General features: G+C 69.8%; 93 protein-coding genes and 2 pseudogenes. 53 read left to right on the top strand and 42 right to left on the bottom strand.

Annotated features, from left to right (window positions below; all coding sequences use genetic code 11):
• From MKK84_RS06330 to MKK84_RS06320, 3 genes and pseudogenes are all read left to right on the top strand, one after another.
• A pseudogene (locus MKK84_RS06330) lies at positions 1-1,330 on the top strand (peptide ABC transporter substrate-binding protein); the annotation flags it as partial.
• A gap of 14 nt (positions 1,331-1,344) precedes the next feature.
• Positions 1,345-2,304, top strand: coding sequence for an ABC transporter permease (locus tag MKK84_RS06325; RefSeq protein ID WP_243917684.1), 960 nt, complete (start codon positions 1,345-1,347; stop codon positions 2,302-2,304).
• Complete coding sequence (locus tag MKK84_RS06320; protein WP_243917682.1) at positions 2,270-3,202, top strand: ABC transporter permease; 933 nt, start codon at positions 2,270-2,272, stop codon at positions 3,200-3,202. The genes MKK84_RS06325 and MKK84_RS06320 overlap by 35 nt, the downstream gene beginning before the upstream one ends.
• Positions 3,203-3,552: 350 nt before the next feature.
• Here MKK84_RS06320 and MKK84_RS06315 read toward each other — a convergent pair whose 3' ends face one another.
• Positions 3,553-4,830: a polyhydroxyalkanoate depolymerase gene (locus MKK84_RS06315; RefSeq protein WP_243917680.1), complete on the bottom strand. Its 1,278-nt coding sequence runs from the start codon at positions 4,828-4,830 to the stop codon at positions 3,553-3,555.
• Between the two features lie 316 nt (positions 4,831-5,146).
• Here MKK84_RS06315 and MKK84_RS06310 point away from each other — a divergent pair, with 316 nt between their 5' ends.
• From MKK84_RS06310 to purQ, 5 genes are all read left to right on the top strand, one after another.
• Positions 5,147-6,538 (top strand): ActS/PrrB/RegB family redox-sensitive histidine kinase, encoded by a 1,392-nt coding sequence (locus MKK84_RS06310; protein ID WP_243917673.1) that lies wholly within the window; start codon positions 5,147-5,149, stop codon positions 6,536-6,538.
• Positions 6,539-6,583: 45 nt separating this feature from the next.
• Positions 6,584-7,183 (top strand): ActR/PrrA/RegA family redox response regulator transcription factor, encoded by a 600-nt coding sequence (locus tag MKK84_RS06305; protein ID WP_243917671.1) that lies wholly within the window; start codon positions 6,584-6,586, stop codon positions 7,181-7,183.
• A gap of 100 nt (positions 7,184-7,283) precedes the next feature.
• Positions 7,284-7,523, top strand: a complete 240-nt coding sequence (locus tag MKK84_RS06300) for a hypothetical protein (protein ID WP_243917669.1) — start codon at positions 7,284-7,286, stop codon at positions 7,521-7,523.
• 115 nt (positions 7,524-7,638) lie between these two features.
• Positions 7,639-7,878 (top strand): phosphoribosylformylglycinamidine synthase subunit PurS, encoded by a 240-nt coding sequence (purS, locus tag MKK84_RS06295; RefSeq protein ID WP_243917660.1) that lies wholly within the window; start codon positions 7,639-7,641, stop codon positions 7,876-7,878.
• A complete protein-coding gene (gene purQ / locus MKK84_RS06290; RefSeq protein WP_243917658.1) occupies positions 7,878-8,558 on the top strand; it encodes a phosphoribosylformylglycinamidine synthase subunit PurQ in 681 nt (226 codons plus the stop codon). The genes purS and purQ overlap by 1 nt, the downstream gene beginning before the upstream one ends.
• Positions 8,559-8,869: 311 nt before the next feature.
• On the opposite strand, the gene MKK84_RS06285 is transcribed toward purQ, so the two are convergent.
• The 5 genes from MKK84_RS06285 to MKK84_RS06265 all read right to left on the bottom strand — a co-directional run bounded on the left by MKK84_RS06285 (position 8,870) and on the right by MKK84_RS06265 (position 15,661).
• Positions 8,870-11,302: a penicillin-binding protein 1A gene (locus MKK84_RS06285; protein WP_243917656.1), complete on the bottom strand. Its 2,433-nt coding sequence runs from the start codon at positions 11,300-11,302 to the stop codon at positions 8,870-8,872.
• 170 nt (positions 11,303-11,472) lie between these two features.
• Complete coding sequence (locus MKK84_RS06280; protein WP_243917654.1) at positions 11,473-12,732, bottom strand: N-acetylmuramoyl-L-alanine amidase; 1,260 nt, start codon at positions 12,730-12,732, stop codon at positions 11,473-11,475.
• 119 nt (positions 12,733-12,851) lie between these two features.
• The gene (locus tag MKK84_RS06275; RefSeq protein WP_243917652.1) at positions 12,852-13,472 is read right to left on the bottom strand and encodes a hypothetical protein; all 621 of its coding nucleotides are present in this window, start codon (positions 13,470-13,472) and stop codon (positions 12,852-12,854) included.
• Positions 13,473-13,720: 248 nt separating this feature from the next.
• The gene (locus MKK84_RS06270; RefSeq protein WP_243917650.1) at positions 13,721-14,074 is read right to left on the bottom strand and encodes a phasin; all 354 of its coding nucleotides are present in this window, start codon (positions 14,072-14,074) and stop codon (positions 13,721-13,723) included.
• Positions 14,075-14,404: 330 nt separating this feature from the next.
• Complete coding sequence (locus MKK84_RS06265; RefSeq protein WP_243917712.1) at positions 14,405-15,661, bottom strand: glycosyltransferase; 1,257 nt, start codon at positions 15,659-15,661, stop codon at positions 14,405-14,407.
• 112 nt (positions 15,662-15,773) lie between these two features.
• Here MKK84_RS06265 and MKK84_RS06260 point away from each other — a divergent pair, with 112 nt between their 5' ends.
• Both MKK84_RS06260 and MKK84_RS06255 read left to right on the top strand, forming a co-directional pair.
• Positions 15,774-17,042 (top strand): glycosyltransferase family 4 protein, encoded by a 1,269-nt coding sequence (locus MKK84_RS06260; RefSeq protein WP_243917648.1) that lies wholly within the window; start codon positions 15,774-15,776, stop codon positions 17,040-17,042.
• A gap of 113 nt (positions 17,043-17,155) precedes the next feature.
• Positions 17,156-17,332 (top strand): hypothetical protein, encoded by a 177-nt coding sequence (locus MKK84_RS06255; protein WP_243917646.1) that lies wholly within the window; start codon positions 17,156-17,158, stop codon positions 17,330-17,332.
• Positions 17,333-17,421: 89 nt separating this feature from the next.
• On the opposite strand, the gene MKK84_RS06250 is transcribed toward MKK84_RS06255, so the two are convergent.
• The 4 genes from MKK84_RS06250 to MKK84_RS06235 form a co-directional block, all read right to left on the bottom strand.
• A complete protein-coding gene (locus MKK84_RS06250; RefSeq protein WP_243917644.1) occupies positions 17,422-19,104 on the bottom strand; it encodes an acyl-CoA dehydrogenase family protein in 1,683 nt (560 codons plus the stop codon).
• A gap of 280 nt (positions 19,105-19,384) precedes the next feature.
• Positions 19,385-19,591 (bottom strand): hypothetical protein, encoded by a 207-nt coding sequence (locus tag MKK84_RS06245; protein WP_243917642.1) that lies wholly within the window; start codon positions 19,589-19,591, stop codon positions 19,385-19,387.
• Between the two features lie 78 nt (positions 19,592-19,669).
• Positions 19,670-21,220: an FAD-dependent oxidoreductase gene (locus MKK84_RS06240; RefSeq protein WP_243917641.1), complete on the bottom strand. Its 1,551-nt coding sequence runs from the start codon at positions 21,218-21,220 to the stop codon at positions 19,670-19,672.
• A gap of 174 nt (positions 21,221-21,394) precedes the next feature.
• Positions 21,395-22,285 (bottom strand): DMT family transporter, encoded by an 891-nt coding sequence (locus MKK84_RS06235; RefSeq protein WP_243917639.1) that lies wholly within the window; start codon positions 22,283-22,285, stop codon positions 21,395-21,397.
• Between the two features lie 269 nt (positions 22,286-22,554).
• Between MKK84_RS06235 and MKK84_RS06230 the strand changes: the two genes are divergently transcribed.
• The gene (locus tag MKK84_RS06230) at positions 22,555-23,427 is read left to right on the top strand and encodes a YihY/virulence factor BrkB family protein (protein ID WP_243917710.1); all 873 of its coding nucleotides are present in this window, start codon (positions 22,555-22,557) and stop codon (positions 23,425-23,427) included.
• Positions 23,406-24,278 (top strand): alpha/beta fold hydrolase, encoded by an 873-nt coding sequence (locus MKK84_RS06225; protein WP_243917637.1) that lies wholly within the window; start codon positions 23,406-23,408, stop codon positions 24,276-24,278. The genes MKK84_RS06230 and MKK84_RS06225 overlap by 22 nt, the downstream gene beginning before the upstream one ends.
• 172 nt (positions 24,279-24,450) lie before the next feature.
• Here the strand turns inward: MKK84_RS06225 and MKK84_RS06220 are convergent, their stop codons facing one another.
• Both MKK84_RS06220 and MKK84_RS06215 read right to left on the bottom strand, forming a co-directional pair.
• Positions 24,451-26,220: a glucan ABC transporter ATP-binding protein/ permease gene (locus tag MKK84_RS06220; protein WP_243917708.1), complete on the bottom strand. Its 1,770-nt coding sequence runs from the start codon at positions 26,218-26,220 to the stop codon at positions 24,451-24,453.
• 323 nt (positions 26,221-26,543) lie between these two features.
• Positions 26,544-27,053, bottom strand: coding sequence for a CAP domain-containing protein (locus tag MKK84_RS06215; RefSeq protein WP_243917635.1), 510 nt, complete (start codon positions 27,051-27,053; stop codon positions 26,544-26,546).
• A 103-nt stretch (positions 27,054-27,156) separates the two neighbouring features.
• Between MKK84_RS06215 and MKK84_RS06210 the strand changes: the two genes are divergently transcribed.
• Entirely contained in the window at positions 27,157-27,498 is a 342-nt protein-coding gene (locus MKK84_RS06210; RefSeq protein WP_243917634.1) for a DUF6516 family protein, read from the top strand.
• Positions 27,495-27,869, top strand: a complete 375-nt coding sequence (locus tag MKK84_RS06205) for a hypothetical protein (protein WP_243917632.1) — start codon at positions 27,495-27,497, stop codon at positions 27,867-27,869. The genes MKK84_RS06210 and MKK84_RS06205 overlap by 4 nt, the downstream gene beginning before the upstream one ends.
• 41 nt (positions 27,870-27,910) lie before the next feature.
• Here the strand turns inward: MKK84_RS06205 and MKK84_RS06200 are convergent, their stop codons facing one another.
• Positions 27,911-30,604 (bottom strand): DUF3772 domain-containing protein, encoded by a 2,694-nt coding sequence (locus MKK84_RS06200; protein WP_243917630.1) that lies wholly within the window; start codon positions 30,602-30,604, stop codon positions 27,911-27,913.
• A gap of 543 nt (positions 30,605-31,147) precedes the next feature.
• On the opposite strand from MKK84_RS06200, the gene MKK84_RS06195 reads away from it, so the two are divergent.
• A complete protein-coding gene (locus MKK84_RS06195; protein ID WP_243917628.1) occupies positions 31,148-31,696 on the top strand; it encodes an HNH endonuclease in 549 nt (182 codons plus the stop codon).
• Positions 31,697-31,850: 154 nt separating this feature from the next.
• On the opposite strand, the gene MKK84_RS06190 is transcribed toward MKK84_RS06195, so the two are convergent.
• From MKK84_RS06190 to MKK84_RS06180, 3 genes are all read right to left on the bottom strand, one after another.
• Complete coding sequence (locus MKK84_RS06190) at positions 31,851-32,093, bottom strand: hypothetical protein (protein ID WP_243917626.1); 243 nt, start codon at positions 32,091-32,093, stop codon at positions 31,851-31,853.
• A 41-nt stretch (positions 32,094-32,134) separates the two neighbouring features.
• On the bottom strand, positions 32,135-32,998 hold the full coding sequence (locus MKK84_RS06185; RefSeq protein WP_243917624.1) for an outer membrane protein: 864 nt from the start codon (positions 32,996-32,998) through the stop codon (positions 32,135-32,137).
• A 265-nt stretch (positions 32,999-33,263) separates the two neighbouring features.
• The gene (locus MKK84_RS06180) at positions 33,264-34,253 is read right to left on the bottom strand and encodes an outer membrane protein (RefSeq protein ID WP_243917623.1); all 990 of its coding nucleotides are present in this window, start codon (positions 34,251-34,253) and stop codon (positions 33,264-33,266) included.
• A gap of 312 nt (positions 34,254-34,565) precedes the next feature.
• Between MKK84_RS06180 and MKK84_RS06175 the strand changes: the two genes are divergently transcribed.
• Positions 34,566-34,898: an MmcQ/YjbR family DNA-binding protein gene (locus MKK84_RS06175; protein WP_243917621.1), complete on the top strand. Its 333-nt coding sequence runs from the start codon at positions 34,566-34,568 to the stop codon at positions 34,896-34,898.
• Positions 34,899-35,035: 137 nt separating this feature from the next.
• On the opposite strand, the gene glmM is transcribed toward MKK84_RS06175, so the two are convergent.
• From glmM to pal, 6 genes are all read right to left on the bottom strand, one after another.
• On the bottom strand, positions 35,036-36,376 hold the full coding sequence (glmM, locus tag MKK84_RS06170; protein WP_243917619.1) for a phosphoglucosamine mutase: 1,341 nt from the start codon (positions 36,374-36,376) through the stop codon (positions 35,036-35,038).
• 141 nt (positions 36,377-36,517) lie between these two features.
• Complete coding sequence (locus MKK84_RS06165) at positions 36,518-37,264, bottom strand: sulfite exporter TauE/SafE family protein (protein ID WP_243917617.1); 747 nt, start codon at positions 37,262-37,264, stop codon at positions 36,518-36,520.
• Positions 37,265-37,431: 167 nt separating this feature from the next.
• Entirely contained in the window at positions 37,432-39,354 is a 1,923-nt protein-coding gene (gene ftsH, locus MKK84_RS06160; protein WP_243917615.1) for an ATP-dependent zinc metalloprotease FtsH, read from the bottom strand.
• A 3-nt stretch (positions 39,355-39,357) separates the two neighbouring features.
• Positions 39,358-40,482 carry a tRNA lysidine(34) synthetase TilS gene (gene tilS / locus MKK84_RS06155; protein ID WP_243917613.1) on the bottom strand — a complete coding sequence of 375 codons (1,125 nt, stop codon included), beginning with the start codon at positions 40,480-40,482 and terminating at the stop codon, positions 39,358-39,360.
• 148 nt (positions 40,483-40,630) lie between these two features.
• Positions 40,631-41,728: a tol-pal system protein YbgF gene (gene ybgF / locus MKK84_RS06150; protein ID WP_243917612.1), complete on the bottom strand. Its 1,098-nt coding sequence runs from the start codon at positions 41,726-41,728 to the stop codon at positions 40,631-40,633.
• 104 nt (positions 41,729-41,832) lie between these two features.
• Entirely contained in the window at positions 41,833-42,327 is a 495-nt protein-coding gene (gene pal / locus MKK84_RS06145) for a peptidoglycan-associated lipoprotein Pal (RefSeq protein ID WP_243917610.1), read from the bottom strand.
• 360 nt (positions 42,328-42,687) lie between these two features.
• On the opposite strand from pal, the gene MKK84_RS06140 reads away from it, so the two are divergent.
• Positions 42,688-43,092, top strand: coding sequence for a response regulator (locus MKK84_RS06140; protein ID WP_243917608.1), 405 nt, complete (start codon positions 42,688-42,690; stop codon positions 43,090-43,092).
• Between the two features lie 6 nt (positions 43,093-43,098).
• On the opposite strand, the gene MKK84_RS06135 is transcribed toward MKK84_RS06140, so the two are convergent.
• A complete protein-coding gene (locus MKK84_RS06135; RefSeq protein WP_243917606.1) occupies positions 43,099-44,148 on the bottom strand; it encodes a WcbI family polysaccharide biosynthesis putative acetyltransferase in 1,050 nt (349 codons plus the stop codon).
• A 73-nt stretch (positions 44,149-44,221) separates the two neighbouring features.
• Here MKK84_RS06135 and MKK84_RS06130 point away from each other — a divergent pair, with 73 nt between their 5' ends.
• From MKK84_RS06130 to MKK84_RS06120, 3 genes are all read left to right on the top strand, one after another.
• A complete protein-coding gene (locus tag MKK84_RS06130) occupies positions 44,222-45,289 on the top strand; it encodes a GSCFA domain-containing protein (RefSeq protein WP_243917604.1) in 1,068 nt (355 codons plus the stop codon).
• Between the two features lie 76 nt (positions 45,290-45,365).
• A complete protein-coding gene (locus MKK84_RS06125; protein ID WP_243917602.1) occupies positions 45,366-45,965 on the top strand; it encodes a nitroreductase family protein in 600 nt (199 codons plus the stop codon).
• A gap of 132 nt (positions 45,966-46,097) precedes the next feature.
• Complete coding sequence (locus MKK84_RS06120) at positions 46,098-46,856, top strand: SHOCT domain-containing protein (RefSeq protein WP_243917600.1); 759 nt, start codon at positions 46,098-46,100, stop codon at positions 46,854-46,856.
• Positions 46,857-46,941: 85 nt separating this feature from the next.
• On the opposite strand, the gene MKK84_RS06115 is transcribed toward MKK84_RS06120, so the two are convergent.
• Positions 46,942-47,967 carry an SIS domain-containing protein gene (locus tag MKK84_RS06115; RefSeq protein WP_243917598.1) on the bottom strand — a complete coding sequence of 342 codons (1,026 nt, stop codon included), beginning with the start codon at positions 47,965-47,967 and terminating at the stop codon, positions 46,942-46,944.
• A 192-nt stretch (positions 47,968-48,159) separates the two neighbouring features.
• Here MKK84_RS06115 and MKK84_RS06110 point away from each other — a divergent pair, with 192 nt between their 5' ends.
• Positions 48,160-49,593, top strand: coding sequence for an FAD-linked oxidase C-terminal domain-containing protein (locus MKK84_RS06110; protein ID WP_243917596.1), 1,434 nt, complete (start codon positions 48,160-48,162; stop codon positions 49,591-49,593).
• A gap of 27 nt (positions 49,594-49,620) precedes the next feature.
• Here MKK84_RS06110 and MKK84_RS06105 read toward each other — a convergent pair whose 3' ends face one another.
• The 4 genes from MKK84_RS06105 to MKK84_RS06090 form a co-directional block, all read right to left on the bottom strand.
• Complete coding sequence (locus MKK84_RS06105) at positions 49,621-50,148, bottom strand: MucR family transcriptional regulator (RefSeq protein ID WP_243917595.1); 528 nt, start codon at positions 50,146-50,148, stop codon at positions 49,621-49,623.
• 433 nt (positions 50,149-50,581) lie between these two features.
• Positions 50,582-51,793, bottom strand: coding sequence for an ABC transporter permease (locus MKK84_RS06100; RefSeq protein ID WP_243917593.1), 1,212 nt, complete (start codon positions 51,791-51,793; stop codon positions 50,582-50,584).
• Between the two features lie 211 nt (positions 51,794-52,004).
• Positions 52,005-52,499: a DUF4112 domain-containing protein gene (locus tag MKK84_RS06095; RefSeq protein ID WP_243917591.1), complete on the bottom strand. Its 495-nt coding sequence runs from the start codon at positions 52,497-52,499 to the stop codon at positions 52,005-52,007.
• 81 nt (positions 52,500-52,580) lie between these two features.
• On the bottom strand, positions 52,581-53,735 hold the full coding sequence (locus tag MKK84_RS06090) for an aminotransferase (protein ID WP_243917699.1): 1,155 nt from the start codon (positions 53,733-53,735) through the stop codon (positions 52,581-52,583).
• Between the two features lie 385 nt (positions 53,736-54,120).
• Here MKK84_RS06090 and MKK84_RS06085 point away from each other — a divergent pair, with 385 nt between their 5' ends.
• The 8 genes from MKK84_RS06085 to MKK84_RS06050 all read left to right on the top strand — a co-directional run bounded on the left by MKK84_RS06085 (position 54,121) and on the right by MKK84_RS06050 (position 66,929).
• Positions 54,121-54,279, top strand: a complete 159-nt coding sequence (locus MKK84_RS06085; protein ID WP_243917583.1) for a hypothetical protein — start codon at positions 54,121-54,123, stop codon at positions 54,277-54,279.
• Positions 54,280-54,571: 292 nt separating this feature from the next.
• The gene (locus MKK84_RS06080) at positions 54,572-55,966 is read left to right on the top strand and encodes an MdtA/MuxA family multidrug efflux RND transporter periplasmic adaptor subunit (RefSeq protein ID WP_243917581.1); all 1,395 of its coding nucleotides are present in this window, start codon (positions 54,572-54,574) and stop codon (positions 55,964-55,966) included.
• A gap of 217 nt (positions 55,967-56,183) precedes the next feature.
• The gene (locus MKK84_RS06075; RefSeq protein WP_243917579.1) at positions 56,184-59,309 is read left to right on the top strand and encodes an MdtB/MuxB family multidrug efflux RND transporter permease subunit; all 3,126 of its coding nucleotides are present in this window, start codon (positions 56,184-56,186) and stop codon (positions 59,307-59,309) included.
• The gene (locus tag MKK84_RS06070; protein ID WP_243917577.1) at positions 59,306-62,764 is read left to right on the top strand and encodes an efflux RND transporter permease subunit; all 3,459 of its coding nucleotides are present in this window, start codon (positions 59,306-59,308) and stop codon (positions 62,762-62,764) included. The genes MKK84_RS06075 and MKK84_RS06070 overlap by 4 nt, the downstream gene beginning before the upstream one ends.
• A gap of 194 nt (positions 62,765-62,958) precedes the next feature.
• A complete protein-coding gene (locus tag MKK84_RS06065) occupies positions 62,959-64,473 on the top strand; it encodes an efflux transporter outer membrane subunit (RefSeq protein ID WP_243917575.1) in 1,515 nt (504 codons plus the stop codon).
• A gap of 235 nt (positions 64,474-64,708) precedes the next feature.
• A complete protein-coding gene (gene zwf, locus MKK84_RS06060) occupies positions 64,709-66,235 on the top strand; it encodes a glucose-6-phosphate dehydrogenase (RefSeq protein ID WP_243917573.1) in 1,527 nt (508 codons plus the stop codon).
• Between the two features lie 122 nt (positions 66,236-66,357).
• The gene (locus MKK84_RS06055; RefSeq protein ID WP_243917571.1) at positions 66,358-66,645 is read left to right on the top strand and encodes a CopG family ribbon-helix-helix protein; all 288 of its coding nucleotides are present in this window, start codon (positions 66,358-66,360) and stop codon (positions 66,643-66,645) included.
• A 5-nt stretch (positions 66,646-66,650) separates the two neighbouring features.
• Entirely contained in the window at positions 66,651-66,929 is a 279-nt protein-coding gene (locus tag MKK84_RS06050) for a type II toxin-antitoxin system RelE/ParE family toxin (protein ID WP_409566451.1), read from the top strand.
• Positions 66,930-67,014: 85 nt separating this feature from the next.
• Here MKK84_RS06050 and rnhA read toward each other — a convergent pair whose 3' ends face one another.
• From rnhA to MKK84_RS06030, 4 genes are all read right to left on the bottom strand, one after another.
• Positions 67,015-67,488, bottom strand: coding sequence for a ribonuclease HI (gene rnhA, locus MKK84_RS06045; protein ID WP_243917567.1), 474 nt, complete (start codon positions 67,486-67,488; stop codon positions 67,015-67,017).
• A 7-nt stretch (positions 67,489-67,495) separates the two neighbouring features.
• Positions 67,496-68,461 (bottom strand): homoserine kinase, encoded by a 966-nt coding sequence (locus tag MKK84_RS06040; protein ID WP_243917557.1) that lies wholly within the window; start codon positions 68,459-68,461, stop codon positions 67,496-67,498.
• A gap of 91 nt (positions 68,462-68,552) precedes the next feature.
• A complete protein-coding gene (gene ispH / locus MKK84_RS06035) occupies positions 68,553-69,554 on the bottom strand; it encodes a 4-hydroxy-3-methylbut-2-enyl diphosphate reductase (RefSeq protein ID WP_243917555.1) in 1,002 nt (333 codons plus the stop codon).
• A 199-nt stretch (positions 69,555-69,753) separates the two neighbouring features.
• Positions 69,754-70,599 carry a C40 family peptidase gene (locus MKK84_RS06030; RefSeq protein WP_243917553.1) on the bottom strand — a complete coding sequence of 282 codons (846 nt, stop codon included), beginning with the start codon at positions 70,597-70,599 and terminating at the stop codon, positions 69,754-69,756.
• Between the two features lie 286 nt (positions 70,600-70,885).
• Between MKK84_RS06030 and MKK84_RS06025 the strand changes: the two genes are divergently transcribed.
• Positions 70,886-71,218: a hypothetical protein gene (locus tag MKK84_RS06025; protein WP_243917551.1), complete on the top strand. Its 333-nt coding sequence runs from the start codon at positions 70,886-70,888 to the stop codon at positions 71,216-71,218.
• Between the two features lie 12 nt (positions 71,219-71,230).
• On the opposite strand, the gene MKK84_RS06020 is transcribed toward MKK84_RS06025, so the two are convergent.
• From MKK84_RS06020 to MKK84_RS06010, 3 genes are all read right to left on the bottom strand, one after another.
• Positions 71,231-71,917, bottom strand: a complete 687-nt coding sequence (locus MKK84_RS06020; protein WP_243917549.1) for an SDR family oxidoreductase — start codon at positions 71,915-71,917, stop codon at positions 71,231-71,233.
• A 109-nt stretch (positions 71,918-72,026) separates the two neighbouring features.
• A complete protein-coding gene (locus MKK84_RS06015; protein ID WP_243917547.1) occupies positions 72,027-73,697 on the bottom strand; it encodes a methyl-accepting chemotaxis protein in 1,671 nt (556 codons plus the stop codon).
• A gap of 355 nt (positions 73,698-74,052) precedes the next feature.
• The gene (locus tag MKK84_RS06010; RefSeq protein WP_243917545.1) at positions 74,053-74,763 is read right to left on the bottom strand and encodes an MgtC/SapB family protein; all 711 of its coding nucleotides are present in this window, start codon (positions 74,761-74,763) and stop codon (positions 74,053-74,055) included.
• 235 nt (positions 74,764-74,998) lie between these two features.
• Here MKK84_RS06010 and MKK84_RS06005 point away from each other — a divergent pair, with 235 nt between their 5' ends.
• From MKK84_RS06005 to MKK84_RS05975, 7 genes are all read left to right on the top strand, one after another.
• Positions 74,999-76,000 carry an AAA family ATPase gene (locus tag MKK84_RS06005; protein WP_243917543.1) on the top strand — a complete coding sequence of 334 codons (1,002 nt, stop codon included), beginning with the start codon at positions 74,999-75,001 and terminating at the stop codon, positions 75,998-76,000.
• 182 nt (positions 76,001-76,182) lie between these two features.
• Positions 76,183-77,043, top strand: coding sequence for a DUF58 domain-containing protein (locus MKK84_RS06000; protein WP_243917697.1), 861 nt, complete (start codon positions 76,183-76,185; stop codon positions 77,041-77,043).
• A gap of 24 nt (positions 77,044-77,067) precedes the next feature.
• Positions 77,068-77,544: a DUF4381 family protein gene (locus MKK84_RS05995; protein WP_243917541.1), complete on the top strand. Its 477-nt coding sequence runs from the start codon at positions 77,068-77,070 to the stop codon at positions 77,542-77,544.
• Complete coding sequence (locus tag MKK84_RS05990; RefSeq protein ID WP_243917539.1) at positions 77,541-78,575, top strand: VWA domain-containing protein; 1,035 nt, start codon at positions 77,541-77,543, stop codon at positions 78,573-78,575. The genes MKK84_RS05995 and MKK84_RS05990 overlap by 4 nt, the downstream gene beginning before the upstream one ends.
• A gap of 292 nt (positions 78,576-78,867) precedes the next feature.
• Positions 78,868-79,797, top strand: a complete 930-nt coding sequence (locus MKK84_RS05985; protein WP_243917532.1) for a VWA domain-containing protein — start codon at positions 78,868-78,870, stop codon at positions 79,795-79,797.
• Positions 79,798-79,810: 13 nt separating this feature from the next.
• On the top strand, positions 79,811-80,731 hold the full coding sequence (locus tag MKK84_RS05980) for a tetratricopeptide repeat protein (RefSeq protein WP_243917696.1): 921 nt from the start codon (positions 79,811-79,813) through the stop codon (positions 80,729-80,731).
• A gap of 221 nt (positions 80,732-80,952) precedes the next feature.
• Positions 80,953-82,191 carry a hypothetical protein gene (locus MKK84_RS05975; protein ID WP_409566452.1) on the top strand — a complete coding sequence of 413 codons (1,239 nt, stop codon included), beginning with the start codon at positions 80,953-80,955 and terminating at the stop codon, positions 82,189-82,191.
• 294 nt (positions 82,192-82,485) lie between these two features.
• Here MKK84_RS05975 and rimO read toward each other — a convergent pair whose 3' ends face one another.
• A complete protein-coding gene (gene rimO / locus MKK84_RS05970; protein WP_243917524.1) occupies positions 82,486-83,847 on the bottom strand; it encodes a 30S ribosomal protein S12 methylthiotransferase RimO in 1,362 nt (453 codons plus the stop codon).
• A 373-nt stretch (positions 83,848-84,220) separates the two neighbouring features.
• Between rimO and pabB the strand changes: the two genes are divergently transcribed.
• The 6 genes from pabB (at position 84,221) to MKK84_RS05940 (ending at position 90,330) form a co-directional block, all read left to right on the top strand.
• Positions 84,221-85,591 (top strand): aminodeoxychorismate synthase component I, encoded by a 1,371-nt coding sequence (pabB, locus tag MKK84_RS05965; RefSeq protein WP_243917522.1) that lies wholly within the window; start codon positions 84,221-84,223, stop codon positions 85,589-85,591.
• Positions 85,588-86,211 (top strand): anthranilate synthase component II, encoded by a 624-nt coding sequence (locus tag MKK84_RS05960; RefSeq protein WP_243917520.1) that lies wholly within the window; start codon positions 85,588-85,590, stop codon positions 86,209-86,211. The genes pabB and MKK84_RS05960 overlap by 4 nt, the downstream gene beginning before the upstream one ends.
• The gene (locus MKK84_RS05955; protein WP_243917686.1) at positions 86,198-87,061 is read left to right on the top strand and encodes an aminotransferase class IV; all 864 of its coding nucleotides are present in this window, start codon (positions 86,198-86,200) and stop codon (positions 87,059-87,061) included. Before MKK84_RS05960 ends, MKK84_RS05955 begins: the two co-directional genes overlap by 14 nt.
• Positions 87,058-87,504 carry a DoxX family protein gene (locus tag MKK84_RS05950; RefSeq protein ID WP_243917518.1) on the top strand — a complete coding sequence of 149 codons (447 nt, stop codon included), beginning with the start codon at positions 87,058-87,060 and terminating at the stop codon, positions 87,502-87,504. The genes MKK84_RS05955 and MKK84_RS05950 overlap by 4 nt, the downstream gene beginning before the upstream one ends.
• A gap of 225 nt (positions 87,505-87,729) precedes the next feature.
• Positions 87,730-88,260: a ferritin-like domain-containing protein gene (locus MKK84_RS05945; RefSeq protein ID WP_243917516.1), complete on the top strand. Its 531-nt coding sequence runs from the start codon at positions 87,730-87,732 to the stop codon at positions 88,258-88,260.
• Between the two features lie 372 nt (positions 88,261-88,632).
• On the top strand, positions 88,633-90,330 hold the full coding sequence (locus tag MKK84_RS05940) for a methyl-accepting chemotaxis protein (protein WP_243917514.1): 1,698 nt from the start codon (positions 88,633-88,635) through the stop codon (positions 90,328-90,330).
• Positions 90,331-90,339: 9 nt separating this feature from the next.
• Here the strand turns inward: MKK84_RS05940 and MKK84_RS05935 are convergent, their stop codons facing one another.
• The 4 genes from MKK84_RS05935 to MKK84_RS05920 form a co-directional block, all read right to left on the bottom strand.
• Positions 90,340-90,681: a hypothetical protein gene (locus MKK84_RS05935; protein ID WP_243917512.1), complete on the bottom strand. Its 342-nt coding sequence runs from the start codon at positions 90,679-90,681 to the stop codon at positions 90,340-90,342.
• Positions 90,682-90,758: 77 nt separating this feature from the next.
• A complete protein-coding gene (gene mazG, locus MKK84_RS05930; protein ID WP_243917510.1) occupies positions 90,759-91,631 on the bottom strand; it encodes a nucleoside triphosphate pyrophosphohydrolase in 873 nt (290 codons plus the stop codon).
• Positions 91,632-91,819: 188 nt separating this feature from the next.
• A complete protein-coding gene (locus tag MKK84_RS05925; RefSeq protein WP_243917509.1) occupies positions 91,820-94,084 on the bottom strand; it encodes a TonB-dependent siderophore receptor in 2,265 nt (754 codons plus the stop codon).
• 378 nt (positions 94,085-94,462) lie between these two features.
• Positions 94,463-95,776: an alpha/beta hydrolase gene (locus MKK84_RS05920; protein WP_243917507.1), complete on the bottom strand. Its 1,314-nt coding sequence runs from the start codon at positions 95,774-95,776 to the stop codon at positions 94,463-94,465.
• Between the two features lie 318 nt (positions 95,777-96,094).
• Between MKK84_RS05920 and MKK84_RS05915 the strand changes: the two genes are divergently transcribed.
• Complete coding sequence (locus MKK84_RS05915; protein ID WP_243917505.1) at positions 96,095-96,259, top strand: hypothetical protein; 165 nt, start codon at positions 96,095-96,097, stop codon at positions 96,257-96,259.
• Between the two features lie 85 nt (positions 96,260-96,344).
• Here the strand turns inward: MKK84_RS05915 and MKK84_RS05910 are convergent, their stop codons facing one another.
• Both MKK84_RS05910 and MKK84_RS05905 read right to left on the bottom strand, forming a co-directional pair.
• A complete protein-coding gene (locus tag MKK84_RS05910) occupies positions 96,345-97,982 on the bottom strand; it encodes an acyl-CoA synthetase (RefSeq protein WP_243917503.1) in 1,638 nt (545 codons plus the stop codon).
• Positions 97,983-98,184: 202 nt separating this feature from the next.
• Complete coding sequence (locus MKK84_RS05905; RefSeq protein ID WP_243917501.1) at positions 98,185-98,745, bottom strand: PAS domain-containing protein; 561 nt, start codon at positions 98,743-98,745, stop codon at positions 98,185-98,187.
• A gap of 371 nt (positions 98,746-99,116) precedes the next feature.
• Here MKK84_RS05905 and MKK84_RS05900 point away from each other — a divergent pair, with 371 nt between their 5' ends.
• The 9 genes and pseudogenes from MKK84_RS05900 to MKK84_RS05860 form a co-directional block, all read left to right on the top strand.
• Positions 99,117-99,764, top strand: coding sequence for a ParA family protein (locus tag MKK84_RS05900; RefSeq protein ID WP_243917499.1), 648 nt, complete (start codon positions 99,117-99,119; stop codon positions 99,762-99,764).
• Positions 99,748-100,074, top strand: coding sequence for a ribbon-helix-helix domain-containing protein (locus MKK84_RS05895; RefSeq protein WP_243917497.1), 327 nt, complete (start codon positions 99,748-99,750; stop codon positions 100,072-100,074). Before MKK84_RS05900 ends, MKK84_RS05895 begins: the two co-directional genes overlap by 17 nt.
• A 775-nt stretch (positions 100,075-100,849) precedes the next feature.
• On the top strand, positions 100,850-102,874 hold the full coding sequence (locus MKK84_RS05890) for a methyl-accepting chemotaxis protein (protein ID WP_243917496.1): 2,025 nt from the start codon (positions 100,850-100,852) through the stop codon (positions 102,872-102,874).
• 163 nt (positions 102,875-103,037) lie between these two features.
• Positions 103,038-104,393: a septal ring lytic transglycosylase RlpA family protein gene (locus MKK84_RS05885; protein WP_243917494.1), complete on the top strand. Its 1,356-nt coding sequence runs from the start codon at positions 103,038-103,040 to the stop codon at positions 104,391-104,393.
• A gap of 157 nt (positions 104,394-104,550) precedes the next feature.
• Positions 104,551-105,783: a D-alanyl-D-alanine carboxypeptidase family protein gene (locus tag MKK84_RS05880; RefSeq protein ID WP_243917492.1), complete on the top strand. Its 1,233-nt coding sequence runs from the start codon at positions 104,551-104,553 to the stop codon at positions 105,781-105,783.
• Between the two features lie 10 nt (positions 105,784-105,793).
• Positions 105,794-106,504, top strand: coding sequence for a dTMP kinase (gene tmk, locus MKK84_RS05875; protein ID WP_243917490.1), 711 nt, complete (start codon positions 105,794-105,796; stop codon positions 106,502-106,504).
• A gap of 380 nt (positions 106,505-106,884) precedes the next feature.
• Entirely contained in the window at positions 106,885-107,937 is a 1,053-nt protein-coding gene (locus MKK84_RS05870; RefSeq protein ID WP_243917488.1) for a DNA polymerase III subunit delta', read from the top strand.
• A gap of 252 nt (positions 107,938-108,189) precedes the next feature.
• Positions 108,190-109,188, top strand: coding sequence for a helix-turn-helix domain-containing protein (locus tag MKK84_RS05865; protein ID WP_243917487.1), 999 nt, complete (start codon positions 108,190-108,192; stop codon positions 109,186-109,188).
• Between the two features lie 502 nt (positions 109,189-109,690).
• A pseudogene (locus MKK84_RS05860) lies at positions 109,691-109,924 on the top strand (porin); the annotation flags it as partial.
• Between the last annotated feature and the right edge of the window lie 137 nt (positions 109,925-110,061).

The following is a 110,061-nucleotide window of genomic DNA, read 5'->3' as shown; positions in this document are numbered from 1 at the left end:
TCACCTGGGCGTATCCCCGCGATCCCGCCACCGCGGCGGTGACGGCCGGGTCCTACAAGGATTGCAAGTTCGAGAAGGTCGAGGACCTCGGCGTCCGGTTCGTTTTGACCAAGCCGCCGCCTTACTGGTGCGACGCCTTCTTGGGCATGGTCGGGAGGGTGTTGCCGCAGCACCTTTCCGGCCCTATAGCGGCGCCAAATCCCGTGACGCGCCGCAGAACCTCGCCCCGGTGGGCACCGGCCCGTACCGGTTCGTGGAGTTCCGGCCCGGCGACATCGTCCGCGGCGAGCGCAATCCGGATTACCACCTGCCGAACCGGCCGTATTTCGACACGATCGAGATGAAGGGCGGCGGCGACGCGGTCTCGGCCGCCCGCGCGGTGCTCCAGACCGGCGAGTACGACTACGCCTGGAACATGCTAATCGAGGACGAGGTGCTGAAGCGCCTGGAGACCGGCGGCAAGGGCCGGGTCGACGTGGTGTATGGCGGCAAGCTGGAATTCCTGCTGCTCAACGCCACCGACCCGAACGTCGAGGTCGACGGCGAGCGGTCTTCGATCACGACGAGGCACCCCGCCTTCTCGGACCCGAAGGTCTGCCGGGCGCTGAATCTGCTCGTCGACCGCAAGTCGATCCAGACCTACATCTACGGACGCACCGGCAAGGCCACCGCCAACACGGTCAACGGCCCGGAGCGCTTCGTCTCGAAGGATACCAGCTTCGCCTTCGACCCGGCACGCGCCAACGCGCTGCTCGACGAGGCCGGCTGGACCAAGGGTTCGGACGGCATCCGCGCCAAGGACGGCAAGAAGCTCAAGCTGGTCTTCCAGACCTCGATCAACGCCCCGCGCCAGAAGACCCAGGCGATCATCAAGCAGGCGGCCGCCAAGGCCGGCATCGAGATCGAGCTGAAATCCGTGACCGGTTCGGTGTTCTTCTCGTCCGACCCGGCCAACCCCGACACCTGCACGCATTTCTACGCCGACATGGAGATGTACGCCTACAGCATGACCCAGGCCGATCCGGCGATCTGGCTGCTGATGTACGCCTCCTGGGAGGTCGCCCAGAAAGCCAACAAGTGGCAGGGCCGCAACGTCGTGCGCTGGCGCAACGACGCCTACGACAAGGCCTACAACGCCGCCCAGAGCGAGCTCGACCCGGTCAAGCGGGCGGCGCTGCTCATCACCTGCAACGACCTCGCGGTCTCCGAGAACGTGCTGCCGCTGATCCACCGGGCCGAGGTCTCGGCGGTGGGCGCCACGCTGACCGCGCCCCGCAGCGGCTGGGACAACGACCTGTCGTTCCTGCCCGATTGGTACCGGGAGGCCTGAGCGGGAGCGGGGCCATGGGCGCCTACATCCTGCGACGCCTCCTGATCGCGATCCCGAGCCTGCTCGGCATCAGCCTGATCCTGTTCACCGTCCTGGCGCTCGCGCCCGGCGACCCGTTCGGCGAACTCGCCAGCAACCCGAACGTGCCCCCGGAGGTGCGGGCCGCCCTGCGGGTGAAGTTCGGCCTCGATGACCCGATCTTCACCCGCTACCTGCACTGGCTCACCGCCATGCTGCACGGCGATTGGGGCTTCTCCTTCGCCAGCCGGGTCAACGTCGATGCGCTGATCCTGCAGCGGCTGCCGACGACCCTGTTCATCGTCGGCTCCTCCCAGGTGCTGGCGCTGCTGATCGCGGTGCCGGTCGGCCTCTATGCGGCGCGCCGGCCCTATTCGCTGGCCGATCAGGTCGCCAACACCCTGGCCTTCGTGGGCTTCTCGCTGCCGACCTTCTTCACCGGCCTGCTGTTCATCCTGCTGTTCTCGATCAAGCTCGGCTGGCTGCCCTTCGTCTACCAGGCCGACCTGCCGGGCTCCGGCCTGCCCTGGGTCTGGGCGAACATCCGGCAGGCGATCATGCCGGTGGCGGTGCTGGGCTTCTTCCAGGCCGCCTCCTACACCCGGTACGTGCGCGCCTCGGCGCTGGACGTCGCCCGGCTTGACTACGTCACCACGGCCCGCGCCAAGGGCCTCTCCGAGGGCACGGTGACCCGCCGGCACATCGCCCGCAACGCCCTGATCCCGGTGGTGACGCTGGTCGCCCTCCAGATCCCGGCGGTGTTCGGCGGCGCCATCGTCACCGAGCAGATCTTCCGGATTCCCGGCATCGGCTCGCTGCTGATCGACGCGATGCTGGCCAACGACACGCCGGTGGTGATGGCGGTGACCTTCGTGTTCGCCGGCCTCGTCATCCTGTTCAACCTCGTCGCGGACCTGCTCTATGGCTGGCTCGACCCTCGCATCGCCCTCCGATGAGGCGATGGCCCCTGCCCGCGCACCGGCCTCGCCGGGGCGGGAGACCTGGCGGCGCTTCCGGCGGCATCGGCTGGCGCTGGCGAGCGTCGGCGTGCTGGCCGTACTGGTCGCCGGCGTGGTGTTCGGCGGCCTGCTCTGGCCGGTCGCCATCGACGATATCGACTTCGCGGCCCAGCTCCAAGGCCCGTCCTGGGATCACCCGTTCGGCACCGACGACCTCGGCCAGGATCTCTTGGCCCGGATGATCCATGGCGGCCGGATCTCGCTTGCCGTCGGCTTCGCCGCCATGGCGGTGGCGAGCCTGATCGGGGTGCTGGTGGGCGCGCTGGCCGGCATGTCGCGCCGCCTCCTCGACCCGGTGCTGATGTGGCTGACCGACCTGTTCCTGTCGCTGCCGCAGCTGCCGCTGCTGCTGCTGGTGATCTACCTGTTCCGCGACAGCCTGAAGGCCGTGTTCGGCACACAGGGCGGCGTGTTCCTGATGATCGTCGCGGTGATCGGGGGCCTGCGCTGGATGCCGGTCGCCCGGCTGGTGCGGGCGCAGTTCCTGACCTTGCGTGAGAAGGAGTTCGTGGAGGCGGCCCGCTCGCAGGGGGCGACCACCGGGCACCTCGTGCGCCGCCACATCCTGCCGAACGCGCTGGGACCGGTGATCGTGGCCGCCTCGATCGAGGTCTCGGCGGCGATCATCGCGGAATCGACGCTCTCGTTCCTGGGGCTCGGCTTCCCGCCCGACATCCCGACCTGGGGACGCCTGCTGTTCGACGCCAAGGACCACCTCGACGTGGCGCCGCATTGGGCGCTGTTCCCGGGGGGCGCGATTTTTTTGACCGTCCTGTCGATCAACTTCATCGGCGACGGTCTGCGCGATGCGCTCGATCCGCGACGGGTTCTGTGACGGGTCGAGGGGCGCGCGGTCATCGAGGCCGCTTCACGGCACGCGTGTCTCCCTCCCCCCTCCGCGGACGACGATATTCACATTTCGGGTTTGATGCGCGCGACACCCCCCTCTCCCCGCACGCGGGGAGAGGCCCGCACGGACCTCGTCGTCCGTGCGGGAAGCGGAGGCGAAGCCGCAGCGGCGGTGAGGGGGCGGCTCCGGAAGGGACTCCTCCATTCGAGCCCCCCTCACCTTCGGCTGCCGCCTCGCTCCGCAAGCGGGGCGAGGGGGAAACTGCGTCCAGCCTCGGCGCAGTCGGCACAGCGTGAATTCGCAAGCCCCTGCGGAGAGGGAAACCTGCGGCCCGGTCAGCCCACCTGCCGCAGATGCCCGCCGCGCGCGGCCGGCACCGCCTGCATGGCGCGGATGAAGGCGGCGATGCGCGGTGCGATCACCGTGCGGTAGCGGGAGCCATTGAACACCCCGTAATGCCCCACCCCGGCCTGGAGGTGATAGGCCTTGCGCGCGTCGGGCAGGTTCGGCGTCAGGTCGAGCGCCGCCTTGGTCTGGCCGACGCCGGAGATGTCGTCGTTCTCGCCCTCGACCGCCAGGATCGCGCAGCGGCGGATCGCCCCGAGATCGACCGGAGCGCCCCGGTGCTGCATCTCACCCTTCGGCAGGGCGTGGTTCACGAACACGGTCTGCACCGTCTGGAGGTAGTACTCGGCGGTGAGATCCATCACCGCGAGGTACTCGTCGTAGAACTCCCGGTGCTTCTCGGCCGAGTCGCCGTCGCCGCCCACCAGATGGTCGAACATGTCCGAATGGGCGGTGACGTGCCGGTCGAGATTCATCGCCATGAAGCCCGAGAGCTGCAGGAAGCCCGGATAGACCCGGCGCCACGCCCCCGGGTAGATCGGCGGCACGAGGCTGATCGTGTTCTGCTCGAACCACTTCTGGCCGCGCTCCTGCGCGAGGCAGTTCACCGCGGTGGGCGAGCGGCGCGTGTCGATCGGGCCGCCCATCAGGGTCATCGAGCTCGGCACGGCGGGCTCGTCGGCCGCCTCCATCAGCGCCACCGCGGCGAAGACCGGCACCGCCGGCTGGCACACCGCCATGACGTGCAGATCCGGCCCCAGGACGGCGAAGATCTCCTGCAGGTAGTCGATGTAGTCGTCGAGGTCGAAGCGGCCGGCCAGCAGCGGCACCATCCGGGCGTCGGTCCAGTCGGTGACGAACACCCGGTGGTTCGGCAGCATCGCCTCCACGGTGCCGCGCAGCAGCGTGGCGTAGTGTCCGGACATCGGCGCCACGATCAGCAGCTTCGGCTGCGCCTCGGTGGGCGGCGTCGGGAAGGCGCGGTCGAAGGCGATCAGGCGGCAGAACGGCCGCTCCCACACCACCCGCTCGCTGACCGGCACCGCTTGGCCGTCGACCATCGTCTCGGTGAAGCCGAAGGCCGGCTTGCCGTACTGGCGGGTGACGCGCTCGAACATCTCGCAGCCGGCGCTGACCGCCCGCGCGTAGGGCCCGTAAGCCAGGGGATTGCCGGGAATCTGGAGGCCGTAACGCGTGAGATCCGCGGCAACCCGGGCCGGCGTCATCAGGGCGCGGGCGCCCTCGTACATCGAATAGGCCAGGAGCATCGTTACCTCACGGTCTGCCGCCGGCCTTCGATGTTGCGTGCCAACCGGCACCGAACACCCCCGACCAGAATCGGCAGGATAATGTTCCACCCTGAACGATAATGGAACATCCCCAGGTGGGGACGATTTCCCTGTGACGATGACGCCTGTGACGATTCGGCCCGGATGACTTGCCCCGGATGACGTTCACCGGAGAACTTGCCCCGGAAGACTTGCCGGCCTCCCGGATCCGCGACATCGCCGGCCTTGAACGTTGCCGGCTGTCGCGAAACGTTCGTACCGGCCCAGTCCGTCCGACGCCTCACCGAAGCAGTGCATGCCCGATTCCGATCTGAACGGCCTCGTCCGCGACGCGCGACACCTGCGGCTCGACACCTTCGTCCGCCTGCGCTGGCTCGCCATCACCGGCCAGAGCGCGGCCGTGGTCGGGGCGCAGTTCGGCCTCGGCCTGCCGCTGCCCTTCGGCTGGTGCTTCCTGGTGATCGCCACCTCGTCCTGGCTGAACCTCGCGCTGCGCATCCGCTTCCCGGCGAGCTACCGGCTCAGCGACGATTCCGCGGCCTTGCTCCTCGCGTTCGACATCGTGCAGCTCGCCGCCCTGCTGTTTCTCACGGGCGGGCTGCAGAACCCGTTCTCACTGCTGTTCCTCGCCCCCGTACTGATCTCGGCGACCGCCCTGCCGCCGGAGCGGACGCTGGCGCTCGGCCTGCTGGCGGTGGGTCTCGCGACCCTGCTGGCCCTGGTCCATCGGCCGCTTCCCTGGTTCGCGGACGGGCGGATCGAATTGCCGTTCCTGTACGTCTCGGGCGTCTGGACCGCGATCCTGCTCGGCACCGCCTTCACGGGCGTCTACGCGTGGCGGGTGGCGGAGGAGACGCGGCTCCTCGCCCAGGCGCTGGCCGCCACCGAGCTCGTGCTCGCCCGCGAGCAGCACCTGTCCCAGCTCGACGGGCTGGCGGCCGCGGCCGCCCACGAGTTGGGCACCCCGCTCGGCACCATCATGCTGGTCACCAAGGAGCTGATCCGCCAGCTCGGCCCGACCGCCTCGCCCGCGGTGGCGGAGGATCTGAATCTGCTGCGCGAGCAGGTCGACCGCTGCCGCGGCATCCTGGGCAAGCTCACCTCGCTCGACGGCGACGGCGCCGGCGCCGGCTTCCTGGAGACGGTCACGTTCAGCCACCTCGTCGAGGAGCTGGTGGCGCCGCAGCGGGCGCTCGGCACCGCGCTCGACATCACGAGCCTCGGGGACGGGCCCGAGCCGGCCTGCCGCCGCAACCCGGGGGTGATGTTCGGTCTCGCCAACATCCTCGACAACGCCGCGGACTTCGCCGAGGCGCGGGTATCCGTGGAAGGGCGCTGGAGCCAGGAGCGGGTCTGGCTCGAGATCCGGGACGACGGCCCGGGCTTCTCCAGCGAGGTTCTGCTGCGGGCCGGCGAGCCCTACGTAACCACCCGCAGTCAGGACCGGCCGCAATCGGGCGGGACCGTCGGGGCGGGGCTGGGGCTCGGGCTGTTCATCGCCAAGACCCTGATCGAGCGCTCAGGCGCCCAGCTCGTGCTGATGAACGTGCCCACGCCGGAATCCCACGGGGCGGTGGTGCGCGTGTCCTGGGCCCGCCACATCTTCGAGCGCGGGGCAGCGCCGCGTCATTCGCCGGAACTCAATATCCAACACCCCCTGCCCCCGCGCGATGTCGTTCCTATATAAGGGACAGACCAAGAACTGACGATGAAAACCTGAAAGGAACGCCCGATGCTTACGCAGCCCGGGACCGCGGCGGCGACCGACGCTGCCGTACTCAGCGACGCCGATCCACTGGCCGCCTTCTCCGACCGCAGCCTGCTGATCGTCGATGACGACAAGCCCTTCCAGACCCGTCTCGCACGCGCCATGGAGAGCCGCGGCTACCACGTGCAGGTGGCCGACAGCGTCGCGGATGGCGTCTCGGCCGTCGAAGCCCGGGCCCCGGCCTTCGCGGTGATCGACATGCGCCTCGGCGACGGCAACGGCCTCGACGTGATCGCCCGCCTGAAGGAGCGCCGCCCGGAAGCACGCGGCGTGATCCTGACCGGCTACGGCAACATCGCAACCGCGGTCACCGCGGTGAAGCTCGGCGCCTTCGACTATCTCGCCAAGCCCGCCGATGCCGACGAGATCCACGGCACGCTGATGGCGCAGCCCGGCGAGCGGGCCGATCCGCCCGAGAACCCGATGTCGGCCGACCGGGTCCGGTGGGAGCACATCCAGCGGGTCTACGAGCTGTGCGGCCGCAATGTCAGCGAGACGGCCCGGCGCCTGAACATGCATCGGCGGACGCTGCAGCGGATCCTGGCGAAGCGCGCGCCGCGCTAACAGGGGTGCGCTTGGTTGCATCGGCGGCCCTGCCGGGCTAGCTGCGCGGGTCTCGGACGGTTTTCGTCCGGGACCCGTCCTATTTTCAGGGGTCGATCGCGTGAACGGGCGCAACGCCATCACCATCGTGAGCATGATGGTCCTCGTGGGCACCGAGGTGTTCGCTGTGGCCATCGCGGCCGGCTGGGCGCTGGCCGGCCTGTTCGATCTTGGGGACCGGGTCGGCCATGTCCTGATGGGTCTGTTCAGCCTGTTCGCGGCCTGGATCATGCTGCAGCTCTGGCGGCGGGCGATCAGCATCGAGCCGCTGCGCGCGGGTGCCGCCTCGCCCCGTCGATGACGCGACCCGCGTTCGACAGGCTGGCGGCCTTCCTGCTACAGAGAACCGCGGCAGCCTGTGAAACGTTGCCGCAGGTGAGACCCTCGTCCCGGCGACGCGCGAGACCCGAGAATCCATGAAAGCCCGTATTATCGTCACCCTGAAGACCGGCGTGCTGGACCCGCAGGGCAAGGCGATCGAGGCCGCGCTCAAGTCGCTGGCGATCCAGGGGGTCGAGGGCGTGCGGCAGGGCAAGGTGTTCGACATCGAGGTGGCGGCCCCCGACGCTGCCGCCGCCGAGGCGACGCTGCGCACCGCCTGCGAGAAGCTCCTGGCCAACACGGTGGTCGAGAACTACACGATCGAGATGCTCTGATGCACGCCGCGGTCATCGTCTTCCCCGGCTCGAACCGCGAGAGCGATGTCGTCCGGGCATTGCGCCGCTCGGGCGCGCGGGTGAGCCTCGTCTGGCACGCGGATCACGAGCTGCCGGCCGGCACCGACCTCGCCGTCCTGCCGGGCGGCTTTTCCTACGGCGACTATCTGCGCTGCGGAGCGATCGCCGGACGGGCGGCCGCCATGGATGCGGTGCGGGCGCATGCGGCCCGGGGCGGCCTCGTGCTCGGCATCTGCAACGGCTTCCAGATCCTGTGCGAATCCGGCCTGCTGCCGGGCGTCCTGATGCGCAACGTGAACCGGCGCTTCATCTGCCACCGGCAGACGCTCCGGGTCGAGCGCACCGATACCCGCTTCACAAGCGCCTACCGGCAGGGTCAGGTCATCGACGTCTGCGTCGCCCACGGCGAGGGCAACTATTTCGCCGATCCCGAGCCTCTGGCGGGGATCGAGGGCGAGGGCCGGGTGGCCTTCCGGTACTGCGACGCGGCGGGGACCATCACCGTCGAGGCCAACCGCAACGGCTCGCTCAACGCGATCGCGGGCGTCCTGTCGGAGAACCGCAACGTGCTCGGCATGATGCCGCACCCGGAGAACTTCGTCGAGGATCTGATCGGCGGCACCGACGGGCGCGGGCTGTTCGACAGTCTGGCGGCGTGATCGCTCGCGAAGACTGGTATTTACGAGGTATTAAGGTTTTTGATTGATAAAGAGGCATCCAGTTTTCTGGATGTGGAGTTGGACCTACTCGTCCGCTCTGTTTGATGCCTCCCTGAAGACTCCTCCAAGCCGCTCCCTCCGGGGCGGCTTTTTTCTGTGCGGGCTCAGGAGCGCGCAGAGCTGCGATGGTCGCACATCGCTGGGCGGGGTGCCTTGTTGGGCGGCCGTTTCGAAGATGATTCTTCGCGTCCGCCGCGTCTCCCTCCCCCGCAGAGGGGGAGGGAGACGCGCGGTTCTCGTGGGTTCCGTCCTCAGTACAGCCCACCCGCCTGCGCGGCCCGATCGGGATCCGCCGGCACCGCCGCCGCCGCGGGGGCCGGTGCCTGGCTGCCGCCGGACGGGGCCACGTAGGAATCCGGCGGCGCGGTGCCGGGCTTGAACGCCTCCAGGATCGTCCCCGCCCCCTCGCTCGAGCCGGCCCGCGTGCCGCTGGCGAGGTTGATGCGGATCAGCTTGATGCCCGGGGGTACGCGGAACGGGGTCGGCGGCTTGTCCTTGAGGGCGGTCTTGAGGAACTCCAGGGCGATCGGCGCGGCCAGCCCGCCGCCGGTGGCGCGGTCGCCGAGCGAGCGGGGCTTGTCGAAGCCGAGATAGATGCCCACCGCCAGATCCGGCGAGAAACCCACGAACCACGCGTCCTTGGCGTCGTTGGTGGTGCCGGTCTTGCCGGCGAGCGGCTTGCCGATCTGCTTCAGCAGGGTCGCGGTGCCGCGCTGGACCACGCCCTCCATGATCGAGACCATCTGGTAGGCGGTCAGCGGGTCGAGCACCTGCTCGGAATCGTCCACCAGCTTCGGCTCGTCCTGGCCCGACCACTTCTCGGCGTCGCAACCGATGCACTTGCGGTTGTCGTGCCGGTAGATCGTCTCGCCGATGCGGTCCTGGATCCGGTCGATCAGGGTCGGCCGGATGCGCCGGCCGCCATTGGCCAGCATCGAGTAGGCGGTGACCATGCGCATCACCGTGGTCTCGCCCGCGCCCAGCGACATCGGCAGAACCGGCAGCATGTCGTCGTAGACGCCGAACCGACGGGCATACTCGGCGATGAGCGGCATGCCGACATCCTTGGCGAGCCGGACCGTCATCAGGTTCTTCGAGTGCTCGATCCCGTAGCGCAGGGTGTGCGGGCCACCGGACTTGCCGTCGTAGTTCGAAGGCGTCCAGGCCTCCTGGCCGGGGCCGCCCTCGATGGTGATCGGCGAGTCCTGCACGATCGAGGCGGGGGTGTAGCCGTTGTCCAGAGCCGCCGAGTAGACGATCGGCTTGAACGAGGAGCCGGGCTGGCGCATCGCCTGGGTGGCGCGGTTGAACTCGGATTCGTCGTACGAGAAGCCGCCGACCATCGCGTGGACGCGGCCGGTATTCGGGTCCATGGCCACGATGGCGCCGGAGACCTCGGGCTTCTGGCGCAGGCGGAACTGGCCCTTCCCGCCCTCGATCGCCTCGACATACACCATGTCGCCGGCCTGGAGATTGGCGCGGCCGGCCCAGCGCATCCCGTCCGGGGTGATCACGCCGGTCTCGCGGTCCTTGCCGACCTGGCCCGACGCCTCGCGCTTGGGCTGGAGGCCGACCTGCACGCCGCCGCCGCCGTTGCCCAGCACCACGGCGAGCCGCCAGGGCGCCACGTCGCCGAGCGCCGGCACCTCGGCCGCCGCCATGCCCCAGTCGCGCCCGGTCAGGTCGACCTTGGTGACCGCGCCGCGCCAGCCATGGGCCTGATCGTAGCGGACGAGGCCGTCGACCAGGGCCTTGCGGGCCCAGGCCTGCATCTTCGGATCCAGCGTCGAGCGCACCGAGAGGCCGCCCTCGTAGAGCTTCTTCTCGCCGTAGCGCTCGGAGATCTCGCGGCGGACCTCCTCGGTGAAGTAGTTGGCATTGGCGGCGTTCGGGAAGGCGACCCGCGGGTTGACCCCGAGCGGCATCTTCTTGGCCGCGTCCGCCTCATCCCGGGTGATGTAATTGTTCTCCGCCATCAGGCGGATGATCTCGTTGCGGCGGTCGAGCGCCGCCTGCGTCTTGCGGTAGGGGTGGTAGTTGTTCGGCCCCTTCGGCAGGGCGGCGAGGTAGGCCGCCTCGTTGATGGTCAGCTCGTGGACCGACTTGCCGAAATAATCGAGCGCCGCCGCGGCAACCCCGTGCAGGTTGCGGCCCGGGACGATGGTGCCCAGGAAGATCTCGTTGAGGTAGAGTTCGAGGATCTTGTCCTTGGAGTAGGCCGACTCGATCCGGAGCGCCAGCAGCGCCTCCTTGACCTTCCGGTCGTAGGTCTGCTCGGAGGACAGCAGGAAGTTCTTGGCGACCTGCTGGGTGATGGTCGAGGCGCCCTGGCGCTTGCCCGACTTGGCGTTGGTCAGGAAGGCGCGCACGATCCCCTCGGGGTCGATGCCGCCATGCTTGTAGAAATTCTTGTCCTCGGCCGACAGGAAGGCCGCGACCACGATCTTCGGCATCGCCTGGATCGGCAGGTAGAGCCGGCGCTCGCGGGCATATTCGGCCAGCAGCGAGCCGTCGGCCGCGTGGATGCGGGTCATCACCGGCGGCTCGTAATTGGCGAGCGCGGCGTGGTCGGGCAGGTCCTGGCTGTACTTCCAGTAGAAGTAACCGCCCGCCGCCGCGCCGATCACGAACAGCACCGCGGCGGCGCTGAACAGGATCCCGAAGAAACGAAGGATCAGACGCATCCGGTGTTCCGCTCGTCGCTGGCCCGGCCGCATGCCGGAATCGGCTCACCCGGCGCGCAGCTCCGCTCACGATGCGGTCGGCCCCCGGATGGTCACCTGAGGCCCCCTCGGATTGCCGGTTGCGACGGCGGTGCGACGGGGCGTTCGGACAGCCCGTATCGACACTTACTCTATGGTAAAACTGGGGCGACGGCGGCCGAGCGACGCGTCATCACGGGCCGCCCCAGGCTGGCACGATTGGAGAAGAACACGTCGATCGCCTTGGCCATGGAGCCGGTGACCCCGGCGCGCCACTCCGGCGATTGCAGCATCTCCAGGTCGCGCTTGCTCGACAGGTAGCCCAGTTCCACCAGCACGCTCGGCACATCGGGGGAGCGCAGCACCACGAACCGCGCCTCCCGGTGGGGCTTGGTACTCATCTCCATCACCGGGCCGAGCTGGCCCATCAAGGTCCGGGCGAAGCCCGACGAGAACCCGCGGGTCTCCCGCAGGGTGAGTTCCTGAAGGATGTCGGCGATGTCCGGCGGCGCCTCGGCGGACTCGGCGCCCGCGGCGGCGTCGGCCCGGTTCTCGCGCTCGGCGAGCTTGGCGGATTCGAGATCGGTCGCCTTCTCGGCATTGGTGTAGATCGTGGCGCCGCGCACCTGCGGGGCCGCCGAGATCGAATCGGCGTGGATCGACACGAACAGGTCGGCCTTGGCCTCGCGGGCGAGGCGGACGCGGTCGGCCAGAGGCACGAACACGTCCCGGTCGCGCGTCATCCGGACCCGGTAGCGCCCCCCCGCCTCCAGCTTCTCGACGAGCGCCTGGGCGAAGCCGAAGACGATGTCCTTCTCGAACACGCCGCCCACCGCGATGGCGCCGGGATCGGTGCCGCCATGGCCGGCATCGACCATGATCAGCGGGCGCTGGTCGGTGGGTTCGGGCGCGGCGGCCCGGGCCTGCGCGGGGGCGGGATCGGCCGCAGCTGCCGCCTTGCGGAAGGCGTCACGGTCGGCGCGCTGCAGCGGGATCGTGAGCAGCACGGCGCCGTCCTTGGCCCGGGTCGTCGTCTCGATCTTGCCCACGGTGGCGGGGCTCGCGAGGTCGATCACGATGCGGGACCGCCCGGGGGCGAACAGGCCGTAGCGGAAGGATTGCACGAGGCCGTCCCGGCGGCTGCCCGCGCCCGATTCGAGCTGGAAGTTGACCTCGGGCAGGTCGATCACCGCCCGGTCGGGCCGCTCCATCACGAAGCCGCGGGCCTCCACGGCCCGGGACAGGGTCAGGGTGAGGCGGGTCGTGCCACCCTGGCTGGCGAGATCGGCCCCAATGGCGATGGCGGGCTTGTCACCGTTCTGCGCGGTCGCGGGCGGACCGGCCATCACCGGCATGAGCGCCAGGGCGAGGCAGAAGCAGGCGGATCGGATCAGACGTGCGCAGTTCGGCATCGGTGCGGTTTGGTTTCCCGTACCCTCCGATACGGCATGGGACCGGCTTGGTTAACGGAGCGTTGTCGCACCCGGTTCGATCCGGCAACCCGTTTTGCGAGGGGGCGACGAGTCCGGTCTCAACGGAATGCGACGACGCGGCTCGCCTTGCCCATCACCGTGACCCAGCAGGTCAGGGAGGCGTCGGCGGCACGCTGGGCCTCGCCGACCTGGAGGCGAATCAGATCGGCCGGCGTGCGGACATCCGAGAGAGCCCGGAAATGCTCCAGGGCGGCGGTGCCCTCGCCCTGCATGTAGCGGGCGATGGTCGAGCCGATCTCGATCATGTCGATTGAGTCGGGTGCGAACGCGAACCGGTTCAGCGGCGCGGGCTCCGCGGTGCGCGGCATCGCGGTGGGGACGAGATCCGGCGCCGGAGCCGCGGCGAACGCCGTCTCCGGCTCCGCGCTTTCGGGCGCATGACGATCGTCGTGGGAGTCCTGATCGGCCTCTTCGTCGCGCTCCGCCTCGGGGGGATTCACGGCGTGGGCAACGCTGTCAGGGGTATCGGTTTCGGGTGCGAGGCGGGGTTCGACCCGCACGGCCTGCGCCACCAGCTCGGCCGGGGCGACGGGATCAATCTCCGGGGCTGACGCCAAGACCGGCGCGTCATCCGCGAACCCGGCGCGTGACAGGGCCACCACGGACACGTCCGACTCGTCCACCGGGGCCTCGGACAAGGACGCGAGCGAGGCGGGCATCCCCGTATTCAGGGGCGGCTTCGGCTGCCAGTTGGAACGGCCTACTCTTGGCCGACGCGGCTTTCCCATCGCGCGATCTCCTCCTGTCCGCTCACGACCCGCAGAAGCGATAATCGGTCTGGCGGCGCCGTCCAGGGTCGAGCCCGTGACGCTCGGGCGTCGTATCGTTGGATCCGGGCGGTCCGAAGCGGCCACCCGGATCTTTTTAGAACACCCCCGATCCGTGAGGACCGGGGGTAGACCCACCCTTAACGGGCGACGTTCTGGACGAGGGCGCCGTAATCCTTGGCCTGAGCCTGGAACGCCGCGAACTGGCTGCGGACGAACTCGGACTGAAGCTCGAAGGCCTCGCGCAGGTCCTTCGTGCGCGCAAGCTTCTGCGCGAAGTCGAAGGTCGCGTTGGCATTGGCCTGGGCGTGGTCGAAGCCCTTCGCGAGGGCCGCGCTGACGGTCGACTGGAAGGTCTGGCCCGAGACCTGGGCCTGCTCGGTGACCTTGACGGCATTGGCCATCAGGGTGCCGACGGCGTTGCGGGCCTGGTCGACGCTCTTCTCGGCGAAGTCGCGCATTTCGGTCGGCATCTCGAAATTCGGGGTCTGCATCTGTGTCTCCAGAACGATCATTGGAGCGGGACGCCAGCTGCGTCCGCCGTGACGCGCCTCTATATGTTGCAGTGCAACAAGAAGTCAAGTGCATATTGCGGGGCTGGATACCCCCTCGGCAGGATCGATAAAATGCCGGATCCAGGATCTCGGAAGATTTATCTCCGGACCCGGGCCGATACACCAGACCATCGGCGAAGCTTTGCCGTTTATAGAGGCCGCCTGGATTGGTGATTCGGAGCGCGCATCCGTTTACAAGAAATCGTCCTGTTGTCCAGAGGGGCTGAACGGGTCGTGTATCCTAAATACATATTACCGGATCGATGGGCTTCACGGGCGTTCCAGCAGAGCCGGCAACGGGTGATGCTGCACCGCACCCGCATCGCCTGCGAGCTGGCCGTACAGCGTCCGGAGTGCGGCCGCATGAGTCGCCAGCGTCATGGGCGCATCGCGGGCTTCGGCATAGGCCCGCGCGCCGAGGCTTCGGGCGCAGGCATCGTCCCGCAGGGCCGTGAAGGCGGCCGCCAGGGCCCCGACCTCCGGGGCGACCACGAAGCCGGTCTGCCCGTGGCGGACCTTCTCGGCGGCCCCGGATCGGCCGGAGGCGACCACCGGGATTCCGGCGGCCAGCGCCTCGTAGACGGTGAGCGGCCCGGTCTCGTACCAGCGTGACGGCGCGGCGAGCGCCCGGGCCCGGCGGCGCAGGATCTCCCAGACCGCGGCGGGGCTCTGCCAGCCGATGATCTCCACGCCGTCCCGGGCGCGCAGCTCGGCCTCCAGGGGACCGGCGCCGATGAACAGGGCGGGCAGGCCCGCCGCGCGGGCGGCCTCGGCGACCAGATCGGCGCCCTTCTCCCGGGTCAGGCGCCCGACATACGCGATCGTATCGCCGCGGTGGGGCTCGGCCGGTGGCCCCTCGGCGACCCGGACCGGATTGTCGATCCGGTGGTGGGTGACGGCGTAGGTGCCGAGAAGGTCGCCCATCCGCCGCTGGCTGGCGTCGCTGACATGGACCACGTGGAGCGGCAGCCCCCGCACCGCCTGCCGCAGGGCCACGGTCCGGGCGACGCGCACCAGCTTGTGGGCGCGGCTGCGTGCATCGCAGGGCGCCGCGATGCAGGCGGCCGACAGGGGCTTGAGTCCGCAGGGCTCCGCCCGGTCGAAGCGGTAATAGACCCCGTTCGGGCAGGCCAGGGCGTAGTCATGCAGGGTAACGATGATGGGCACGCCCGCCCCCGACAGGACCGGGAAGATCGCCGGCGACAGGGCTCGGGTCCATTGATGCAGGTGGATGCAGTCCGGCCGCTCGGGCAACGCGGCGAGCGCCGCCGCGAGGCTGCGCGCCGCTGCCGCGTGCCAGATCCCGGCCGCCGCGGCCTTCGCGCCGCCGAGCGACCAGATGTCCGGCAAGCCGAGCACCACCCGCCGGATGTTTGCGTGATCGAGCAACGGGTCGGCCGCGCCCGCAACCGCCTGGAGGTAGGTGACCGAGACGCCGGCCTCCGCGAGCCCCCGGGCCGATTCCAGCGCGACCTTCTCGGCCCCACCGCTGGCGGACGCGAACTCGGCCAGGATCACGACGTGCATGGAAACGGCCCCGGTCTCGACAGCCGGGATCATGGCGAAAACCAGTTTACGGGGGATCAACCGCGGGTCGTTACAACGCTCAATCCCGAACTAGAGCGTCGGAAACCCGACCATGCACGTCGTCCTCGTCGCAGACCACGCCTCGATCAATGGCGGACAGGCCAAGGTGGCGATCGAATCCGCCCTTGGACTCGCCGCTCGCGGGGTCCGGGTGAGCCTGTTCGCTGCCGTCGGCCCGGTGGATCCGCGGCTCGCACCCGCCGGCATCCGGGTCGTCTGCCTGGAGCAGGACGATATCTCGACGACGCGCAACAAGCTGGCGTTTGCCGCGCAGGCGATCTGGAACGGCGCGGCGAGCCGGGCGCTCGCGCGGGAACTCGCCGCCTGCGACCCGCGCGACACCGTGGTCCATGTCCACGCCTTCGCCAAGGCGCTCTCGCCGTCGATCGGCACGGCGCTCCGGGCTTCGGGCCTGCCCTGCCTGTACACGATGCACGAGTTCTTCCTGGTCTGCCCGACCGGCGGATTCTACGCCTACCCGGAGCAGCGGATCTGCCACCGCACGCCGATGTCGGCCTCCTGCATCGTGGCGAATTGCGACGCACGCAGCTACCCGCGCAAGGTCGCCCGAATGGTCCGCCATGTCGGCCTCACCCAGGTGGCCCGGCTGCCGGAGCTGTTTTCGCACGTCATCACGATCAGCGACCTGCAGGAGCGGGTCGTGCGGCCGCTGATGCCCCAGGGAACGGCGTTCCACCGGATCGACAACCCGATCGCGGTGGCACAGGCGCCGCTGCGGGACGGGCCGCCGGGCGATTTCCTGTTCGTGGGGCGGATCTCCACCGAGAAGGGCGCGCCGATCTTCGCCGAGGCGGCCCGGCAGGCGGGGGCGCGGGCGGTCTTCGTCGGCGACGGGCCCGAGCGGGCCGCGCTCGCTGCGCGCTATCCCGAGGCCGTCATGCTGGGCTGGCGCGCGGCGGACGCCGTGCAGGAGCTGATGCGGCAGGCCCGGGCGCTGGTCTTCCCGAGCGTCTGGTACGAGGGCCAGCCGCTGACCGTCTACGAGGCGCTGGCCTGCGGCGCGCCGGTGATCGTCAGCGATGCCTGCGCGGGCCGGGAGGCGGTGGTCGACGGCGAGACCGGGTTCTGGTTCCGCTCGGGCGACCCGGAAGCGCTGGCCGAACATCTGCGCAGCCTGTCGGACGATGGGCTCGCCACCCGGATGAGCCGGGCCGCCTACGAGCGCTACTGGGCGGCGCCGCTCAGCCTCGACGCCCATCTCGACCGCCTAGCGCGGGTCTACGAGACCGTGATGCGCGGCGCCGATGCCCGTGATCCAGTCGCCGCGGCGGCGGCCGAGCGGTCGATCCCGGCGACGTGAGCGATCGGGGGCCGGATTGCCGCGCGGTCCCCGAAAGATCGGAAACACCCGCCGCCGCCCGCGTTGATGCGCACTGGCACCTTGCGTGCCCCCGTCACGGACGAGTGAGCGACATGGCCGACGAGCAGAAGCAGAACGAGACCAAGCCGGGCATCCAGCAGGGCAGCGCCAAGCCGGGCGACAACGCGCATCCCGACAACAAGCAGGAGAAGCTCAACGAGCGCCTGGACGACGCCCTGGAGGAAACCTTCCCGTCGAGCGACCCGGTCTCGGTGAAGATCACCAAGTAGATTTGGGTTTCCAAAGGGCCTGAGGCCCTTTGGCGGGGTGTCGGGGCGGAGCCCCGACGATGCCGGGCGGCCGCGGAGCCGCCCGGTCCTTACGCGGCTTCGAGCAGACGCCGCGCGATCACCTGGGCCTGGATCTCGGCCGCACCCTCGAAGATCGAGAGAATGCGCGCGTCGCACAGGATCCGGCTGACCGCGTATTCCAGCGCGAAGCCGTTGCCGCCGTGGATCTGCAGGGCGTTGTCGGCCGCCGCCCAGGCGACGCGGGCGCCGAGCAGCTTGGCCATTCCGGCCTCCAGGTCGCAGCGCTTGCCCTCGTCCTTCTCGCGGGCCGAGAAGTAGGTCAGCTGGCGGGCGATGTTGATCTCCACCGCCATCATGGCAAGCTTGTCGGCCACCCGCGGGAAGCTGACCAGCGGCTTGCCGAACTGCACCCGCTCCTCGGCATAGCGCAGGCCGACATCGAGGGCCGACTGGGCGACGCCGACGGCGCGCGCGGCCGTCTGGATGCGGGCCGACTCGAAGGTCTGCATCAGCTGGGCGAAGCCCTTGCCCTCGACCTCGCCGAGGAGGTTCGCGGCCGGGACCTCGAAGCCCTCGAAGGCCAGCTCGTATTCCTTCATGCCGCGGTAGCCGAGCACCTCGATCTCGCCGCCCGACAGGCCCTGGACCGGGAAGGGATCCTCATCGGTGCCGCGGGGCTTCTCGGCGATCAGCATGGAGAGGCCCTTGTGGCCCTTCTCCTCGGGCTTGGTGCGCACCAGCACGGTCATGATGTCGGCGCGGACCGGATGGGTGATCCAGGTCTTGTTGCCGCTGATCTTCCACGTGTCGCCGTCCTTGACGGCCTTGGTGCGCAGGCTGGCCAGATCCGAGCCGGTGTTCGGCTCGGTGAAGACGGCAGTCGGCAAAATATCGCCCGAGGCGATCTTGGGCAGGAAGCGCTGCTTCTGCTCCTCGGTGCCGCCGCACAGGATCAGCTCGGCGGCGATCTCCGAGCGGGTGCCGAGCGAGCCGACGCCGATATAGGCCCGGGACAGTTCCTCCGAGACCACGCACATGGCGGTCTTGGGCAGGCCCATGCCGCCGTATTCCTCGGGGATCGTCAGGCCGAAGACGCCGAGTTCGGCCATCTTGGTCACGATCTCCATCGGGATGTAGGCGTTTTGCAGGTGCCATTCGTGCGCCTGGTCGACCACCTCGGCCTTGCCGAAGCGGCGCATCTCGGAGCGGATCGCCTCCATGTCCTCGTCGAGGCCCGAGGCGCCGACGGTCGCCGAGCCGCTGCCGTCGCGCATCTGGGCGACCAGGGCGGCGCGGTTCTCGAGGGTATTGCCCTCGGCGATCAGGGTCTCGACCGCATCGGTGCGGTACTGCGCCACCTCCTTGGCGGTGAGGCCGAGCGAGCCGATCGGGCGGACCATCTCGCCCTGGCTCATCGGGATGCCGGAGAAGAGCTGGTCGAGATACTCGCCGGCGCCGATCCGGACGAGGAGCGACTCGGTCTCACCGAACTTGCCCTCGCCCTGGAGGCGCTCGGCATAGGCGCCGAGTTCACGCACGGCCTCCGCGTAGGTGGCGAGCCACGCGAGCCCGTGGGCGGCGTGCTGCTGGCCTTCGAGCTTGGCCGCGTCGATCCGCCCGTCCGTCCCGAGGATCCGCGTGCGGACCCGGCGCGTGGCCTCGGCGGCCAGCGCCTTGGCGCTCTCACCGGCGGCCTTGGTGAGGGACACGAGATCCTGCGGCTCGGTCTGGATGGCGGGGGATGCGGACATGGTTTTTTGCTCGCGTGGCGTTTCTCTGGATCGTGTCTTTTAACCTGTTCGCGGCGCAAGCCGAAGCAGATTTCGTTTGCCGCGTCTTGAACTGAAGTTGAAGAGCGGGGGACTTCGGACACAATCCGGCCGATGCGGGCTGCCTGATCACGTCCGGCTTTACGCGACGATCCTTGAAAACCGGACTGCATCAGAGCCACGCGTCTCATTCCCCCTGCTGCGGACCAGGAAGAGCGCGCGGCGAGCCCGGTCGATCAGGTCTGGAAGAGCCCGCCCAAGCTCAGCGTTTCTGCTCGCAGCGCGTCTTCAAGTAGGCGCCATCCTCGCCCTTGAAGCCGGCATTGGCGGCAAGCACCGGGCCCTGGATCAGGCATTCCTGGAGGGTGTGGGCCGGGCCCGTGACCACGTCGATGGCGGTGTCGCGCGAGCAGTCCGGGGCCTGGACCGAGGCGGCACAGATGAGGGCGACGACGAGGATCTGGTTCATGGGGCCTCCCGGCTCGGCCCGGCTTGTCGGACGGCGGGCAGCGTCAAGCGAAAGGCACAGGTGGGGGCGCAGGTTCCATCACACCTGTGCGGCCAAATCGGCGCCGCCCTCGATCGCTTCCGGACCCGGCACCCGGCCCTCGCCCAGCAGATGCAGGAACGCCGTGAAGGGCTTGTTGCGGCCGATGCTGCAGGCCGCCACCGCGCGGCCCTCCCGGACATAGTAGGCGATGAAGTCGAGGGCGGCCGGATCGCCCTGCAGGATGATCCGCTCGAAATCCGGCGCGTAGCCGCCGTAGTCGAGGCGCTTGTCGCCCTGGTTGCTCCAGAAGAACGGCGCACCGGAGAAATCGCCCTGTGCGCCCAGGATCGCCCGGGCCGCGTGCGTCCCGTGCTGCTGAGCGAGCCGCCAATGCTCGATCCGCGCGGTCACCCCGCTGCCCTGCTCCGGGAAGGCGGCGATATCGCCCGCGACCCACACCCGGTCGGCGAGCGTGAGGTCCCCGCCGACCCGAAGGCCGCCGTTCTCGTCCGGCTCCACTCCGGCGACGATCCCGGTCTCGGGCGACGCCCCGGCACCGATCAGGACGAGGTCGGCCGGCAGGTTTTCACCCGCCTCGGTCTCGACCGCGGTGACATGGCCGTCACCGGCGAGCCGCGCGACTTTGCCGGTGAGAAGGGTGATGCCGTTGCCGGCATGGTAGCGCTTCAGCGCCGCTCCAACATCGGCGCCGAAGCGCTTGGCGAAGGGAATCTCCTCCCGGGACAGGACCGTCACCGACAGGCCGCGCTTGGTCAGGAAGGCCGCGGCCTCCAGGCCGATGAAGCCCGCCCCGATCACCACCACGCGCTTGGCGTGCCCGGCAGCCTCGCTGAGCCGCACGGCGTCGTCGAGGCTGCGCAGGGTCATCACGCCGTCGAGGTCCTTGCCCTCGAAATCCGGCACCGCGGCGCGGCTTCCGGTGGCGATCAGCAGGGCGTCGCCGGTGAGGGTGCGCCCGTCCGCCAGGGTGACGCTACGGGTCGCCGGATCGACCCGGGTGGCCTCGGCCGCGATCCGCTCGACTGCGTGGGCCGCGGAAAAGTCCGGCTCCAGCAGGGTCTTCTCCGGCGGCGTCGGCTTGGCCAGGAACTGCTTGGACAGCTTGGTCCGGTCGTAGGGCGGGTGCGCCTCGCGGCCGACCATGGTGATCCGGCCTGAAAACCCTTCGCGACGCAGGGTCGTCACGCAGGCGGCCGCCGCCGCGCCGGCGCCGACGATCAGGACGGTCTCGATGGAGGTCGCGGCGCGCTTGGCCGGTGCGGGTTCGGGCGTGAGCGTCGCCACCGCCTCGCCGCCCTCGATCCGCACGGGATAGCGGGTCAGAGGCTCGAGGGCCGGCGGCTCCTCCAGGCTCCCGTCGGCGACCGAGAAGGCGGCCTTGTGCCAGGGGCAATAGAGCCGTCCGCCGCAGATCTCGCCCTTGGCGAGCGGCGCGCCGAGATGTGGGCACTTGGCCTGGAAGGCGCGCACGCCGTCCGCGTCGCGCACGAACAGGACCGCGTCATCGCCCGCCTTGCCCTCGGCTTTGCCGCCGAGGGGAATCGCGTCGAGGGCGAGGCGGATCTCGCGGGGCTTGTCCTGATCCATGCGTGTCGCGCTCGGTGCCGGCCCGGGCCATCCAGCCCGCGCGCATCAAACCGCGAGGCGGCGAAGGGTTTCCGGGCCCTGCAGTCGCAGGCCCAGGTCATGGTATCGAAAGGTCGAGACCTTTCGCGGGTCCAGGGCGGAGCCTGGGAAACCCGGGCCTCGGGCCGGAGGGTCTCAACCCCGGCTCGCCACCGCGACCCCGAGGGCGGCCAGCGCCATCCCGGCGCCCTGGAGCGGCGTCAGCACCTCGCCGAACAGGAGGTAGCCGAGCACGGCCGCCACCGGCGGGACGAGGAAGAACAGCGCCGCCACCCCCGCCACCGCGCCGCGCCGGATCAGCGCCAGCAGCAGCAGGATGCCGGCCACCGAGTTGATCAGGACCGCCCAGGCAAGCCCGAGCCAGACCGGCGCGACGGATTCGAACCGCGCGCTGCCGAAGGCGAGCGCCAGCGGGATCGCGCAGGCCATGCCGCCGACGAACTGGAGCGTGGCCCCGGCGAGCAGATCGACCCGCCCGCCGGTGCGCTTCTGCCAGAGGGTGCCGAGGGTCAGCGACAGGACCGCCAGGAAGCTCACGCTCAGCGCGAGCGGCGGGATCCCTGACGGATCGGCGGCGCCGAGCTTCGGGGCCAGCACGAGGCCCGCGCCGGCAAAGCCCATCAGGATCCCCAATGCCCGCCGTGCGCTGACCCGCTCGCCGAGCAGGGGTTGCGCCAGAAGCGCGGTCAGCAGGGGCTGGAGGCTGCCGACGAGGGCCGCGATCCCCGCCGGCAGGCCGTGGCTCACCGCCCAGAACGTGCTCGACAGGTAGACACCCTGCATCAGGAAGCCCGCGATGACGGGATCGCGCCAGCCCGCCCGGTCCGCCGGCCAACGCACGCGCGACGCCAGCGCGATCCCCGCCAGCACCAGGGCGACCGCCGTGAAGCGCACGGCCGTGAAGCCCAGCGGATCCGCGTGCGGCACCACCGCCCGGGCCGAGATGAAGCCGGTCGCCCAGATCGGTACGAACAGGGCCGGGAGGAGGCTGGCCGCGTGCGTTGGGGGTCGTGAGGATGTCGGCATAGCGGTATCTAAGGCGCATCCGGCCCCCGAGTCGCAACGGCGATCCGGCGCATCCCAGGAGCGTGGCATCCGCGCGTCACCGGTTCGTGTTCGGGACCGGATCGCGTCGGCTGCGTTGACGGGCCGCCATGGAACGCTCTCCACCGAGGTGGATACCAGCTCGGCACAGGAGAGCGCGTCACAAGAAGGCTCGAGCCGTTCATCAGCGAGCCGTTCCGCCAGAGGATCGTCAGAGCATCGTGAAACCCATCCGCAACGGATTCCAGATCATGGGCGTGGCGGCGCAGCGCTTCGTCTCCCACGACGGCTGGGCGATCGCGAGCCACATCGCGCTCTCGACCCTCACCTCGCTGTTCCCGTTCCTGATCCTGCTGGCGGCCTTGGCCGGCCTGTTCGGCACCCAGTCGCTCGCCGACGAGGCCGGGGTGCTGATCTTCGACGCGTGGCCCCGGGAGATCGCCAAGCCGATCGTCGGCGAGGTGCACCGGGTGCTGACCGAGCAGCGCCGCGGGGTGCTGACGCTCGGCGCGCTGTTCGCCCTCTACTTTTCCTCCTCGGGGGTCGAGAGCCTCCGGGTCGGGCTGAACCGGGCCTACGGGCTGCGGGAGAGCCGGCCCTGGTGGCTGACCCGGCTCGAATCGATCGGCTACGTGATCTGCGGCGCCTTCGCGATGCTGGCCTTCGCGCTGCTCGTGGTGCTGGGGCCGCTGATCTGGCGCGCCCTCGTGCTGGTGGCGCCGGGGCTCGAGCCCCTGAGCCTGACGGTGGCGATCGGGCGGATCGGGATCACCGCGCTGCTGCTCGCCGTGATCCTGGTCATCGCCCACAAGTTCGTCGCCGCCGGGCGGCGCTCGATCCTGTCGGTGCTGCCGGGGATCGGGGTGACGCTGGTCCTGTGGTTCTTCGCCGGCCTCGGCTTCGGCTATTATCTCGACCGATTCTCGAACGCCTACGCGTCCACCTACGGCGGCTTGGCCACCGCGATGGTGTTCCTCGTGTTCCTCTACTGGCTCGCCGCCATGTTCCTGTTCGGCGGCGAGATCAACGGCACGGTGATCGCCGCCCGCCGCAGCCGGTTGCAGGCGAAGATGCTGGCCCGCCGGGCCGAGATGGAGGGGAAATGGACGGCCTCGAACACCTGACGGTTCCCGTCGCGGGCGCCGACCTGCACGTCGCCCGCTGCGGCACGGGTTCGCCGCTGCTGCTGCTCCACGGCTGGCCGGAATTCTGGCTGACCTGGGAACCCGTGATGGCGCGCTTGGCGTCCCGCCACACCCTGATCGCCCCGGACCTGCGCGGCTTCGGCGACAGCGGCACGCCGGTGGGACCCTTCGGGCCGGCCGATCACGCCGCCGACATGGTGGCGCTGCTCGACGCACTGGGGATCGAGCGGGCCGGCATCGTCGGCCACGATGTCGGCGGGGCGGTGATCCAGGCGCTCGCCCGGGCGAATCCGGAGCGCTGCGCCGGCCTGGTCCTGTTCGATTTCGTGTATCCGGGGATCGGCCCCCGCCTCGCCGCGCCCGACCGTCTCACCGAGATCTGGTACCAGTCGTTCAATCAGATGGATCTGGCGGTGCAGCTGGTCGGTGCCAGCCGGGCCAGCTGCGCCGCCTATATCGGGCACTTCCTGCGGCACTGGTCGCACCGCAAGGACGCGTTCGATCCGGTGCTCGACGCCTTCGTGGACGCGTATTGGAAGCCCGGAAACCTCGCGGGCGGCTTCGCGCATTACCGGGCGGCCCATGCCGGGCGGGTGGCGATGCTCAAGGGCGAGGCCCCGCCCCTGCCGCCGATCACCGTGCCGACCTGCGTGCGCTGGGCCGAGCACGACCCGATCTTCCCCTACGCCTGGACCGACCGCCTGGGCGAGACCTTCTCGGATCTCGATCTGGCGCCGTTCCCGGGGGTGGGGCACTTCCCGCACCGGGAGGATCCCGACCGGGCGGCGGAGGAGATTGCGGGGTTCTTCGCGCGGATCGGGTGGGTGTGAGCCACCGCGTGTCTGGCGTGCGCGAGACGCCCTCTCCCGTGGGGCTACTCGATCGGCACGCCGTGCGCGGCACAATGGCGGCCGAATGAAGCGCGGGTCCCCTCTCCTGAAGGAAGAGGGGACCCGCGCCTCGTCCCGAAAGACACGGCGTGCAGCCAGCGGCAGCCCAACCTCACGCGGCCAGCGCCAATCCTTCATCGGCCTCGGCCGCCATGAACTGCGCCCGGGCGAGTTCGGCGAAGCGGCCATCCTGCGCGACCAGCTGGTCGAAGGTGCCGGCCTCGACGATCCGGCCCTCGTGGAACACCAGGATCCGGTCGGCGTCGCGGATCGTGGCCAGCCGGTGGGCGATCACGAAGGTGGTGCGCCCCTCCATCACGGTCTCCAGCGCGCCCTGGAGCTTGCGCTCGGTGGCCGCGTCGAGCGCCGAGGTCGCCTCGTCGAGGATCAGGATCGGCGGATTCTTCAGGAGCGCCCGGGCGATCGAGAGCCGCTGACGCTCGCCCCCCGAGAGCGACCGGCCGCGCTCGCCGATCACCGTGTCGAGCCCGGCGGGCTGGCGGGCCATGAAGGTGCTGGCCTGGGCGCGCTCCAGCGCGTCGAGCATCTCGGCGTCGGTCGCGTCCGGGCAGCCGACCTGCAGGTTCTCGCGGATCGAGCGGGCGAACAGCATCGGCTCCTGGAACACCACGCCGATGTTGTGGCGCAGGCTCGAGAGGCCGACGTCGCGGATGTCCATCCCGTCGATCCGGATCGAACCGGCGGCCGGGTCGAAGCTGCGGTGCAGGAGGCCCAGCGTCGTCGACTTGCCCGAGCCGGTGGTGCCGACCAGCGCGATCGTCTCGCCGGGGCGCGCCGAGAAGGACACGCCGTCCAGCGCCCGGCGGCGGCCATCGTACGAGAAGGCGACGTCGTCGAACGTGACCTCGCCCTCGAACCGCGCCACCTGCCGGGCCTGCGGCCGGTCGGCCACCGCAGGGACGGTGTCGTAGATCTCGAAGAACTCGGCGATCTTCGGGGCCTGCTGGAACAGGCCGTTGACGAAGCCGACCACGTGGTCGAGCCGGGCCACGAAGGCGGTGGCGAGGCTCATGAAGGCCACGACCTCGCCCACCGTGGTGGTGCCGGCCTGATACAGCCAGATGCCGGTGACGAAGATCGCCGTCATGGTGATGGTGGCGGAGGCGCGGGTCGCCACGTTGGCGAGCGCCCACCAGGACAGGACCGGGATCTGCGCGGCCAGCAGATTGGTGATGATGCCGCGCATCGCGTCCTTCTCGGCCTTGGCGCGGGTGAACGACTGGATCACCGCGACGTTGCCGAGCGCGTCCGAAGCGTGGGCCGCGAGGCCGGAATTGAATTCCTCGACCTGACACTGCAGCGTCTCGGTCCGGCGCATCACGAAGGTGGTCAGCGCCGTGAAGGCGAGCACCAGCACCACCAGGATCGAGCCGAGCTGCCAGTTGATCAACAGGGTCATCGGCAGGAGCACGCCCAGCGAGACCAGGGCGACGAGGTGGTCGCGGAAGAAGCCGAGCCACAGCCACGCCATGCCGTTCGTGCCCTCCAGCATCGCCTTCAGCACGCGGCCGGAATGGTTGGCCGAGTGGAAGGCGAGCGGCAGGTCGAGCACGTGCTCGAAGTAGCTCGCCATCGAGGACAGACGGTTGCGGTGGGCCAGCCGGTCGGCGTGGAGCGCGATGAACACGCCCGCCGCGATGGTGAAGAACCCGAACGCCACCCAGGCGGCCAGCAGGGGCAGCATCGTGCCCATGGCGTCGCCGCCGCGCTTGAGATGAGTCAGCTGGTCGATGATGCGGCCCATCAGCAGCGGTTCGGCGAAGGCCGCCACCGCCAGCACGACGTTGGTGGCGGCCAAGCCGATCGCCAGCCGCCGCTCCGCCTTCAAAAATCCCAGGACCCGCCCGTACAGACGAACCATCACGACCGCTCCGCCACCCCTGGCGCGGCCCGTGTGACCCGGGTCCTACGCCGTCTCTTAAGAAGGTCGCTTGGCCGGCGGCGTCGCCGCCTCTGCCGTCAAACCCCTCGTACGACAGGCGTATGCCAGGTTCTGCCTGAACGCGCGATGACGGATCGATACAGGTTGGAAACATCCGCGCTTACTGTTCGTTCAGCAAGATATCCTAACCTCGCGGGTTACCCGGTCGTTCTCGGTCCCGACAGGCCGGCCGGCGGGTGACGGTCGCGCGGCTCCGGGCGCCCGTGCCGAACGCGAGGGGACTGCCGTAGCCCGCCCCTTCCCTACTTGGCGGTGAGCAGCGCCCAGTAGACCTTGTACTTCGAGCCCGGCGCGTAGGCGGTGGCGATGCCCATCTTGGTCGCCTTCGGGTCGAGCATCGTGGCGTTGTGCGGGGGACTGTCGCGCCAACCGGAAAAGGCCTCGGCCAGGGTGTGGTAGCCTGCCGAGAGGTTGGCGTTCACGTCCGCGTAGCCGAGCCGCTCCACCGCGGCCTTGACGGTCTGCGCCCGGCTCGGCCGGTCGGCCAGCGCCATGGAGGCCGCCTCGGCCTCGGCCAGCCGCTGCAATTCCGGATCGACGGTGAGCGGCGCCGCGCCGCGGTTGCGGCGGTACGACGAGATCATGTCGCGGGCCGCCTCGACATCGATATGCGCGCTGTTGTTGGCGAGCGGCAGGTAGATGCTCGGCAGCGCCGAGGAGGTCGGCGCCTGGGCGGCGCAGGAGCCGAGAAGCGCCAACGCCGGCAGGCAGAGCACCCGCGGCAGGGTCCGTCTCTTGTGTCGTGCGCCCACGTTTCCTGGTCCCCACCCCGGCAGCCGGCTCGGATGCCGGAGCCATATAGGCATTGTCGGACCCGCCTGCATCCGCGCTGCAGAATCACCAGCTCGACGTGATATGACGTTCGGTGTCATAACGTCCGAGGCTTTTTCGTCTCCCATGGCACGCGCGCGGCTCCTGCTCGATGACAAGAGGGTCTTCGCGGATGGTATGATCCTTCAGCTCAAACTGTGGGAACTTCAGCCTCCCGACCGGGTGCGTGGTTCAGTGCACGGCTTCAAATATTCGCTGTTCTACGGTGGCGAGGGTCAGCGGATCCTGGCTTACGACAATGAGGCGGGGAAGGGTGATCACGTCCAGCGCGGTGCGGAGGAAACGCCCTACCTGTTCACGACGTTCGAGACGCTGCTGGATGACTTCCTGACCGAGGTCGGTGTGCTGCGCGGAGGTGATCGATGAGCGATGAAGTGACCGTCGTCATCGGCGGGCCGGTGGAGGATATGCGGGCGCGTTTCCTCTCGGCGGTGCGGCGTGCGGAGGCAGGCGAAGCCGTGGAGCCGGAACGTGTTGTCACCTTCGAGAACTGGACGACCTTCCTCAAGACCTTCTCGACCGCCCGCATCGCGGTGCTGGAGGCCCTGGCGGCAGGGCCGGCCGACTCCATCACCGCGCTGGCAGGCTCGCTCGGCCGGAATTACCGACGCGTGCACGACGACGTGGCGGCTCTGGAGAAGGTGGGCCTGCTGAAGCGGACCGGGACACGGGTGATGCTCGCCGCCGAGGGCGCGTGTGCGCATCTCGACCTGAGGCCCGCCCAAGCGCGCCCGTAGGGGCGCCCTCCTCCTGAAGGCAGAGCCCGGGGTTCGTCGCCTCAGCCCCCAGCGCTCCGCAGGCTCCGGTCCCGCTGCGCCCGGCTCCCCTCCCCGGCCTCGGCGGCCGGCGCCGCCAGCCCGAACCGGCTGGCGATCTCGCCCATGGCGGTCTGCATCGAGTCGAGGCCCTGCACGGTCACGATGCTGGAGCCGGGGCCGAGCGGCGGGATGAAGCCCGCCTCGCAGAGGCTCGCGAACACGGAAAAGTTCAGGTCGGTCAGCACCTTCTGGCCGAGGCTGACGTCGGTGATCCAGACCAGCAGCTCGAATTCGAGGAACGGGTCGCCGATCTTCTTGAACACCACCCGGGGCGCGGGCTCCTTCAGCACGTCGGCATGGGCGATCGCGCAGCCCGTGATCATCTCGGCGGCGCGCACCGGGTCCTGATTGCGCAGGACGCTGACCGTGATGCTCACCCGCCCCGAGCGGTCGCCCCGCACCCGGTTCTTCACCACGCCGGAGATCAGGTTGGAGTTCGGCACGATCACGGCCGAGCGGTCGAAGGTCTGGATCTCCGTGGAGCGCACCGAGATCCGCTTCACGATGCCCTCGGAATCACCGATCACCACCTGATCGCCGACCCGGATCGGCCGCTCCCACAGGAGCAGCAGGCCCGAGACGAAGTTGTTGACGATCGACTGGAGGCCGAAACCGATACCGACCGACAGGGCGCCGGCCACCAGGGTGAGCTTTTCGAGGCTCAGGCCCAGATACGAGAAGGCGAGCGCGAGCGCGAGCAGGAAGCCGCAATAGCCCGCCACCGTGGTGATCGAGTTGCGCAGGCCGGCGTCGAGGTCGGTGGCCGGCAGGTAGGTGTTCTCGAGCCAGCGCTGCACGCCCTTGGTGATGAACACGCCGACCGCCAGGATGCCGATCCCCAGCGCGATGCTGGACAGCGAGATCGTGACGTCGCCGACCTTGAAGCCGAAGAAGGCCTGCCGGACCGAGGAGACGATGTCGGTCGAATCGAGCCCCCAGGGCGCCAGCACCAGCAGGGCCGCCACCAGGAACAGCACGACCCGGGCGCCTCCGGTCGCGAGGACCGAGATCTGGTTCAGCGAGCGCTTGCGCAGGCCGGTATTGGCCTGGAGCGTGGTGGCGAGGCGCGTCTCGTCGGAGAGCGCGCGGCCGATGAAGATATCGACGCTCTGAACCAGCAGGTAGAGCAGCACCAAGATGCAGGCGGCCCAGATAAACTGATCGATCAGGAAGGTCGCGAAGGCGACGTAGCCCACCAGCGCACCAAGCCCGATCACCGCCACGGCGGCCCAGCCGAGGAGGCGGGCCGGGCCGCCGATGCTCGTGGTCGACTTGGTCGGCACGTAGGGGCCGAAGCAGGCCTCTTCCTCCTGCTCGGTATCGGCGAAGCGGTGCAAGCCGATCGCCAGGATCAGGGCGGTCGCCACGGCGCCGAGGCCGCGCGTCGCGATGGAAATCGGCAGCGCGGCCGAGATCCCGGAATTCAGGGCCTCCACGGACTTCACCACGGTCACCACCGTGGCGATGCCGACCGCGAGGCGCGTCAGGCGCGTGGCCGCCGCGTCGCCCACGGGGGCGGGACGCCAGGCGGGCTTTTCCGGGCTCAGCAGCCCGTCGCAGAGCGCCTCCACGAAGGCGATGAAGGCGAGCCCCCCGGAGATCGCGGCCGCCACCGGCAGGAGCCGGGACGGCAGGAGGTTGGTGGCATCGAGCGCGTAATAGACCGCGTAGGAGCCGGCCACCGCCGGCACCGTCCCGAGCAGGATCACCCGCCAGGCGGCGAGCAGGCGCGCGCGCCGCGACGGATCGGTCGTGCCCACGTCCCGGTGGGCGCCCCGGGGCGCGATGTTGCGCCGCCCGAAATACAGCGCCACCGAGATTCCGAAGGCGAGCCCCAGGAACAGCAGATTGCCCAGGCTGCCGTTGCGGGAGAACAGCAGGCCGATATCGGAGACCGCGCTCTGCAGCGCGCGGGTGTCGCGCGGCACGTCGGCCATCACCTTGGCCCAGAGGCCCGGGCCGATCAGCGGCTGCGAGCGCTGGAACAGGTCGCGGGTGAAGGATTCGCGGCGTCGGTTCGAGACGCGATCGACGATCTGGTCACCCTGGACCACCAGGGAGCGGGCCAGCCGCTGGCTCTCGTCGATCCGGGTGACCGCGGCCTCGCGCTCGGCGCGCTGCTCGGCGACCTCCGGGCTCTCCTGCGTGTCCTTGGGCTTCGGTCCGAGCTGGGTCAGCCGCTCGCGGGCCGCCTCGAGGGGGCCGTCGAGCCGCGTGACCAGGCCGCGGATCTCGTCGGTGACCGCGGCGGCGCTGTCGCGGATGGCGGTGAGATCGGCCACCGTCAGGTCGGTATGCCCGAGCTGCTTCTCGCGGGCGTCGAGTTCGGACTTGGCGGCGTCGAGCTTGGCCCGAACCGCCTTGTACTGCTCGGGGACGTCCGCCGGGACCGGGGCGGGTTTGGCCGCGGTCGGTTTGGCCCCAGCGGGCTTGGTCTCCGCGGGCTTGGCCTCCGAGGGCTTGGCCTCCGCGGGCTTGCCGGCAGGCGCCTGAGCCTGGGCGGGGGCCTGAGCCGGCGTCGGGGCGGGCGTCTCGGCACAGGCTGGCGGGGATGCGGCGGCCAGGCCGAGCATCAGGGCGGCAAACAGGGCGGGCAGGCGGGACGGGCGCGCGCCGCCATCCAGCTTGCAGGTACGCTCTTGCGTACGCGTCATGGGCGACCTCGCGTCGGGCGCGCCGGACGCACGGTCGGCATCCGGCATCGGCGAATCGGCGGCGATTAGGGGACCGGGCGGCCCCCTGGCAGCCCCGCGCTCTGCGGGAGCAATGGGGCGAAACCGTGCCCCTGCCCGCCCTGCGCCGGATCCGGCGGCCCCCCCGGGGGCTTGGCCCGGGGATGGCTTTCGGAGGCCTCGTGTGGGTGCGTCCCCAGGGCCTGCCCGGAAAAGCTTCACAAGGGCGTCATGCTGGGATTACATGAACGCCTCATGGACAGGGCCTTTTCGTCATCACGCGAAAGGGCTTGGCCGGCGATCGTGCCGGCTCGGCCCGGCCGCGTTCCGGATCTGATCGCCCCGACTGGCGCCCCCGCGCGCCGGCCCGCCGCCCTGTTGCTCCCTCCGCCGCTCCCCCCAGGTCGCCGCCCCGTGCGCCGGCCCGCCCGCTATCGGCTTTTGGCCGGTTCGGACGGACCGGTGAGGCGTCGGCCCGGTCCCGCGCGTTATCCGCGTCAGAGCTAGTGTTGAAGAGTCGCGCCGATGATGGATCTCCAAACCCTCGTCCTCAACGCGGATTATCGGCCGCTCTCGTATAATCCGCTCTCCCTCTGGTCGTGGAAGGACGCCTTCACGGCCCTGTTCCTCGACCGGGTCACCCTGGTGGCGAGCTACGACGTCGAGGCGCGCTCGCCGTCACGGTCGCTGCGGGTGCCCAGCGTCGTCGCGCTGAAGAACTATGTGGCGCTCGCCCGCAGCCCGGCCTTCACCCGCTACAACATCTACCTGCGCGACGGCTTCAGCTGCCAGTATTGCGGCCTGCGGCTGCCCTCGGGGGGCCTGACCTTCGACCACGTGGTGCCGCGCTCCCGGGGCGGCCTGTCGAGCTGGGAGAACGTCGTGGCGGCCTGCTCGCCCTGCAACCTCCGCAAGGCCAACCGCACCCCGGCCGAGGCCGACATGCCGCTGGCGATCGAGCCCCGGCGGCCGACCCGCTACGAACTGCACCACCGCCAGCCGGAGTTCGACCACAAGCAGTATCACCACACGTGGCTCGACTATCTGTATTGGGACAGCGAGCTGGAGAGCTGAGGCGGGGGCAGCGCATCGCTGCATCGAACACCGTCGCCCGCCGCCATGAGTGTGCAAGGCCGCGGATGTCCCGCCCGAACCGCGCGATGACAGGCCGGACACACGTCGCAGGCAGGGACCCGGCCGGTCAACGCCCGGCGTCCCGGCGGTTGCCTCACCAAGCCGGCGTGGTGCGGGGCGGCTCGTTGTACATCGGGACGTTGTGGTTGCGCGGCAGGTAGTCCCGCACCAGCACGGGCGGCCGGACCAGGGGGACGATCGGAATGGGTCGCACCCGGACCCTGTGGCGGATGACGCGCGGCTCGGGCCGATCCCCGGGCCAGGCCACGGGGGACGCCAGGGCGGGCCCTGCGACGAGCAGGGCCGCGGCGACCGCGAGACGACGACGACCACGCATGAACAGGCTCCCGCCGACAACCAAGACCAGACCGTGCCGTATCAGAACTTGATGGCCGCGCCGGCGCGGACGGTGTTCAGGTTGACCTTGTGCCCGTCGAAGCTGTCGAACAGCACGTACTGATACTCGGCGCGCAGGAGGATGTTCGGCGTGATTGCGTATTCGATGCCGGCCCCCAGCGCGACGCCGGCGACGACCTTCGTCTTCGACCGCTGATCGTTATGCGTGGCTCTGAACTGATTGACGAAGGTGTTCGTCCCGGCCAGGCTGGCGTTGTACGCGCTGACGTCGAAGCCGGAATCGGAGTAGCTGAGCGAGTCCGCGACGCGCGCGCGGCCGATTGCGACGCCGCCCGTGACATACGGCATGAGGCTGTCGATGGCGTAGCCGAGGCGGGCCCGCAGCGTCCCGTAATCGGTGATCCGCGTTGCGGAGGTCCCGTTCAGGTTGAGGGTCTCCTGGAGACCCAGCGAATTGGTCTTGATGCGGCCGACGCTGTCGGAGGAAGAGCCCAAGCGGCCGAAATTCGTGTAGTCGCCCTCGATGCCGAACACGAAGCTGTCGTACTGGACGTTGTAGCCGACATAGCCACCGAAGCTCGCGGAGCCGACGCGCCGCGATGGCGGGCTCAGCAGGCCCGAGGCACCGAAATCCGACTCGGCGGTCGAGTTGTGCGAGCGCTCGTAGACCAGCGGCGAGAGCGCGTTCTTGAACCCGAGCGCCGCCGAGGTGTAGCCGCCATGGCCGCCGACATACACGCCGCTCCAGTCGATCACCCGGACCGGGGCCGGAATCGGATCGTAATCGGCACCGCGCAGGTAATCGTAATCCAGGTCTGCAGCCCGGGCGGTGTTGACACCGCAGAGACCGAGAACCGCCAGTAGCGGAAAGGTGACGGTACGCATCGGGATCGTCCTGGAACTGACGTGACAAGCGGCGGATCGAGCCTCAACACCGTGATAGTCGAGTAACCTTAATCATCCGTTGATCGAAACGAGTTTCCAGGTCGCAATGTTGATCTATCGCTGTTGTCAGCGGTCTCTCGAACGACATCGAACGGCATCCGACATGTCTTCGGCTGCATCCGCGGCCCGCGCGGCAGCACCGAAACGCGAAACGGCGCGGAGGGCATCCGCGCCGTCGCCGTCCAGTGATGAGATCGGGGTGCGATCAGTACTTGCGCACCAGCGGGCCGGGGATCGGCTCCGGCATCAGCGGCGGCAGCGGGGCCGCCACGATACCGCCGAGGTAGTAGCGCAGGCCGATCTTCACGTCGTGCGCCTCGATGTCCTTCACCTTGATCGCCTGGAGGCTGCCGGTGCAGCACGGCACGTAGCCGGCGCCGGTCTCGGCCTTGCCGAGGTTCAGGTAGCGGTAGGCCAACTCGATCTTCAGCGCGTCGGTCACGTTGTAGGCGAGACCGGCATGGAGCGCCCAGGCGAAGCTGCCGCTCGACTTGTCCTTGTAGAACTTGCTGCCGCTGTTGGTGTTGTAGACCGCGTTGCCGTTCGAGTCGTAGACCGGCTTGTAGTTGTAGGAGGGCGCGCCGCAGTCGCAGCCATAGACCGGGTTGCCGTAATCGTAACCGTAGGTCGGGCTCGTGAACTGCTGGTTGGTCGAGTAGGACGAGATGTGGTTGAAGGCGTAGCCGACGCCGCCGCCGATGAACGGCGTGATGCCGTACCACGTGCCGAGGTCGAAATACGCGTTGGCGAGCACGACGGCGGAGTCGAAGTTGCCGCTCGACTTGTTGACGCCGTAGGAGCCGAGGCCGTCATCGTAGTCCGGGCCGCGGTAGTACTCGCTGCCGCGCAGGCCGGTGGCGTAGCGATACTCACCGGTGATGTCGCCGCGGAGGAACGGGGTGAACTGGTAGCCGACACCGACGCCCGCGAAGCCGCCGCCGCCGATCACGTTACCGAAGGAGCGGTTGGCGTCCGGGTAGCCGGTGTAATCGTAGGCTTCGCTGTACTTGGGGCGGGTGTAGACACTGGCGCCCACGTCGCCGCGCAGGTACCAGCCGCCACCGACCTCGATCGGCTCGGGCGGCGGAGGGGGCGGCGGAGGCAGCAGGTCTGCCGCAGCGGCGAGGCAGGGCGCGCCGACGCTCGCCGCGAGCGTCAGGCTACGCACCAAAGCGTTGAGCTTGGAGCGGGCCATAAGAATTCCTTTACTGGAGCCGTGAGCCCGACGCTCCGCGTGCGTGCTCTGTGGTTAGCCTGTGAAGAATGCGCGCAACGTCTTAAATCCGGCTTAACGTTAAGTCTTAGCCTTGCGTGTTCTCGACCCCCCGGCGCAAACCGTTGCTCCACAAATATTGGCCGGCCTCCATTGAGGCATGCAGTGGCCTCTTCGGGGATCCACTGTACAGGGAGAAAGACTGCATGAACCGGATGCTCCCCGCCGCTTGGGACCGCCTTTGGGTCGGGCCTCGGATGGTCGCGGGTCCGGGCCGAGCGGGCTGAGTCGCCCATGCTCCCCGAGGACGTGCGCATCCTAGCGCTGATGCTGCCCGAGGCGGTGGCGGGCGCCCATAGCGGCAATCCGGATTTCCGCGTCGGCGGCCGTGTGTTCGCGACCCTGTGGGTCGAGGAGGCGCGGGTGGTGCTGCGGCTCGCGCCCGACGATCAGGCCGCTCTGTGCGAGGCCGAGCCGGACCTGTTCACGCCCCTCGACGGGGCCTGGGGTCGCCGGGGCTGGACCAACCTCGATCTCGACCTGTGCGAGGAGGAGACGCTCCGCACCGCCCTCCTGGCGGCCTGGCGCATGACGGCGCCGCCGGACCTGAGCGCCGCCTACGATTGATCCTCAAAGTCCTGGTTTCAAAAGGTCTCCGACCTTTTGCGGGTCCAGGGCGGAGCCCTGGTATCGGGCCTTGCCCGAACCTCAGGGGCTCCGCCCCCGAACCCCGCCAAAGGGCTTGCCCTTTGGAAACCCCGGACTCAGGCCGCGGCCTTGGTGACGGCGTCGACCACCTCGTCGACCACATCGTTGACGAGGCCGCGGTCGTCGCCCTCGGCCATCACGCGGATCACCGGCTCGGTGCCGGAGGGGCGGATCACGAGGCGGCCGCCATTGCCGAGGCGCTCGCGGGCATGCTCGATGGCGCTCACCACGCTGTCCTGGCGGAGCGGCTCCCCGGCCTTGTAGCGCACGTTCTTGAGGATCTGCGGCAGCGGCTCGAAGCAGTGGCAGACCTCGCTCACCGGCCGGTTCTGACGCTGCACCACGCTGAGCAGCTGGAGCGCCGCCACGAGTCCGTCGCCCGTGGTGGTGTAGTCCGACATGATGATGTGGCCGGATTGCTCGCCGCCGAGGTTGTAGCCGTGCTCGCGCATATGCTCGAGGACGTAGCGGTCGCCCACCGCGGTGCGGGCGAGCGTCAGCCCGAGGTCGCCGAGATAGCGCTCCAGGCCGAGATTCGACATGATCGTGGCCACCACCCCCGGCTGGGTCAGGCGCTCGTCCTCCTTCCAGGAGCGGGCGATCACCGCCATGAGCTGGTCGCCGTCGACCACCTGCCCCTTCTCGTCGACGATCAGCACCCGGTCGGCGTCGCCGTCCAGCGCGATGCCGATATCGGCCCGGCGCTCGCGCACCTTGGCGACCAAAGCCGCCGGCGCGGTGGAGCCGACGTCGCGGTTGATGTTGAAGCCGTCCGGCTCGGTGCCGATGGCGATCACGTCGGCGCCGAGTTCCCACAGGGTCTCGGGGGCGACCCGGTAGGCGGCGCCGTTGGCGCAGTCGACCACGACGCGCAGGCCCTCCAGCGTCACCTGCCGCGGCAGGGTGCGCTTGGCGAACTCGATGTAGCGGGCATGCACGCTCTCGATCCGCTTGGCCCGGCCGAGATCGTTCGAGCCGGACAGGCGCTTGTGCATGTCGGCGTCGATCAGGCCCTCGATCTCGTGCTCGATCGCGTCGTTGAGCTTGAAGCCGTCGGGCCCGAACAGCTTGATGCCGTTATCCTCGAACGGGTTGTGCGAGGCCGAGATCATCACGCCGAGATCGGCCCGCATGGAGCGGGTCAGCATGGCGACGGCCGGCGTCGGCACGGGGCCGAGCAGCAGCACGTCCATGCCGACCGAGGTGAAGCCCGCGACCAGCGCGGTCTCGATCATGTAGCCCGACAGGCGCGTGTCCTTGCCGATCACCACCCGGTGGCGGTGGTCGCCGCGCTGGAACACGAGGCCCGCCGCCTGCCCCACCTTGAGGGCGAGTTCGGGGGTGATCACCCCGTTGGCGCGACCGCGGATACCGTCGGTTCCGAAATACTTTCGCACGAAGTCGTCTCCGAGGCGCGGTCTCACCGGCCGGACAAAGCTAGCAGATAATCGTTTACGCCGGATGCAGCGCTGCCGGCCGGGTCCATCCGGTGCTTCCCGACAAAGGCGGTCGAAATGGGGCCGAGCGCCCGACGGTCGCTACAGGATCCGCGGGAGCGCCGCGCCGACCAGGGCGAGGCCCGAGAGGGTCAGGAGGCTCAGCACGAGGGTGCGGAACGCCGCCTCGCTGATGCCGAGATAGACCCGCGCGCCGAGCAGCGTCGGGATCAGCATCGCCGGCAGCACCACGGCCAGCATCGGCAGCATGGCCCGGGTGACGAGGCCGGAGGCCAGGTAGGTGACGATCGTGACGCTGAGCATGGCGAGGTTGAAGTTCTGGATCACGGCGCGCTGCACATCGCGCTCGTAGCGCCGCAGGGTGCACCAGAGAGTGGGCAGCACCCCCGTGAACCCGCCGAGCGCGCCCATCATGCCGCCGCCGAGGCCGACCAGCGCGTCGGCGAACCGGCCGCCGACGGTGATGCGGGGTAGGTTCTGGGCGAACAGCATGGCCGGGCACCAGACCAGCAGCAGCAGGCCCAGGATCGCCTTGAACCAGTCGGCGTCGAGCCGCGGCAGCAGGAGGATGCCGAGGGGGATCCCGGCGAGACCGCCGAGCACGAAGGGCGCAAGGCGCCGAAGGTCGAAGCCGCGCCGGACCGAGATGGCGGCCACGACCTGTCCGGTGAAGGCCCCGGACACCGCCAGGAACGCGCCGAGCTTCGGATCCAGCACCCAGGCCCAAAACGACAGGGAGACGAGCCCGAAGCCGAAACCCGAGAGCCCCTGCACGAAGCCGGCGGCGACGGCGCCGAGGGCGACGACGAGATAGGTCGAGACCGGCATGAGGGTTGGCAGCGCCTTGTGGAGAGGCCTGTGTTTCCGATTCGATGGGATGGGCCGAGTCTACGGCCAAGCTGGCGGCGCCGAATTGCCGACAGCGGCTCCGGTTTGTCAGGCACGAAAAAGGGCGCCTCGCGGCGCCCCTCTCGATCGTCGTCTTGTCCGGCGCTTCAGGCCTGCGGCTGCGGCTCCAGGCCACCGTCGCTCTCCTTCGGCCGGCCGCGGCCTGCCGAGGGGACCGAGGAACCCCGGGCCGGGGTCGGCGGCACGTCGCCGCCGTCGCGGACCGGGGGTTTACCCTTCAACAGGTTGCGGATCTCCTCGCCCGAGAGGGTCTCGTATTCGAGGAGCCCCTGGGCCAGGGCCTCCAGATCGTCCTTGTGCTCGGCGAGGATGCGGCGGGCCTCTTCCAGCCCGGTCTCCACCAGACGGCGCACCTCGGCGTCGATCTTCTGGGCGGTCGATTCGGAGACCGATTGCTGCCGGCCCATCGACATGCCGAGGAAGACCTCGTCGTTGTTCTCGCCGTACGCGACGGTGCCGAGTTCGGGCGAGAAGCCCCAACGCGTCACCATCATCTTGGCCAGCCGCGTCGCCTGCTCGATGTCCGACTGCGCGCCCGAGGTCACCTTATCCTGGCCGAAGGTCATCTCCTCGGCGATGCGGCCACCCATCATGATCGCCAGCCGCGAGGTCATCTGCTCGAAGCTCATGGAGAGCTTGTCGCGCTCGGGCAGCTGCATGACCATGCCGAGCGCCCGGCCGCGCGGGATGATGGTCGCCTTGTGGACCGGGTCGGTCGCCGGGACGTTGAACGCCACGATGGCGTGGCCGCCCTCGTGATAGGCGGTGAGCCGCTTCTCGTCCTCGGTCATCACAAGGGTGCGCCGCTCGGCGCCCATCATGACCTTGTCCTTGGCGTCCTCGAACTCGTGCATCGTGACGATGCGCTTGCCGCGGCGGGCCGCCAGCAGGGCCGATTCGTTGACGAGGTTCATCAGATCGGCGCCGGAGAAGCCGGGGGTGCCGCGAGCGATCACCTTGAGATCGACATCGGGGGCCAGCGGAACCTTGCGGACGTGGACCCGCAGGATGCGCTCGCGGCCGGTGACGTCCGGGTTCGGCACCATGATCTGGCGGTCGAACCGGCCGGGGCGCAGCAGCGCCGGATCCAGCACGTCGGGGCGGTTGGTCGCCGCGATGATGATGACGCCCTCGTTGGCCTCGAACCCGTCCATCTCCACGAGGAGCTGGTTCAGGGTCTGCTCGCGCTCGTCGTTGCCGCCGCCGAGGCCGGCGCCGCGATGGCGGCCGACCGCGTCGATCTCGTCGATGAAGATGATGCAGGGCGCGTTCTTCTTGGCCTGCTCGAACATGTCGCGCACGCGGCTGGCGCCGACGCCCACGAACATCTCGACGAAGTCGGAGCCCGAGATGGTGAAGAACGGCACGTTGGCCTCGCCCGCGACCGCCCGGGCGATCAGGGTCTTACCGGTGCCGGGGGGGCCGACCAGCAGCACGCCGCGCGGGATCCGACCGCCGAGGCGCTGGAATTTCTGCGGGTCGCGCAGGAATTCCACGATCTCCTGAAGGTCTTCCTTGGCTTCCTCGACGCCGGCGACGTCATCAAAGCTGACGCGCCCGTGGGCCTCGTTCAGGAGCTTAGCCTTCGACTTGCCGAAGCCCATGGCGCGGCCGGCGCCGGACTGCATCTGGCGCGAGAGGAAGATCCAGGCGCCGATGAAGACGAGGATCGGCAGCCAGCTGACCAGCAGCTGGATGAACCAGGGGGTGTTGTCGGACGGCGGACGGGCGGTGATCTGGACGCCCTTGCCCTGAAGCTTGGAGACCAGGCCCGGGTCGTTCGGCGCGTAGCTGGTGAAGTTGCCGCCGCCCACGTAGGTGCCGGACACGTCCTGCCCGGAGATCACCACCGACTGGATCTTGCCGGCATCGGCATCGTTCAGGAGCTGGCTGTAGGCGATCTCGCTGCCGCCGCCCCGATGCCCCGGGTTCTGGAACAGGGTGACCAGGGCCAGCACAAGCAGGAAGATGACGACCCACAAGGCAAAGTTGCGAAAATTCGGGTTCATCGATCAATCCTTGGCGTGTGCGACCCCCAGGACGGACGCGTCGTCCGGCGCGACCGGTCCATCCGTGCACACAGCGCCAATGTAAGCGGGGGGGCCTCCCTTGCCAAGTAATCGCGACGCCCCTGCGGCGAGGGCAGCACTCTTCGCCCTCGGCCGGCGTGGCGGCGCGGGGGCGAGGCTCACCGTACCGGCGGGCTCCGTTGCGATCAGGAAACCCGCGAGGCTGCGCCGGACCGCCACCCGGCCCCGCAGGGCCGGCAGCAGCCATCCGAGGACCAGGGTTTCGAGCCGCTCGAGCCGGCGGGGCGCCGCCCCCGCCCGGGTCAGGGCGCGGTCGAGGCAGCGCAGGACGATCGCGTCCGGCAGGGCGGCCAGTACGGTTCCGTCGAGGCGCAGGGCCGGGCCATCCGCCGACAGGCAGGCGGCTTCGAGGGCCTTGTCGGCAGCGATGCACAGCGCCGCCTCGTCGCGGGCGGCGCGCTCGGCAAGGCGGGCGAGACGCGCGGGGGTCAGGCCCTCCCGCTCCAGGATCGGCCAGGCCGCGCGCAGGCGGCCCCGGGCGAAGCGCGGGTCGGCGTTGCTGGGATCGCGCAGGTAGGGGATGCCGCGGGCCTCGCACCACGCGACGAGCGCGGCCTTGGGCAGGGCGAGGAAGGGCCGGCCCAGGGAGATTCCGGGTGCCAGCGCCCGCTCGACGCGCATGCCGGCGAGCCCCGCGGGACCGCTGCCGGCGGCGAGCCGCATCAGCACGGTCTCGGCCTGATCGTCGAGGGTATGGCCGGTGAGGACGCGGGCCGCGCCGATGGCGGCGGCATGGGCGGCGAGCAACCGGTAGCGGGCGGCCCGGGCCGCTGCCTGAAGGCCGGTGCCGGGCTTCGCGTCCGCCCAAGCGAGGATCGCGTGCGGCAAGCCGAGCGCCCGGGCGGCGGCGGCGACGCCTTCGGCCTCCGCGCGCGCATCCGGGCGCAGGCCGTGATCGACGGTGGCGACCTGCACGGTCGCGCCCAGAGCGGCGGCGGCGTGCATCAGCGCGCTCGAATCGGGGCCGCCCGAGACGGCAAGCAGCACCCCGCCCCCGAGCCAGGGTTCAAGGGCTTGAAGAACAGAATCGTCCGCAGAGCCCGTCATGGATCCAAAAGGTCCGAGACCTTTTGCGGGTGCAGGGCAGAGCCCTGCTGGGCTCGGGCAAAGCCCGATTGTCGGTCTTCGACCGATCTCACGGCCCCGTCCCGATACCCCGCCAAAGGGCTGAGCCCCTTGGAATCCCGAATACGATTCAAGCGCCGCAGCGGGCGCGCTTCTGCTCGCGCGTGACGCCCTGGCGGACGCCCGATCCGGCGTTCGGGAACTTCCGGTCGAGCTCGGCCAGCGTCGCACAAGCCTGCTCGCGGGCCCCGAGCGCGGCGAGCGTGACACCGAGCTTCAGCATGGCATCGGGCGCCTGCGCGGAACGGGCGTAGTCGGTCGAGACCTTCAGGAACTGCTCGGCCGCCTCGCGGTTGCGACCGCGGGCGAGGTAGCTCTCGCCGAGCCAGTAGGTGGCGCCGGCAACGCGGTTGTCGCGGGGATGCGACTGGATGAACTGGCGCAGGCCCATCTCGGCCTGCTCGTACTGCTTGCCGCGGTACAGCTCCACCGCAGCCTCGTAATCCGTGGTCGGATCGCTCGTCCGCGTGGCGGCGACGCTCTCGGAGGGCCGGGCCGGGATCGCACCCGTGCGGGCCGGCGGGCGGAGGTCGACCGGCTGGTCGTAGCCGGGGGCTGCCGCCTCGGCGTCGTCCTCGCCCTCGACGGTCCCTTCCATGGCCCCTTCGATCGCCCCTTGGGGCAAACGCTGCGGCCGCGGCGCGGCTTCGGCCGCTTGGGTTGTCTCTCGGGTCGTCTCTCGAGTTGTCTCTTGGGTTGCCTCGATGGCCTCCCGCGGCGGCAGCGGCGCGGAGGGCTGGGTGCTGCCGAGCTGCATCGGCGCGCCCGGCGCCCCGGGCGTTTGCGACGGGTCGAAGGCGTCGCCGCGCTTGCCCGGCCGACCGGAACCCGGATTGACGCCGTTGACGGTGCCGGCCGGTCCGGAGGCCGGCGCGGCCGCAGGCGCGGGCTTGCCGGCGCCTCTACCCTCGCCCTTGCTCTCGGCTTTGCCCTTACCCTCGTTCAGCCGGAATTCGACATCCTCCTGGAACTTGCGCAGCTGCTCCTTGAGCTGGCGGTTCTCGTACTGGAGGGTCTCGATCTGCCCCGCCATCACGCGGGACTGGTTCTCGATGCGCCCGAGGCGCACCACCAGTTCCGAGGCGTCCTGCGCGGCGGCGGGTTGGCCGAGGAGCGCGGTGCCGAGGGCGGTGGCGAGGGCGAGACGGGTGCGAAGGCGGGCGAGCATGGGGCAGCTGCGGTCCGATGGCGGCGCGTGGCCGTAACAGATGCGCCGGTCCGCGGCAAAACTGGGGCGGAAATCGATCTCCGCCCCAGCGAACCTGCCTTGCGTTACGCCCCGGCGCCGCGGTCCAGCACGATCACCGCGCGGCGGTTCTGCGACCAGCACGAGATGTCGTTGCACACCGCCACCGGCCGCTCCTTGCCGTACGACACGGTGCGCATCCGGTTGCCCGTGATGCCGCGGGTGGCGAGGTAGTCGTTCACCGACTGGGCGCGGCGGGCGCCCAGGGAGAAGTTGTACTCGCGGGTACCGCGCTCGTCGGCATGGCCCTCGATGATGAAGGTGTAGCGCGGGTAGCGCTGCAACCAGGCGGCCTGCTTGTCCAGCGTCGCGGTCGCGGTGGGCGTCAGGTCGGTGGAATCGGATTCGAAGAAGACCCGGTCGCCGATATTGACGACGAAGTCCTGGGCGCTGCCCGGGGTCGCGGCACCGGCGCCGAACGCGGAGGCGTCGGCGAGGTCCTTGTCGTTGCTGCAGGCGCCGAGGCCGAGACCGGCGACGAGGGCGAGGCCGAGGGCGGCGGCACGGAAACGCTGGGGCATGATCGTCAAAACTCCTCGAGCGGTGCCGAAGGCCGGCTGCGGGTCTTCGAGGCGGGTCCGCGTCGTTCTGATGCCGTTGGTAGGCGCGGATGGTTAAGCGACGGTTCCACCGGGCGGCACGGGCGCGTGGTGGCGATCCACGCCGCTCGACGCCGTGCGCTGACGCACCCGGGACGCGCCCGGAATGCGGCAGCGCCGGGGCGGCGCGACCGAACGGGTGATTTCACGCGGATCGGTTGCGGCGCTGCAACAGCATCGCTCCGGTGTGGCAGCGTCCGGTACCAGACCGACGGGGACGATTAAGACATCATCAACCCTATCGCGCCCCTAATCGGCAGCCCGAACACCGGACATCCCGCCATGCGCCCCGTCCAGAGCGTCCTCATCGTCGAGGACAGCTACCTGCTCCTCGAGATCATCGCGAGCCTGTGCGAGACGCACGGCATCCGGGTGGTCGAGGCCTCCACCGGCGAGGCGGCGCTGACACTCCTGCGCGCGCAGGGCGCGGCCATCGACTGGCTGTTCACCGACATCCATCTACCCGGCCTGATCGACGGCTGGACGGTGGCGCACGCCTTCCGGACGATCCATCCGGACCGGCCGGTGGTCTACACCTCGACCGACACGATGGGCCGCACCGGCGTTCCGGGCAGCTTTTTCCTGCGCAAGCCGTTCCAGGTGCAGGAGGTCAACCGGCTGGTTCGCGCGATGGTCGAGGGGCTTGGTGAGGCGCATCGCGGCGCGCCGCTCTGCGCCACCGGCTGAGCGGGTTCAGCCCGCCCGGAACAACGCCACGATCTCCGGCGCGGCGAGCCAGGCCTCCACCCGCGGACAGGTGAGGTCGCCGGCCGGCAGGGCATCGTAGATCGAAAAGCTCGCCGCGATGAAGCCCGGCAGGTCGTAGAGCACCGGAAACGCCTCACCCACGACCTTGGATCTCACCGCCTTGGCCTTGAACAGGTACGATCCGGTCAGCCCGAACTGCTCGGCGACCGCCGGGTAGATCGGCCAGATCACGTCCTGGGTCAGCTCGTCGCCGAGGTAATCCTCGATCTCCACGGGCTCCGGGGCGATCCCGCTCTCCACGAGCAGGCGCCGGGCGATGTCGCCGACGACATGCGCCTTCGGGTGGTTCATCAGGTGCATGAAGGCGCCCCGGCGCGCCCAGCGTGTCAGCTCGCGCTCCAGGCCGAAACCCACGGCCTCGGCGGCGCCGACGAGTTCCCGCACGGCCGGATCCCAATGGTCGAGATAGCCGAGGCGCCGGAAGACATCCTCGCGGAACAGAGCGGCGGTGCGCTCAGGCGCGAGCCCGAGCCGATGAGCGGTCAGCACGATCGCCGAGTGGTACTGCCCCATCGGAGACGGCGCGAGCTTCAGCGCGGCGAGGTCCGAGGCTTGGCCGGCATAGACCATGTCGGGGTGGAAGGCCGAGAACACGATCGACGGGAACAGCTTGAGCCGCGGGTCCGCGGCCCGCAGGGTGGCGGCGTCGCCCCCCGGGATCAGCCCGGCCGGGAAGGTTTGCGAGAAGACGTGATCGTGGGCCCGCAGGGTTCGGACCAGAGTGTCGATATGGCCGTGGTCGCGCTTCAGCGAGCCCATGGGCAGGTAGCGGACCGGGCTCTTCGGCGCGAGCAGGCGCATCGCCTGGGCGACGCCCCGGGCCTGGCAATTGCCCAGCACCGCGATGCTCGGCCCGTCCCGGCCGGTGGCGGCGCGGGCGCGGTTCCGCCATGGTGTCGCCCAGGTGGGGGCCCAACTGGACGTCGGAAACGTGAACGCGCTGCGGGCGCGCCGGGGCAGGTCGTTCAGGGCCACGTCGCGTGCCGGTGTCAGCAGACGGGTCAGCGGTCCCGAGGGCCGTCGCCGTCGTGAGGAAGAGGGTTCGAAGATGGCGTTGAATCCGTATACGGGTCTACCGGCCGAGCGATTCTGGCGCAAGGTCGTGACCAATGTGCCGCCCTTCGCGGTCAATCCGCACCCGAAGGACACGTTCGTGATCGCGCCGACCGACAAGGTCGCCACCGGCGGCTCCTGCTTCGCGCAGCGGGTGGCCGAGGCGGTGCGCGGCGCCGGGTTCAACTACTATCTGACCGAGCCGCCGACTCCCGGCATGAGCGCCGAGGAGGCCAATGCCCGCCAGTTCGGCACGTTCTCGGCGCGCTACGGCAACCTCTACTACACGCGCCAATTCGTGCAGCTGTTCGACCGGGCCTACGGGCAATTCGAGCCGGAGCTGAAGGCGTGGCTGCGCGACGACGGCCGCTACGTCGACCCGTTCCGCCCCACGGTCGAGCCGGCGGGCTTCGCCAGCGAGGCCGAGGTGATCGCGGCCCGCGACGCGCATCTCGCCGAGGTGCGCCGCCTGTTCGAGACGCTCGACGTGTTCGTGCTGACGCTCGGCCTCACGGAGGGCTGGCGCTGGCGGGCCGATGGCGCGGCGCTGCCGCTCGCCCCCGGCGTCGCGGGCGGCACCTTCGATCCGGACCTCTACGCGTGCGTCAACGCGGGCGCGGGCGAGGTGCTGGGCGACCTCAACGGCTTCCTCGACCGGCTCTGGAGCGTGAACCCGAAGGCGCGGGTGATCTTCACGGTCTCGCCGGTGCCGATGATCGCCACCTACATGGACCGGCACGTGATGGAGTCGAACAGCTACTCCAAGTCGGTGCTGCGGGTGGCGGCCGGCGAGGTGGTCGGCCGGGGCGATCCGCGGGCGGTGTATTTTCCGGCCTACGACATCGTCACCAGCAACGTGAATGCCGGGCGCTACTACAACGAGGACCAGCGCACCATCAACGACGCGGGCGTCCGCCACGTCATGCGCCTGTTCCTGGCGACCTTTGCGCGCGACCGGGTCTCCCCGGCCCCGACCCACGCGCCCGTGGACCTCGCCGCGGAATTCGAGGGCAATGCCGGCGTGATCTGCGACGAGGAGGAGATCGAGCGCAGCGTGGCGTGAGGCCGCCGTTGCCTCCGACCGGCCGTTTCGGGCAAGCTCGGCCAGCCGGGCGCCCACGCCCTCCGGAGACGAAGCCTTGAGCCTGCCCCCGCCCCGCCAGCCCGACCACGCCATCGATCCGGTCTTCGTGAAGCGGCACTCGCCCCGGGCCTTCACGGGCGAGGCCGTGCCCGAATCCGAGCTGCTGCGGATGATCGAGGCGGCGCGCTGGTCGCCCTCGGCCTACAACTCGCAGCCCTGGCGCTTCCTCTACGCGCTCCGGGGCGATGCCCATTGGGAGACGTTCCTCGGCCTGCTGGTGCCCGGCAATCAGAAATGGGTCTCGGGCACCGGCGCGATCCTGTTCCTGGTCTCGAACGGGTTCATGAAGGTCGGGGATGAGCTGAAACCCTCCTACAGCCACTCCTTCGATGCCGGCACCGCCTCCCTGGCGTTCCAGCTCCAGGCGATCCACCAGGGCTGGCACGCCCACGGCATGGTCGGCTTCGACCATGTCCGCGCCCCGGAAGTGCTGCGCCTGCCCGAGAACCACCGGATCGAGGCCGCCTTCGCGGTCGGCCGCAAGATTCCGGAGGCCGAGCTCACCGAGGAGCAGCGGCCGCGGGAGACCCCGAACGGCCGCCGGCCGATCACCGACTTCACCATCGCGGGGCCGTTCCCGCCGGCCGCAGGCTGACGCGGGCCGGAACCGGCGCCAGCAACTGCGGATTGTGTCCGCATTGCAGATCCGTCCTGAGCCCGGCCGGCGTCATCTTCGAGCCGAGCCCAGGCATGTCCTATCCGCCCTACGACATTCGGGAGCTGGCTCATGGGTTCGTCCGACAGCGGCACCACGGCCGCCGCGTTCCTCGATGACGGGCGGTTCGACCATGCCTCGGGCCTGCAGAGCGTCGCCGAACGCCACGGGGTCAGCCTCGATGCGGTGCGTCACCTCGTGCGGGCGCTGGAGCGCGGCCACGGGACCATGGCGCAGTTCGACCATCCCGACCTCGGGGGGATGGGCCAGTGGTTCTCGGGCGGCATGGTGATGGTCGGCCGGATGTTCGACAACGGGCTGAAGGCGCAGGTCGATGCCCTCTGCACCGAACTCGCCGCCGCGCTGCCGGCGAGCGGCTTTTCGGAGACGGCCCCGGCGTCGCGGCGCGGTGGCGGCGAATGGTGGCCGGCGGATCTCGGGTTCCCGGCGAGCACCGGCTCGCAGAACGGGATGCGCTACGCCTATTTTCCGGAGAGCCGGCGGCTTGCCGTCGAATCGGGGGCAGGCGTGGCGGTCTACGACACGGGCGAGCACCACATCACGGGGGTCTCGCAAGCGAACGGCAGCCTCGGCTTCACCGGGCAGGCCGGCGCCATCGATCTCGCCCGGCTGCGCCGCATCGAGGCGGAGACAGCTGCCCCGCGGCAGGCGGATCCGGCGGAGGCTCCGACACCGGCACCCGTGCCGGATCAAGCTCCGCCGGGCGACGTGCTCGCCACCATCGAGCGGCTGGCCGAGTTGCACGCCCGGGGCGTGCTCACCGACCGGGAATTCTCCGACAAGAAGGCGGAGCTGCTGGCGCGGCTGTAAGGCTTGTCCCGATTTCGCGCTCTGATATCCGGGATTCCAAAGGGCGTCGCCCTTTGGCGGGTCGCCAGGACAGAGCCCTGGCCGGTCAGGCGATGCCGGCGCGCAACAGGTCGTGGACGTGGACGATGCCCACCGGCCGCCCGTCCGTGACCGCGAAGATCGCGGTGATGAGCCGGCGGTTCATCACTTCCAGCGCCGCCTGGGCGAGCTTGTGCGGCTCCACGGTGACCGGATCGCGGGTCATGATCGTGGAGACCTGCGTGTCGAGGAGCGCCGGGCCCATGTGGCGGCGCAGGTCGCCGTCCGTGACGATGCCGACGAGGCGCCCGGCCCCATCGGTGACGCCGACGCAGCCGTAGCGCCGCGCCGCGATCTCGATCAGCACCTCGGACATCAGCGCGGTCTCGTGGACCAGCGGCATGTCCTGCGGCCCGTGCATCACCTGCTGCACGGTCTTGAGGCGGGCGGCGAGCGTGCCGCCGGGATGGAGCGTGTGGAAGCGCGCCGAGGTGAAGCCGCGCCGCTCCAGCAGCGCCACCGCCAGCGCGTCGCCCAGCGCGAGCTGGACCAGGCTGGAGGAGGTCGGCGCGAGGTCGTGCGGGCAGGATTCGCGGACCCGGGGCAGCTCCAGCAGCACGTCGGCGGCCCGGCCGAGCGTGCTCTCGCCGTTGCGTGTGATGGCGACCAGCGGGATCGAGAAGCGGCGGCTGAAGCCCACGAGGTCCGACAGTTCCGCGGTCTCGCCCGACCACGACAGCGCGATGATCACGTCGTCCCGGGCGATCATCCCGAGGTCGCCGTGGCTTGCCTCGGTGGGGTGGACGAAGAACGCGTGGGTGCCGGTGGAGGCCAGCGTCGCGGCGATCTTGCGCCCGACATGGCCGCTCTTGCCGATGCCGCTGACGATCACCCGGCCCTTGCTCTGCAGGATCGTCTGCACCGCTTCCTCGAAGGCCACGCCGAGCCGGCCTTGGAACGCCGCGCTCGCCTCCTGGAGGGCTGCGATGCCGAGCTGCAGGCTGCGGATCCCGAGATCCCGGGTGGTGGCCAGATGCGGCGCCGGCGCGTCGTAGAGGTCGTCGCGCAGGGCGCTGGAGGCGGGAGCGTTCATCGGTTCCGTTCTGAACCCGGCGGCCGGGCCGGCGATGCGAAGCGTGAACGCCGACGCTAGGCAGCCGTCGTGGTTGAAATGTGACGCCGGGACGACGCAGCGCCGCAGGTCGGCCGCCCGCAACGCGGTTGAAGCCGCGCCCGCCCGGGTCCATGCTGCCGGCACGCCACACAAATCGAGGGCTCCAGCCCCATGTCGATCCGCTTCCCCGACCCCGATCCCGCCATCCTCGCCCGGCGCGAGGCGATTTTGGCCGGCCTCGCGCCCCTGGTGGCGCCGGAGGCTCTGGTGGTGAGCGAGGACGAGCGCCGGGCCTTCGAGACCGACGGGCTGACCGCCTACCGGCAGATGCCGCTGGCCGTGGTGCTGCCCTCCACCACCGCGGAGGTCTCGGCGATCATGGCGTATTGCCACGCCAACGGCGTCCGGGTGGTGCCCCGGGGTGCCGGCACCTCGCTGGCGGGCGGCGCCATCGCGCAGGCCGACGCGATCATCCTCGGCGTCGGCAAGATGACCAAGGTGCTCGACCTCGATTTCGCCAACCGCACCGCCCGGGTGCAGAGCGGCATCACCAACCTGGCGATCTCGGGGGCGGTCAGCCACGAGGGCTTCTTCTACGCCCCCGACCCGTCGAGCCAGCTCGCCTGCACCATCGCGGGCAACATCGCGATGAATTCCGGCGGCGCGCACTGTCTCAAATACGGCGTGACCACCAACAACCTGCTCGGCGTCACCCTGGTGCTCAACGACGGCACCGTGGTGGAGATCGGCGGCCAGCACCTCGATGCCGGCGGCTATGACCTGCTCGGCCTCGTCTGCGGCTCGGAGGGGCAGCTCGGGATCGTCACCGAGGCGACGGTGCGGATCCTGCGCGCTGCCGAGGGCGCGCGGCCGGCGCTGGTCGGCTTCTCGAAGGTCGAGGATGCGGGCGATTGCGTTGCGGCGATCATCGCGGCCGGCATCATCCCGGTGGCGATCGAATACATGGATCGCGAGGCGATCCTGATCACCGAGGACTTCGCCCAGGCCGGCTATCCCCGCGACGCCGAGGCGATGCTGATCATCGAGGTCGAGGGCTCGGATACCGAGTGCGGGGCGATGCTGGCGCGGATCGAGCGCATCGCGGAAGGTTTCCGCCCGACCAGCCTGCGGGTCTCGCGCTCGGAAGCGGAATCGGCCGCGATCTGGAAGGGCCGCAAATCGGCCTTCGGGGCCACCGGCCGGATCTCCGATTACATCTGCATGGACGGCACGATCCCCACCGGCCAGCTCGGGCCGGTGCTGGAGCGGATCGGCGCGATCTGCGCCGGGAAGGGTCTGCGCGTCGCCAACGTGTTCCACGCCGGCGACGGCAACCTGCACCCGCTGATCCTGTTCGACATCAACAAGGCCGGCGAGTTGCAGAAGGCCGAGGAAGCCGGCGACGAGATCCTGAAGCTCTGCGTCGAGGTCGGCGGCTGCCTGACCGGCGAGCACGGCGTCGGCATCGAGAAGCGCGAATTGATGCGCTTCCAGTACGATCAGGTCGATCTCGATCAGCAGATGCGGGTCAAGGCGGTGTTCGATCCGGACTGGATGCTGAACCCCGCCAAGGTCTTCCCGCTGGAGGGACGGCTCGCGGCCTGAACCGGAGCCGACCCTCCTGGCGAGCCCTCAGGCCGCCTCGTTCTTGCGGCGGCCGCGGCCCGCGGCACCCTGGCGCCGGCCCTGCGGGGCGGCGGAAACCGTATCGTCAGCGGCCTCATCGTCCTGATCGGCCTGCTGGCCGCGGCCGGGCTGACCGAGGCCGAGGCTCTTGGCCAGTGCCGAGCGCTGCGCCGAGTAATTCGCCGACGTGGTCGGGTAATCGGCCGGCAGCCCGAAGCGCTCGCGATAGGTCTGCGGGTCCAGGCCGTGCTTGGTGAGGTGGCGCTTCAGCGTCTTGTACGACTTGCCGTCGATGAAGCTGATCAGGCCGTCGGGCCGGATCGACTTGCGGATCTGGGCCGGGGTCGGCCGCTCGACCGTGTCGACGACCGGGGTGACCGATCCGGAGGCGATCGAATTCAACGCGCCGTGGATGCTCGCGATCAGGCTGGGCAATTCGGCCGAGGGCAGCGAGTTGTTGGAAACGTAGGCCGCGACGACGTCCACGGTCCGTTCGATGTAATCCAGTTGGGCTGTCAGCACAGCGTCAGACATTTTCTCTTCCTTGCTTCAAAACCTGGTGGGAACCGCTCTTTTCGCGAGTTAAGACACCGGTCGGAAAAAGCAAGCTCACCCTTATACGGATCTGCGCGCGGACATAAGTCTAAGTGTGCATTAAGAGCCCGTCTCTACAGGGTGCGGTTGCATTGGCGACAACGGGAAGGCACTTCGCAGTCGCTTTATCGCGGTCTGACGCGCGAATGCTGGGCGGATCCTGAAAGCTAGTTTTCGTAGATGGGAGAGACCTTTACGCCCCGAGGCGATCGCAGTCTCGGACGGTCCAGCGTTCGGGTTTAGCGCTCTGCACAGAACATCAGCAGTCTCCGCGCAAGATTTCGTGAAACCCGCGGGCCGCAGCGACATTCGGCCCCGTCGGGCATCCGACTGATTCGCGCGCCGATAACCTCAAGTCCTGCCAACCCGAGGGTCAGGCAAAGGTCTTGCGCGGGTCGAATGCATCGCGCACGGCTTCGCCGGCGAAGACGAGCAAGCTCAGCATCACGGCGATCACCAGGAAGCCCGTGAGCCCGAGCCAGGGTGCCGTGAGGTTGTCCTTGCCCTGGGCAAGGAGTTCGCCCAGCGAGGGCGAACCCGGCGGCAGGCCGAAGCCGAGGAAGTCCAGCGAGGTCAGGGTCGTGATCGAGCCGTTCAGGATGAACGGCAGGAAGGTCAGCGTCGCCACCATGGCGTTCGGCAGCAGGTGGACCGTCATGATCCGAATATTCGACAGGCCGAGCGCCCGGGCGGCGCGGACATACTCGAAGTTCCGGGCGCGCAGGAACTCGGCGCGCACGACGCTGACCAGCGCCACCCAGGAGAACAGCAGCATGATCCCGAGCAGCACGAAGAAGCCCGGCGCGATGAAGGCCGAGATGATGATGATTAGGTAGAGGGTCGGGATCCCGCCCCAGACCTCGATGAAGCGCTGGAAGGCGAGATCGACCCAGCCGCCGAAATAACCCTGCACGGCCCCCGCCACCACGCCGATGGCCGACGAGACCGCGGCCAGGATCAGGCCGAACAGCACCGAGATGCGGAAGCCGTAGATCACCCGCGCCAGCACGTCCCGGGTGGTGTTGTCGGTGCCGAGCCAGTGCTGGGGGATGTCGGCGCAGGTCGTGCCGCCGAGCTTTTCCGCGACCGGCCGGCACTGCGCGTCCGTGAGCATCCAGGTCGGTGGCGACGGCGAGGGGGTCGGCAGATCCTCGTTGATCGTGTCGTAGGAGAAGCGGATCGGCGGCCAGAGCGCCCAGCCGTTCTGCGCGATCTCCTTGCGGATCTCGGAGGAGCGGTAATCGGTCTGCGCGAGGAAGCCGCCGAACTTTTCCTCCGGGTAGTCGACCAGCACCGGCACCAGCCACTCGCCCTTGTAGGACAGGAGGATCGGCCGATCGTTGGCGATGAACTCGGCGAACAGGCTGGCGACGAACAGGATCGTGAAGATCAGGAACGACGCGAAACCGAGGCGGTTGCGGCGAAAATTGTCGAGCCGCCGCCGGTTGATCGGCGACAGGCCACGGCGCCCGGCCGGGGCGAGCGGCGGGGGGGCGCCCTCGTCCGGCCGCAGGACGAGCGGTTGGGCGCCCGGCATCGGAGCGGGCACGGCCATGCCGTCGCCGGGGCGGGCAAGTTCGTTCATGGCTGGAGGCTCCCAAGCCGACGGGGGCTCGGCCACCCCGCGCTATGGATGGCGCGACCGACGCATCTGGGTCGGAGACGTGGATAGGTCTCTCCACGTATCCCCCTCTCCCCTCTGCGGGGGGAGGAAGAGAAGCGGAAGCGCCCAGTCTCGGTTTTCAAGCGCGCCGGGCCCGTGGGCGGAAGGACGGTGCCCGTCCCTCCAACACCCCTCAGCCGTCGAGCCGGGTCGCGGTGCCCTCGATCTCGCTCGGGCGCAGGCCGCCGCTGCGCTCCATCCAGCGGCGCAGCAGGCCGACGTTCCGGCGGTTGGCCTTGAAGGCCGCGTCGAACAGGTCGCCCGCGATCGGCACCGCGCCGATCAGACCGTCGAAGGCCACGTTGAGCCCCATCCGGGCCACCAGCCAGCCCGGCGCTCCAAGGCGCTTGGCCTCGTAGACGATGAAGGACGAGATCACCATGCCGGCCACGTCGCCGATCACCGGCACGAGGCCGATCAGCGCGTCGAACCCGACGCGCCGGTTGATCCCCGGGATCACGAAGGCCGTGTCCATCAGGTGGGCCAGCGTCTCCAGCCGGGCGAGGCTCGCCTCCCGGCCGAGATCCGCCGACAGGAAGGGCGGGCGGGCGCCGAGGCGGTCCTCGCCGCCGGGACGGGTCTCGGTCCGGGCGAAGCAGCCGGTCGGGGGGGCCTGGGTAAAATCCATGGTTGCGGTCCGTGCGGAAGCCATCACTTTCAACGATGTGGCCCCACGGTCGGATCCCCGCAAGGAATGGCCCCGCGTCCATCATGGCCGGCTCCGGGTGAGCCCGCTCATCCGGTCGAGGGCGGTGTCGAGGGTGGCGTCGTCCTTGGCGAAGCAGAGGCGCACGAGGGTCCGCATGGAGGTGTCGGGGTAGAAGGCGCTCACCGGGATCGCCGCCACGCCGTGCCGCGTGACGAGCGCCTCGCAGAACGCGGCATCGTCCCCGAGGCCGAGGCCCGCGATGTCGAGGTTGAGGAACCACGTCGCCTGGGCCGGCAGGACATCGAAGCCGAGCGCCCGCAATCCGCCGGCCAGCCGGTCTCGGGACCGGGCATAACCCGCCCGCATGGCGTCGAACCAATCCGGGGGCTTGGCGAGGCCGTACGCTACCGCCTCCTGGAGGTTCGGCGGCGTGGTGAAGGTGAGGAACTGATGCGCCTTGGCTAGCCCCTGCATCAGCCGGGCATCGGCCATCACGAAGCCGACCTTCCAGCCGGTGAGCGAGAAGATCTTGCCCGCCGAGCCGATCTTCACGGTCCGCTCGCGCATGCCGGGCAGCGCCATGAGCGGCGTATGGCGCGCGCCATCGAAGACCACGTGCTCCCAGACCTCGTCGCACAGCACCGTCACGTCGAAGCGGCGGCAATAGTGGGCCAGAAGCGCGAGATCGTCCTGTCCGAACAGGGTGGCGCTGGGGTTGAGCGGATTGTTCACCAGCACGACCCGGGTGCGGTCGCTGAAGGCCGCCTCCAGGGCAGCCTCGTCGAGGCGGAACGCCGGCGGCGTCAGGGTCACGACCCGCGGCACGCCGCCGGCGCGCCGGACCAGCGGCAGGTAGGCGTCGTACATGGGCGCGAACAGCACGACCTCGTCGCCGGGCTCGACCAGAGCCAGCAACGCACCGGCCAGCGCCTCGGTGGCGCCCGATGTCACCATCACCTCGGTCTCCGGATCGAGGGCGAGACCCTGATGCGCCGCGTAATGCGCCGCGATCGCCTGACGCAGGGCCGGCACGCCCATCATCGGCGGGTACTGGTTCCAGCCGTCGACCAGGGCCCGGGCACCGTGCTGGCGGATGTCGGCGGGCCCGGGATCGTCGGGGAAGCCCTGGCCGAGATTGACCGCGCCGTGGGCCCGGGCGAGCCGCGACATCGTCTCGAACACCGTCGTGGGCAGCGTCGCGAAGACCGGATTCATGCGGCGTGAAACGGGTGGTCGGGCCGGGACGGGCTCAGCATGGCCGGCCTGTAGCATGGCCACCGATCCTTGCGGAATGTGCGCATGCGCACAGACGCATCGCGCCTCCGAAATCTGACGGCTGACGAATGTTGACTTTCATCACTCGTATCGTAGTTTCTCGTCACGGCCGGTGCGGCACACCTGCCGGCAGGGCTTCGCCCCCTCGCTCTGCCATCAGGAAGCCGCCCCGGTCCTCTCGAAGGACCATCGACTTGCGGGTCGGTGGTCCTTTCGACGTTTTGGGGCTAGGCTTTCGACCGGAACTCCGCCGCCCGATCGCGAGCGGCCGATCTCGCGGTCGCCGTGCGAAGCCATGATCGCCAGCGACCGTTCGGAACCGACGATGCGGACGGCCTCACGCTGCCTTCTCCTCGCACTGCTGATCGCGGGTCTTGGCGTGACCCTGCGACGCGCCCTGCCGGTGACCCCTGTGGACGGGGCGCTCCAGGCAGTGCTGCGCGCCTATGCGGCTCCGCAACAGGAACACCAGCAACACGACTGAAACCTCACCGCCCTAGTGACGGCGCATTGGGCGGGCATCGCTTCGACACTGTCCCGGTGGCGAAGATGTCGCCGCAGTCAGGAGCCGTACAGGCCCCAGATAACATCATGGGCTTGGACTCCGCGTCAGGTGTCGTTTCCGCCGCGCCACGACACGAATCGGCAACGATCTCAGACTCAGCCTCCGGGACCGGCGTCGCGGGGGCCGGCACAGGGGTTTGGACACGCGGGGCTAGGGCCTTCCATGGTCGCCAGTGCGGCGGGCCCGGGCTGCCGTCAGACACGAGTCAGACATGAACGAGAGTTCACCGATCCGGACCGACACCGCCCGCGCCTACCAGCCCGGTGAGACGCCCGCGCGCGATGTCGGGCGGCGGCGGTTCCGGCCGATCCGCTGGCTCGTGATCCTGGTGCTGCTCGCCGGCGCCGGGGCGATCGGCCATCGCTGGTACGAGGCCCGGACCACCAAGGGGGCCGAGCCCGCGACGGCGCAGCATACCGGCGGCCATGGCGGCCGGCGCGGCGGGGCCGACATGCCGCAGGCGGTGGGGATCGCCTCGGTGACGACCGGCGACATGCCGGTGATCCTCCAGGGCCTCGGCACGGTGACGCCGCTCGCCACCGTGACGGTGAAGTCGCAGATCAGCGGCTATCTCATGCAGGTGAAGTTCCGCGAGGGCCAGACCGTCAAGGCCGGCGACGAACTCGCGCAGATCGATTCCCGGCCCTACGAGGCGCTGCTCGCCCAGTACCAGGGCCAGCTCGCCCGCGATCAGGCGCTCCTCCAGAACGCGAAGCTCGACCTCCAGCGCTACCAGACGCTGAACCGTCAGGATTCGATCTCGAAGCAGAACGTCGACACCCAGGCCGCCCTGGTGAAGCAGAACGAAGGGACGATCGCGGCCGACCAGGCGCTCGTCGACCAGCAGAAGCTCAACATCGCCTACACGCACATCACGGCGCCGGTGGACGGGCGGGTCGGCCTCCGGCAGGTCGACCAGGGCAACTACATCTCGGCCGCCTCCACGGCGATCGTGGTGGTGACCCAGCTCCACCCGATCTCGGTGATCTTCACCCTGCCGGAGGACGACGTCGCCCGGGTGATGCGGCAGGTGCGGGCCGGGACCAAGCTCACCGTGCGGGCCTACGATCGCGGCGACGCCCACGAGATCGCCACCGGCCGGCTCGACACGGTCGACAACCAGATCGACACGACCACCGGCACGGTGAAGCTGCGCGCCCTGTTCGACAACGCCGACGAGGAGCTGTTTCCGAACCAGTTCGTCAACGCCAAGCTGACGGTCGACACGGTGCGGGAGGCGACACTGGTGCCGAATGCGAGCCTGCTCCAGGGCACGCCCGGCACCTACGTCTACCTGATGGACGGGGACAACAAGGTCACGGTCCGGCCGATCAAGACGGGCGAGACCGACGGGACCAACACGGTGGTGGCCTCGGGACTGAAGCCGGGGGATCGGGTCGTCACGGACGGCACCGACCGGCTCAAGGACGGCGCGCCGGTGCGGATCACCGAGGGCGCCGCGGCTGCCGGCGACGGCAAGGCCGCCGAGGCGAAGCCGGACGGCAAGGGTGACGTGAAGTCCGCTGCGCCGGCCGATGGCACGACGACGGATTCGCAAGGGACAGCGGAGGGCGGTCGTCGGCACCGGCGCCGTCAGGCGCAGTGAGGGCGCGGTTGGCACGCGATAGCCGCTTCATTCCCTCCCCCCTCTGCGGGGGAGGGTGGCCCCTGCGTCAGCAGGGGTCGGGAGACGGGAGCGACGCTTACAAAATGGGCGCAACCTTCATGAAGGCCCGCGTCCTGTTCTGCACCGTCGCTCCCCTCTCCCCCCCTGCTTCGCAGGGTACCCTCCCCCGCAGGGGGGGGAGGGGAGGGTCCCGCCCATGAATCCGTCCCGCCTCTTCATCCTCCGCCCGGTCGCCACCACACTGCTGATGCTGGCGATCCTGATCGTCGGCGGCGTGTCCTACCTGAACCTGCCGGTCTCGGCGCTGCCGGCCGTCGACTATCCGACGATCCAGATCCAGACCTTCTATCCGGGCGCCAGCCCCGAGGTGATGACCTCCTCGGTCACCGCGCCGCTGGAGCGGCAGTTCGGCCAGCTCGCCAACCTCAACCAGATGACCTCGCAATCCTCCGCGGGCGCCTCGGTCATCACCCTGCAGTTCAGCCTGGACCTGTCCCTCGATATCGCCGAGCAGCAGGTCCAGGCGGCGATCAACGCCGCCGGTAATTTGCTCCCTTCGGACCTGCCGGCGCCGCCGATCTACGCCAAGGTCAACCCGGCCGACGCGCCGGTGCTGACCCTGGCGCTCACCTCCAAGACGCTCCCGCTGACCCAGGTGCGCGACCTCGCAGAGTCGCGCTTGGCGCAAAAAATCAGTCAGGTGGCAGGGGTCGGTCTCGTGAGCATCTCGGGCGGCCAGCGCCCGTCCGTCCGGGTGCGGTTCAACGCGCGGGCGCTCGCCGCCTACGGGCTCAACATCGACGACCTGCGCACCACCATCACCAACCTCAACGTCAACACGCCGAAGGGCACGATCGACGGGCCCAAGCAATCCTACGCGATCAACGCCAACGACCAGATCCGAGACCCGAAGGCCTACAATGCGGCGATCATTGCCTATCGCAATGGCGCCCCGGTGATGCTCTCGGAGGTGGCCGACGTGGTCGAGGGACCGGAGAACACCAAGCTCGGCGCCTGGGCCGACGCGACCCCGGCGGTGATCCTCAACATCCAGCGCCAGCCGGGCGCCAACGTCATCGCCACGGTCGACAAGATCAAGGCACTGCTGCCGCAGATGCAGGCGAGCCTGCCGGCCGCCGTGGCGGTGGCGCCGCTCACCGACCGGACCACCACGATCCGCGCCTCCGTGGAGGACGTGCAGTTCGAGCTGGGCCTCGCCATCGCGCTCGTCGTGCTGGTGATCTTCCTGTTCCTGCGCAGCCTGTCGGCGACCCTGATCCCGAGCCTGTCGGTACCCCTGTCGCTGGTCGGCGCCCTTTCGGTGATGGACCTGTACGGCTTCTCCCTCGACAACCTGTCGCTGATGGCGCTGACCATCGCCACCGGCTTCGTGGTCGACGACGCCATCGTGGTGATCGAGAACATCGCCCGCCACGTCGAGGCCGGCGATTCACCGCTCGAGGCGGCGCTCAAGGGCTCCCGCGAGATCGGCTTCACGATCATCTCGCTGACCGTCTCGCTGATCGCCGTGCTGATCCCGCTTCTGTTCATGGGCGACGTGGTCGGGCGGCTGTTTCACGAATTCGCCATCACGCTGGCCGCCACCATCGTGATCTCGGCGGTGGTGTCGCTGACCCTGGTGCCGATGCTCTGCGCCCGGCTCCTGAAGCACGTGCCCGAGGCGCAGGTCCGCCGTCGCGAGGGTGCGATCTCCCGGCTGGGCCGGCGCGCCATCGACGGCACGATCGAGGCCTACGGCCGGGCGCTGCGGGTGGTGCTGAACCACCAGGGCCTGACCCTGCTGGTGGCGGTGGGGACGCTGGGGCTGACCGTCTACCTGTTCGCGGTGATCCCGAAGGGCTTCTTCCCGGTCCAGGATACCGGCGTGATCCAGGGCATCACCCAGGCCGACCAATCGGTCTCCTACGCCGCCATGGCCGAGCGCCAGCAGCGCATGGCCGAGCTCGTCCTGAAGGACCCGGACGTCGCCAGCCTGTCGTCGTTCATCGGGGTCGACGGCCAGAACGTCACGCTCAATTCCGGCCGGATGCTGATCAACCTGAAGCCCCGGGACGCGCGCACGGCGTCCGCCAGCGCGATCATCCGGCGGATCTCGGCAGCGGCCGCCAACCAGCCCGGCATGCGGCTCTACATGCAGCCGGTCCAGGACCTGACAATCGACACGGCGGTCTCGGCGACCCAGTACCAAGTGATCCTGGAAAGCCCGAACATCGAGGATTTCGAGACCTGGGTGCCCCGCTTCACCGAGGCGCTGGCGCAATCGCCCGTGGTGCGGGACGTGGCCAGCGACCACCAGGGCGAGGGGCTCGCCGCCTACGTGACCATCGACCGGCCCACAGCCGGCCGCTACGGCATCACCCCGGCGACCATCGACAACGCCCTCTACGACGCTTTCGGCCAGCGGATCATCTCGACGATCTTCACCCAGTCCAACCAGTATCGGGTGATCCTGGAGGCCGATCCGAAGCTGCACACGACGCTCCGCAGCCTCGATTCGATCTACCTGCCCTCCTCCACGGCGACCAACGGGCAGGTGCCGCTCTCCGCGGTGGCGCGGATCAGCGAGCGGCGGGCGCCGCTCTTGATCTCGCATCTCGGCCAGTTCCCGGCCACCACCGTGTCGTTCAACCTCGCCCCCGGCGCGGCCCTGGGACAGGCAGTCGAGGCGATCGACGCGGTCAAGGCCGAGATCGGGCTGCCGCCCTCGTTCCGGGTGGTGCCCCAGGGTTCAGTCTTCGCCTTCCAGTCGGCGCTCGGCAACGAGCTGTTCCTCGTGCTGGCGGCGATCGTCACGGTCTACATCGTGCTGGGCGTGCTCTACGAGAGCTTCATCCACCCGATCACGATCCTCTCGACCCTGCCGTCGGCGGGGATCGGGGCGTTGCTCGGCCTGATGCTGTTCGGCTTGTCGCTCGACATCATCGCGGTGATCGGCATCGTGCTGCTGATCGGCATCGTGAAGAAGAACGCGATCATGATGATCGACTTCGCGCTCCAGGCCGAGCGCGAGGACGGGCTCGATCCCCGGGAGGCGATCTTCCAAGCCTGCCTGCTGCGCTTCCGGCCGATCCTGATGACGACCCTGGCGGCTTTGTTCGCTGCAGTGCCGCTGATCCTCGGCACCGGGGTGGGCTCGGAGCTGCGCCAGCCGCTCGGCATCTGCATCGCCGGCGGTTTGATCGTCAGCCAGGTGCTGACGCTGTTCACGACACCGGTGATTTATTTGGCGTTTGACCGGCTGGAGCGGCGGATTTCCGGTCGGCGCGATCCTGATCTGGCAGGCGGCGAGGCGCTGCCGTGAACATCTCCGAGCCGTTCATCCGGCGCCCGGTCGCGACCACGCTGCTGACCATCGGGGTGCTGCTTGCCGGGCTGTTCGCGTTCCTGAAGCTGCCGGTGGCGCCGCTGCCGCAGATCGACTTCCCGGTCATCCTGGTCCAGGCCCAGATGGCCGGCGCTTCCCCCGACACCATGGCCACCACCGTGGCGGCGCCGTTGGAACGGCGGCTCGGCGCCATCGCGGACGTCAACGAGATGACGTCGACCAACACGCTGGGCTCGACCCGGATCGTGCTGCTGTTCGGCCTGAACCGCGACATCGACGGCGCGGCCCGCGACGTCCAGGCGGCCATCAACGCGGCCCGCGCCGACCTGCCGACTGCGCTGCGGCAGAACCCGACCTACCGGAAGTTCAACCCCGCCGACACGCCGATCATCATCCTCGGCATGACCTCGGAGACGCTGACGCGTGGCCAGGTCTACGATTCCGCCGCCACCGTGGTGCAGCAGAAGCTGTCGCAGCTCCCCGGGGTCGGCAACGTCGATATCGGCGGCTCCTCCCTGCCGGCGGTGCGGGTCGAACTCGATCCCACCGCCCTGTTCAACTACGGCATCGGCCTCGAAGGCATCCGGGCGGCTCTGGCCTCGGCCAATGCCAATTCGCCGAAAGGCGAGATCGACGCGGGTGAGCGCCGCTACCAGCTCTACGCCAACGACCAGGGCCGCAAGGCCGCCGATTATCGCGACATCATCGTGGCCTACCGCAACGGGGCTGCCGTGAAGCTCACCGATGTCGGGCAGGTGCTCGACGGCGTCGAGGACAAGCGCAACCTCGGTATCGTCAACGGCAAGTCCGGCGTGCTGCTGTTCGTCTACAAGCAGCCGGGCGCCAACGTGGTCGAGACCATCAACGCCGTGAAGCAGGCGCTGCCGCAGATCACGGCCTCGCTCCCCGGCGGCATCGACATCAAGCTCACCGGCGACCGCAGCGCCACGATCCGCGCCTCGCTCTCGGCCACCGAGGAGACCCTGCTGGTGGCGGTCGGCCTCGTGATCCTGGTGGTGTTCGGCTTCCTGCGCTCCTGGCGGGCGACGCTGATCCCGGCGGTGGCGGTGCCGATCTCGATCATCGGTACCTTCTCGGCGATGTATCTGCTGGGCTACGCGCTCAACATCCTGTCGCTGACCGCGCTGATCCTCGGCACCGGCTTCGTGGTCGACGACGCCATCGTGGTGCTGGAAAACGTCCAGCGGCACATCGAGGAGGGCAAGCCCCGGCTCCAGGCGGCCTTGATCGGCGCCCGGGAGGTCGGCTTCACGGTGATCTCGATGAGCCTGTCGCTCATCGCGGTGTTCCTGCCGATCCTGCTGATGGGCGGCCTCGTCGGCCGCATCTTCCAGGAATTTTCCGTCACCCTGTCGCTGTCGATCCTGATTTCCCTGGTGTTGTCCCTTACGACGACGCCGATGATGTGCGCCCGGCTGCTCCGGGCCGAGGGGCACGGCCCCCACGGCGAATCCCCGGCGGGCCGCCGGCCAAACCTTCTAATCCGGATGCTGGAGGGCGGCTTCTCCCGGCTGCTCGGCGCCTATGCGCGGACGCTGGAGGTGGCGCTCGCCCATCCGCGCCTTGTGCTGCTGACCCTGCTCGCCACGGTGGGGCTCAACGTCTACCTCTACATCATCGTCCCGAAGGGCTTCTTCCCCGAGCAGGATACCGGCCAGATGATGGGCGGCGTCCAGGCCGACCAGCGCATCTCGTTCCAGTCCATGGAACAGAAGCTCAAGCAGGCGGCCGCGATCGTCGGCGCCGACCCGGCGGTGGAGAGCGTCGTCGGCTTCACGGGCGGGCGCGGCACCAACTCGGCCAACGTGTTCATCGGCCTGAAGCCGCTCAACGAGCGGGCGCCGATCTCGGCCGTGATGGCGCGGCTGCGGCCGAAGCTCGCGCAAGTCGCGGGCGCGCGGCTCTACGTCTTCCCCCGGCAGGATTTGCAGATGGGCGGCCGTCAGAGCTTCGCCCAGTATCAGTACACCCTCCAGGGCGACACGCCCGAGGAGCTGTTCGCCGCCGCCCCGAAGCTGGTGGCGGCCCTCCAGAAGGACCCGACCTTCGCGGACGTGACCTCCGACCAACAGGAGGGCGGGCTGGAGAGCCGGGTGGTGATCGACCGCAACACGGCCTTCCGCTACGGCATCACCCCGAACAAGATCGACAACACGCTCTACGACGCCTTCGGCCAGCGCCAGGTCTCGACGATCTACAACCCGCTGAACCAGTACCACGTCGTGATGGAGATCGCCCCGCGCTACCTGGAGACGCCGGAGACGCTGAAGCAGATCTACGTCTCGACCTCCGGCGGCAACGCGGCCGGCTCGGCGACCACCAACGCGGTGGCCGGTACCGTGGCGACGGCGGGCGGCGTCAACACCAATGCGGCGACCGGCACCAGCAGCCCGGGCAGCGGGCCGTCGGCGACCGTCGCGGGGGCGACCACCGGATCCGGCGCGGTCGGCGGCAGTCCCGGCGGCGGCGCGGCTGCGACGGCTGCCGCCTCCGCGAGTACGGCCGACACCGCCTCGAATGCCGCCGCCATCGCGTCTGACTCCGCCCGCAACGCCTCGGCCAACGCCATCGCGGCCTCGAAGGGCGGCGCCTCGTCGAGCGCCCCGGTCTCGGCCGCCAAGGAGACCATGGTCCCGCTCTCGGCCTTCGCGCGGATCGAGCCCGGCAACGCGCCCACGCAGGTGAGCCACCAGGGCCTGTTCGTGGCGACCACGATCTCGTTCAACCTCGCCCCGGGCAAGAGCCTGTCGGACGCCACCGAGGCGATCGACCGGGCCATGGCCAACCTGCACCTGCCGGCCACGATCCACGGGGAGTATGCGGGCGCGGCCAAGAACTATGTCGCCTCGGCCTCGCGCCAGCCGCTGCTGATCCTGGCGGCGATCCTGGCGGTCTACGCGGTGCTGGGAATCCTGTACGAGAGCTTCGTGCATCCGCTCACGATCCTCTCCACCCTCCCCTCGGCCGGCGTCGGCGCGGTGCTGGCCCTGTTGGTGACCGGGACCGACTTCACCATCATCGCGCTGATCGCGGTGTTCCTGCTGATCGGCATCGTGAAGAAGAACGCGATCATGATGATCGACGTGGCGATCGATTCGGAGCGGACCCGGGGCGCGAATCCCGTGGATGCGATCCGGGAGGCCTGTCTCCTGCGCTTCCGGCCCATCATGATGACCACGCTGGCGGCCATGCTCGGCGCCGTGCCGCTGATCCTGGCCAACGGCGAGGGCGCGGAACTGCGCCGGCCGCTTGGCATCGCCATCGTGGGCGGGTTGATCGTGAGCCAGATCCTGACCCTCTACACCACCCCCGTCGTCTATCTCACCCTTGACCGACTCAGGCACAGGGTGCTCGACCGCCGCAGGGGCGCCGGACGGGGCGGAGAAGCGGCCCTGCCGGCCGGAGAATGATGGTTAAGGTTTCACGTGAAACATCGGCGGCCGCGGTCGTGCGCGAGGGTTTGTCCAGCCCGCGCCCTCATCCTGAGGTGACCGAGTCAGCGGGCCTCGAAGGAGGGCTCAAAGAATCGCGGCGTCTTCTGGAGGGCTCCTTCGAGGCCTGCGCTGCACTCTGGCACCTCAGGATGAGGGTACGGTTGGGACGTGTGTCCGCCAACAATCGTCGGCTCCCCATCTTCGCCACCCTCCTCTTCGCCGCCCCCCTGGTGACCGGCTGCGTGGTCGGCCCCGACTATTCCCGGCCCTCCGTGGAGACGCCGCTCGGCTACAAGCAAGGCGGCGTCCGGGAGGACAGCCCGGCCTATGTCGCGGCGCGCAAGAAGGGGTTTCGCGAGGCGCGGCCGAGCGATGCCGTCGAGCGCGGTGACTGGTGGCGGGTCTTCCGGGATCCGAATCTCGACCGGCTGATCCGCCTCGTCGATGTCGACAACCAGTCCCTGCGGCAGGCGGTGGCGAATTACCGGCAGGCCCGGGCGCTCGTCGCCTCGGCCCAGGCCGCCCTGTACCCGACGGTGATCGGCGCCCCGAGTATCACCCGCGCCGGCAGCGGCAGCACCGTCCGCACCAGCGAGTCTCTGGTCGGTCAGGCGAGCTGGCAGCTGGACCTGTTCGGCGGAACCCGCCGCACCATCGAGAGCGAGGCGGCGCTGGCGCAATCCGACGCCGCCACCATCGCGCTGACCCGCCTGACCATCCAGGCCGAGGTGGCGGCCGATTACCTGACCGTCCGCTACGCCGATTCGCTCCAGAAGGTGCTCGACGAGAATGTCGAGAACTTCAGGAAGACCGCGGCGATCACCGAGAACCAGTATGCCGCCGGCGTGGCGGCCCGCTCCGACGTCATCACCGCGCAGACCCAGGTCCAGACCATCGAGGCCCAGGCCATTGCGGTGCGGCTGACCCGGGTGCAATACGTGAACGCCATCGCCACCCTGATCGGGCGCCCGCCCTCCGAGGTGTCGGTCCCCGTGGGCGGCATCAACCGCAATCCGCCGGCCGTGCCGGTCGGCATCCCGGGCGATCTGCTGGAGCGGCGCCCGGACGTCGCCCAGGCCGAGCGGCTGGTTCAGGCCCAGAGCGAACGCATCGGCGTCGCGGTGGCGGCTTTCTTCCCCACCGTGACGATCTCGGCCCAGGGCGGCGTTTCGGGACTCACCCGCAACGGTCTGTTCTCGGCGGCCAACCAGTTCTGGTCGGTGGCGGGCTCGGCCAGCGAGGTGCTGTTCGACGGCGGTGCCCGCACCGCGGCCCTGCGCTCGGCCGAGGCCGCCTACGACGCGCAGGTGGCCAATTACCGGCAGGTGGTGCTCGCGGCCTTCGCGGAGGTCGAGAACCAGATGGCGGCCCTGCGCATCCTTGGCCAGCAGCAGTCCGCGCAGGACAAGGCCGTCGAGCTGTCGCGCAAGGCGGTGGAGATCACGCTCAACGAGTACCGGGCCGGCACGCAGAACTTCACCACCGTGGTGACCGCGCAGGGCTTGCTCGTGTCCAACGAGATCAACGCCCTGCAGGTGCGGCTGAGCCGCTTTACCGCGGCGGTGACGCTGATCCGGGCGCTGGGCGGCGGCTGGGACGTGCGGTCGCTGCCGAGCGATTCCGAGCTGAAGGGCCCGAGCCTGCCGATCGACCGGGGCGGCCAGGCGGTCCGCCCCGACGAATAAGGCTCGGCAGGTCATGGGTTTCAAAGGGGATGAATCCCTTTTGCGGGTGCAGGGCAGAGCTCTGCTGTACGGATCCTGGCCCCCCTCTCGGGGGTCCGGGATCTGTATGCCGGGGTTTCACCCCGGCTACCCACCAAAGGGCTGAGCCCTTTGGGATCCCCTTGATCGGAACGGACCTCCGGCAGGACGGGTTGTCCCGCCGGTTTGCTGCACCGCAGATGGACGGGAGTCGGGGATGGCCGAGCAGACGACAGCCCTCAAGAACGATGCGGCCTGCGGCACCAAGCCGGCACCGCCCTGCACGCTGGTGATCTTCGGCGCGGGCGGCGACCTGACCAAGCGCCTGCTGATGCCCTCGCTCTACAACCTTTCGGGCGCCGGGCTGCTGCCGGAGGGCTTCTCGATCCTTGGCGTCGACCACAACGACGGCACCGACGAGGGCCTGCGCGACACCCTCACCAAGACCCTGGAGGCGTTCAGCAAGGACCCGACCTCGGAGTTCCACGCCGACCATATCGATCCGAAGAGCTGGGGCTTCATCCGGGAGCGCCTTCACTATCTGAAGGGCGATTTCGAGAAACCGGAGACGTTCGCCGCCATCAAGGCGAAGGTGACGGGCAACGCGGTGTTCTACTGTGCGGTGGCGGCCCGGTTCTTCGGGACGATCGTGGACGGGCTCGGGCAGGCCGGCCTGCTCAAGCAGGAGGGCGACAATTTCCGCCGGGTGGTGATCGAAAAGCCGTTCGGCTCCGATCTCGCCTCGGCCCGGGAGCTCAACGCCCGCATCCTCAAGCAGGGCGACGAGAGCCAGTTCTATCGGATCGACCACTTCCTCGGGAAGGAGACGGTCCAGTCGATCATGGCGTTCCGCTTCGCCAACGGGCTGCTGGAGCCGGTCTGGCGGCGCGAATATATCGACAGCATCCAGATCACGGCGGCCGAGACGGTCGGCGTCGAGGAGCGCGGCGGGTTCTACGAGCCCACGGGCGCGCTGCGCGACATGGTGCCGAACCACATGTTCCAGCTCCTCTGCATGGTCGGCATGGAGCCACCGAACTCCTTCGACGCGGAGGCCGTGCGCACCGAGAAGGCCAAGCTCGCTGAGGCCGTGCGGCCGATTCCGCCGGAGGATGCGGTGCGCGGCCAGTACACGGCCGGCACCTCCGAGGGGCGCGACGTGCCCGCCTACCGGGACGAGCCGCATGTCGCCAAGGACTCGGTTACCGAGAGCTACATCGCGTTGAAGCTTCATATCGAGAACTGGCGGTGGGCCGGCGTGCCGTTCTACATCCGCACCGGCAAGCGCATGACCGGGCGGCGCACCGAAATCGCGGTTCTGTTCAAGCCGGCCCCGTTCAAGATGTTCGAGGACACGCCGACCGCCGATCTCGGGCCGACCGTGATGCGGATCCAGATCGACCCCGACCATGGGGTGAGCACCGAGTTCAACGTCAAGGTGCCGGGGCCGCAGATGAAGATCGGCCGCGTGCGCTCCGGCTTCCGCTACAAGAACTTCTTCGCCGACACGCCGAATGTTGGCTACGAGACGCTGCTGTACGATTGCATGACCGGCGACGCGACGCTGTTCCAGAGGGCCGACAACATCGAGGCCGGCTGGGCGGCGGTGGACCCGCTGCTCCAGGGTTGGCCGCAAGCGGACGTGAAGTTTTACGCCGCCGGCAGTCCTGGTCCGAAGGAGGCCAACGATCTCCTGACCCGCGATGGCCGGCACTGGCTGGGGCTGGACGGGACGACGGATTGAGAACCGAAGAGCCGTGCCGGATCTGACGACCGAGGGCTCGAATCCGGCTATTTTCCGGCCCACCGCAGCATGGTAGTCTCCAACCATCCTGAAGATCTTCCATCAAGCAGGGGACGGTGACTTTGGGCGAGGCCACGTTCACCTTCCAGGTCGATGAAGCCCTGAAGACTGCGTTCTCTCAGGTCGCGCGGGAGCGCGACCGCAATGACGCTCAGCTGTTGCGTGATTTCATGCACGCGTACGTTCAGCAGCAACGGGACGAAACCCAGCATGACGCTTGGTTTCGTCGGCAAGTTCAGATCGGCCTGGACTCGGCCAAGAGTGGCCGCGTGATCCCCACCGAGGATGTCGAAGCCCGGTTCGCCGCCAAGCGGTCAGCCACGCAGCGACGGCTTAATGCCTTAAAATGAGGGCCTTGGTCTGGACGCTTGAAGCGCTTCAGGACCGCGACGCAATCTACGATTATATCGAGGCCGATAATCCAGCCGCTGCCATGACGCTCGACAAGCGGTTCGCCGAGCGCGCCGCGTGCTTGGTGGAGCATCCAGCCCTTGGCCGGCCGGGCCGCGTCACGGATACCCGTGAACTGATCGTCCACCGGCGGTACATCATCGTCTACGACGTGGACGAGACTGCCGTGCGGATCCTTCGGATCTTGCACGCCGCTCTGCAATGGCCGCCCTGGTCGAGCTGAAAGCGTCTCCGGAAGCTTCGGGGGCATCGTTGCCGCGTACGGGAGGAAGGATTTTGGCGATTGGGAGTCCTCGCCAGTCTCGATCTCAGAGCCGCTTGAACGGCAGCATCGCCGCCACCGCCAGCGCATCGACCCGGTTGTTCAGCGGGTCGCTGGCATGGCCCTTGACCCAGTGCCACGCCACCTCGTGGCGTTCCCGGGCGGCGTCGATGCGGTGCCAGAGATCCTCGTTCTTCACCGGCTTCTTGTCGGCGGTGCGCCAACCCTGCGCCTTCCAGTTGTGGATCCAACTGGTGACGCCCTGGCGCAGGTACTGGGAGTCGGTGAACAGGTCGACCCGGCAGGGACGCTTCAGCGCCTCCAGCGCCTCGATCGCCGCCAGGATCTCCATGCGGTTGTTGGTGGTGTGGGCCTCGCCCCCGGAGAGTTCCTTCCGAGTATCGCCGAAGATCAGGATCGCGCCCCAGCCGCCCGGCCCGGGATTCCCCGAGCAGGCGCCGTCCGTGTAGATCTTCACGCGCGTCGGCTCGGCCGCGGGTTCGGTCACGTCGGTGCTCATCCGGTCCTCAGCCCTGCCGCCCGTAATCCCGCGCGTCCCGCGCTTGGCGATGGAAGGTGAGCCGGCGATCGAATTCCCGCGGATCCTTCGGCTTCACCAAGGCGCCGGGCGGCACGTTCAGCCAGTCCACCAGCCGGGTCAGCATGAACCGGAGCGCCGCCCCCCGGCACAGGATCGGCAGGGCCGTGACCTCGGCGGGCTCAAGGTGGCGGACAGCCTCGTAGCCGGCAAACAGGGCTGTCGCCATGTCGTGGTGGAAGGTGCCGTCGGGGTCGAAGCACCACGCGTTCAGGCACACCGCGATGTCGTACGCGAAGGCGTCCGTGCAGGCGAAGTAGAAGTCGATCAGCCCCGACAGGGCATCGCCGATGAAGAACACGTTGTCGGTGAACAGATCCGCGTGGATCACGCCCCCCGGCAGGCCTTTCGGCCAGTGTGCCTCCAGAAAGGCGAGGTCGTCCCGGGTGCGCGCCGCGAGACCGGGCTCGACCGTGTCGGCCTGATCTTCGGCCTGCGCGAAGAGCGGCCGCCAAGCCGAGACCGAGAGGCTGTTGTCCCGCACCATCGGGAAATCGCGGCCGGCAGCATGCAGCGCGGCGAGCGCCCGGCCGAGTTCCCGGCAATGCTCGACGCCGGGGGTCTTGACCGAGACGCCCTCCAGGAAGCTCACGATGGCGGCGGGCCGGCCGCAGAGCTGCCCGAGGGCCTGACCGGCCCGGTCGCGCACCGGCTGCGGGCAGGCGAGACCGCGGGCCGAGAGATGCTCCATCAGCCCGATGAAGAACGGCAGGTCGGCTTCCCGCACCCGCTTCTCGTAGAGCGTCAGGATGTAGGAGCCGCCGGTGGTCTGGAGAAAGAAGTTCGAGTTCTCGACGCCCTCGGCGATGCCCTTGAAGGAGAGCAGGCTGCCGATCGCGTAAGCCGACAGGAAGTCGGCGAGCGCCGTGTCGGATACCTCGGTGTAGACGGCCACGTGTTCGCGCTCTGAATTTTTGGAACTTCGATACGACGAGGGGCGCCGAAGCGCCCCCGCATAAAGCCTGCTGCGCCTGTGTCCAGGCTGCCTATTCGGCGGCCTCGCTGCGCAGTTCCCGCGGCAGCGGGAACACCATGTCCTCGATCACGGTCGAGACCGTGTCGACCACCACGTCGTAGCGGGCCGCGAAGGCGTCGATGATTTCCTCCACCAGCACCTCGGGCGCAGAGGCGCCGGCGGTGAGGCCGAGCTTGCGGATCCCCTCGAAGGCCGGCCAATCGATCTCCTCGGCGCGCAGCACGAGGCGGGTGATCGGGCAGCCGACGCGTTCGGCGACCTCGCGCAGGCGCTGCGAATTCGAGGAGTTCGAGGAGCCGACCACGATCAGGGCATCGACCAGCGGCGCCACCTGCTTCACCGCCTCCTGGCGGTTGGTGGTCGCGTAGCAGATGTCGTCCTTGTGCGGCCCGGTGATGGTCGGGAATTTCTGCTTGAGCGCCTCGACGATGTGCCGGGTGTCGTCCACCGACAGGGTCGTCTGGGTCACCCAGGCGAGGTTGTTGGGATTCTCGGGGTTCAGGGCGCTGATCTGCTCCAGATCCTCCACCAGGGTGATCGAACCCTTGGGCAACTGGCCCATCGTGCCCACCACTTCCGGGTGGCCCGAATGGCCGACCAGCAGCACATGGCGGCCGCGCTTGTGATGGATCTCGGCCTCGCGGTGGACCTTGGTCACCAGCGGGCAGGTGGCGTCGATCGTGGTCAGCCCGCGCGAATCGGCGTTGGCCGGCACGGTCTTCGCAACGCCGTGGGCGGAGAAGATCACCGGGGCGGCGCCATCCGGCACCTCGTCGAGTTCGCGGACGAACACGGCGCCCTTCCGCTTCAGGCTCTCGACCACGTACTTGTTGTGCACGATCTCGTGCCGGACGTAGACGGGCGGCCCGTAGATCGCGAGCGCCCGCTCCACCACGTCGATGGCCCGCACCACGCCGGCGCAGAAGCCGCGTGGGGCACAGAGCAGGATCTCCAGCGGCGGCTTGCCGGTGGTGCCTGCGACGGGCTCGGAAGGCGTGATCGTAGCGGTCATGCGGGCGATGTGGCGAGGGTGGGGCTGTCCTGTCAACAGGATTGCCCTACGAACCGGGCAGAACAGGGAAGCGGACGGGCTCTGTAGCACGTTTGCCGCGGGAATTGGAGCCGCGTCCGCTCCGAACCTCACGGGGTGCCGCGAGACCGGTCCCGACCCTGCGGGGGAGCGAGGCCGCACGGACGCCTGCGGCAGCCTGTCAGAGCCGCCGGATTCCCGTCACCGCGCCGAAACTGTTCGCCTGGATCCGCTCCACCGCCCCGGCCAGGGGCTCGACCGCCACCGCCATGTGGTGGCCGTTGGCGTGGATCAGCGTCTCCGGGTCGAGCATCAGCCCGACATGGCCGCGCCAGAACACGAAATCGCCCCGGCGCAGGCCGGTCAGAGCGAGGGGTAGCGCCTGCCCGAGATCCCGCTCCTGCAGGTCGGCATCACGCGGGCAGGCGAGCCCCGCCGCATCCAGGCAGAGCTGCACGAGGCCCGAGCAGTCGAGCCCCAGCGTCGTCCGGCCGCCCCAGAGATAGGGTGTTTCCACGAGGCGCGCGGCCGTGCCGGCGTAGTCCGGCGCATGGTCCGCCACGGGGGCGCAGTGCCGGGCGAACACGTAGCCGCCCGGGGTCTCCAGATACGCGCCCGTCGCTCCAGTCACCACCAGACGCACCCCGAAACTCAGATGGGCGAGAACCGGCCGCTTCAGGTCGGGTTCCGGATACAGGAAGGTGCGCAGAGCCGTGACCCGGTGGGTCGGCTCCGGCCCGGCCGGGCCGAGGCTGTTGGCGGGCAGGTAGCCGACATAGCCGTCACGGGCGAGCTGCACGAAGGCGAAGCCGTTTGCCGCGTCGTACAGGGTGACGGCGTCGCCGAGCAGCGCTTCGGTGTCGAGCCCGGCATCCGGGGCAGGCGCGCGCCGCAGGGGAGCGAAGGGCGCCGTCACCCGGCGGGGGCTGCCGGCCACGAAGCGCGCGGCGGCCACCCGGCCGCGCAGGCGCTCATCGGCGATGTCGGCGCGGGCGGGCGTCAGCCGGGAATCGAGGGAGTCGGTCATGGGGAAATGCTACCAGACCGGGTTCACGATGGGATGAACGCCCGGCGGCATGGGCGGGAATCCGTTGCGCGATCCCGTCTGCGCTTCTATGTCGCACGGGATGCCCAATGGGAAAGGATGCGGGTCCGAGGTTTTCGCGTGCTCGACGGCCCCGCCGAACCGATGCGTCGCGGGGGGCAAAGCTTGATCAGCCATGCGCCGTCATGATCCGTCACAGATCTTTGATGCACTGCACAACCGCCCTGGAAAGCGCTATGTCTGTCCCATGAAGACCGCGAGTCGCCCCGTGAAGAAGACACAGAAGAGCTTCGCCGACCTCCCGCCGATCCGGGTGCGCCGCGAGCCGCCGACGGTGAACGAGGCGGTCGCGGCCGCCCAGGACCTCGCCGACGATGTCGAGCAGCAGGCCGAAATCGCGGCCGGCCTGATCGGCCTGCCCGTCGACGAGGTCCGCCCGCATGTCCTGGCGGCCAAGAAGATGAAGCCCGAGCGCATGCCGGAGCGGATCATGACCCAGGCCAGCCCGAGCCGGGCCCCGCGCACCGTCGTGGTCGAGCGCCGCACCCGCCCGACCGTGGTGATCGAGCGCCGCACCCGGCCCCTCGCGCCCCCGCGCTGACGGGATCCGGCCCTACCAGGGCAGCGTCGCGCCCCGGTAATCGAGATACTGCGCGCCCGGCTGGCCGAGCCGGGCCGTGATGACGTCGGCGAGGCCCGTGACGCTGGTGGCGACGTCGATATCGGCCTCCGCGCCGCCCATGTCGGTGCGCACCCAGCCCGGATGCAGGATCAGCACCGAGACGTTCTCCGCCCGGTGGCGGATCTCGAAGCTGCGCGCCAGGGTGTTGAGCGCCGCCTTGCTGGCCCGGTAGTTCTCCCAGCCGCCGGTCTCGTTCAGGCTGACACTGCCGAGAATCGAGCTCATCAGCGCGAGGCTGCCGCCCGGCGCCAAGCGATCCAGGAACGCCTCGGCGAAGCGGATCGGGCTGACCGCGTTGGTAAGATAGACCTGCGCGGCGACATCCCGCGGCACCGCATGCAGCGGGTCATGCGCCTGCGTGGCAACGCCGGCCACCACGAAGATCAGGTCGAAGTGCTGGTCCGCCAAGCGGTCGTGCAGGGCGGCGACGCTCGCCTCGTCGTCGATATCGGCGGTCTCGACGCGCAGCGTTTTCGCGTCGAGGCGGGCGAGGTCGGGGGATGGGGTGCGCTGGGTCGCAGTAACGGACCAGCCGCGCGCCAGGAACGTCTCGACGAGGCCGAGCCCCAGGCCCCGGGAGGCTCCGACGATCAGCGCGTTTTTTTGAGACTGGGTCATGGTCGGCCTCCGGATATCGGGCGGATAAGAGGGGATTGGGTCCGGAGGTTTCGCGCGGGGCCGGGATTCGGGCGAAATCCTATACCGCGCGGGATGCAAGCCGACACAGTCAGGCCGCCCGCACGGTGGCGAGGAAGCGCCCGACCTCCGCGCGGAGATGCTCGGACTGGCGCGCCAGTTCGGAGGCGGCGGACAGGACTTGGCTCGCCGCCGCCCCCGTCTCCTCCGAAGCCTGCGCGACGCCGGCGATATTGCCGGTCACTTCGTTCGTGCCGGTCGAGGCCTGGGCGACGTTGCGCACGATCTCCTGCGTGGCCGCGCCCTGCTGCTCCACCGCCGCCGCGATCGAGGTCGCCACGCTGTTGATCTCGCGGATCCGGCCCGTGATACCACCGATGGCCGAGACGGCCTGATCGGTCACGCCCTGGATCTCGCCGATCTGGCCGGCGATCTCCTCCGTCGCCTTGGCGGTCTGGCCGGCCAGGTCCTTCACCTCGGCCGCCACCACCGCGAAGCCGCGTCCCGCTTCGCCGGCGCGGGCCGCCTCGATGGTCGCGTTCAGGGCGAGCAGGTTGGTCTGGCTCGCGATGTTCGAGATCAGCCCGACCATGTCGCCGATCCGCGCCGAGGTTTGACGCAGCGCCTGAACCAGGGTGGCGGTCTGGTCCGCTTCGCCCACGGCCGCCTGGGCCAGCGTCGCCGAGCCCCGGACCTGCCGGCCGATCTCTTGCACCGACATGCCCAACTCCTCCGCGGCGTAGGCGACCATGTTCACGTTCGCGGCGGCTTGTTCGGACGCGGCCGCGACGGCGGTCGACCGGCTCGTGGTCTCGGTAGCCGTGGAGGTCATCTGTTCTGCCGTCGTCTGCAACTCGGTGGCGGACGACGACACCATGCCGATGACGCCACCCACCGCTGCCTCGAAGCCGTCGGCTATCTGGCGCAGGGCCGCCTTGCGCTGCTCCTCGGCGGTGCGTCGCGCCTGAACGGTCTCGGCTTCGAGCTGAAGGGTGCGGATCGAACTTGCGCGCGATGCCTCCAGGGCGAGGGCGATCGCGCCGATCTCGTTGGCCCGCCCGGTATAGGGAATCTCTGCCTGATGGTCGCCGGCGGCGAGGTCCTTCATGCGCTGGATGAGGCGGTCGATCGGACGCGTGACGCGTGCGATCAGGTATCCGAGTGAACCGATGCCGACGGTGAGGGCAAGGCAGCAGAGGAGCGTCGTGAGCCCGATCGAACGCGCATAGGTCTCACCGGCGCTCGCCGTGGACTGCTCGCCGCCCGCGACGTTCAGGGCGGTGTTACGGTCGAGACAATCCAGGGCCTTCTCGAAGGGTATGCGCGAGGCCTGGAACAATGCGTTGAGGGCAGGCTGATCCTTGGCTTGCGCCGCCGCGATCAGTTTCGCGCGATACCCCTGGTATTCGCTCCAGTGTTGCTTGAACCCGGTCCAGAGGGCCCCCTCCTCCGTGCTGGAGATCAGGGAGACGTAACCCGCCGCAACCGCTTCGGCTTCACCGAGACGGTGATCCGAGATCTCGACCAGATCGTTGACGGGCTCGACCGCGGTAACCAGGCGCGCATCGACAAGACGCAAGCGCGTTATTTTATATTTGATTTCACCAAGTTTTGATACGCTTGGTAACCAGTTCGTCGATAAATCGAGCGCATTGTCGTGAACCGATCGCAGCTGAGAAACACCGAGCACACCTTGCGCCGAGATGGCGGCCACGAGCGCACAAACAAGCGCGATGAGAATGTGCTTGACCGTGAATGCCATGGCGCTGCCTCAGACGGGAGTCGATGTTCTCCATAGTGGCGCTGATAAGCACTTCATGTACTGACTATGTGACACTGTTTTGCTGCGGCAAGTCTCTATCGCCTTACCTCCAATTTATTCTTACTGCGATTCATATTTTCAATTTACAAGCACATTGATTTTATGATGCCACCGTCAGATCTGAATTACATCGTTCACTCATGAAAGCGCGGCCTGCGGCTGAACGGTGTCGGCAGGCGCTCTGACGTTCAAGCCGCAGCCTCCGCCCCCCGATCGACACGATCGGGTGCGGAATGACGGCTCCAGAGCGAGAGCCACCTCCGCTACGGTCGAGCAGACCAAACCTCGAAAAAAATCAATCCGCCGTCTGCACCGACCACGTGGCGTGGCGGATGCCCGGGGCGCGGGCGAGCGCGTTGGTCACGGCGTCGAGTTCGTCCGCCTTCACGGCGCTGGCCGTGAGCGTCGCCACCACGTCGACCGCGCTCTCGCCGCGCTCCTCCACCTCGACGTTGCCGACCGGGTAGTTGGCCGCCTCCAGGAGTTCCACCAGCAGGTCCTGCGCCGGGCCGGCCTCGCCGGGCGCTGTGGTGACCTGGACCTCATAGGTCGCCTCGGTGGCGGATTCGCGGATCGGCGCGCGGTTGATGGCGTTCACCAGCGGCCGCAGCGCCGTGTTGCAGGCCAGCACCGTCACCATCACGAACACCGCCTCCAGGGGCAGGTCGGCGCCGCAGAACGCGCCCACCGCGGCCGAGCACCAGAGGGTCGCGGCCGTGTTGAGGCCGCGGACGTTCATGCCCTCCTTCATGATCACGCCGGCCCCGAGGAAGCCGATGCCGGAGATCACGTAGGCGACGGTCCGGACGCCCCCGTCCGGGCCGCTCAGCCGCATGCCGAGATCGACGAAGGCCGAGGCCCCCACCGCCACCAGCACGGCCGTGCGCAGGCCCGCGGTGCGCTGCCGGTACTGGCGCTCGGCCCCGATGATCGTGCCCAGCACGAAGGCCACGAGCAGGCCGATCGCGGATTTCGCTTCTTCGGGGAGGGCAGCGTAGCTGGTCATCGGCGGTTCTTGCGAGCGGGGCGGTGACGAAACCGTGACATCGTGGACCGGCCCGGGCCCGAAAGCCCAAGGAAACCGGGATTGACGGCCGTACCGGGCAGCAGGCACACCGGCAACAGACTGAGGATCCCTTAAGAATTCGGGACCCGGCCGAGGAGGCGTGCAGGATGCAGGACAGAGCCCAGGCGGCGGATACGGTCCGCGCAGGATCTCTCCACGCGAAATCTTGTCGCTCATGAGCGGCGCCCTCGCCGAACGCCGGCCCGAGACGATCCCGGATGCCGCCCTGCACGGCCGCGTCATGGCGCTGCGCGAGGGGCTGGAACGCGGCCTGATCGGCAGCGCCGGCCTCGTCGAGCGCCTGCTGATCGGGCTCCTCACCGGCGGCCACCTGCTGATCGAGGGCGCGCCTGGGCTGGCCAAGACCCGCGCGGTCAAGCGGCTCGCCGACGGGCTCGACGGCTCCTTCGCGCGCATCCAGTGCACCCCCGACCTGATGCCGGCCGATCTGACCGGCACCACCGTCTGGCGGCAGGACAGCGGCACCTTCGAGTTCCTGCCCGGGCCGCTGTTCCACGCCCTCGTGCTGGTGGACGAGGTCAACCGCGCGCCCCCGAAGGTGCAGTCGGCCCTGCTCGAATCCATGGCCGAGGGTCAGGTGACGGTCTCAGGATCGACGCACCGGCTGTCCGACCCGTTCATGGTCGTGGCGACCCAGAACCCGATCGAGCATGCCGGCACCTTCCCGCTGCCGGAGGCGCAGCTCGACCGCTTCCTCCTGCACGTCGTGGTCGACATGCCCGACGAGGCCACCGAGCGGGCGATCCTCGACCTCGTGGAGGGCGAGATCACCCATCACGTCGACGCCATGACGATGCGGCTGTCGCTGGCGGACGTGCGCGCGGCCCGGGAGGCGGCGCTTTCCACCTACGTGTCGCCGGCGCTCAAGGATTATCTCGTCCGGCTGGTGGCGGCGACCCGCACCGATGCGGCGGCGCCGGACCTGCGCGCCCTGATCGAGCATCCGGCCTCGCCGCGCGGTACCCTGGCGCTGATGATGGCCGGCAAGGCCCGGGCGTGGCTGCGGGGCCGCGACCACGTCACCCCCGAGGACGTGACCGAACTCGCCCGCGACGCCCTCGCACACCGGATCGGCCTGACCTGGCGGGCGGCCGCCGAGGGCAAGACGGCGCGCGGCGTCGTCGGCGAGCTGGTGCAGCGGGTGCGGGCGCTCTGACGGTGTTCGGGCTGAAGATCCCGCGCCGCGCGCCCCCTCCCCCCTCTGCGGGGGAGGGTACCCTGCGCAGCTGGGGGGGCCGGGACAACGCCCGCCAAGAGGGGAGCGACGGTGCGGGTTTCGGCACGCGTCGCGACCTTTCCGGCACCGATCACGGCATCCATCTCTCGGGCGAGGCCCTGATGGGCCTGCGCCACCTCGCCCGGCGAGGCTCGGCGCCCGCCACGCGGACGCTGGCGGGCCTGCCGGGGGGCATCGTCACCCGCCGCCGCGGGCGCGGCTCGGAGCCGGAGGATGTCCGGCTCTGGTCGGAGGGCGACGACCGCCGCTTCATCGACCGCAACGCCACGGCCCGGACCGGGCAGCTGCATGTCCGCACCCACCACGACGAGCGCGACCGGGCCGTGGTGCTGCTCGCCGATTTCCGGCCCTCCATGCTGTTCGGCACCCGCCGGGCGCTCCGCTCGGTGGCGGCCGCCGAGGCCCTGGCGCTGCTCGGCTGGCGGGTCGCGGCCGATGGCGGCCGGGTCGGCTTGGCTGTGGCCTCCGCCGGCGCCCCCACGGTGCTGCGGCCGGCGGGCGGCGAGCGCGCCATGATCGCGGTGACCGGGGCGCTGGCCCAGGCCCATGCCGACGCGCTGGCGGCCGAAACCGGTTCGCCGACCCGCACGGAGCCCCCGCTGGAGACGACGCTCGGCCTCGCCCGCGGCCTGCTGCCGGCCGGGGGCCATCTCGTCGTCGCCAGTGCCCTGGACGATCCGGGCCCGGGCTTCGACGAACTCCTGACCCTGCTGGCCGAGCGGATCGCGATCCGGCTGATCCTGGTGAGCGACGCCTTCGAGCGCGCCCGGCCGCCGGGCTACTACCCCTTCGCCCTCGCGGACGGGCACCGGGGGACCGCCCTGTCGGCGACGGCCACCGGACAGGCCGAGGCCCGGCTCGCCGACTATGCCCGCCGCGGCATCGCGGGGGTGCGCCTCGACGTCGAGACCGGGCCTGAGGCCTACGCGCCGCTGATGGAGCGCCTCGATGCGGTGCTGTGAGGCCGGACCCGGCGGATCGCCGCGATGAACCCCGCCACGATCCCCACAGAGACCCCGCTCGGCCTCGATCAGCTCCGCGGTCTCCATCTGCCGGGCGGTGCCGCCGGAGCCGTGCAGAGCGAGATCGTCGCGGCGGCGCTCCTGGGCTTCCTCGCCGCCCTGCTGGTGGGGCTGGTGCGCTATGGGCGCAGCCGGTCCCGGGCCACGGTACGCCGGGCGGCGCTCACCGAACTCACCCGGAGCCGCAGCCTCGATCCGGAGGCGCGGCTGCTGGCCCAGGCCCGTCTGCTGCGCCGCCTCGGCCGGACGCTCGGCGGCGAGGTTGAGAGCCGGGCCGTGGGGGCGGACTGGGCGGCCCGCCTCGACGGGCTGTTCCGGACCGATTTCTTCGCGCGGGGCGCCGGGCGGGTGCTAGCCGATGGTCTGTACCGCCGGCAGACGCCGGATCTCGACGCCCTGGATGCCGAGCTCGGCCGCCTGATCGGACGGCTGCGGACATGAATGGTGTTCTGCCCGCCTGGCTCAGCGCACTTCTGTCGGCCTTCGACTTCGCCGCGCCCTGGGCGCTCCTGGCCCTCCCCCTGCCGCTGCTGGCCACGCGCCTGATCCCGGCCGAGCCGGAGGGCGGCAGCGGGGCGCTGCGCGTCCCCGGCACGGTGGTCGGCGAAGGTCGCTCCGGCGCCGACCTTGCCGCCCGCGGCCGGCGCCGGGCCGCGCTGACCTGGACGCTCTGGGTCGCCCTGGTGGCGGCGCTGAGCGGCCCGCGCCTCGTCATGCCGGCGACCGCGCTTCCGGCCTCGGGCCGCGAGATCATGATCGCCATGGATCTCTCGGGCTCCATGGAGCGGCGCGACTTCACCCTCGACGGCGAGACCGTGAACCGGCTCACCGCGGTCAAGCGCGTCGGCACCGACTTCATCCGGCGCCGGGCCGGGGACCGGATCGGCCTCGTGATCTTCGCCGATCAGGCCTACGTGGCCGCCGCGCCGAGCTTCGACACTGCGGCGGTCGCCCGGGCGCTGGACGAGGCGACGATCGGCATCAGCGGCCGCTCCACCGGCATCGGCGACGGCCTCGGTCTCGCCCTGCGGCGGCTGGACCCGCGGGATGCCGGGGACGACGCCCCCTCCGTCCCCGCGGGCGGCAAGGCCGCCAAGGCCGTGATCCTGCTCTCGGACGGCGCCAACAATGCCGGCCAGACCGCCCCCAAGGACGTGGCCGAGCTCGCCAAGGAACTCGGCATCAAGGTCTACACGATCGCGCTGGGTCCCCGGGACATGGCGGATGCCGACGGGGAGCAGGATGTGGTCGACACCGAGACCCTGCGCGACATGGCGCAGGCCAGCGGCGGCGAGGCGTTCCGGGTGCGCACCACCGACGATCTCGTCCGCGTCGCCGACGCCATCGACCGGCTGGAGGGGGGCCGCGCCCTGGCACCGCCCCTGCCGCTGCGCCGGGACCTCTGGCCGTGGCCGGCGGCCTTGGCGCTCCTGAGCGCGGCCCTGTTGCTCGCCAGCCGGAGGGGGGCGTGATGGGACAGGGAAGGGCTTTGACGCAGTTTTCTCCAGGTGTCCGGCACGAATCCGATGCGATATCGCGCGTTCGTTCCCGCGCGGTCCCTTTCCCGGGCGCATGCAGCGTCAGCGGAATGCGACCCGGGACCCAGCATGGGACATTGCGAAGCGCCCGTCTCGATCAACCCGCGCCGCGATCGCGGCGCGTCCTGTGCTGGGTCCCGGATCAGGTTCCGCTGGCGCTCCACCTGTCCGGGAAAGGGCTCGGCTTCGATCGTCAGGAAGGCTGCGCCATCTCCGGGTCGCCGCGATGAGCGCCCTCGACGCATTCGCGCTCCTGCGCCCCTGGTGGTTCCTGGCGATCCCGGTCGTCGTTCTGCTGGCCCTGCGGGCCGCGTCGCGCTCGGCACCGCTCGGCGACTGGGCCCGGGCGGTGGATCCGGCGCTGATGGCCCATCTCGCCCGCACCGGCGCGGTGCTCGGCGGACGGCGGCAGGCCAACCTCGCCGCCGCCCTTGCGGCCGGGCTGATCGCCCTGGCGCTGACCGGACCCGCGGTGGAGCGCGCCGACGCACGCACCTTCCGCAACCTCGACGAGACCGTGATCGTCGTCGACCTGTCGCGCTCGGTCACCGAGGGCGGCAATCTCCAGGGGGTCCGGCAGGCCGCCGCCGCGGTCGCCGAGGCCGCCGGGACCCGAGCGGTCTCCCTCGTGGTCTACGCGGGCGACGCCTACCTCGCCGCCTCCCCGACCACCGACCGCGACAGCTTCGGCACCACCCTGTTCGCGCTGGACGCCGACACGGTGCCCGACCGCGGCTCCCATCCCGAGCGCGGGTTGGCGCTGGCCCGCCGCACCCTCGCGGAGGCCAACGTGGTGTCGGCCGACGTGGTGCTGATCAGCGACGGCGACGGCATCGGCGAGGCCGCCACCCGCGAGGCGCGCGCGATCGCCGGGCAGGGCTGGCGGCTCCAGGCCCTGTTCGTCCCCGCCGACAAGCCGCTGCCGTCGAACGCGCCCAAGCCCGACCGGGCCGCCCTCGACGCCCTCGCCCGGGCCGGCGGTGGCACGACCGCCGACATCGCGGCCCCCGGCCCGGTGCTGGACGCGGTCGGGGCTGGCCTCGCCCAGCACCTCGCGGCGGGCGGCTACGGCGTGCTGGCCTACGCGGATCTCGGGCGCTGGCTGCTGCTGATCGCGGCCCTGCCGGCCCTGATGCTGTTCCGCAGGAGTGCTTGATGAGGCGCGCGTGATGCGGCTGACCCTGCCCGAGACGGGCTTTTCCGCTCCACTCCGCGCCGGCCTCCCGCCGCGCTGGCGGCGGCTGGCCCGGATCGCTGGCCTGGCGCTCGCCGGCCTCGGCCTGCTTGCACTGCTCGCGGTCTCGCAGCCCCGCACCGGGTTCGGGCGCCTGTTGATGGGGATCGGCCTACCGGGGCTTGCCGCAGAGGTGTTCGCTGATCCGGCCTGGCGGGCCGCCGCGCTCTACGAGGCCGGCCGCTACGACGCGGCGATCGCGCTGTTCCGCTCCGGGGGACGCCGGGCGAGCTACAATCTCGGCAACGCGCTGGCGCGGGCCGGCGATCTCGACGGGGCACTCGCCGCCTACGACGAGGCCCTACGCTTCAACCCCAGGGACGCCGACGCCCAGGCCAACCGCTCGCTGATCGCCCGGATGCGCGCCGAGGTGATCGACCGTGGCCCCGGCGGCGGCATCGCCAACGGCACGGCCCAGTACGGCGCCCGCTACAACAACACCGCCAACCAGGACCAGAACAACGACATCAACGCCGCCTCCAGCGGCGAGGGTCTGGCCGGCAACAAGGAGTCGAACGCCAGCGCGTCGCTGCCCGGCAACAGCAAGGTCGCCCGCCGCGGCAAGGCCGAGCAGCAATCGATCGACGCCGGAAAGGGCCAGGCTCGGGGGTCGGCCGGCGACGCGGCCGGCCGCGGCCGGACCGGCGGCGGTTCCGCCATGGTGGCCGAGGCGCCCGAGCGCGAGGTTCGCCGGGTGACCAAGAGCTTCGAGGCCCACGAGATCCGCCCGGACCGGCTCTGGCTCCAGACCCTGCCGGACGATCCGGGCCGCTATCTCAAGCTGCGCCTGCGCGCCGAGCAGACCCGCCGGGTCGAGGCCGGCACCGCGATCCCCGCCGGGAGCAACCCGTGGTGAGTTTTTTGGCGTTTCCGAACCGCGTGCCCTCCCTCCCCCCTCTGTGGGGGAGGGTACCCTGCGCAGCAGGGGGGGAGAGGGGCAGCGCGACGCTGCAGGATTTCACGCCCGTCGCGACCTCTCCGGCACCGGCGCTCCCCCCTTGCGGGACTTCGTCCCGACCCGACCGCCTTCGGGGGCCACCCTCCCCCGCAGGGGGGGGAGGGAGGAGCCGCATTCTGCTGACGGGTTTGTTCCTCGCCCTCACCCCCCTCGCCGCCCAGGCCGAGATCGAGCCCGGCGACCTCACCCTCACGGTCACCGCCGAGCGCAACGGCAACAGCGCCCCCTTCCCCCGCGAGATGGTGCTGTTGAAGATCCACGGGGTCTACAAGCAGCCGATCCTGCTGGAGGAGGTGGTTCAGCCCTCGCTCGCCAACTTCTCCTGGACGCAGCTCGGCCGCGATCATTGGAGCAAGGCCAAGCTCCCGGACGGCCAGAGCGCCATCGCGTTCGACCGCACCGTGGCGATCTTTCCCCATCATGCGGGCCAGTTCACGATCGAGTCGTTCACCCACAAGCTCACCGTCAACGATGTCGGCGAGCGCCGGGTGGTCGAGGTCCACTCGCAGCCGATCCCCTTCCCGGTGGCGCCCTGGACCGCCGCCACGGGCGGCCCGGACGCCAAGGAGCCCTGGTGGCTGCCCGCCCGGGACGTGGCGGTCACCGATTCGTGGAGCCCCGATCCCGAGACCATCAAGGTCGGCGAGACCGCCCGTCGGATCGTCACCCTGGAGGTCCAGGGCATGGTGGCCGAGGGCCTGCCGCCCCGGCCGGTGATGCGCACCCGCGGTATCATCACCTTCGCGGGCCCCGTCACCCGCGAGACCCTGCTGACCCCCTCGGGCCCCGTGGCCCGGGCCACCTACCAGTGGGACGTGAAGCCCGGCGTGCCGGAAATCATCCCCCTCGACGCGATCGCGATCCCCTGGTTCGACACCAACACCCGCACGATGCGCGAGACCGAGATCCCGGCCCGGCAGATCGGCGGCGGATTGCCCGACCGCGAGACCGACCGGGCGCCCCCGCCGGTCCCCGCGCCCCTCGCGGTCGCCGCGGCGGCGCTCGCCGCCTTCGGGCTCGGGCTGGCGCTGATCGGCTTCGGCCTGGGCCGGCCGACCCTGCGCCTGTCCGGGCCGATCCGGCGGCGCCTGCGGGCGGCAGCCCGCGCCGACGATCCGGCCGGGTTCCGCGCCGCCCTCGATGCGGCGATGCGCGAGGCGCCGGAGCTGGCCCGGATCTGGCGGGCGCAGCCCGACCTCGCCGCCGCCTTCGCGGCCCTCGACCGGTCGGTGTTCGGCGCCGCGGGCGCGGCCGGACCGGATCTACCGGCCCTGGCGCGCAGCCTGTCACGCGCCCAACCGGTGGCCGCCGCACCGGGGCCGGACCGGCTGGCGCCCCTCGACGGACCGGCCCGCTAGAGCGCTCTCCGCCGAAGTGGACGCCGGTTCGGCGCACGAGAGCGCGTCACACCAAAGGCTTAGAGCCGCCGGGGTCTTGGCCACGGTACACGACAGCATCCCGTGGCTGGGTCATGAGCGATCCCACCCAATCCCCCTCATCCTGAGGTGCGAGCGCAGCGAGCCTCAAAGGAGGGCTCCAGCCAGCCGCGCGATCCCTGGAGGGCTCTTTCGAGGCCTCCCCTGCGCTCCGGCACCGCCGGATGAGGGGGTGGGTTGGAGGTTCTGTTCAACCGCCCGTGGCGGGTGACTGCCTCAGGCCACGCTGCCGTACAGGTCGTAGGCCTCGGCCCGCTCGATCTTCACGGTGATGATGTCGCCGACCCGCACCGGCCGCCGGAAGGCGGCGTGGACGGTGCCGTCGATCTCCGGCGCGTCGGCCTTGGACCGGCCCCGGGCGACCCCGCCCTCGACGGCGTCGACGATGATCGGCATCCGCTTGCCGACCTTGGCCCGCTGGAGCCGGAGCGCGATGCCGTTCTGGGTCTCCATGAACCGGCGCTTGCGCTCGGCCTTCACCGCCGGCGGCACGAGATCGCCCAGAGCGTTGGCGGTGGCGCCGGCCACCGGCTCGTATTCGAAGCAGCCGACCCGATCGAGCTTGGCCTCCTGCAACCAGCCCAGAAGCTCCTCGAACTCGGCCTCGGTCTCGCCCGGGAAGCCGACGATGAAGGTCGAGCGGATCGCCAGATCCGGGCAGATCTGCCGCCAGCTGCGGATCCGGTCGAGCTGGCGCTCCTGATTGCCGGGGCGGCGCATGCGCTTGAGCACGGAGGGGCTCGCATGCTGGAGCGGCATGTCGAGGTAGGGGAGCACCTTGCCTTCGGCCATCAGCGGGATGACCTCGTCCACGTGCGGGTAGGGGTAGACGTAGTGGAGCCGCACCCAGGCGCCGAGCTCGCCGAGTTCCTTGGTGAGGTCGTAGAACTTCGCGCGGACCTGACGGTCCTGCCACGGGCTCTCACTGTAGCGGATATCGACGCCGTAGGCGCTGGTGTCCTGGCTGACGACCAGCAGTTCCTTCACGCCGGCTTTGACCAGCTTTTCCGCCTCGCGCAGCACGTCGGCGGCGGGGCGGCTGACGAGGTTTCCGCGTAGAGAGGGGATGATGCAGAAGCTGCAGCGGTTGCTGCACCCCTCCGAGATCTTCAGGTAGGCGTAGTGGCGTGGGGTGAGCTTGATCCCCTGCGGCGGCACGAGATCGAGGAACGGGTCGTGGGCCGGCGGCACCGCCTCGTGGACCGCTGCCACCACCGACTCGTAGGCCTGGGGCCCGGTCACCGCCAGGAGGTCCGGGTATTTCGCGCGGATCTCCTCGGGCTGCGCGCCCATGCAGCCCGTGACGATCACCCGGCCGTTCTCCGCCATGGCCTCGCCGATCGCCGAGAGCGACTCCGCCTTGGCGGAATCGAGGAAGCCGCAGGTGTTGACGATCACCACGTCGGCGCCGTCGTGCCGGCGGGCCAGCTCGTAGCCCTCCGCGCGCAGGTGGGTGAGGATCCGCTCGGAATCGACCAGCGCCTTCGGGCAGCCCAGAGAGACGAACGAGATCTTTGGGGCCGAAGCCTTGAGATCCGAAGCCTTCGGAGCGGGCGTGGGGGCTGGCGTGGCGGTCATGGGCGCATTCGACAGATCGGACGCCGCCCGCGCGTGTGGCCGATGAGACAGCCATACGGAGCGCGAGGACGAGAATTCGGGATCATGATCTTATAGCGGTTCTCAACCGCCCGCGCGAGGCCGGCCGCCGCAGGGGTGTCCGGCTCCAGGCACGAGGCTACCGGATCACAACGGACTTCTGTTTACTATCATATCCTTACCGGCGGATCCTGAGACCGCGCATAAGGGTTTGGGGCCGTCGTCCTGCACCCTGGACACATCCCGCCCGCACCGCGCGGCGGTGCCTGCGTGGAACTGCCGCTTCCCCCGCGGCATCGCCTGTGCGACGGCAACGGGTAACGCACAGCCAGAGATAGCGGCCCCGAACCCGGTCATGTGGACCCGAGAGATCCCCTTCATCGATCCCGTCGCGGCCGCCGCCCGGTTGCGGTCCCTGCCGGGTCTCACCTTCCTCGACAGCGCGATGCGGCACGACCCGCTCGGGCGCCATTCGATCGTGGCCGCCGACCCGTTCGCGCGCTTCCGCTTCCGCGACGGCGTCGCGACCCTGAATGGCGAACCGGTGCCGGGCGGCCCCTTCGCGGCCCTGCGCGCCTGCCTCGCCCCCTACCGGATCGAGCCCAGCCCTGAAAATCCCTTCCCGGGCGGGGCGATCGGCTACCTCGCCTACGACCTCGGCGCGGCGTTGGAGCGGGTTGCGCCGCCGGCCCGGCGGGCGGGGCTCACCGACGACATCGCCCTGAACCTCTACGACACGGCCCTGGTGATCGACCACGCCGCCGGCACGGCCCGACTCGTCGCCACCGGCTTTCCGGAGACGGAACCGGCCGCCCGTCAGGCCCGCGCCGCGGCACGGCTCGCCGCCTTCGCCGACCGGCTCGGCACCGAACCGCCAGAGGCACCGGGCCAATCCGGGAAAGGCCTCACGTGGCGCTCGAACTTCGACCGGCAAAGTTATGAAGATGCTGTCGAAAAGGTCCGCCTCTATATTCGGGCGGGCGACATCTACCAAGCCAACATCGCCCAGCGTTTCAGCGCCGATCTACCGGCGGATTTCGACCCGTTCGCCCTCTACCGGCGCCTGCGCGCCACCAACCCGGCGACCTTCGGGGCCTATCTGGAGCTGGAGGGGCTGAGCATCGCCTCGTCCTCGCCCGAGCGCTTCATCCGGCTCGACGGCCGGCACGTGGAGACGCGGCCGATCAAGGGCACCGCCCGCCGGCTCGACGATCCGGAGGCCGACCGGGCCGTAGCCGAAGCCCTTCTGGCCAACGTCAAGGAGCGGGCCGAGAACGTCATGATCGTCGACCTGCTGCGCAACGACCTGTCGCGGGTGTGCAAGCCGGGCAGCGTCGCCGTGCCCACCCTGTGCGGCCTGGAGACCTACGCCAACGTCCACCATCTGGTGTCGGTGGTGACCGGACAACTCCGCGACGGGCTCGACGCCCTCGACCTCCTGGAGGGGACCTTTCCGGGCGGCTCGATCACGGGCGCCCCAAAAATCCGCGCCATGGACATCATCACGGAGATCGAGGGCGACGCGCGGGAACTCTATTGCGGCGCCATCGGCCGGATCGGCTTCGACGGGACGATGGACACATCGATCGCGATCCGCACCGTGTTCATGGACGCGCACCAGGCGGTGCTGCAGGCGGGGGGCGGGGTGACCCTGCTGTCGGAGCCGGGCCCGGAATACGACGAGACCCTGGCCAAGGCCGCCCGGGTGTTCGAGGCCTTCGCATGATCCTCGTCCTCGACAATTACGATTCCTTCGTCTTCAACGTGGTCCGCTACTTCGAGGAGTTGGGCGAGGACGTCCGGGTCGTGCGCAACGACGCGCTGGATGTGGCCGGCATCCGGGCGCTCGAACCGGAGGCCCTGGTGGTCTCGCCCGGCCCCTGCACCCCGGCGGAAGCCGGGGTCTCGCTGCCGGCGATCCGCGACCTCTCCGGCACGGTGCCGATCCTCGGGGTCTGCCTCGGCCATCAGGCGATCGGCGCGGCCTTCGGCGGCACGGTCGGGCGGGCGCAGCGCCCCCTGCACGGGCAGATGACGCCGATCGCCCATACCGGCGAGCGCCTCTTTTCCGGGTTGCCCGCGCCGATGCCCGTGGGGCGCTACCACTCGCTGGTGGTCAATCCCGGCCCCGACATGGAACGGCACCTCTCGGTCGACGCGGTCTCGCAGGAGGGGGAGGTGATGGCGCTGTCGCACCGGACCCACCCGACCTACGGCATCCAGTTCCACCCGGAATCGGTGCTGACCGAAGGCGGCCACGCCCTGTTCGCCAATTTTCTGGACCTCGCCCGCGCGTGGCGGGAACGGCGTGATGGGCCGGGGGGACGCCGCGATGCTGTGGCGTGACGGGGCGCTCGCGCCCGGGACCACGGCCCCCCTCGACCACACCGACCGCGGCCTGACGCTCGGCGACGGCCTGTTCGACACGGCCCTGGCGCTCGGGGGCCGCGTGGCCTTCGAGGGCGCCCACATCGCCCGGCTCGTGGCCTCCGCGGAGATTCTTGGGATTCCCGCCGAGCCGGAGCAGATCCGCGCCGCCATGCGGGCGCTGGCCGGGCAGGGGGGGCCTCTCGGGGAGCGGCTCGCGATCCGCACGACGCTGACGCGCGGCTCCGGCCCGCGGGGCCTCAAGCCCCCGGAGGATCCGCACCCCACGCTGTTCGCCACCGCGGCGCCGAGCGCCCGGAGCGCAGCCTTCGCGCCCCTGCGCCTGTGGCCGACCGCCATCGCCCGCAACGACACATCGCCCGCCAGCCGCCTGAAGACGCTGGGCTATGGCGACGCGGTGCTGGCCGCCCGGGAGGCCGCCGCGGCCGGCTTCGACGAGGCGTTGTTCTGCAACACGAAGGCGTGCGTCACCTGCGCGGGCACCGGCAATCTGTTCGCCCTGTTCGGCGCGACCCTGGTCACGCCGCCGCTCGAAGACGGCGTGCTCGCTGGCATCATCCGGGCGGAGGTTCTGGGTCTCGCCGCCGGCTGCGGGGTGCAGGCCGAGGAGCGGTCGCTGACCCTGTCCGAGTTCCTGGGGGCGGACGCCGTGTTCCTGACCAACTCCCTGCGGCTCCTGGCCCCCGTGACGGCCCTCGGCGACAAAGCCTTCCCGGGCGCCGGGCACCCTACTGTGGCCTGCCTGATGGCGGCCCTCCGGGCCCGCGTGGCCCAGGCCTGCAACGTGACGGAGGATAGGGTCGCGTGACCGAGCAGACGATCGAGACCGGGCGGCGCTGGCTGCGCTACGGGCTCGCGGCGATCTACCTGTTCATTGGCGTGGTCCACCTCATGGCGACCGACGCGATGCTGCCGCTGATGCCCGACTGGGTGCCGGAGCCCCGCCTCGTCATCCAGGCCACCGGCCTGTGCGAGATCGCCGGTGCGCTCGCCCTCCTGACGGACCGATTCCGCCGGGCCGCCGCGATCGGCCTCGCGCTCTACGCGGTCTGCGTCTATCCGGCGAACCTCAAGCATGCCTTCGACCACATCCACGTCGACGGCATCCCGGATTCCTGGTGGTATCACGGGCCGCGGCTCGCCTTTCAGCCGGTCTTCGTCTGGGCGGCCCTCTGGGCCGGCGGGCTGATCGACTGGCCGGTCCGCCATCCCGGACGATCGGCCGGGAGCCCACCCGGCGCCACCCGCTGACGGGATCACGTGATCCAGGGATCACGGCGGCCCAGGATCCGGCAAACCCTGGATCACGCCGGCCCTGGATCACAGGATCACAGGCCGCGCATGCCGCGGCGCAAAAAAAGTTCCTCCCCAGGGCCGAGAGATCGGGAAAAGATCGGGCGGATACGCCCGGCGGGACCGGCGTTTGCCGTCCGGAGGCTGCGCACCTGGCAGCTTGCCCAAAGGAGATAGACCGCCATGGCCAAGCAGAAGACGCTGCACGACGCCTTCTACGAGACCCTGAAGGACGTCTACTACGCCGAGAAGCAATCCGTGAAAGCGCTCAAGAAGTCCGCCAAGGCGGCGGAGCACGACGAGTTGCGCCAAGCCTTCGAGACCCATGCCGAGGAGAGCGCCCAGCAGGTCGAGCGGCTCACGCAGGTGTTCGAGCTGATCGGCAAGCCGGCCCGGGCCAAGACCTGCGAGGCGATGCAGGGCATCGTCTCCGAGATGGAGGAAGATCTGGAGGATTTCGAGGATAGCCCGGCCGCCGACGCGGTGCTGGCCGCCTGCGCCCAGGCGGTGGAGCATTACGAGATCGCCCGCTACGGCACCCTGAAGACCTGGGCCGCCCAGCTCGGCTACGCGGACGCCGCCAAGCTCCTCGACGAGACCCTGCAGGAAGAGAAGAAGACCGACGCGCTGCTGTCCAAGATCGCCGAGTCGATCAACACCGACGGCACCCCTGAGGATGCCGAGCCGTCCAAGAAGGGCAAGAAGGCCACTTGAGCGGAGGCCGCCGCCCCACACGGCGGCGGCCCGGCCGCCGCCGCTCCAGAAGCGGCGGCGGGCCCGGTGCCGTAAACCGTATCCCGACAAAGTCCTGCCGTTGTCTCCGATCGCGTCCATACGCAGCCAGAACAATCTTCGCTTCTAGAGCAGCGTGATCTCTTATTTCGCGCCGAAGCAGACACGAAAATCGATAACGCCGCGCATCAATACATTAAATCTTTGAACTCGGATTTTTGCATCCATACCGAAACATGCATTGAGAACAAATCGTCGGCATGCTACGGCCGAAGCACGTCAAAGATCGATCGTCTGTAAAAACAGTTCTGTTTCATCGAACGTATTGCACATATTCTGCTGGATGCATTCGAGATGAAAATCCTCAATAATATAAAAATTCTGACCAAGATTGCGATACCTCTGCTTATCACGATGCTGGTGAGCGCGATCACGGTCGTTTACGCGCTCAATACCATGCACGTCATCCAGGAGCGCAGCGGCTACGTCGCGGAGTATCTCACCGTCCGGCTGGCCGGTCTGCAGAGCGCGCGGATCCATCTCGGCGACGCCGCGCTCATGAACCGCAACCTCATGATCGGCGAGCCGAAATCCGATCTCACCACGTTCGAGGACCGCTACAACACGGCCGCCAGGGCGACGCTCGACGATCTCGATCGCATTATCGCCGCGTCGCGGTCGACCGACGATACCGAGAAGGTCCAGAAGATCCGCCGGATCGCCGCTCCCGTGCTCGAGATGGTCGCGAACAGCAACACCGCGGCCCTGGACGGCGACCGCGATGCGGCCATCCAGATCTCGTACAAGGACGCAGCCGGGTTGCGCGCGGCCTTCCACGCGGCGATGCAGGCCCAGATCGCCGACTTGGAACGCCGGATCGACGACGGCAAGCACGCCACGCAGGCCGATGTCGAGCGCGGCACCACCATCCTGATCGTCACGGCCGTGGCGGGGCTGCTCGCGTCCCTCGCGACGGCCGGCGCGATCGCGGTGTTCGGAATCACGCGCCCCCTCGACAGGCTGGTCGCCGCCCTGCAGCGCATGGCGGGCGGCGCGAGCGACATCACCCTCGAGGCCGCGACCCGCCGGGACGAGATCGGCGCAGTCGGCCGTGCCGTCGAGGGGATCAAGGCCATGGTGGCCCGCAGCGCCGCCGAGGAGGCGGGGCGCCGGCACGCGGACGAGGCCGCCTCCGCCGCCGAGCGCAAGCGCGCCATGGTGGAGTTGGCCGACGCCTTCGAGCGGGCCGTGGCCGGCATCGTCGGGATGGTGTCGAGCGCGGCCGCCGAGCTGCAGGCCACGGCCGGACGGATGTCGGCCAGCGCCCAGGAGGCCGCCAGCCAGTCCACCACCGTGGCGGCTGCCGCCGAGCAGGCCGCCGCCAACGTCAACACGGTGGCGGCGGCCACCGAGGAACTCGGCAGCTCCATCCAGGAGATCAGCCGGCAGGTGACAGGCTCGACCGACCTCGCCCGGCGGGCCGTCGGCGAGGCCGACCAGACCGCCGCCCAGGTCTCCGCCCTGAGCGAGGCCGCGAGCCGGGTCGGCGACGTGGTGCAGCTGATCTCGACCATCGCGGCCCAGACCAACCTGCTGGCGCTCAACGCGACGATCGAGGCGGCCCGGGCCGGCGAGGCGGGCCGCGGTTTCGCGGTGGTCGCCGCCGAGGTCAAGGAGTTGGCCGGCCAGACCGCCAAGGCCACCGAGGAGATCGCCGGCCAGATGGCCCGGATCCAGGGCGCGACCGGCGAGACGGTGGGGGCCATCGGGACGATCACCGGGCGCATCCGCGAGATCAACGCCGTCGCGGCGACGATCGCGGCGGCCGTCGAGCAGCAGGGGGCGGCGACGCAGGAGATCGTGCGCAACGTCGGTCAGGCCACGGCCGGCACCCAGCAGGTGACCGACAACATCGCCGGCGTGGCCCAGGCCTCGGAGCAGACCGGCCGGGCGGCCGACCGGGTGCTCACGGCAGCGACCGACCTGTCACGCCAGTCCGAGCAGCTCGCGTCCGAGGTCGAGCGGTTCCTCAACACCGTGCGGGCGGCGTGAGGGCCGCGGTCAGTTCGGCTTCTCGACCGCGCTGAGGGGCGTCCAGTAGCAGCGCTCCTGCCCGGCCGCCGGCGCGAGGCAGCCATAGGTCGTCGTCCGGCTCTCGAGCCGGACCGCCTCGCCGGGCGTCCAGTTCCGGCACTCGCCGCTCGCGAGGCTGCCCCGCAGGAGCTGCCCGAACCCCGATTCGTCGCCGGCCATGACCAGCTTGAACAGGCGGTCCGTGACCTCCTGGGTGTGACAGCCGAACCGGCCCTGAACGATCGTCTCGGCCCGGGCGGGCCGGGGCAGGGCGGTCGCGGCGAACAGGGCCAGGACGGGCAGGGTGAGGAGGGGGAGAGCGAAGCGCATGGGCGGCACCATATCCGCCGGTTGAGGTCTGTCGAGCCCCCGGACGCGCGGCACCCCGCGCAGGATCGTCGCGCCGGCTATCCGGCCCGCTCCGCCTCGTCGCGTTTCACCGCCTGCCATGCGGCCTCCATGGCGGCGAGATCCGAGCGGCCGAGTTCGCCCCCGGCCGCCGCCAGATGCGCCGCCATCGCGGCGAAGCGGCGCTCGAACTTGGCGGTGCCGTCCCGCAAAGCCGTCTCCGGGTCGATCCCGGCATGCCGGGCGAGGTTGGCCACCGAGAACAGCAGGTCGCCGATCTCGTCCGCCACGGCCCGCCGGTCGCCCGCCGCCAGGGCCTCGGCGACCTCGTCGGTCTCCTCGCGGACCTTGCCGATCACCTGAGCGGCGTTGTCCCAGTCGAAGCCGTAGCCGGCCGCCCGCCGGGAGATTTTTTCCGCGCGAGCCAGCGCCGGCAGCGCCAGGGCGACCCCGCCCAGCGGGTCCGGCGCGGTTTGCGCTTCGCCGCGCGCGGCGCGTTCCTGCGCCTTGATCGCCGCCCATTGCGCCTCGACCTGCGCCGGGTCGCGCAAGGCGGAGCCCTCCGGCAGGAGCGACCCGTCCGGCGCGAAGACGTGCGGGTGGCGGCGGATCAGCTTGTCGGCGATGGCGCGGGCCACGTCGTCGAACGCGAAGGCGCCCTGCTCCTCGGCCATCCGAGCGTGGAACACCACCTGAAGCAGCAGATCGCCGAGTTCGTCGCGCAGGTCGTCGCGGTCGCCCCGCGCCACCGCGTCGGCGACCTCGTAGGCCTCCTCGATCGTGTAGGGCACGATGGTGGCGGATGTCTGCGCCACGTCCCAGGCGCAGCCGCGGACGGGGTCGCGCAAGGCCGCCATCAGGCGCAGCAGCCGGCTCAGTTCCGTCTCCGCCACCCCGTCGCCCGCGCGGCCCGACTCGTGTGTCTCGCTCATGCCGCTGGGGTTAGAGCCGTTCCCGACCGCGTGGCAACAAGGATCCTGGGTTTCCAAAGGGCAAGCCCTTTGGCGGGTTCTCAGGGCGGAGCCCTGCGTGTCGTGGCCCTGAGACGACGACCAGGGCTCTGCCCTGGACCCGCGAAAGGTCGAGACCTTTCGAAACCAGGATCCGATAGACTTTCACCTCACCACTTGTAGCTGACCTTCGCCAGCACCCGCCGGGCGTCGCCGTAGAAGCAGGACACGCTCGACTGGCAGGAGGCGACGAAGCGCCGGTCGCCGATATTCGAGGCGTTCACCTGGAAGCGCCAGTTCTCGTAATCGTAATGCACCTGCGCGTCGAACAGCACGTAGTCGGGCACCCGCAGGGTGTTGGCCACATCGGCGAACGAGCTGCCGACGTAGCGCACGCCGCCGCCGAAGCCGAAGCCGCGCCACGGCCCGAGCGGGATGGTGTAGTCGGCAAACAGCGAGGCGAGCGTCTGCGGGATGTTGACCGGTGTCTTGCCGACCCGCACCGGATCGGGGTCCCGCAGGGTGGAGAAGTCGAACTTGGTGAAGGACGCCACGAGGTTGAGCCCGTCGGCGACGTTGGCCACCAGCTGTGCCTCGAAGCCGGTGGAGCGCACTTCGCCGACCTGCGTCTGGAAGATCGTGTTCAGCGGGTTGGGGGTGAGCACGTTGTTGCGGTGGATGTCGAAGCCCGCCAGCGTCAGGAAGTAGCCCTGGCCCGGCGGCTCGAACTTGACGCCGCCCTCGACCTGATCGCCCGTATCGGGCTTGAAGGCCCGGTTGTTGATGTCCACGCCGATCTCGGGCTGGAACGAGGTCGCGTACATGATGTAGGGCGCGAGGCCGAAGTCGAAATTGTAGATCGCCGCCGCCCGGTAGGTGAAGGCGCTGTCGTTGCGGCCGTTGGTGTTGGACGGCGTCAGGCGGTCGTAGACGGTGTTCTGGACGAAGTCCTGGCGGCCGCCGAGGATCAGGGTCAGCTCCGGGGTGAGCTTGATCTGGTCCTGGAAGTAGAGGCCGACCTGCTGGAACGAGTCGGCGTTGATCAGGTAGGGCGAGGCCGAGACCGTCTGCGGGCCGTAAGCGGGCGCGAAGATGTTGAGGCTCGGGGCGGGGAAGCCCGAGGCTTGGTTGTCGTGGATCTGGAAGTTCCGGTACTCCACGCCCATCAGGAAGTCGTGCCGGAAGAACCCGTCGGAGAACTTGGCCTCGGCCTGGGTGTCGACGTCGAGCTGCGCGATCTTGGCGCTGTCCCGGAACAGGTAGCGGCCGAGCTGGGTCTGGAGCGGATCCGAGTAGCCGAGCTGGCCGATGTAGGAATTCTGGTAGCTCTGCGTGTAGGCGTAGCGGGCGTTCTGGCGCACCGCCCACGTGTCGTCGAAGACGTGCTCGAACTCGTAGCCGATGAAGGCCTGATCGCGCTGGTAGGTGTTGAAGCCGGCATCGCCGACGTTGAGCGAGCGCGGGATGCGCAGGCCCAGCACGGTCGGCCGCGCCGTGCCCTGGTAGGGCAGGAAGTTCGCCGTCACCGCCGTGTTGTCGTGCTGGAAGCTCGACAGCACCGTGAACTTGGTCGAGCCGTCCGGCTTATAGGTGAAGGCCGGGGCGATGTAGTAGCTGTCGTCCGGCGCGCCCTGGACCTGCGTGCCGCCGTTGCGGGCATAGCCGGTCAGGCGGGTGAACCAGTGGCCCTCCCGGTCGGCCGGGCCGCCGACGTCGAAGGCGGCGTAGCGCTGGTCGAACGAGCCGCCGCCGACCTCGATATAGCCGAACGGATTCTCGGTCGGGCGCTTGCTGATCTGGTTGATCAGGCCGCCGGGATTGCCGGCGCCGAACAGCACCGCGGAGGGGCCGCGCAGCACCTCGACCCGCTCCAGCCCGAACGTGTTCACCCGGCTGTAGGCGAAGCCGTAGTTCAGGAGCTGCAGGCCGTTGAGGTAGAGGCCGTAATCGCTGACCACGAAGCCGCGCAGCTGGAAGAAGTCGAGCCGCGTATCGGCGCCGAAGGTGCCCGCATAGGTGCCGGCGACGTACTGGGTCGCCTGCGTCAGGGTCTGGGCGTTCTGGGTGTCGAGCTGCTGGCGACCGACCACGGTGATCGATTGCGGGGTCTCGATCAGCGGCGTGTTGGTCTTGGTCGCGGTGGCCGAGCGCTTCGCCACGAAGCCGTCGATCGGGCCGGTCGGGCTCTCCACGGCCCGCGCGCCCGCGCCGGCCCGGGCCGCGACCGGGGCGCCGCCGCCCTGGCTCTCGACGCTCAGTTCCTCGAGCTGCACGCTGCCCCCGGCCGGGGGATTGTTCAGCGCCCCGCGGCGCGGCGGCGTCGCGTCCTGAGCGAGGCTCGGCGCGGCCTGGGCCAGGACGGCGAGCGAGGCGCCGGCCAGGAGGGCGCGCAGGGTGGCGCCACGGGTCTTCGAATGGGGGTAAGCAACGCGCATGGGACCTGGCCGTGTCGGGCGAAGCGGGCAGCCGACCGCGTTCGCCGGGAAGGGCTCCGGCGTTGCTGTCGCGCTGTTTAGAATTGTGCTAAACTACTGTTGGGATTGTGTTTTCTTACGCCTGGCGTACGCGCGGCCGTGCTTGGCCGCAAGCCGCCCTCGCGCGTCTGGCGACGGCTGTTGCCGCGGCGACACGCTCTGGTAGTGGGCCTGCGAGGGCGCGGATCGTGGTTGGATCGGTCTGACGGGCGGCCGCGCGTCTCCCTTCCCCCTCTGCGGGGGAGGGAGGGCGCGCCGCGGCCTTCGACCCGGGTCAGCTGGAAACCGGGTCTCTGATCGCGCTGTGGACATCGCAGGATAGCAGGGGAGGCCCGCCGCCTACTTCACGCGCCCAGCGAGCCACTCGGCCAGCACGTCCGCCACGGCGTCGCTGTTGGTCTCCAGCATCATCATGTGGCCGTTGCCGCGCAGGCCCCGGTCGGAGAGCGCGATCACGTCGGGCTTGGCTCCGGCCTGGGTCAGGAAGGCGGCCGTGCAGGCATCGTAGGTGGCGTGGAACGAGGCCTCGGCGGTCACCAGCACGGTCGGCACCTTGGCGAGGTTCGGCAGGGCCCGGGCGGGCTCGCCCTGGAGCCAGCAGCGGATCCGCCCGTCTCCCGCCTTGGGTTCGGAACCCTTGGCGTCCGACCCCTTGGATTCCATCCCCTTGGCGTCCTGTGCCACCACCAGATCCTCGGGCGCCTTGACGGGCGGGTCGAAGGTCAGCGGCATGCGGGTCAGCCCGTAGGCGCGGGCGCGGCCGTCGCCGCTCTTTTCCCAGAACTCCTTGCCGCCGCGGAACTGCACGTCGAAGAAGGGCGGCCCGCTCGGCTCGACCGCCACATGCGCCTTCACGAGGTCGGGCCGCGCATCCGAGGCCGCCCAGCCGAACAGGGATGCCTGGCCGTGGGTCAGCAGGATCGCCGGTCCGATCTTCTCCAGCAGGGCCAGCAGCGCCGGATCGACCAGCTCCTCGGTCTGCTGGGTGTTGGCGAGGAACGGCACTTGGCTGGCGAAGAACTGGTCGAAGCCGACATTGCCCTGCACCCCGGGTCCCCCGGGCCAGCGGGTGTGGAGCTTGGCCTGCGGGTACAGGTCGTAGACCTCCGGGGCCGTGTGGGTCCGCTCCAGGCTGCGGGTCCCGAGGCGCTCATAGGGGCCGTAGACCTCCGGGTTGGTGCCCGAGCGACCGCGCCCGACCTGATCGACCACGTAGACCTGATAGCCCTTCTCGACGAAGTGCTGGACCCAGCCCGGGCGCCCGTCCGCGGTGGCGAGGTAATTCACGCCGGTCTGGGCGAGCCCGTGCACCATCACCACGGGGTAGGGCTGCGTGATCCGGGCCGGGGTCCGCGACTGCACGAACATCTGGCCGACCATCACGGTCTTGTCGCCGAGCTTCTGGTAGCGGCCGCCGATGTAGAAGTAGCCCGCCCGGGTCACCGGCTCGGCCGGGGCCGGCCCGGGGGACGACGCCGTGGGCGGGGCGGCTGGCTCGGATGCCGGCCCCAGAGCCGGCCCTTGAGCCGAGCGCTGCACCGGCACCGCAGACGGCACCGTCCCCTGTGCCCGGGCGGCCCCCCCGGCCAGGGCCGATACCTGAACGGCGAGCAGCGCCACGAGGGCGCCGTTCGCGATGCCGTTGCCGGCCATGCCGTCTCTCCCGGGCGCACCCTGCTCCGCGCGGGCGCTTATTGCGGGAAACGCAACGCGCCGCCACCTCAGAAAGCTGCACGCAAGCCGGTTGCGCGGCCCGGAATCTCGGGTGTGATACGCGCTCGTGTAACGAACCCGTCACCACGTCCGCAGAAAGTGCTTCGCCGAGCCCGAACCCAGGCGCATGCCAGGCGCGACCTTGGCGGTGCTGGCGCCGCGAGGCCCGCGCGCCCACCTTCTGATGGTGCCGACGCCGTGCTCGCCGGCCCCTCGCCCGGATCGCTTCGGGCGAGACCTGAGTTAAGGACCTCCACCGTGGACCCCGCAACAGCCAAGACCCTGGTCTCTGCCGCCCTGGTCGCCTCCATCACCCTGTTCAGCCTCGTGTCGTTCCAGGCGTTCTTCGCCCAGATCGCCGCCGATCTGCGGGCCGCGCGGGTCCCGGTGCGCACCGACCGTCGGGATCCGCCGCAGGACTGACGACGGTTTCCAGGGCTCTGCCCTGGACCCGCGAAAGGGCTCACCCTTTCGAAACCGGACGTTGTCCGCGTGGGCCGGACGCCCTTCAGGCCTCGTCCTTCCGGGCGCGTTCGCGCAGGATGTACTTCTGCACCTTGCCGGTGGAGGTCTTCGGCAACTCGCCGAACACCACGTGGCGCGGCAGCTTGTAGGACGCGAGCCGGCCCCGGCACCATTGGATCAGCTCATCGGCGCTGGGTGAGGCTCCGGGTTTCAGCTCCACGAAGGCGCAGGGCGTCTCGCCCCACTTGGCGTCGGGCTTGGCCACCACCGCGGCGCTGGCCACCGCCGGGTGCTTGAACAGCGCATCCTCGACCTCGATCGACGAGATGTTCTCGCCGCCCGAGATGATGATGTCCTTCGAGCGGTCCTTGAGCTGGACGTAGCCGTCCGGGTGCTTCACCCCGAGGTCGCCGGTGCGGAACCAGCCGCCCTTGAAGGCGGCCTGCGTGGCGGAGGGATTCTTGAGATAGCCGCGCATCACCACGTTGCCGCGCATCATCACCTCGCCGATCGTGGTCCCGTCGGCAGGCACCGGCTCCAGCGTCTCGGAATCGCGCACGTCGAGGGCTTCCAGCACCGGATAGCGCACGCCCTGGCGGGCCTTCTTGGTCGCCCGCTGGTCGGCCGCGAGCGCGTCCCAATCCGCGTGCCACGCATTCACCACCGCCGGCCCGTAGCTCTCGGTCAGCCCGTACAGGTGCGTGACGTCGAACCCCGCCTCCGACATGCCGGCGAGCACCGCCTCGGGCGGCGGCGCGGCCGCGGTGAAGAACGCGACGCGCTGGCCCAGCTCCCGGCGCTCGGCATCGGAGGCGTTGATCAGCATCTGCATCACGATCGGCGCGCCGCAGAGATGCGTGACCCCGTGCTCGGCCATCAGCCGATACATCGCGTCGGCCCGCACCTGCCGGAGGCAGACATGGGTGCCGGCCACGATCGACAGGGTCCAGGGGAAGCACCAGCCGTTGCAGTGGAACATCGGCAGGGTCCAGAGATAGACCGGGTGCTGCCCGAGCCCGCCCGTGACCACGTTGCCGAGCGCCAGCAACGCCGCGCCGCGATGGTGGTAGACCACGCCCTTCGGGTCGCCCGTGGTGCCCGAGGTGTAGTTCAGCGCGATCGCGTCCCACTCATCGTCCGGAAGCTGCCACGCGTGCTCCGGATCGCCGCCGGCCAGGAACGTCTCGTAATCGGTCCCGCCGAGCCGGTCGCCGGGGCCGTCATAGACCGGGTCGTCGACGTCGATCACGAGCGGCTTCGTCTCCAGGTCCTCCAGGGCCGCGGCGGCGATGCGGGAGAACTCCCGGTCGGTGATCAGCACCTTGGCCTCGCCGTGCTCCAGGCAGAAGCGGATCGCGGCGGCGTCGAGGCGGGTGTTGAGGGTGTTGAGCACGGCCCCGGTCATCGGCACGCCGTAGTGGCACTCGATCATCTCGGGGGTGTTGGCGAGGAGCGCCGCCACCGTGTCGCCGCGGCCGATCCCCCGGGCCGCCAGCGCGGAGGCGAGGCGGCGGACGCGGGCGTAGAGGTCCCGGTAGGGCCGCCGCAGGGCGCCGTGGATCACCGCGATCTGGTCGGGGAACACCCGCGCGGCCCGGTCGAGGTAGAGCAGGGGGGTCAGCGGCTGGTAATTGGCCGGCACGCGATCGAGGTCGCGGTCGTAGATCGTGTCGCGGGCCATCCCGTCCTCCCCAGCAAGTCTTTGCCGGAACAGTAGCTTGCCGGCGACGGCGGCTCCAGTCGTGGTTTCGAAAGGTCGGGACCTTTCGCGGGTCCAGGGCGGAGCCCTGGTGCCGGACGCTGTCCGGTGTCGGGCTTCGCCCGATCTCAGGGCTCCGCCCTAAGAACCCGCCAAAGGGCGGGGCCCTTTGGAAACCCGGCTCTTAATGCCGCGATTCGTCCTCAGGCTCGGGCAGGAAGCGGGCCAGCTCGAAGCCGATCTCGATCATCAGGTGCTCGATCCGGTCCGTGAGCGCCGGCCGCTGCAGGGCCCGGGCGAGTTCGCGCAGGGCGATGACGTGCTCCGCCATCCGGTTCACCACGCGCTCGCCCTGCACGAGGTTGGCCGCCTGCTCCTCGGTCCGGTCGATGGCGATGCCCCGCCCCCGTGTGGCCCGGCCGTCCGGATCGTGCTCGATCCGGCCGCGCATCAGCAGCGTGCGGATGCCGGCGCGGGTCTCCCGGGTGCGGAATTCCGCCTCCATGGAACCGCCGATCACCGCAGCCGCGTGCAGGTAGCTCTCGATCCGCAGACGATCCTCGGGATGCGTGCGGTCGAGGAAGGTTTCGAGGGAGACGCCGCTCGCGGCCGCCTCCGGGTCGAGGCCGAGCAGGCCCGCGAAGGAGGCCGAGAGTTCCAGCTGGCCGGCCCAAAAATCGTGGACCCAGGTGCCGACGACGCCGGAGGCATCGAGCACGGATTGCGGGATCGGAATTTCGGCCATGCCATTCCTCGCGGAGGCGCCCGGCGTTTTTAAACTTGAGGTTTTCAAACCCCCCGGCCTCCCCTTTGTCACGCAGATAAGCTAGAGTATCACTCGGCCGCTGGGAAGTCTCTTAACCCATTTCAGGTCAAAAATATTAACCTAAAGTTAAATAGGCGCGTGTAGCACCGGATCGACCTGCAGGGTTCGGGCCAGGCACGATCTTAACGAGTCATTAACCATAACGGCTACACCGTACGTCGAGGCATCCACGGGTTCCCGGATCGCAAACGGAAGCGAGTCGATAACCTGAGGTTGGCCTCGACGGCGCAGCGACCCGGGAGTCGCTCGCGCCCGGACGGATGCGCGGGGCCTTCTGGAGGACGCCCAGGATGAAAGCGATCACCTTCGTCACGCAGAAGGGCGGCAGCGGCAAGAGCACGCTGTGCATCTCCCTGGCGGTGGCCGCCCGGGAGGCGGGCCACACGGTCTGCATCCTGGAGATGGACCGGCAGGCCACGATCTCGGACTGGCTCGACCACCGCACCGTCGACGGCCCTGAGGTGGCGCAGATCGACGCCACCCAGATCGACGCCGTGATGGAGCGCCTGCGCGAGTCGGCCTACGATTACGTGTTCATCGATACGCCCGGCGTCGATTCCACCGGCACGCTGTCGGCGATCCGCGCGGCGGATCTCTGCATCATCCCGTGCCGGCCCACCCCCGCGGATCTGCGGGCGTTCAAGCCGACGCTGGCGGCCGTCTACCGGCTGGAGAAGAAGTTCGCCTTCGTGCTGAACCAGACTCCGCCGCGCTCCTACCGGGTCCGCGACGCCTCGGACGGGCTCGCCGTGCTCGGCATCCTGCCCGACGTGAACATCGTCGCCCGCACCGACCACCAGGACGCGATCGGCCTCGGCCAGGGCGTCACCGAATTCAACCCGAAGGGCCAGGCCGCCGGGGAGGTCCGCCGCCTCTGGTCGTGGATCGAGCGCCGCACGCAGTCCCTGAGGACGGGCCAGCATGTCCAAGCCGCCTAAGCTCAGCCTCGCGGCGATCGTGGCCTCGGCGAATCCGCAGGGTCGATCCGCTTCGGCGGCCCGGCCGCAGGGCGCCGAGATCGTCTCGCTCGCCCTGGCGCCCCCGGCGCCGAAGCAAGCGGCCACGCTCAAGCAGCGCGCCCGGCAGATGTCGGTCTATCTGGAGCCGCCGGTCTACGACCAGCTCCGCGACCTCGCCTACGCCGAGCGGACCAAGATGCACGCCCTGATGCTGGAGGGCCTCGAACTGCTGTTCAAGCAGCGTGGCGCCCGCTCGATCGCGCAGCTGACCGAGACGCAGGGCCGCTGAGGGCGGCTCAAGGTCCCAGGGCTACGACACGACACGGGCCCCATCTTCGCCGAACGCGGCGCGGGTCCCGTCTCCCGTGCGGGAGAGGTCTACGCGCGCAGAAAGCCGGGTGAGGGCTGAGACCTGACCGGATCAGGTTCGCCCCGTACGAGCCGCTGTGACGCGCTCCATCCTGGACCTTCTCGCCCCTCGCCCCAACCCTCTCCCGCACGGGCGAGGGGGCGCGTTGCGGTCGTCAAAACCCTCCGTGCACCACAGTCGCGTCCTGTCGTCCCAGGATCTGAGCACGGTCGCACGCGCTGGCGGGATGGAGCCTGCAGCGCGCCAGGCCCGCTCTCGTCCGACTCCACGAGCGGAGTCGGCCAAGGCGGCCTGCGTCAGGACGAGGTCTCGCACATCAAGAACCCCGCTTCCCTGAGAGGCGCAGCGTCCACAGGGGCCGCCGCCTCGTCGCGCCCCATCACATCCCTTCACGCCCGCCCACAGACCTCCCACCGAGCAGAGGCGGCCGCCTGCGGCCGCCCGATCGGGAACGGCTCGGAGCCACCTACCATTCGGGATGACATCTGTGTGTCGGGAGATCTTTACGGACACAATGCTCTCTGAGTTACAACGTATCCACTTTATCGTTTAGGTTGACTGCGTTAGTTTGATAATCGATCATCCAATCAACGCAACGCACAGGATCTTTCAAAGAGGTTGATTTACCGAAGACAATTTGCTGCACTCGGCCATATCTTGCAAACATCTGACCTGACAGAGTGCGGAGACGTCCTTGACACATCCTGGGTTGAATTATCTTCGATCACCCGTCGCGTTCCGCCGTGGCATCGGCCTATCCAGCCGCGCGACGTTCATCGTCCTGGCCATCGTCTGCGCGTCCTTCATCGCCTGCTCGAGCTACATCTACGCCACGCAATCCGTGATCTTTCGGACGAGTCTCGAGAACAGCATGTCCAACCTGAGCGCCGCATCGGCGCGCAGCGTCGGCCATTGGTTGAACGGCAAGGTTCAGTTGATCCAGCTCATGGCGCAGCAGAGCGCGGTCGTCGGCGTCGGATCGAAGGTCGGCGACGTGCTCGGCTTGCCGCTCCCGCGCGAGACCTTCCTGAGCAGCTATGTGGGTGGGCAGGACGGCCACCTCGCCCAGGTTCCGGCGCAGCCCCTTCCGCCCGGCTTCGATCCGCGCACGCGGCCCTGGTTCAAGCAAGCTGTCGCGGCGGGCGGGCCGATCCTGACCGAACCCTACGTCTCGGCGGGCGGGACGTCGGGGAAAGACGAACTCACGATCACCGTGGCGACCCCGATCTTGGACAGCACGCACACCCTCCTCGGTGTGCTCGGCGGCGATTTCGACCTCGCCGGGCTCGCCCGGTTGATCGGGGGGATCGAGGAATCCGGAACGGGCGGGCCAAGCTACAGCTACCTCGTTTCCCGCGCGGGCACCGTGCTGATCCATCCGCGCGGCGCGCTCGTCGGCAAGCCGCTCACGGATCTGATCGCCGGGCCGCTCCCCAAGATCGAGCCGGGCACCGTGCTGGAGACCCATGAGGGCGACAGGGCGACCTACACGGTCTTCGCCCGCATTCCGAACCTGCCACCGTCCCTGGACTGGTATTTCGCCCTCTCGGTCGACGGTGCCACGGTCACCGCACCGATCACCCGCATGGCCCGGGACATGGCTTGGTCCACCCTGATCGCCCTGGGTCTGGTCGCCCTCGTGGTCAGCCAGATGATGGTGCGGATCGTGGCACGTCCGCTGAACCGGCTGGTCGCGGATCTGCAGCGGATGAGCCGGGGCGAGCGTGACGCCGCCATCGCCGAGGCCCAGCGCCGGGACGAGATCGGGCTGGTCGGCCGGGCCGTGGAGGGCATCCGGGTACTGGTGGCCGAGAAGGCCCACGCGGAGGCCGAGGCCCAGCGCTCGGCCGTCGAAGCGGCGGCGGTCGAGCGCCGGCGCGCGATGCTCGCGCTGGCCGACGGGTTCGAGCGGGCGGTGGGCGCCGTGACCGGCACGGTGGCGGCCGCGGCCGCGGCGCTGCAGGAGACCGCGCGGACGCTGAGCGCCAGCGCGGGCGAGGCGGCCGTGCAATCGGCGGGGGTGGCCGCCGCGGCCGGGCAGGCCGCCGCCAACGTCCGCATGGTTGCGGCGGCGGCCGAGCAGCTCGGCGCGAGCGTGCAGGAGATCGCCGGTCAGGTGGAGGGCTCGTCGCGGCTCGCCGAGACGGCGGTGGGCGAGGCGGACCGGACGGGGGGCCTGATGCAGGACCTCTCCGAGGCCGTGTCCCGGATCGGCGAGGCCGCCGGGCTGATCGCCTCGATCGCCGGCCAGACCAACCTGCTTGCGCTCAACGCCACGATCGAGGCGGCACGCGCCGGCGAGGCGGGCCGGGGCTTCGCGGTGGTGGCGGCCGAGGTCAAGGCGCTGGCCGGCCAGACGGCGCGGGCCACCGAGGCGATCACCGGACACATCGCGCGCATCCAGGGCTCGACCGGGCAGGCCAGTTCGGCGATCGGCGGCGTGGTCGAGCGCATCCGGGATCTCAACGCCGTGACCGGCTCGGTGGCGGCGGCGGTGGAACAGCAGGGCGCGGCCACGCAGGAGATCGTGCGCAACGTCGGGCAGGCCGCGATCGGCACCGACGCGGTCACGGCCAACATCACCGGCGTCGCCGATGCGGCCGGGCAGACCGGCACGGCCGCCCAGCAGGTCCTGGCCTCCGCGACCGAACTCACGCAGCAATCCGACCGGCTCGGGCAGGAGGTCGCCCGCTTCCTGGAGACCGTCCGCGCGGCCTGAACGGCACGCAGGGCTGGTTCCTGAACCGGGGCCGCCGGCAAAGTTCAGGCTTCCTTTACGCAACCGATACAAGTGTGGGTGGACCCAGCCGGTGCCCTTTCGCACGGCCGGGTCGGGTCCGCCGTCGGACCCCGGTCACGCGTAGAGTTTGGTGAATCCCACGATGGTGCGCACGACCCTTCCCCGGCCTGCGCGCCTCGCCCTGCGGCTCCTGGCCGTCTCGGGCGTGGCCCTGGCCACCGCCAACTGTGCCACCACGCCCCAGCAGCAGAAGCTCAGCGCCGGCAACGGCGTCGACCCGAAATACGGGGTCAAGGCGAGCCCGCGCCTCTACAACGAGGGCGACGTGATCCCAAAGGGCGGCGGGCGCCGCTACACCGGTAAACCCTACGTGGTCGCGGGCCAGACCTACGTGCCCAAGGAGGATCCCCGCGGCTACGTGCGGGAGGGCCTCGCCTCCTGGTACGGCTCCGCCTTCCACGGGCGCATGACCGCCAACGGCGAGGTGTTCGACCGCCACTCGATCGCGGCCGCCCATCCCACTTTGCCGCTGCCGAGCTATGCGCGGGTGACCAACCTCGACAACGGCTACTCGATGCTGGTGCGGGTCAACGACCGCGGCCCGTATCATGCGGGCCGGGTCATGGACGTCTCGGAGGAGGCGGCCGAGGCCCTGGGCTTCCACCGCCGGGGCACCGCACGCGTGCGCGTCGAATATGCCGGCAAGGCCTCGGTCGCCGGCAGCGACGACCGCAAGCTGCTGGCCAGCCTGCGCACCGACGGGCAGCCGGCCGGCCGCTCGACCGTGATGGTGGCCGATCTCGGCCCCACCGCGGAGACCGAGCGCTACGAACGCTCCACCCCGGCGCCGCTCGCCTTCAAGCCGGCCCAGGACCGCGCACAAGAGCCGGCGCAGGAGCCCGCGCAGACGCGCGAGGATTCCGCCCCGGCGCCGCGGCCCGCACCGGTCCGCGCGCCGATCGTGCTGGCCTCGGCGGCCGTCACGGTCCCGGCGGCGGTTCAGCCCACCGCGTCGCGCGTACGGGAGTTCCGCCCGATGCCGGTCGCGGCCCGGGGCGCGAACCTGCAGGTGGCGGGCCTCAACCCGGCCGCCCTCGCCCCGCCCTCGGCCGGGCACGGGGGGCCCTCGAAGCCCGCCGCGTCCGGCCGCAACGCCCTGGCGGAGACTGCGCGTCATCCGGGTTCCGCCCGGCTGGCCCAGGGGGGGCCGGCGGCGATGCCGGGTCCGGCCAAGCTGGCCATGGCGCGCCTCGCCGCGGCGGCGCCCGCCAAAGGTCCGGCGCCCAAGACCCTGCCGTTCAAGGTCGCCGCGGCCCCGCGTGCGCCGGCGATGCATGCGGCCGCGCCGCAGGCCGTTCCGGCCAAGGCGGCCTCGATCAAGACGGCGTCCGCCCCGGTTGCGGCGAAGGTTGCGGCGGCGAAGGTCGCGCCGGCCAAGGGGGCGCCAACCCAGGCGGCCGCCAAGGCGCGGCCGTCCCGCATGGCCGGGATCTACTGACGCCCGCACGGCCTCCGCGTAGGCGCCCCGGCCGCCCCGGCCGCCGATGCGGCATTTCGCATTCGATCCGGCACTGAAACCGTAATATGGTCACGCTTGTTATTGGGATACGGCCGGATTGCCTCCGGCCGGGCCACGAGCGCGGGACGGAACGGCGATGCGCAGGACCCTTCTCACCCTTCTGGCCGCCGCCTGCGCATTCGGGGCCGGCCTCGCCGCCGCGAACGCGCAGGGCTTCCAGACCGCGGCGCCGCACGCGATCCTGATCGACGCCGATTCCGGCTCGGTCCTGTTCGAGAAGGCCGCCGACGAGCGCTTCTCCCCGGCCAGCATGGCCAAGCTGATGACCACCGACATCGTGTTCGAGGCGCTGAAATCCGGCCGCCTGTCGATGGACACCGAGTTCACCGTCACCGAGGACGCGTGGAAGCGCGGCGGGGCGGGGGGCGGCGGCTCCTCGATGTTCGCGCAGGTCAACAGCCGCATCAAGATGGCGGATCTGCTGCGCGGGCTGATCGTGCAGTCGGGCAACGACGCGGCCATTACCATCGCGGAGAACATGGCCGGGTCCGAGGACGCCTTCGCCGGGCTGATGAACCAGCGCGCCAAGGAGATCGGGCTGACGAACTCGACCTTCCGCAACGCCACCGGCTATTCGGCGCCCGACCAGAAGGTCACGGCCCGCGACATGGCGAAGCTCGCGCTGCACATCATCGAGACCTACCCGGATTACTACAAGATCTTCTCCGAGAAGGAGTTCACCTGGAACAAGATCCGCCAGCAGAACCGCAACCCGCTGCTCGCCCTCGATATCGGCGCGGACGGGCTCAAGACCGGCTACCTGGAGGAATCCGGCTACGCGCTGACCGGCTCGGCGGTGCAGAACGGCCAGCGGCTGGTGCTGGTGGTGTCCGGTCTGAAGACCGCCCGCGACCGCGCCGCCGAGGCGCGCAAGCTGATGGAATGGGGGTTCCGCGCGTTCGAGCCCCGGCAGATCTTCGCGCCCGGCGAGACGGTGGCGGAGGCCTCGGTGTTCGGCGGGCAATCGGGCTCGGTGCCGCTGGTCGCCAAGAAGCCGGTGCGGGTGCTGCTGCCCCGCGGCTCCAGCGACCGGGTGAGCGCCCGGGCGATCTACACCGGCCCGCTCGTCGCCCCCGTGGAGGACGGCCAGCGGGTCGGCGTGCTGCGCGTCCAGCGCGGCGACACGATCGCCCTCGACCAGCCGCTGTTTGCCGGCGCCGCGGTGGAGCCCGGCACCCTGCCGCAGCGGGCCATGGATGCGGCATTGGAATTCGGCACCGGGCTCGTGCGCAAGGCCCTCGACCGGGCCGGCAAGGGGAACGACAAGGGGGGCGACAAGGCCGCCGCCGGGGCCGCCAACCCGTCGTGATCGTGCTGCCGTGACCGTGCCACGCATCGGGGACGCCGCGGAGCGGCGGGGCGCCTTCATCACCGTCGAGGGCGGGGAGGGCGCCGGCAAGTCGACCCAGATCGCCCGCCTCGCCGCGACCCTGCGGGCGCGCTCCGGCCGGGGCGTGTGCGTGACCCGCGAGCCCGGCGGCTCGCCGCGGGCGGAAGAGATCCGGACGGCGCTGCTCGGCGGGCTCGCCCAGCCCTATGGCCCGTTCGCGGAGGCCCTGCTGTTCAGCGCCGCGCGGATCGACCACCTCGACCGACTGATCCGCCCGGCGCTCCAGCGGGGCGAGACCGTTTTGTGCGACCGTTTCATCGACTCGACCCGGGCCTACCAGGGCGCGGCCGGCGGCCTCGAACCGGGCGTGCTGGACGCCCTGGAGCGGGTCGTGGTCGGCCCGACCCGGCCCGACCTCACCCTGATCCTCGACCTCGACCCCGCGGCCGGCCTCGCCCGCGCGGCCGGCCGCGGCGCCCGGACCGGGCAGGGGGCCGACCGGTTCGAGGCGGAAAAGCTCGATTTCCACATCCGCCTGCGGGAGGCGTTTCGGGCGATCGCCGGGGCCGAGCCGGAGCGGTGCGCGGTGATCGATGCGGGGCGCGACCCCGATGCGGTCGAGGCCGCGATCCGCGCGACCGTCGCGGCCCGACTGCCGGATCTGCTGCCGGGGGCGGGCGCGCGGGGTGATGCCGCGTGATCGGGCCGGCCGGTTTGCGGCGCGTCCCGTCTGCGCTATCTTCGGGAGTGGGACCGGCGGGGGCTACCGCCGATCCCTGGCCTTCACCCGTTAAGGTGTAGCCAACTCAAGATCAGTGGGTGAATGGCGCGCTGGAGATGGAACCTCCACTCGCCATTTTCCGATCTCGAGAATGCCAGAGAGAGAACCATTCTCTGCACGCCCGGCCGCATCGGGCCGCGTGCGGCCGTCGCGGAGTGGGTTGGTGAGGCCCACCATGCGAGGCCGGTGCGCGACCGGCCCCGAGGCGCTGGGCGCCGCCTGTCCCCTCCTGTAAGCGGAGCCGTGGCGGCGTCGCCAGAGGGGTTGGAACCCGCCAGGACGAGATTTCGGGACGCGCCATGAAGCCCATCGACCGCGCCGCCGACGACGTCGAGCCCGGCGACCTGCCCGGCATCCCGCGCCCGCGCGAAACCCTCACGCTCGTCGGCCACGCGGCGGCGGCCGAATCCTTTGCGGCCGGGATCGCGGCGGGGCGCCTGCACCATGCCTGGCTGATCGGCGGCGCCCCCGGCATCGGCAAGGCGACGCTGGCCTACGGGGTCGCGCGCCGCCTGCTCGCCCATCCGGGGGGCGGGGGCCCGGCCGGGCTCGACGTGGCGCCGGACGATCCCGTCACCGGCAAGGTCGCGGGCCTGTCGCACCCGAACCTCGTGGTCCTGCGCCGCCACAGGACCGTTGGCGCCAAGGCGCTGCCGACCAAGATCTCGGTCGACATGGTCCGCCGCGCGCTCGACCTGTTCGCCACGACGGCGGCGGATTCCGGCTGGCGCATCTGCATCCTCGACAGCGCCGAGGACCTGAACGCCAACGCGGCCAACGCCCTGCTCAAGGTGCTGGAGGAGCCGCCGCCCCGGGCGCTGTTCCTGATCCTGTCGCACCAGCCCGGCCGGCTGCTCCCGACGATCCGCTCCCGCTGCCGCGCGCTGATGCTGCGGCCGCTCGAGCCGGAGGAGGTCGGCCGGGTCGTGCGCGCCCTGCCCGCGCCGTTCCCGCAGCCCGACGACGCGGCCCTGGCCCGGGCGGTCGCCGCGAGCGAGGGCTCGGTCGCCCGGGCGCTGGCGATGCTCGATCCGGTGACCGCCGGCCTCGTGGCCGAGGTCGAGACCCTGCTGGCGCGGGCGCGCAGTCCCGATTGGGGCCGGGTGCTCAAGCTCGCCGAGACCCTGGCGGGCCGGGACGCGGAGGCGCGGTTCGAGGCCGCCCAGGACGCGGTGCTGCGCTTCGTCTCGGGCGAGCTCGACCGGCGCCGCGACGAGCCGGCGGCACGGCTGGCCGCCCTGGTGGAGGTCGCCGAGCGGTTCGGCCGCGCCGCCCGGGAGGCGGCGATCTACAACCTCGACCGGCGGCCGGTGGTGCTGTCGCTGTTCGGGGATCTGGCGGAGGTGGGGTAGGGGGGTCGGCTCGAGCCTGCCGCGTCATCAAACCTCGGGGTTTCCCGAAAGCGGTGATGTGCGGGCAGACCGGTACTTTCGGCCTTGGGTGGTTTTCTGCCGTTCCGCTTTCAAGCGGCAGTACTTTGGAAGTGGACATTACCTCCGCGAAGCAGCCCGGCACATGGGTGTTGTGATGCTATATTTTATATAATAAATACCCGGATCTGCAGCCTGCGCCTTCGGTCGGCGAGCTGTGAACCGAGGCTACGGATGCAACCGTTCTTCTCGACAGACGGAATTCACCCCAAGAACGCGTTCCGGAGATGGCGGGAGACGATCTGCGAACGATTGATCCCGATCGAGCAGCAACCCCTTCACGACGTTCCGTTTCAGGGCCGGCTGGACGTCACCAGTATCGGGCCCGTGCCGATCTCCAGAATGGCTCACACAGCCATGCGGACTGAAGCGACGCCCGACGCGATCCGGCGCCATGGGCAGTCCGACCGCCTGTACGCGGCCATGAAACTCTTCGGCCACGACACCCTTCAACAAGGCGATCGAGAGGCTGTGACCCGGACGGGTGACTTCGTCGTCGTCGACGCACGCCCGGCCGTCTGCGAAGCAAACACGGGTATCTCCCTTGTCATCGATCTGCCGCGCGAGCGCTTCGAGGCCATGCTGGGCCCGTCTCGGCTGTTCTGTGCCCTTACGGTCGGAGCGGACCTCGCTTCCGTGACCCTGGCAAGCAGCTTCATCCAAGAGCTGGTGCGCGTGGGCAGTCAGCTCACGCCCGACGCTGCCGCGCGTATGGCGTCGATCGGAACGGACCTGATCATAGCGAGCATCGCCGAACGAATGGCACATGAGGTGCCCCGTTCCGTCCACGGCAACGTCACGGTCCAGCGTGCGAAGGCCTATATCGAGGCCCATCTGGGCGATCCGAGTTTGGATCCACCACATCTGGCCGCCGCAATGGGGCTGTCGCTCCGCCGCCTTCAGGAACTGTTCCACGAGCGCGGCCGGCACATCTCCGACTACATCTGGGAGCGCCGCTTGGAGGTGGCCGCCAAGCGCCTGATCGACCCGGCCTGCGCCCACCTGTCCATCGGTATGCTGGCTTACGGTTGCGGCTTCAGCAGCCAGGCGCATTTCGCGCGCCGCTTCAAAGACCGCTACGGCATAAGTCCGCGCGAACACCGGCAGGCGCACAGGCAGGACGCGCAACGAGTCGCGTCCACTTTCGGGCTTTCGTCCTCGTCCGCCGAGTGACTGGATTGGGTCCCTGTCGGATTGGCTGCTCAGGGTGGATTCCTGCCCATCCGGTTTTGGACGGCGAATGCATTCAAGCGGACATGGCCTCGGGGACCGTACCGTTTGCAGACGCTGCAATCGCGGATCAGCAGAACACCCTGAGGCTAATCTTTAGGCGGGCTACGCCGAAGAGCGCAGCAAATGGTGCAGCAGGATGCCTTTGGATACATGATCACGTTTTCGTGGCCTATCATTTCGGTTATTAGCCACCTAAATCGGGTAGAAACAAACAGAAATACTTTATCTAGTTCTGTTGCACTCAAGCAACGCGATCAAGGTACGGGGGTAAAGCAGCAATATTCCTTTTGCTTATTGCCGCTGACCTGAGCCAATAGCTCAACGCCGCCTACCGCCGGCGTGTAAGCCCGCCGCCAAGACGCGAGCAGAAATGATTTTGGCAGTGAGATCCGGATCACCGGACGATGCTGCGCTATGGGTCTCGAAGATTTTGGGGTCATCCATGAGGTTCTTGAAAAGCTCCCTGCTGGGCTCGGCTGCCGCGTTCGCGGCGGTGGGCGCCGCGCACGCCGCCGATCTGCCGGTCAAGAAGGCCGTGCCGATCGAATACGTCCGCGTCTGCACCGCCTACGGCGCCGGCTTCTTCTACATCCCCGGCACCGATACCTGCCTGCGCGTCTCGGGCCGTGCCCGGTTCGAGGGCGGCTACCAGACCAGCTATACCCGCCAGGCCGGGCCGAGAACTCGGTTCCGGCGATCGGGTGGCCGGGGACCAGGGCGACGCCGTGGGGCAGATGCGTCTGAATCGCCGCCACCACGTCGCCCTTCACCGGGCCGACCTCCGACACCAACGCTCCTGGCTGGAGAGGTTGC

It is taken from the genome of Methylobacterium sp. E-065 (genome assembly GCF_022829605.1).
Lineage (GTDB): Bacteria > Pseudomonadota > Alphaproteobacteria > Rhizobiales > Beijerinckiaceae > Methylobacterium.
Note: the sequence above shows the minus strand (reverse complement) of the source record. Positions and strands in the feature narration are given on the sequence as shown.

Bases quoted from the DNA above. Each gene is read 5' to 3' on its own strand.
- MKK84_RS06325 (WP_243917684.1), top strand. From the start codon at position 1,345: ATGGGCGCCTACATCCTGCGACGCCTCCTGATCGCGATCCCGAGCCTG.
- MKK84_RS06320 (WP_243917682.1), top strand. From the start codon at position 2,270: ATGGCTGGCTCGACCCTCGCATCGCCCTCCGATGAGGCGATGGCCCCT.
- MKK84_RS06315 (WP_243917680.1), bottom strand. From the start codon at position 4,830: ATGCTCCTGGCCTATTCGATGTACGAGGGCGCCCGCGCCCTGATGACG.
- MKK84_RS06310 (WP_243917673.1), top strand. From the start codon at position 5,147: ATGCCCGATTCCGATCTGAACGGCCTCGTCCGCGACGCGCGACACCTG.
- MKK84_RS06305 (WP_243917671.1), top strand. From the start codon at position 6,584: ATGCTTACGCAGCCCGGGACCGCGGCGGCGACCGACGCTGCCGTACTC.
- purS (WP_243917660.1), top strand. From the start codon at position 7,639: ATGAAAGCCCGTATTATCGTCACCCTGAAGACCGGCGTGCTGGACCCG.
- purQ (WP_243917658.1), top strand. From the start codon at position 7,878: ATGCACGCCGCGGTCATCGTCTTCCCCGGCTCGAACCGCGAGAGCGAT.
- MKK84_RS06285 (WP_243917656.1), bottom strand. From the start codon at position 11,302: ATGCGTCTGATCCTTCGTTTCTTCGGGATCCTGTTCAGCGCCGCCGCG.
- MKK84_RS06280 (WP_243917654.1), bottom strand. From the start codon at position 12,732: ATGCCGAACTGCGCACGTCTGATCCGATCCGCCTGCTTCTGCCTCGCC.
- MKK84_RS06275 (WP_243917652.1), bottom strand. From the start codon at position 13,472: ATGCCCGCCTCGCTCGCGTCCTTGTCCGAGGCCCCGGTGGACGAGTCG.
- MKK84_RS06270 (WP_243917650.1), bottom strand. From the start codon at position 14,074: ATGCAGACCCCGAATTTCGAGATGCCGACCGAAATGCGCGACTTCGCC.
- MKK84_RS06265 (WP_243917712.1), bottom strand. From the start codon at position 15,661: ATGCACGTCGTGATCCTGGCCGAGTTCGCGTCCGCCAGCGGTGGGGCC.
- MKK84_RS06260 (WP_243917648.1), top strand. From the start codon at position 15,774: ATGCACGTCGTCCTCGTCGCAGACCACGCCTCGATCAATGGCGGACAG.
- MKK84_RS06255 (WP_243917646.1), top strand. From the start codon at position 17,156: ATGGCCGACGAGCAGAAGCAGAACGAGACCAAGCCGGGCATCCAGCAG.
- MKK84_RS06250 (WP_243917644.1), bottom strand. From the start codon at position 19,104: ATGTCCGCATCCCCCGCCATCCAGACCGAGCCGCAGGATCTCGTGTCC.
- MKK84_RS06245 (WP_243917642.1), bottom strand. From the start codon at position 19,591: ATGAACCAGATCCTCGTCGTCGCCCTCATCTGTGCCGCCTCGGTCCAG.
- MKK84_RS06240 (WP_243917641.1), bottom strand. From the start codon at position 21,220: ATGGATCAGGACAAGCCCCGCGAGATCCGCCTCGCCCTCGACGCGATT.
- MKK84_RS06235 (WP_243917639.1), bottom strand. From the start codon at position 22,285: ATGCCGACATCCTCACGACCCCCAACGCACGCGGCCAGCCTCCTCCCG.
- MKK84_RS06230 (WP_243917710.1), top strand. From the start codon at position 22,555: ATGGGCGTGGCGGCGCAGCGCTTCGTCTCCCACGACGGCTGGGCGATC.
- MKK84_RS06225 (WP_243917637.1), top strand. From the start codon at position 23,406: ATGGACGGCCTCGAACACCTGACGGTTCCCGTCGCGGGCGCCGACCTG.
- MKK84_RS06220 (WP_243917708.1), bottom strand. From the start codon at position 26,220: ATGGTTCGTCTGTACGGGCGGGTCCTGGGATTTTTGAAGGCGGAGCGG.
- MKK84_RS06210 (WP_243917634.1), top strand. From the start codon at position 27,157: ATGACGTTCGGTGTCATAACGTCCGAGGCTTTTTCGTCTCCCATGGCA.
- MKK84_RS06205 (WP_243917632.1), top strand. From the start codon at position 27,495: ATGAGCGATGAAGTGACCGTCGTCATCGGCGGGCCGGTGGAGGATATG.
- MKK84_RS06200 (WP_243917630.1), bottom strand. From the start codon at position 30,604: ATGACGCGTACGCAAGAGCGTACCTGCAAGCTGGATGGCGGCGCGCGC.
- MKK84_RS06195 (WP_243917628.1), top strand. From the start codon at position 31,148: ATGATGGATCTCCAAACCCTCGTCCTCAACGCGGATTATCGGCCGCTC.
- MKK84_RS06190 (WP_243917626.1), bottom strand. From the start codon at position 32,093: ATGCGTGGTCGTCGTCGTCTCGCGGTCGCCGCGGCCCTGCTCGTCGCA.
- MKK84_RS06185 (WP_243917624.1), bottom strand. From the start codon at position 32,998: ATGCGTACCGTCACCTTTCCGCTACTGGCGGTTCTCGGTCTCTGCGGT.
- MKK84_RS06180 (WP_243917623.1), bottom strand. From the start codon at position 34,253: ATGGCCCGCTCCAAGCTCAACGCTTTGGTGCGTAGCCTGACGCTCGCG.
- MKK84_RS06175 (WP_243917621.1), top strand. From the start codon at position 34,566: ATGCTCCCCGAGGACGTGCGCATCCTAGCGCTGATGCTGCCCGAGGCG.
- MKK84_RS06165 (WP_243917617.1), bottom strand. From the start codon at position 37,264: ATGCCGGTCTCGACCTATCTCGTCGTCGCCCTCGGCGCCGTCGCCGCC.
- ftsH (WP_243917615.1), bottom strand. From the start codon at position 39,354: ATGAACCCGAATTTTCGCAACTTTGCCTTGTGGGTCGTCATCTTCCTG.
- tilS (WP_243917613.1), bottom strand. From the start codon at position 40,482: ATGACGGGCTCTGCGGACGATTCTGTTCTTCAAGCCCTTGAACCCTGG.
- ybgF (WP_243917612.1), bottom strand. From the start codon at position 41,728: ATGCTCGCCCGCCTTCGCACCCGTCTCGCCCTCGCCACCGCCCTCGGC.
- pal (WP_243917610.1), bottom strand. From the start codon at position 42,327: ATGCCCCAGCGTTTCCGTGCCGCCGCCCTCGGCCTCGCCCTCGTCGCC.
- MKK84_RS06140 (WP_243917608.1), top strand. From the start codon at position 42,688: ATGCGCCCCGTCCAGAGCGTCCTCATCGTCGAGGACAGCTACCTGCTC.
- MKK84_RS06130 (WP_243917604.1), top strand. From the start codon at position 44,222: ATGGCGTTGAATCCGTATACGGGTCTACCGGCCGAGCGATTCTGGCGC.
- MKK84_RS06120 (WP_243917600.1), top strand. From the start codon at position 46,098: ATGGGTTCGTCCGACAGCGGCACCACGGCCGCCGCGTTCCTCGATGAC.
- MKK84_RS06115 (WP_243917598.1), bottom strand. From the start codon at position 47,967: ATGAACGCTCCCGCCTCCAGCGCCCTGCGCGACGACCTCTACGACGCG.
- MKK84_RS06110 (WP_243917596.1), top strand. From the start codon at position 48,160: ATGTCGATCCGCTTCCCCGACCCCGATCCCGCCATCCTCGCCCGGCGC.
- MKK84_RS06105 (WP_243917595.1), bottom strand. From the start codon at position 50,148: ATGTCTGACGCTGTGCTGACAGCCCAACTGGATTACATCGAACGGACC.
- MKK84_RS06100 (WP_243917593.1), bottom strand. From the start codon at position 51,793: ATGAACGAACTTGCCCGCCCCGGCGACGGCATGGCCGTGCCCGCTCCG.
- MKK84_RS06095 (WP_243917591.1), bottom strand. From the start codon at position 52,499: ATGGATTTTACCCAGGCCCCCCCGACCGGCTGCTTCGCCCGGACCGAG.
- MKK84_RS06090 (WP_243917699.1), bottom strand. From the start codon at position 53,735: ATGAATCCGGTCTTCGCGACGCTGCCCACGACGGTGTTCGAGACGATG.
- MKK84_RS06085 (WP_243917583.1), top strand. From the start codon at position 54,121: ATGCGGACGGCCTCACGCTGCCTTCTCCTCGCACTGCTGATCGCGGGT.
- MKK84_RS06080 (WP_243917581.1), top strand. From the start codon at position 54,572: ATGAACGAGAGTTCACCGATCCGGACCGACACCGCCCGCGCCTACCAG.
- MKK84_RS06075 (WP_243917579.1), top strand. From the start codon at position 56,184: ATGAATCCGTCCCGCCTCTTCATCCTCCGCCCGGTCGCCACCACACTG.
- zwf (WP_243917573.1), top strand. From the start codon at position 64,709: ATGGCCGAGCAGACGACAGCCCTCAAGAACGATGCGGCCTGCGGCACC.
- rnhA (WP_243917567.1), bottom strand. From the start codon at position 67,488: ATGAGCACCGACGTGACCGAACCCGCGGCCGAGCCGACGCGCGTGAAG.
- ispH (WP_243917555.1), bottom strand. From the start codon at position 69,554: ATGACCGCTACGATCACGCCTTCCGAGCCCGTCGCAGGCACCACCGGC.
- MKK84_RS06030 (WP_243917553.1), bottom strand. From the start codon at position 70,599: ATGACCGACTCCCTCGATTCCCGGCTGACGCCCGCCCGCGCCGACATC.
- MKK84_RS06020 (WP_243917549.1), bottom strand. From the start codon at position 71,917: ATGACCCAGTCTCAAAAAAACGCGCTGATCGTCGGAGCCTCCCGGGGC.
- MKK84_RS06015 (WP_243917547.1), bottom strand. From the start codon at position 73,697: ATGGCATTCACGGTCAAGCACATTCTCATCGCGCTTGTTTGTGCGCTC.
- MKK84_RS06010 (WP_243917545.1), bottom strand. From the start codon at position 74,763: ATGACCAGCTACGCTGCCCTCCCCGAAGAAGCGAAATCCGCGATCGGC.
- MKK84_RS06005 (WP_243917543.1), top strand. From the start codon at position 74,999: ATGAGCGGCGCCCTCGCCGAACGCCGGCCCGAGACGATCCCGGATGCC.
- MKK84_RS06000 (WP_243917697.1), top strand. From the start codon at position 76,183: ATGGGCCTGCGCCACCTCGCCCGGCGAGGCTCGGCGCCCGCCACGCGG.
- MKK84_RS05995 (WP_243917541.1), top strand. From the start codon at position 77,068: ATGAACCCCGCCACGATCCCCACAGAGACCCCGCTCGGCCTCGATCAG.
- MKK84_RS05990 (WP_243917539.1), top strand. From the start codon at position 77,541: ATGAATGGTGTTCTGCCCGCCTGGCTCAGCGCACTTCTGTCGGCCTTC.
- MKK84_RS05985 (WP_243917532.1), top strand. From the start codon at position 78,868: ATGAGCGCCCTCGACGCATTCGCGCTCCTGCGCCCCTGGTGGTTCCTG.
- MKK84_RS05980 (WP_243917696.1), top strand. From the start codon at position 79,811: ATGCGGCTGACCCTGCCCGAGACGGGCTTTTCCGCTCCACTCCGCGCC.
- rimO (WP_243917524.1), bottom strand. From the start codon at position 83,847: ATGACCGCCACGCCAGCCCCCACGCCCGCTCCGAAGGCTTCGGATCTC.
- pabB (WP_243917522.1), top strand. From the start codon at position 84,221: ATGTGGACCCGAGAGATCCCCTTCATCGATCCCGTCGCGGCCGCCGCC.
- MKK84_RS05960 (WP_243917520.1), top strand. From the start codon at position 85,588: ATGATCCTCGTCCTCGACAATTACGATTCCTTCGTCTTCAACGTGGTC.
- MKK84_RS05955 (WP_243917686.1), top strand. From the start codon at position 86,198: ATGCTGTGGCGTGACGGGGCGCTCGCGCCCGGGACCACGGCCCCCCTC.
- MKK84_RS05945 (WP_243917516.1), top strand. From the start codon at position 87,730: ATGGCCAAGCAGAAGACGCTGCACGACGCCTTCTACGAGACCCTGAAG.
- MKK84_RS05940 (WP_243917514.1), top strand. From the start codon at position 88,633: ATGAAAATCCTCAATAATATAAAAATTCTGACCAAGATTGCGATACCT.
- MKK84_RS05935 (WP_243917512.1), bottom strand. From the start codon at position 90,681: ATGCGCTTCGCTCTCCCCCTCCTCACCCTGCCCGTCCTGGCCCTGTTC.
- mazG (WP_243917510.1), bottom strand. From the start codon at position 91,631: ATGAGCGAGACACACGAGTCGGGCCGCGCGGGCGACGGGGTGGCGGAG.
- MKK84_RS05925 (WP_243917509.1), bottom strand. From the start codon at position 94,084: ATGCGCGTTGCTTACCCCCATTCGAAGACCCGTGGCGCCACCCTGCGC.
- MKK84_RS05920 (WP_243917507.1), bottom strand. From the start codon at position 95,776: ATGGCCGGCAACGGCATCGCGAACGGCGCCCTCGTGGCGCTGCTCGCC.
- MKK84_RS05910 (WP_243917503.1), bottom strand. From the start codon at position 97,982: ATGGCCCGCGACACGATCTACGACCGCGACCTCGATCGCGTGCCGGCC.
- MKK84_RS05905 (WP_243917501.1), bottom strand. From the start codon at position 98,745: ATGGCCGAAATTCCGATCCCGCAATCCGTGCTCGATGCCTCCGGCGTC.
- MKK84_RS05900 (WP_243917499.1), top strand. From the start codon at position 99,117: ATGAAAGCGATCACCTTCGTCACGCAGAAGGGCGGCAGCGGCAAGAGC.
- MKK84_RS05895 (WP_243917497.1), top strand. From the start codon at position 99,748: ATGTCCAAGCCGCCTAAGCTCAGCCTCGCGGCGATCGTGGCCTCGGCG.
- MKK84_RS05885 (WP_243917494.1), top strand. From the start codon at position 103,038: ATGGTGCGCACGACCCTTCCCCGGCCTGCGCGCCTCGCCCTGCGGCTC.
- MKK84_RS05880 (WP_243917492.1), top strand. From the start codon at position 104,551: ATGCGCAGGACCCTTCTCACCCTTCTGGCCGCCGCCTGCGCATTCGGG.
- MKK84_RS05870 (WP_243917488.1), top strand. From the start codon at position 106,885: ATGAAGCCCATCGACCGCGCCGCCGACGACGTCGAGCCCGGCGACCTG.
- MKK84_RS05865 (WP_243917487.1), top strand. From the start codon at position 108,190: ATGCAACCGTTCTTCTCGACAGACGGAATTCACCCCAAGAACGCGTTC.